Raw genomic sequence first — 115,343 nt, forward strand, 5'->3', positions numbered from 1 at the left:
AATGACATTGCCAATACCCAACGCATCAAGCAGCGGGCTTGCGACAAAAAGAGTTATGCCAAAACCAAAGAAAGCCGCTCCCAAGGCGCTACCAATGGCTTCGCCTGGGTTACTGAGCCCGGCATAGATATCGGCCTGAATGTCGCCAGCCAACCCTACTCTTAAGGAAAATAGGAGGGCAGCAGTAAACAGGGTCAAAACCCCGATCCAAAATAGTTTTTGGCGTGGATATTCGCTCGCCTGCATCAATTTTCTCCTGAACCCATGGGCATTATGCCCAGGGTTGTTGCAATCATCGCGGGGTCAATGTCCCCGCCGGCAAAATCGTCAAATGCGTATTCGGTTGGGCGGATGATATGATCCGCAATGAACGGCGCGCCTTCGGCGGCGCCTTGCTCGGGATGTTTATAGCAACACTCCCATTCCAGAACTGCCCAACCATCAAACCCGTAATGGGTCAGCTTGCTGAAGATCTGGCGGAAATCGACCTGCCCATCACCAAGCGAACGGAACCGGCCCGCGCGATCTTGCCAACCCTGATAGCCGCCATAGACGCCGGTGCGTCCATTTGGCTGGAACTCCGCATCCTTCACGTGGAAGGCTTTGATTCGGTCATGATAGCGGTCGATAAAGTCGAGATAGTCGAGCTGTTGCAGCACGAAATGACTCGGATCGAACAGGATGTTGGCGCGCGGATGATTGTCCACCGCCTCAAGGAACGCCTCAAAAGTTGCGCCATCGTGCAGATCTTCACCAGGGTGAATTTCAAATGCGACATCAACGCCATTGTCTTCGTAAACGTCCAGGATCGGCTGCCAGCGCTTGGCAAGCTCGGCAAAGCCAGCCTCAACCAATCCAGCCGGACGTTGGGGCCAAGGATAGACGAGGTGCCACATCAGCGCACCAGAGAAACTCGCACATGCCTTCAGGCCGAGCCTGCGCGAGGCAACGGCGCATTTCTTCATTTGGTCGACTGCCCATTCCTGACGCTCGGCTGGTTTGCCATGCAGCGCCTCGGGGGCGAAGGCATCGAACATTTCATCATAGGCCGGATGCACTGCCACCAATTGGCCTTGTAAGTGGGTCGACAGCTCCGTGATGGCGAGGCCATGCTCGGCGCAGCGACCGGCTAGCTCGTCGCAGTAATCCTGACTTTCTGCAGCAAGATCGAGATCCATGCAGCGCGGATCGTTAGAGGGAATTTGAACGCCCTTATAACCCAGGTCTGCAACCCATTTCGCGATTGTATCTAGCGAATTGAACGGCGCGGTGTCGCCCATAAACTGGGCGAGGAAAATGGCCGGTCCACGAAGTTCCTTCACGTGAGAAGACCTTTCAAATCGGAGCCCGCCGAGGGCGCTTTGATATCGTGCCAGGCGCCATTGGCGGCGTTGCTGGCCACTGCTGCCTCAAGGAAGGCCATGCCGCGCAAAGCCTCTGCAATGCCGGGCACTCCGAGCGATAAAGGCGCCACCTCTTCGCGCAATGCCTGCGCGAAATGGCGGTAAAGGTTAGCAAATGCCTCAAGATACCCCTCTGGATGACCAGAGGGCAGGCGGCACCGGCTAAGTGCCTCAGCGCACAGCGGTTTGTCGACACCGGCGCGGTGGATGACGCTCTGACCGCTGGCGAGCCGCTGTGTAAGTGTGTTTGGCTCCATTTGCCGCCATTCCAGGCTCGAATGTTCGCCATAAATACGAATCGTCAGATCATTCTCATCGCCCGCGCAAATCTGGCTAGAGATGAGTTGTCCGGTTGCGCCGTTTTCCAGCGAGAAACTGATCTCACCATCATCATCGAGTGGGCGGGTCGGATAATGACTGCGCAGCCGCGCGGACAGCCGAGCCATCCGTGAATTGGCGATAAATTCCGCCAGGCTATGGGCGTGGCTGCCAATATCGCCAAGCGCGCCAGCAGGGCCGGACCTCTCTGGATCGACCCGCCATTCCGCCTGCTTGCTGCCTGCGCTTTCCGTCTCGCTGGCAAGCCAGCCTTGGGTGTAATTCACCAGCACTTTGCGGATCGGGCCAAATTCCGGCTGGGTTGCCAAATGCCGTGCCTGCCACACCATTGGATAGCCAAGATAGGTATGCGTTAGGCCGTAATACGCGCCAGTGGCTTGCAGAGTTTCGGCCAAAGCCTCAATCTCAGCCAGGCTTATGCCCGCCGGCTTGTCCGACATAATGTGAAAGCCCGCCTCCGCGGCCGCTTTCGCCATCGGTGCATGGGTGTGATTGGGGGTGACAATCGACAGGAAGCCCATCGGATCGCGTTCGCCAGTGCTTCCGCCTGCAATCTGCGCTTCGCGGGCGAGCATGGTTGAGACATCTTGATAGCAGCGTTTTTCAGAGAGTCCCAATGCCTTGCCGGTCGCCAGGCTGTTGGTAAAGTCGCGGCTGAATGCACCGCAGACCAGATCAATCTGGCCATCAAGTGCTGCTGCCATACGGTGGACGCCACCAATAAAGGCGCCCTGGCCGCCGCCAGCCATTCCCATCCGCACACGTGCAGAACTCACAAAAACCTCTCCCCGAAGACCTCTATTGTCTTACGTTGTCAATTTGTATTACTGTTTTGACAGAGGCGTCAAGTGATTGTGCGTATTGGCGTCCTCAGCCGATCGGTATGAATGTTGCAATGCTTGCGATTGACAGCGAGCAGGCAAATGCGATCTTGGCGGTGGGATGGAGGAACGGCCTGTGGGCGCGAATGAGGGCAAGCGAGCGATAAACCGCGTGGTTGTGGTTGGCGGGGGAACCGCTGGCTGGATGACTGCGGCTGGTCTTGCCAGTATGCTTGGCCAGACAGGCCTGGAAATCACATTAATCGAATCAGAGGCGATTGGAGTTGTCGGCGTGGGTGAGGCCACACTGCCGCATATAAAAAATTTCAATGACACGATCGGTGTCAACGAAGCGGAGTTTATGGCCGCGACCTCGGCGACCTTTAAACTGGGCATTGAGTTTGTGAACTGGGGCCGCAAGGGCGATAGTTATATCCACCCTTTCGGTGAATTTGGCCTGCCAAATGCTGGTGTTGCCTTCCACCAGTATTGGCGCAAGTTTGCTGGCCAACCAGGAGTTGGCGCGCTCGATGAATATTCACTTCCTGTCATCGCCTCGCGCCTGGGCAAGTTTCAACCGCCTAGCGAAGATCCCCGTTCGGTCATGTCGACCTATCGTTACGCCTATCAATTCGACGCGCTGCAATATGCGCCGTTCATGCGCACCCACGCAGAGGCGCGCGGGGTCACACGGATGGAAGGCAAGGTGGTCGATGTCACGCTGGAGCCGGAAAGCGGGCGGGTGAGCGCGTTGACCATGGATGATGGGCGCGTGGTAGAGGGTGATTTGTTCGTCGATTGCACCGGCTTTTTCGGCCTGCTGATCGAGAAGACGCTGAACGCTGGTTATGACGATTGGAGCGAGTGGTTACCCGCCGACCGTGCGGTTGCTGTGCCATGCGAGAGCGACGGGCCGCTGCTGCCATACACTCGGGCCACGGCGCATGAGGTCGGGTGGAGCTGGCGCATTCCGCTGCAGCATCGCACCGGCAATGGCCATGTCTACTCAAGCCAATTCCTAAGCGATGATGCGGCGTGCGACACCTTGCTGGACGGGCTGGAGGGGGAGCGGATGGCCGACCCGCGCTTCCTGCGTTTCGTAACAGGCAAGAGGCGCAAATTGTGGAGCCGCAACGTCGTGGCGATTGGCCTGTCCGGTGGTTTCCTGGAGCCGCTGGAATCGACCAGCATTTATTTAATCCAAGAAGGCATCACCAAGTTACTGGAGCTGTTTCCGGCGAATCAGGACTGCGATGTGGAAGTGGCGGAATACAACCGCTGGATGGACCTGCAGTTTGAGCGGGTGCGTGATTTTCTGATCCTGCACTACCACGCGACAGAGCGCGACGATTCCGATTTCTGGAACCACATGCGCACGATGAATGTGCCCGACAGCCTGGCCGAACGGCTAGAGCTGTTCACTGCACATGGCCATGTCAGCGCCTATGATCACGGGCTGTTTCTGGTGCCAAGCTGGGTTGCGGTGCTGATCGGTCAGCGTGTGTTACCCAGCAGTTTTGATGTCCGTGTTTCTGGGCAGGCTGATGCGGAGGTTTTGCGTCATCTTGCGGGGCTAAAAGGCCATATGGAAGAGGCCGCCGGTTCGATGGAAGACCACGCGGCCTATCTCGCGCGTAACAATATGATGCGGGCAGCGGCATGAGCACCGAGCGCATCTTTGTTCGCGGCTCGCCGTTGCAGGCGGGAGTTGTTGGCGCCTATCTAGCCAGCCGTTGGCTAGGGCCAGGGCGCTCTTTGGAGTTGGCAGTCGGTACCGAGGATAAGGCTACCGGCTCCTTTGCGACCCGGCCCAGTGTTCACCGCTTCCACGCTGAGATGGGCCTGCCAATTGATCAGTTGTTTGCCCGTTGTGGAGGCTCTCCGATTTTAGCAGCTGAGACGCGGACGGCAGATGGCGCGGCAGTGCAGCTGCCGTTTTCCGCCTTTGGCGTGCCGCGCGGCGGGGTTGAGTTTCACCAATATTGGCTCCGCGCCAGCCGCCTGTCTCAGCAAGCTGATCTCACGGAATTTTCCCTGTCGCTGGCGCTGCAAAACGCCGCGCATAAACCGCCACTGGCACAATTGGAGCAGTTGCCAGTCGACTTTGGCATTGCATTTGACCGCAGCGCTTATGGCAATGCACTGTTGTCTTTCGCCAAGGCGGGCGGTGCGAGCGTGATCAAGGCGGGCAGTGAACAAGCGCGGAGCGCAAGTTTGGTGATCCAGTGTTCGTCAGATGCACAGGCGCCCAAGTGGCAAGGGCAGGAGCTTAATATTGCGCAGCAAAGCGGTATCTCCGGGCTTGAATGGCACGCGTTGAGCAGTGCGGCGCGGCGATTTGCCAACTTAGCAGCGCCCTTGTCTGATTGCGTGCCAGAGCAGGCCGAGTGGACCCGATTGGCCCTAGCGCAGCGAGAGCGGATGGCTGATATGCACGAACTGCTGAACATAGAGGATCCGTTGGCGAGCACACGCCCTGCATTGCAGCGTAAGGCAGAGGTTTTTGCAGCATGCGGGCGGATCCCAACCGAGGATTATGAAGTGTTCACGCCGCCAGAATGGCTTGCGGCGCTATGGGCGCGCGGTATTCGCCCGCGCCGGTCTGATCGGATGGCAGAGCGCCTCACAGATGCGCAGCTTTTGGATTGGCTGGATCAATTGCGCGGGCAGATCGCCAGTCTAACTCGGCAGGTGCAGGCGGCATGACAGAAAGATCGATTAAGCGCGTCGTAATCGCTGGCGGTGGCACCGCTGGTTGGATGACGGCAGCAGCTCTGGCAAAAATGGTGATGCCCGCTGGTGTCTCCGTAACTCTGGTCGAGTCTGAGGCAATCGGGACGGTCGGCGTTGGCGAGGCGACCATTCCGCCGATCACAAAGTTCAACACCCAGCTGGGAATTGATGAGCACACCTTTGTGCGCGAGACCCAGGCAACTTTTAAGCTAGGGATCGAATTTGCCGATTGGGGCGGTTTGGGAGAGCGTTATTTCCATCCCTTCGGCCGATATGGCTTTGACCTGGAGGGGGTTGAATTTCATCAATATTGGTCGCGGTTAAAAAGCCTGGGCGATGCGCATGGTCTGGCTGATTATTCGCTCAACACCTACGCGGCCTATGCGGGCAAATTCCTGCGGCCAGAACCTGATCACGGGGCAGTAATTGGCCAGCTAGGCTATGCCTATCATTTTGATGCCGGGCTTTACGCCGCATTCCTGCGCCGATTTGCCGAAGGGTTGGGCGTAACCCGGATCGAAGGACGGATTGAAGAGGTTGAGCAAGACAGTGATAGCGGCCTGATCACGGCGCTGTCGCTTGACCATGATCGCCAGATTGAGGGCGACTTGTTTATCGATTGCACCGGCTTTCGCGGACTGCTGATCGACGGAGCAATGGGCTCTGTCCATAAGGATTGGAGCCATTGGCTGCCCTGCAACCGCGCCGTAGCCGTGGCCTGCGAGAAGCAAGGCGATCCGGTACCTTACACTCGCTCAACCGCGCGCAAGGCTGGGTGGCAATGGCGCATCCCGCTGCAACATCGTACCGGCAATGGCTATGTCTATTGCGATGAGTATCTGAGCGCGGAAGAGGCCGAAAAAACCCTGCTGGCGAGCCTTGATGGCGCGCCGGTTTCCTTGCCCAATCATCTACGCTTCCGCACTGGCCACCGCGAAGAATTCTGGGCTGGAAATTGCGTGGCGATTGGGCTGTCTTCCGGCTTTCTGGAGCCGCTCGAATCGACCAGTATTCACCTCATCCATATGGGCATTGCGAAACTTGTGACGCTGTTCCCAAGCGGGGCCGATGCTCCAGTGGAGAGGGCAGAATACAACCGGTTGATGACTGATGATTTCACCCATGTGCGTGACTTTCTGATCCTGCATTACAAGGCGACCAAGCGCGATGACGCGCCGTTTTGGAATTATGTGCGGGAAATGAATATTCCAGGTAGCCTGGCGGGCAAGCTAGAGTTGCTCAAATCGCAGGGTCGCTTCTTCAAATATGATGCGGAATTGTTCGATGTGACCAGCTGGATTGCGGTTGCTGAGGGGCAGGGGTGGGGCCCGCAGGGCTTCAACGCAATAGCTAGCGGATTGTCAGAGGCGAACCTGAAGGGCAGTCTTACGAACATGCGCGCCAGCTATGCCAAGGCGGCCCAGGCCATGCCGACCCACCAAGCCTATATTGACCGCTTCTGTAAGGCGGCGCCCATTTCATTTGTGACGGAACCTGCATGAACCCTCATTTGCTCGACCGTGTTGTGATTGTTGGCGGCGGGACCGCTGGCTGGATGACGGCTGCCGCGCTCGGCCACCTGCTCGAAGGATCGCCAACCAAGGTGACGTTGATCGAATCCGAAGCAATCGGAACCGTGGGCGTAGGCGAGGCCACCATTCCGCCGATCATTGCGTTCAACACCATGCTGGGCATTGATGAGAACGAGTTCGTTCGTGAGACCAATGCCACCTTTAAACTTGGGATTGAGTTCGTTGATTGGTTCAAAAAGGGTGAGAGCTACATCCACCCTTTTGGCGATTTTGGTCGCGATTTCGATGCTATTCCGTTTTACCAATATTGGCTGCACCGCAACCTGGCCGGGTACAAAGACGATCTGTTTTCCTATTCGCTGATGGTGGAGGCATGCCGGCGCGAGAAGTTCATGCGGGCAACCCCTGAGCGTCCGCAATCGGCCTTTGCAGGGATTAATTACGCATTTCAGTTTGATGCCTCCCTTTATGCCGCGTTTCTGCGACGTTTTGCAGAGGGTAAGGGCGTTGAACGGATCGAGGGACGGATCAGCAATGTCGCGCAAGATAGCGAGAGCGGCCATGTGCGTTCGCTTGAATTGGAATCTGGCCAATCTATCAGCGGCGATTTCTTCGTCGATTGTTCCGGGTTTCGCGGGTTGTTGATCGAGCAAACGCTGGAAACCGGATATGAGGATTGGCGCAAATGGCTGCCGTGTGACCGGGCCGTGGCGATCCCCTGTACCCGTGATGCCTTCCCCATCCCCTACACTAGGGCTACGGCCCGTGAGGCCGGATGGCAATGGCGTATCCCGCTGCAACATCGCACCGGCAATGGCTATGTCTATTGTAGTGAATTTCTTGACGATGATGCCGCGGAGAAGACTCTGCTGAGCAATCTGGATGGCGAACCTTTGGCCGAGCCCAATCGGCTGCGTTTTGTCACAGGGCATCGCAAGCAATTCTGGAGCGGCAACGTGCTCGCGCTTGGGCTGGCGGCTGGGTTTATGGAGCCGCTCGAATCCACTAGCATTCACCTGGTTCAAACCAGTATCGCCCGATTGCTGACGCATTTCCCGGACAAGCGCTTTAGTCAGCCCGATATCGATGCGTTTAACGCGCGCACTCTCAAAGAGTACATCCGTGTGCGCGATTTTCTGGTTTTGCATTATACCGCGACGCAGCGCGACGACACGCCGTTTTGGCGGCATTGCCAAACGATTGAGCAGCCCGAGGAGCTGCGCCGACGGATCGCGCAATTCGAGCAGGGGGGCGGATTTTTGAAGAGCCGAACGATATTTTCGGCACTGCCAGCTGGCTCGCGGTGATGTATGGTCAAGGTGTCGAGCCGCAGGCCAGCAATCCGTTAATCGCAAAGCTGCCGATGGAGCGGATTGATTCGATCTTGCACAAGGTCCGAGCAACAATTGATAACGCGGCCAACGATATGCCGACGCACCGATCGTTTATCGAGGAAAATTGTTCTTCAAATACAATGACTTAAAATTTGGAGTGTCATGGAGGTCACGCCTTCCACAAGATTTGACAATCTCAGTTGACAAGGTTGTCAATTTGGGATTGAATTAAGGAATAGGTTAAGGTGACCTCCGTAAAGTGGAGGCTCTAAGGGGAGGAAATTTAGTGAAACAGATCCACACTCGTGCCGTAAGTGGTGCCGTGTCCAAAACGCTTTTGACGAGCGTCTCGTCCTTGGGGCTGCTGGCGGCTGCGCCGGCGATTGCTCAAGACGAGGCTCCGCAAGATGGTGTCGAGGCGACCGAACCCGCTGAAGATGATGGCAATGCCATTATCGTCACCGGTATCCGCGCTTCGCTTAATAGTGCTCAAAATGTTAAGCGTAATGCAGATACAGTCGTAGATGTTGTGACCGCATCAGATATCGGCGCACTACCAGATCGATCCGTTTCGGAGGTTCTTCAGCGTGTTCCAGGTGTGAGTGTTCTGCGTTTCGCCGGCCCTGATGATCCGGATCACTTTGCGGTTGAGGGCTCTGGGGTGAGCATTCGTGGCTTTCCCTTTGTGCGGTCGGAACTGAATGGCCGGGATGTATTTGGCGCTAATTCCGCTGGCGTTCTTGGCTTTGAAGATGTCTCGCCCGAGCTGCTCGGAAGTGTGGTTGTATTTAAGAACCAGACGGCTGATTTGGTCGAGGGCGGCCTGGCCGGAACGATTGATCTTCGGACCCGTGTTCCCTTTGATAGTAATGGCCAGGTTCTCTCGGGTTCGGTCGAGTTTAACTTCACAGATTTCGCAAAAGAACTCACGCCGACCATTTCCGGCCTCTATTCCAATAGCTGGGAAACTGACGCTGGCCGGTTCGGTTTTCTTGTAAATGGTGCTTATTCGCGTCTTAGGTCGCGGGCAGACGCGACGAGTGTTTCAAACTTTGTTGAAGCAGTATTTAACGATGGCGTCGACCCAGGCATTCAAGGCGCTACGGTGCTTGTGCCAACTGGTGGCGGCATTCGCAGTCAAGAGTTTGATCGCGAGCGCTTAACCTTGGCGGGTGCGTTGCAATATGAAAGTAATGATGGGCGTTGGCTGGCAACAGCACAATTCCTCCGTTCAGATTCCGACCTGGTGTGGGGTGAGAATGTTTCAGAAACAGCGGCTGATGGTTCCGGTCCGGCCAGTAGTTTTGATCCATCAGATTTCACATTCGATGATAACGGCGTTTTTCAAAGCGGCACTATTTCTGATAATAGCCAGTGGCGCGGACCTGCTGCGACGGCAGCTTTGGTGTCGCCAGTAGGTGGTGAGCAGCTCTTTTTGAATCGTCAGCGTTCCGAAAGAGACATTACGAGTGATTATGGCTTTAATCTAAAGTTTGCTGCAACTGACAACCTGCGCTTCAATTTTGATGCACAATATGTTGAGTCGACTGCGGAAGTGATCGATCTGACCGTGCATGGCGCGACCTTTGCCCCGATATTTATCGATTTGACGGGCGGTACTGCTGATGTCCGCCATGTGGTGCCAGACGGTGCTGATGCGAATTTTTACCAAGATTTGAGTAACTTCTTCCTGCGCTCGGCGATGGACCATCAGCAAGATAACGAGGCTGATTCGTTGGCGTTTCGTGGCGACGTCGAATATGACTTCTCTGGCGATGGCTGGCTGAGGTCTGTTCGTGCTGGCGGCCGCTACAACAGGCAGGAAAGCCTTCTGCGGCAGTCAGACTTCAATTGGGGTAACATTTCAGAAGTTTGGACCGGTCGGGATGTTCAGGGCAATTCCGGTGGCGACTTCAATGCGATTGAATCGCTCGTTCTACTGGGTGGAAACTCCAATCCGGCGGTTGAGCAAGCAGTCAATGGTCTGTTTGGTATTAACAGATTTCTGGATTTTGATCGTGGACCTGAATCGGACACGGGCCTAGCAGGCGGTGCTCCGTTCTATATCGGGCCGAGCGTAGAGAATTACGACGCTTGGGTCGCTGCTATCGAAGGCATCCGGGCAGCCTCAGGTGGGGCCACGGGTAACGGGCCGTTTGGTGGGCCTTATGCCACCTTGGGTAACCGTATCGGAGCAGATGAAAGCATAATTCCCGGTACTGTCTTTTTCCCCAGTGAAGTTGGCAATGTTGATAGGGAAACCTTCTCTGCATATGTCCGCTTCGATTATGGCATTGACGATATTTTTGGTGCTGGCACTGAGCTGACCGGCAACATCGGCTTGCGTTACGTGAACACAAGTCGCACCGTCGATACGGTTGAGCGCATTCCGTCATTCGATTCTTTGTTTAACCAGGTCAATCTTTGTGATCCGGCTGCACCAGAAAGAGCCGAACCTGATTTTGTCGAGCCTGGTTTCTGTGGCGAGGATTTGGATGCGCTTCGCGCGTTCTTTGGCGATGGTTCGTTGGAAGAGGTGGAGATTGAGACTGACTATGATTACCTCTTGCCGAGTTTCAACGCCCGCTTGGATCTGACGAACGGGCATATCGCTCGCTTCGCATTCTCCCGCACCTTATCGCGTCCAGGTAATGACGAGGTCTTTCAACGTGTTCGTGTAGGTCTGGCGCCTGAGGATACTATTTCCGATGGTGCAGGCGGGTTCATCAATGTCTTCAATGGCTTTCAGGCCGAGGGCATTGGTGGTTCCCCGACCGGCAGTGCAAATCTGCTTCCGCAATTGGCGTGGAATTTTGATCTGACCTACGAATGGTACTTTGATAATGCCGGCTCAATTACGCTGACAGGCTTCTATAAGCAGATCGACGATTTCATCAATTTCGAACCGACTATCTTGCCTGCTGGTGGACTTAATCTGCCGCGCAACACCCAAGTGAACGCGAATGAAAGTGCATCTCTTAAGGGCTTTGAGGTTTCATATCAGCAATTTTATGACTTCTTACCTGGTGTGCTTAGTGGCCTTGGTTTGCAGCTCAATTACACCTTTATCGACGCGGATGGTGTAGAACCGTCCATTGATAACAACATCCCGGCAGAAGATGACATTCCGGTGGCGCGTTTCGAAGTTGATAGAGGGGTCTTTCCCCGTGTTTCGAGGCATAACGTCAACGTCATCGGTCTATATGAGAAGGGCCCAGTTCAAGCACGGCTCGCTTATAACTGGCGCAGTTCTTTCCAATTGACTCCGCGCGACGTTATCTTCCCGTTTGCTTCAATTTATCAACCTGCGACGGGACAGCTCGACGCATCGATCTTTGTCGATGTCAACGACGTGTTGAAAGTAGGCATTCAAGGCGTAAACCTGCTCGATGATGTGACTGAGACAACACAGTCGATCAACGAGGCTGGTTTGCGGGCACCGCGCAATGCTTTCCGCAATGATCGTCGGTTCAGTTTTGTGCTTCGAGCTACAATCTGATTGGCGTAACGGTTTGAGGTCGATACAATATCGCCTCTTTCTCCCACCCGGGTGGCTTTCGGGCCACCCGGGTGCCTTGCTTCTGACTAGGATGAATAGTTAGGTGCGTCCGGTTAAGCCGAGCAGAGTGGGCAGGTTACGAAGCAGTCATAATATGTGTAACCCGACACGGATCAATAGGGAGAGAATTTTGTGACGCTTGAGACGATCGATGTGGTGATCATTGTTGGTTATGCAGTTGCGTTGCTTGGGATAGCCTTGGCGGTGAGCCGGGAGCCTAAGGGGCGGGATAAGAACACCGAGGATTACTTTTTGGCCGGGCGGGCTTTGCCGTGGTGGGCAATCGGTGCCTCGCTGATTGCATCGAACATCTCAGCTGAACAGATTATTGGCCAGTCGGGTCAGGGCTTTGCCGTGGGCATGGCGATTGCGGCCTATGAATGGCAGGCGGCGCTGGTCCTGATCATCGTTGCAAAATACTTCCTACCGATCTTTTTGAAGCGGCGCATTTATACGATGCCGCAATTCCTCGAGCAGCGCTATGGCGGCGGCGTGAAGACGCTGATGAGCGTGTTCTGGGTCGCGCTGTACACTGCGGTGAACCTTACAACGGTGCTGTGGTTGGGCGGCCTTGCGGTGGAAAGCCTGACGGGGTGGAGCGTGCTTGCCTCCATGGCGGCACTGGCGGCCTTTGCGGCGCTGTACTCGCTTTATGGCGGGCTTAAAGCCGTGGCGCTGACGGACATCATCCAGGTGGTCATCCTGATCCTGGGCGGCTTTGCGATCACATGGTTTGCATTGGACGCTCTGCCTGCGGATGGCGCGCTGGGCGGGCTGGGTTATCTGATGGGTGAGATGCCGGGCCACTTTGAGATGATCCTGGAGCCTGAGCATCCTGCCTATAGCAATCTGCCGGGTATCTGGACGCTGCTGGGCGGGCTGTGGGTGCTGCACTTCAGCTATTGGGGGTTCAACCAATACATCATCCAGCGCGCGCTTGGCGCAGAAAACCTGGGCGAGGCGCAAAAGGGTTTGGCCTTTGCTGCGTTCCTAAAACTGGTGGTGCCGTTTATCGTTGTGATCCCTGGGATTGCTGCGGTTATTCTGGCTCAGCAAGGCGCGCTTGATGGCACGGCTCTGGCAGAGCGTTCAGACCGCACCTATGGCGAGCTGATGGGCTTTGCCCCTGCTGGCCTGCGCGGTCTTGTGTTTGCGGCATTAATCGCGGCGGTGGTCAGCTCGCTGGCTTCGATGATGAACTCGATCTCAACGATCTTCACAATGGACCTCTATCGCAGCGTCAAACCGGAAGAGAGCGAGCGGCATTATGTGACTGTCGGCCGTGTGGCTGCCTTTACCGCTATGGCGCTGGCACTGGTTCTGGCTCAGCCGTTCCTGGGCGGGTTTGAAAGCGCGTTCCAAACGGTTCAGGAATACACTGGCTATATCGCGCCGGGCATTGTGATCGTGTTCCTGCTTGGCTTCTTTGACAAGCGTGCCAATGCAGCCGGCGCCTTTACCGCGCTGATCGGATCGGTTGCGCTCAACATTATCGTCAACGCGGCGCTGCCCGATCTGCCATTTGTGGTGCGGATCTGGATCGTGTTCCTGGTTGGCCTGGTTGCAGCAGCTGTCGTCTCACGCATGACGGCGGCGCCTGATGAAGAGCAGACTGTGAAGCTGGGCGACATCGCCTTCGCCACCAGCGCGCTGTTCAACACGCTGGCAACCATCACCATCGCTATCCTCATCGGTCTCTACGCATACCTCTGGTAAGCGTGGAGGTCAGATAGCTCGCATTCGAGATTGCGACGGCAGCCACTCACCATAGGGCAAAAATAAATCGCCCACTTGCCGCAACGTCACCCCTTTTCAGTCCTTCGCAGTGATGCCACTGTCACTTGCGTGGGACCGATCAGGAGTGAGAGAGCATGAATCTGGAGTTTAGCCCCGAAGAGCTGGCATTTCGCGACGAAGTGCGTGCCTTCATCGAAGAGAATTATCCCAAGCAGTTAGAAGGCCTGTCACAGCGAGACGATCTCGATCCAGAGGACATGGTCGCTTGGCACAAAATCCTCGGAGAAAAGGGCTGGTCCGTGCCGGCTTGGCCTACGGAATATGGCGGGACCGGATGGTCCCCGACGCAGCGCTATATCTGGTCGGAAGAAAACGCGCGGGTAAACGCGGTTATGCCTTTGCCGTTTGGCGTATCCATGGTTGGTCCCGTGATCTATTCCTTCGGCAATGAAGAGCAGAAGGCTCAGCATCTGCCCGGCATTCGCAGCGGCGATGTGTGGTGGTGCCAGGGCTACTCAGAGCCAGGTGCTGGTTCGGACCTCGCCTCGCTGAAGACCACCGCAGTGCGCGATGGCAATCACTATGTGATTAATGGGCAGAAAACCTGGACGACCCTGGCTCAACACGCCGATTGGGGATTCTTCCTGTGCCGCACCGATCCGGATGCGGCAAAGCCGCAGCAAGGCATCAGCTTCATTCTGGTTGATATGAAATCGCCGGGCATTGAAGTGCGTCCGATCAAGCTGATCGACGGCGGATATGAGGTCAATGAGACCTGGCTAACCGATGTTCGAGTGCCGGTCGAAAACCTCGTTGGGCAAGAAAACATGGGCTGGACCTATGCCAAATTCCTGCTCGCGCATGAGCGCAGCGGAATTGCTGGTGTTGCCCGCTCCAAACGCGGTATTGAGCAGCTGCGCGATATCGCCAAGTCAGAGCAGATGGACGGCGCGCCGCTGATGAGTGATTTTGATTTCGCGCGTAAAGTCAGCCAGCTTGAGATTGACCTTTCCGCACTGGAAATCACCGAGTTGCGCACGCTGGCCGGTGAACAGGCGGGCAAGGGCCCCGGTCCAGAAAGCTCGATCCTAAAGATCAAGGGTACGGAAATTCAGCAGCGCTTGACCGAACTCACTTTGGAGGCAGTCGGCCATTATGGCACCCCGTTCTATCCGAGCGTTTCCGATGCAGGATCGAACGAATATCCGGTGGGCCCGGCCTATGCGGAACATTCCGCTGCGAGCTATTTCAATATGCGCAAAACCTCGATCTACGGGGGATCGAACGAGATCCAGCGCAACATTATCACCAAGATGATCCTGGGCCTTTAAGGCCTCAGGACACGCGGGAGACATTACGTGGATTTCAACTTCACTGAAGAACAAGACATGGTGCGCGACAGCCTGACCCGGCTGGTGCGCGAGAATTACGATTGGGAAACGCGGCAGAAAGCGATCACCAGCGACAGCGGCTGGCAGCCAGAGATCTGGGCGCAGCTGGCTGAGCTGGGCTTGCTCGGAATGCCATTTGCTGAGGCTGATGGCGGCTTTGGCGGCGGTGCGGTTGATGCCATGATCGTGATGGAAGAATTCGGCAAAGGCCTGGTCGTGGAACCGTTTGTTCCAACCGTGGTTTGCGCTGGCGGATTCCTGAAGCAGGCTGGCACGGATGCGCAAAAGGAAGAGCACATTGGCGGGATCGTCGATGGCAGCCGCATCTTTGCCTTTGCATATGCAGAGCCGCGCGGGCGCTATGATTATGCGAACCTGGAGACGACGGCGAAGAAGGACGGCTCTGGTTATGTCCTTAACGGGCATAAGGCGGTCGTGATCGGCGCGCCTTGGGCGACGCATCTGGTTGTCACTGCGCGCACATCAGGCGAGCGGACCGACCGTGAGGGTGTCTCCGTATTTGTAATCGAGAAGAACGCCGATGGCGTGGTCACGCGCGATTATGCAACGGTTGATGGCCGCCGCGCATCAGAGGTGTTCTTTGAAAACGCCAGCATCCCGGTCGAGGCTTTAATCGGCGAAGAGGGAAATGGCCTGCCGCTGATCGAACTTGTCACCGACGAGGCGATCGCTGCGCAATGCGCTGAGGCTTGCGGCGCAATGAAAGTCGCGCATGCCATGACGGTGGAATATTCGCGTCAGCGTAAGCAGTTTGGCGTGCCAATCGGCTCGTTCCAAGTTCTGCAACACCGCATGGTCGATATGTTCACCGAATATGAACAGGCGGTTTCGATGACTTATCTGGCGACGCTGAAGCTTGATGCGGATGAGAGGGAGCGCAAGCTCGCCGTTTCAGCCGCCAAGGTGCGGATTGGCCAAGCGGCGCATCATATCGGCCAGGAAGCGATACAGATCCACGGCGGCAACGGCATGACCGACGAATATGCGATCGGGCACTATTTCAAACGCCTGACGATCTTCGACAATGAGTTTGGCAATGTCGATCATCACATGAAACGGCACGTTGCGCTCGCCAACGCTTAAACAAAGGGCAGATTGCCGAGAAAGAACGGGGGCTCTACGCAGCAGCGCAGAGCCCCTTTCTCGTTTGGTTTAGGCTTCTCTTAGGCCATAAAGCCAAGGTCGGACTGAGCAAACCGGCCAATGTTCGGCGCGATTGATGGCAGTTCTGAATTCTCCACGCCAAACCAGCGCGCCAGGGTTGAGGAATATTCGTCAACCGAGACAGTCGGCAACAGGCGGCCGCGGCCCACCTGGTCGTCGCTCTCGACGGACACCTGAGGTGCGGTGCCATAGAAGCGTCCGCCATTGACGCCGCCACCAACGATGAAGTGGTGGCTGCCCCAGCCATGGTCTGAACCGTCGCCATTGGAGGCGAGCGTCCGGCCAAAGTCGGATGCGGTGAACGTCGTCACCTGATCCTGGATGCCCAGATCGAGCGTTGCCTGATAAAACGCATCGAGCGCGAAATCGACCTGGCTGAGCAGACCTTCATGATTGCCGATCAGGCCATCATGATTGTCAAACCCGCCCATGCCGACCAAGAAAACCTGGCGCGTGACGCCCAATCGGTTCCGTGCAGCAATCAGCCGGGCCACGACCGACAATTGCGCAGCGAGCCGGTTGTTCTGGCCAAAATCGGTCGTGACTGTCGTGTTTTCCAACGCCTCAGCAATGAAACCGCCATATTCAATCGAGCGGGCATTCACCATTGAATAGTCCGCCTCAAGAACATTACCATTGCTGCTCTTAAGGATGCTGTCCAATGCCGCGGAGGCTGACTGCGAGCGATAAACCCGACCGCGTTCAAGCCCGCGGAACTGGGTCGCGCCATTGTTGGAAATCTTATACGGCACGGCATCTTCACCGGTCATAAAAACCGCGTTATCGGCTGCATTTATCAACGTGAACATGGAGTTGGTGTTGCTTGACTGGGCTAGGTCACCCATTCTACCGCCCCAGCCAGAGGTTGACCCCTCCGGCTGTGAACTTTGCCAGGTTGATTGCTGGTCATTGTGGGAAAAGAGCTTGGCCGGTCGTGGAAATTGCGAATTATTGTCGCTTTCGAATTGCGCTTTCGTCAAAGGAACGATCAGCGGGCCAACGTTAAGGAGTGGTGCCATCGCACCTTGATCAAAGCGCGCCTTCAAGCGCGGCATTGAGGGTGCGAGCGCATAACGAATGTCGTCTGTTAGCGTCTGATTGCCGGTGGGATTGAGCACGGTGGCCGACAGGTTTGAACGTGGCAGAGCGATCCCGCCGCCCGCATCGCCTTGACCGCCGCGAATGGCGGCATAGCGATTGTAGTTCGTCTGATCGAACGGGATCAGCGTGTTGCCATGGTCGTTGCCACCATAAAGGAACACGCACACAAGTGCTTTATACCCGCCGGCGGATGAAAACGCTGCGGCCTCACCAATCCCGGCAAGGCCCAGCGCATAAGATGATGCCACGCCTGCCCCTGCAAGCTGGCTAGAGCGGCGCATGAAGGCGCGGCGTGAAAGTTCATTTCCTTTGCCAATATACATGATGCTGCCCTTATTTCTGGATGAGGTAGTCGTTCGACGCCATGATCAGCAGGATCGCGAGATGGATCCGGCTGAGCTTGGTTTCGTCATCGCTGGTGGCGGTGACCGTGATTTCGTCGAGTACGGGAAGGATCAATGAGCGTGTGTTCTCGCTTAGCTGACCCGCTGTCAGCAGCAGGTCGAGCCGATCCAGCAGAGCTGTGCTGTCATCAGCAATCGCGAGCTCATCAGTGTATTGCGGTTGAATATCGCGTGACCAGAACACCGAGCCATCGATCACTCGCTCCATCTGATTGACGTAACCAGCGACTGAGGTCTCATTGACCAGTTGAAATTCTGGTGCGAGCAAATTTCGCTCGGCAGCCTGCGATCCTGCCGGAACATAGCCTGGGCGGAAGAAGTTAAAGACCGACGGCGATCTCAAAGGCGACTGGCCGATCCGATTGACTGTGTCGGACGTGTTGCTCACCTCGTAATTTCCTGAAACCGACTGCGCCCCAAAGGTGCGTGCCCACTGGGCATAGCGCAGCATAGGCTCGCGCAATTTGCCGAAGTTGGCATTGGTGATGTTGGTGTTGGAAAGCGCTTCATCGTCGAGCAAGATCGCTTTGAACACAGCGCGAAGATCACCGCGTGTGCCGTTGCCATTGTCATTGAAGACGGAGGCCACCCGATCGACATAGGCTGGCGAGGGATTGCTGGTCACCAAACGCTGAATCATTTGCTTGCCGAAAAATGGCCCGACATTGGGATGGTTGAACAGGGTGTCGAGCGCAATGCGCAGCGATTCCTCTGCCCCCGTATTGGGCGCGATCGTAATACCGAGGAAGGCTTTCTCAGCGTCGGAATGAAACGACTCGTTCCTTGGAAAGCGCCATTTTGATGGGTCGGCTGTCATTGGCTGACGGGTGTAGTCCGGATCGGGAATATCGAACCCGCCGCCCTGCGCATCAGGTGTAAGGCCAATTCCGGTGTAATCGTAGTCGTAGCCTGTAAAAACTTTCGAGATGCCGGTGACATCTTCGTTTGTGTACGTCTCAATCGGTTCGCCGCCGCTGGTGCGAACGGTGCCGTCATTATTGAGCTCAAACAGGCCAATCGTGAACAATTGCATGATTTCACGACCGAAGTTTTCATCCGGGACGCGGCCAGAATTGGGGTCAGCTTTGCGGTTGCCGAGCGTGTTGAGGAAAATTCCCATCGACGGGTTGAGCGTGACTTCTTCTAGCAGATTGCGAAAATTGCCAAACGCGTTGCGGTTGAGAATGTCCCAATATTCGCCGATTGCGAGCGCACGCCAAGTGTTGTTGATGCTGTTTAGAGAGACAACAAAAAACTCAGACATCGCTAAGGCTGCGCGTTTGCGAACGCTGCTGCCCCCTTGCAACAATTGGGCCCAGAGCATGTTATCGCCAATGGTTGAGTTGAAATAGTACCGCTCAGTGGTGACTTGATCATATCCGCGGTCGGCGAAAAACTGTCGGGCGGTTTGATCATTGCTACGGTTCATCTGGCTGTCCAGCCAAGGCTCAAAGCCATCGGAACGCAGCGCTGAAATCTCTGCAGTGGAGGCCGAGAGGGATGCTTGAAGCAGGAAGCGTGATGCCTCATCGTCTGTCTGCGGAGTGACAACAGCAACAGGCGGAGGGGTGCCGCCGCCCGTTGGGGGAGCGCCGCCAGCGGTTGAGCCGCCTCCACCGCTGCCACCGCCGCCGCCACACGCAGCCGTCGCAACAGCAAGTGCAGATACCGCCGTGCCTTTAGATATTGCGGGGATTAGGCTGGTTTCGCCTGCCTCAGGCATTGGCGGACTGGCTGTCTCCGCTTCTGGGCGCACTGGCGCCTCAAGCAGCTCATCACTCATACTGGAATTCCTCCCAAGGTACCGCCGAAATGGCGGGTAATGTTGCAACTGGACAGATCGCTATCACCAGCGATGAAACCAGTTCCTAATCATAAAGGCTAACGCGGTTTTCATGACTTCAGATGCGAAGCTTTACGCAAGATGTCCGAACAGGCCGTAACTTGTCACTAGGCCAAAGGTTCGCCTCATCGCGCTTGCTGCACCACACGGCTTATCAAGAGAGATGAGTGGTAAGCATCTGGCAAGAAATGAGTTTTTTGTCGGCGCGACACGTTTGTGAGGTGTTTTGACTAACCTGAGACTAACGCAATCTGGCGTGCGATGAGCCGAGTTTTGCTGCGGTCTGCTGGTTTTTTGCGCGAGTTATACGCTGGCGATCCTGCCCTGCGAACGGCCTGCATGGCTGACCGAAGTTTGAAAAACAAACAGAATGCATGGCTAACTATAAACTAACTACGTGTTTTGTACTTGCTCGCGTTAGGACTTTTGTAATCAGATTGGCCCGACTTAACGTAATTTTACAACTTCCCACCCCTGTTTGCTGGTGCCAAACCTGTTTCACTATGATACTGTTTTAGCTATAAAGTAATAATTGTTCTGCGATGTGTTGCTTCGATTTAGGGGCGAAATTGCGAATATGGGGTCAGGTCGCGCATGACAAAAAAACAGGCAACAAGTCGTCACATTCTGGCGCTTGAACCACGGATGATGTTCGATGGTGCGGGGGTGGTGACGGCTATCACTGCCGACATTGGTCCGATGGCTGTCGTGCCTGGCGGATATGCTTTTAACGAGGCGAGTGTTGCGCCGGTCAATCTCGACATACGCAGCGACATCTCCTCAAGGGCTGGCGATGTCTCTGGCTCAAACCTCACGGCTCAGCCATTAGGGTTCTTGTCCGGTGGTCGGTCCGAAATTGGGGCTGAGTTGCATCCGCAAATTGAAGTCGATGATGAGGCGCGCGAAGGCGGCACACAGCGCGCCCTTATTGATGCGATGCGCGATGACCAGGCGACTGCAATGTTTGGCATGGAGCGTGCGCTGGCAGATGGTTTTTTTGCAGAACCATTTGAAGAAGCGAATACGGACGCCGCTAGCGAAACTCCCAATGATTTCATTTTTATCAACACTGATGTCGAAAACTATGAGCAGCTAGCGGAGATCTGGGAGGGTCGCGGCACAATCGTGTTCATCGACAGTAACAGCGACGGTGTCGATCAGGTGCTCGCTGCGCTGGCTGGCGTAAGCGATATTGGCGCAATCCACATAGTCAGTCACGGCGAGGACGGTCTGTTCTGGTTGGGTGACACTCTGATTGATAATGAGTCGCTCAATGGCGAACTCGCCTCGGCCTTTGCATCGATTGGTTCGAAGCTGTCAGCCGATGGCGACATCCTTATTTATGGCTGTGACGTCGGTGACGATGCAGAAGGTCAGGCCCTGCTTAGTAGTCTCGCGGCGATCACAGGCGCGGATATTGCGGCGTCGATTGACGATACAGGCAGCATTTCTCGCGGCGGTGACTGGACACTCGAAAACCGCCTTGGTGTGGTTGAAACTGCGTCGCTTGTGGCCCGCGAATGGGGTGGTTTGCTGGCGCCGACCAATATTTCTGCTCCGGCAGATTCGCTTACGGTGCGCGACAACAACGGGAATATAATAGCGCAAGGGGCGACGGGTTTTGCTTTTGTCGGTCGGTTCTCGAATCCTGTCCCGGAAGGTGGAACAGCCACTTGGGCAAATGTGGGGACGCTAAACGGTCAGTCAATTAGCATCCGGGCTACAGTGGTCGACTTGGGTAATGGCGATGCGGTCAGGTTTGAGCGCCCTGGGGTGCTTAGCGATGACCCGACATTGTTGCTCGACGCAGGTGGTCCAACGACCGAAAATGCCACCGTGGTGATCCAATGGGATGTATTTTTTACGGCGACAGGTGCGCCAGCTGAGATCGATGTTTCATATACGGTTGCCGATATTGATGGGGTTGGTAACCAGCCGCGCAGCCGCGAATTTGTGACGGTTGATACAGATACCCTCTCCTCGTTCGAGGCAGCCAACGGATCGCGTGTTCTGTTTGATACAACGGTGCCGGGAGAGGTGACCGCCTCAGGTTCGAGGAATGAGGGTGGCGGGGTCCCATCGGCTGCGCGCTTCAACTGGTTGGATACCAGCAGCTTCACCATCACTTACAATCTTGTTCCAACCGCGGCAGGCCTTGCTGGCTTTAGCCACGATGGTGATCTTGATTTTGATCTTGGCACTGGCGGGACCACGGTTTCAATTCCGCGGCTTGATCTGGATGGCAATGATAGTGCGGCCAGCGGATCAGCTTACACAAACACTTACGTTGAAAATGGCGCCGGCGTGTCAATTGTCGACAATGATGTTGATGTGCAGAACCCGAATGGATCAGTGCGCGGCGCAACCGTCACTTTGACCAATGCGGAAGCTGGTGATGAGTTGCTCGTCAATGGTTCCAATGCGGCTTCTGGATCTTTGGGTGGCGGGCTCAGCTACACTCGCACTGCTACTGAGATCATCATTACCGGAAATGGCAGCGCTAACTCCTATGAAAACGCGCTGCAGGCGATAACATTCCTGACGGCGGGGGAGCGTCCGGTCGAGACGCCTCGCACAATTGATATCAGTTTCGAAAACGCTTCATTGGGCTCGAATGTGGCCACGGCAACGATCAATGTTGTAGAGGTCAATGATCCGCCGACTGCGGTCAATGACACGCAGATAACGACCGATGAGGATACCCCGGTCAACAATATCAACGTGCTGGGCAATGATAGCGATGGCGATGGCGATCCACTGACCGTGATCAGCGCCAATGCCAACAATGGCAGCGTGACGATTAACCCTGATGGTACGCTGAATTATACGCCAAATGCGGAGTTTAGCGGCACGGACACCATCACTTACACTATCAGTGATGGCCGCGGCGGAACATCCACCGCGACCGTTCCGATTGTGATCGATCCGGTTAATGACAATCCGACCACCAATGGCAATCTGCCGCCGCAAACCAACATTGATGCGCAGCAGGGCATCTTCGTCAATGCAGCCAGTGGTTTCAGTGATGTTGAGGACCCTAATGGCCTGACTTTCAGTGCAACCGGCCTACCGGCTGGGCTTTCGATTGATCCCAATACCGGATTTATCACGGGCAATATTGATAACTCTGCGAGCCAGGGCGGCTCTGGCGGGGTGTATAATGTCGCCGTGACTGCCACTGATTCCGGCGGTCTGACAGCGACTCAGAACTTCAGCTGGACCGTCACCAACCCAGCACCTCAGGCCAATAATGACGGTGGTTCCACCCTAGAAGATACGCCAGTTACCTTTGACGTATTGGCCAATGATCAAGACCCCGATGGCGACGATATCAGCGTCGCCTCGGCTAGCGCGCCGAACGGCAGCGTGGTCATCAATGCAGACGGTACGATCACATATACGCCGAATGCCAATTTCAGCGGCCCCGAGACGATCACCTATACCATCAGTGATGGAGAGGGTGGCACAAGCACGGCCACCGTCAGCGTCTTTGTGAATGCGCAGAATGATGATCCGGTCGCTGTTGGTTCGTTGCCGCCGCAAGTGAACGATGATGCTGATGCCGGCATTAGTGTGGATACTTCGGGCGGTTTTGATGACGTCGACAGCGCCAATCTGACCTATTCGGCAACTGGCCTTCCGCCGGGGCTTAGCATCAACGCCGCGACCGGTGAGATTACCGGCACGATTGACAACTCAGCGAGCCAAGGCGGCACGGCTGGCGTTTACAATGTTACCGTCTCCGCGACGGACAATATGGGCGGAACGCCAGCCACCCAAAGCTTCAGCTGGACGGTTAGCAATCCTGCGCCGATGGCAGCCAATGATACGGCCACCACCGACGAAGACACGCCGGTCGACATCCTGGTTCTGGCCAATGACAATGATCCCGATGGCGATGATCTTAGCGTTGTTTCGGGCAGCGCGCCGAATGGCACGGTTGTGGTCAACGCAGACGGCACGATCACTTACACGCCGAATGCGGATTTCAACGGCACGGACACCATCACCTATACGATTAGCGATGGCGAAGGCGGCACCTCGCAGGCGACCGTCACGGTCACCGTGGGTGCGGTCAACGATCCGCCTGTTCCCGTTGGAACATTGCCAGCGCAGACCAGTCTCGACGCGGATGGCGGGATCTCTGTGGCGACCGCTGGCGGCTTTGCTGACAGCGATGATGCCACCCTCGTCTACAGCGCGGCTGGCCTGCCGCCAGGTCTGTCGATTGATAGCGCCACGGGCGAGATCACCGGCACGATAGATAATTCTGCGAGCGTTGGCGGCACCGGCGGTGTTTACAATGTCACCGTTACCGCGACCGATCCATTGGGCGAAAGCGCGGATCAGGACTTCACGTGGACGGTCACCAACCCTGCGCCCGTTGCAGTGGATGATACCGCCAGCACCACTGAAGATACGCCAGTTCTGATCGATGTCTTGCCGAACGACAGCGATCCTGATGGTGATGTGCTCACTGTAATCTCAGCGTTTTCGTCTGTCGGGCAGGCCACGCTGGTCGGCAATCAGATCAACTTTGTTCCACCTGCCAATTTCAACGGTACGGCGACCATCACCTATACCATCAGCGATGGCGAAGGTGGCACGTCAGAGGCAACCGTTACGGTCACGGTTGATCCGGTCAATGACGATCCAGATCTCGATGCCGATCCCGCCAGTTGACGTTGTTGATGGTGAGGTGGTTTCTGTCCCTGTTGCGGGCGCATTCAGCGACGTTGACGGCGACACGTTGGCCTTTAGCGCGGCTGATCTGCCGCCGGGCCTGACGATTGACCCTGATACAGGTGTTATCTCTGGTACGATCACGCCGGATGCCAGCCAGACCAATGGCGGCGTTTACACCGCGACCATCACCGTTGATGACGGTATGGGCGGCACCACCACCGAGACGATCACGTTCAATGTAGCGAACCCTCCCCCAGAGGCGATGAACGACAACGCCACGACCGATGAGGATGTGCCGGTCACCATCGATGTGCTGGGCAATGATAATGATCCGGACGGCGATCCGTTAACGGTGACATCGGCTGATGCGCAAAACGGGACCACTGTGATCAACCCCGATGGCACGGTCACCTACACACCAAATCCGGGCTTCAATGGCACGGACACGATCACCTACGAGATTTCGGACGGCAATGGCGGCACGTCGATTGCGACCGTCACAATTGTGGTCAACGACATTAACGATACGCCAGTGGTTAGTGGCTCGATCGGTGATCAGACCAATCTTGATGCACAAGACATCAATCTGCCAGTCGCGGGCGCGTTCACTGATCCTGACGGCGATGCGCTGAGCTTTACGGCCACCGGCCTGCCTGCGGGTCTGACGATTGATCCCGATACGGGCGTGATTTCTGGCACGATTGATAACAGTGCGAGCCAGGTCAATGGCGGCAGCTACAGCGTCACGGTGACTGCCGATGATGGACGTGGTGGTACCATCTCACAGAGCTTCACCTGGGACGTTGCAAACCCTGCGCCGATAGCGGCGAATGATGCAGTAACGACCGACGAAGATACGCCGGTCAATGTCGATGTGCTTGCCAATGATGTTGATCCCGACGGTGATGATCTAACGGTGACAGAGGCCGAGGCGGGCAATGGCACGGTCACGATCAATCCCGATGGCACTTTGGTCTACACGCCCAACCCAGATTTCAATGGTACAGACACAATTGTCTACACCATTGACGATGGCGAAGGCGGCGTCTCAACGGCCAGCGTTGATGTAACCGTCACTCCTGTCAATGATGGGCCGACAACTGTCGGACTGCCCAATCAAAGCGGTGAAGACAGCCAGACTGTATCCATCCCAACGGCAAGCGCGTTTAACGACGTTGATGGCGATGTCCTGACATTTAGTGCGGATGGTTTGCCGCCGGCACTGTCGATCGATCCGGATACTGGCGTGATCTCTGGCACCTTGGCCTCGGACAGCTCGCAAAATGGCCCGTTCGTGGTGACTGTGACCGCGACCGATCCGTCGGGTGAAGAGGTCAGCACGACCTTCATCTACTCGATCCAAAACGTTCCACCTATCGCGCAAAATGACACTGCGACCACCCCGGAAGATACGCCGGTAACTGTGGCGGTTCTGGCCAATGACAGCGATCCGGATGGTGATGCGCTGACCATTACCAGCGCGAGCTCTGATAATGGCACGGTTGTCGTCAATCCTGACGGCACGGTTACATTCACGCCAGACCCCGATTTCAACGGTGAGGCGAATGTTACCTACACCGTCAGCGATGGCCAAGGCGGGGTTGCGACTGCAACACTGACCGTCACGGTTACGGCCGAGAACGACGCCCCTGTTGCAGTTGATATCCCTGACGTCACCAATGAAGACAATCAGTCGGTTTCCATTGCAACCGAGAGTTTCTTTAGCGACGTCGATGGCGATGATCTGACGATCACAGCCGCAGGCTTGCCTCCGGGCCTTTCGATCGATCCAGCGACTGGCATCATCTCCGGTACACTCGACATTGATGCGAGCCAGGGCAGCCCATACACAGTCACGCTGACCGCAGATGACGGCAATGGCGGCACAGTGTCGCAAGACTTCGTCTGGACGGTCACCAACCCGGCGCCAACTGCCGTCAATGACAATGCGAGCGTTGATGAAGACAGCAGCGTCAATGTCGATGTGCTCGGCAATGACAATGATCCCGATGGCGATCCACTAACCGTTACTGGCGCGACCGCGCCCAATGGCACAGTGGTGATCGAGGCCGATGGCACGCTGACTTACACGCCAAACCCTGATTTCAACGGCGAAGACACGATCACTTACACGATTGATGATGGCAATGGCGGCACCTCAACCGCCGCGGTTGTTGTCACCGTCAATCCGGTGAATGATGATCCGGTGGCCGTGGACGATGCGGTCACAACCGATGAAGACACGCCGGTCACCATCGGCGTGCTGGGCAATGATAGTGATGTTGATGGCGATGATCTGACCGTCACCAGTGCGACATCGCCCGATGGGACGGTTACGATCAATCCAGACGGAACGCTGGAATTCACCCCTGACCCGAATTTCAATGGCACGACCACAATTTCTTACGAGATTTCGGACGGCAATGGCGGCACGGCCACCGCGACTGTCACCGTTACTGTCAATCCGATCAACGATCCGCCGGTTGCCAATCCCGATGCGGCCACCACAGACGAGGACACTCCGGTCAATGTGCCGCTGATCGGCAATGACACCGATGCCGATGGTGACGCGCTGACTGTGACAGCTGCAACAGCGGCGAACGGTACGGTTGTGATCAACCCGGATGGCAGCGTCGACTACACGCCCAACCCCGATTTTAACGGCACTGATACAATCACTTACACGATCAGTGATGGCAATGGCGGGTTCTCAACCTCAACCGCCACGATAACGGTGAACCCGGTCAATGATGATCCAGTGGCGGCTCCTATCGCGCCACAAACCAATGATGACAGCACTCCTGTCATGCTCGATGTCAGCGGTAATTTCTCCGATGTTGATGGCGATGATCTAACGTTCAGCGCCACCGGTCTGCCGCCTGGCCTCAGCATTGATGCCGACGGCAATATCACTGGCACGCTTGATCCAGACGCCTCGCAAGGCGGCCCAGCAGGCGACGGTGTCTACGAAGTGACCGTGACGGCCGATGATGGCAATGGTGGTACGGTCGACACTACCTTCACCTGGACGGTAAACAACCCGCCGCCAGAGGCCGTGGATGACACCGCGACAACCGATGAAGACACGCCGGTCAACATCCCAATTCTCGCCAATGATAGCGATCCGGACGGCGATCCGCTGACGGTAACGGCGGCGGATGCTGCCAATGGCACGGTTGTGATCGAGGCTGATGGCACAGTTACTTACACGCCGAACCCCGATTTTAACGGCACCGATACAATCACCTACACAATCAGTGATGGTAATGGCGGAACCTCCACTGCGACCGTGACTGTCACGGTTGATCCAGTGAACGACGATCCGGTTGTTACGCCGATTGCGCCGCAAGACAACATTGACAGCGCGGATGTATCGCTGCCGACGGCGGGCAATTTCAGCGATGTCGATGGGGACACGCTCACCTTCAGCGCCAGCGGCCTGCCAGCGGGCCTCTCGATCGATCCCGATACGGGCGAGATCACCGGAACGATTGATGCGGATGCCAGCCAAGGCGGCCCGGCGGGTGACGGTATCTATTCCGTCACTGTGACGGCTGACGATGGCAATGGCGGCACGGTCGAGACGACCTTTGCCTGGACCGTCACCAACCCGCCACCAGAGGCGGTGGATGACGCGGCGACGACTGATGAAGACACTCCGGTCAACATTCCGGTGCTGGCGAATGACAATGACCCAGACGGTGATCCGCTGACGGTCACTTCGGCCACTGCGCCAAACGGTACGGTTGTGATCGAGGCTGATGGAACGGTCACTTATACGCCGAATGCGGACTTCAACGGCACCGATACGATCACCTACACCATCAGTGATGGTAATGGTGGCACTTCGACCGCGACGGTCACGGTAACAGTCGATCCGGTGAATGATGATCCGGTCGTTGACACGCCGCTCGCCAATCTCGCCAATATCGACAGCGCGACTGTGAATGTTCCGGTTGCGGGCAACTTCAGCGATGTCGATGGTGATATGCTGACCTTTACGGCGGCAGGCCTGCCTCCAGGTCTCAGCATTGATGCGGCCGGTAATATCACCGGCACGATTGATCCATCTGCGTCGCAAGGCGGGCCAGCGGGCGATGGCATTTACACCGTCACTGTTACGGCGGACGATGGCAATGGCGGCACTGTCACCAGCAGCTTTGCATGGACCGTAACCAATCCTCCGCCAGTGGCCGTGGATGACGCAGTAAACACGCCAGAGGACACGCCGGTCAATATCGACGTGCTCGCCAACGACAACGATCCCGATGGCGATGCGCTGACGGTGACATCGGCAATCGCGCCAAACGGTACGGTCGTGATCGAAGCCGATGGCACGGTCACTTACACCCCAAATGAGGACTTCAACGGCACCGATACGATCACCTACACCATCAGCGATGGGGAGGGCGGCACGACGACCGCAACAGTCACCGTCACGGTTGATCCAGTGAATGATGATCCGGTGGCTGATCCGCAGCTGACCAATCAGACTGATGATGATGCCGATGTCATCTCGCTCGATGTGTCTGGCAATTTCTCCGACGTTGATGGTGATACGCTCACGTTCACCGCCACCGGCCTGCCAGGCGGGTTATCGATTGACGCCAATGGTTTGATCACCGGTACGTTGGATGCGGACGCATCGCAGGGCGGACCGGCAAGTAATGGCCTCTACACCGTCACCGTCACCGCCGATGATGGCGCTGGCGGCACGACGACCTCGACCTTCGTGTGGACCGTTAACAATCCGCCGCCAGTCGCGGCGCCTGATACGGCAAGCACGACTGAGGATACCCCAGTCAATGTTGCGGTTCTGGCGAATGACAATGATCCGGACGGCGATACGCTGACCGTAACAGAGGCGAATGCCGCCAATGGCAGCGTTCTGATCAATGCCGATGGCACGATCACCTACACGCCGGATGCGAATTTCAATGGTACTGACACGGTGATCTACACGATCAGCGATGGCGAGGGTGGAACCTCAACCTCCACCGTGACGATCACGGTTGGCGCGGTGAATGACGACCCAGTAACTGTTGGCCTGCCAGACCTGACCGATGGCAATAACGAGGCGATCAACGTGCCTCTTGCCCCGGCGTTTAGCGATGCGGAAGGCGACACGCTCACCTTCTCGGCTATGGGCCTGCCAGATGGTCTGTCAATTGATCCGGCCACGGGTGCGGTCACTGGCACCACCACTGGCACAGCCTCGAGTGGCGGACCATTAGGTGATGGCGTCTACACAGTCACGATCACCGCCGATGATGGCAATGGTGGAAGCGTCAGCACGACCTTCACCTGGACGATCAACAATGAGCCACCAACGGCCGTCAACGACAGCTTCGTCGGTACGGAAGACACCCCGCAGGTGCTTGACGTGCTGGCCAATGACAATGATCCTGATGCCGATCCGATGACTCCGATCGTCGTGATCGATGCACAGGCGACCAATGGCACCGCTGTAGTCAATGCAGATGGAACGATCACCTTTACGCCGGACCCCGATTTCAACGGCACGGCGACCGTTACCTATACGATTGAAGATGCGAACGGCGATCCAGCGACCGCGATTGCGACCATCGTTATCGCACCAGAAAATGACGCACCTGCTGCGACACCGCTGCCCGATCGCGGCGATGAAGACGGCGATGCTGTTTCAATCGACGCAGGCGCCCTGTTCTCTGACATTGAAGGCGATACGCTGACATTCAGCGCCACCGATCTGCCAGCAGGCCTGACGATCGATTCTGCCACTGGCGTTATCAGCGGGACGATTGATCCCGATGCCAGCCAGGTGAACAATGGTATCTATCAGACGACCATTACCGCCGATGATGGTAATGGTGGCACGACCGATGTGACCTTTGTCTGGACCGTTACCAACCCGGGTCCGACAGCCGTGGATGATACTGCATCGACCATGGAAGACACACCGATCCCTGCGATTGACGTGCTCGGCAATGATAATGACCCGGATGGCGATACGCTGACCGTGGTTTCTGCCAGTGCGCCAAACGGCACGGTTGTGATCAACGCTGATGGTACCTTGGCCTATACGCCGGATCCCGACTTTAACGGCACCGATACGATCACCTATCAGATCACCGATGGTCAGGGCGGCACATCCACAGCCATCGTTACAGTGACGGTTGGCGCGGATAATGACGATCCAACCGCGCCGCCTCTGCCCGCGATCATCAATGATGACGCCGATGTCATTGCTTTGGATCTCTCGCCAGGTTTTGCAGATGTCGATGGTGATCCGCTGACCTTTACGGCGACTGGCCTGCCTCCAGGCCTCAGCATCGATGCAGCGGGCAATGTCACAGGCACCATTGATCCGGACGCTTCGCAAGGCGGGCCGAACGGCGATGGTATTTACGAAGTCACAGTGACCGCTGATGATGGCAATGGCGGCACCGTTGATGTCACCTTCACTTGGACCGTTGGCAACCCAGCGCCGCTCGCGGCGGATGACACGGCGACGACCGACGAGGACACGCCGGTTAACATTCCTGTTCTGGGCAATGACAATGATCCAGACGGCGATCCGCTGACCGTCACTTCGGCCAGCGCGCCGAATGGCACTGTTGTGATCGAGGCCGATGGCACGGTCACTTACACGCCGAATGAAGACTTCAACGGCACCGATACGATCACTTACGAGATTTCGGATGGCAATGGCGGCACATCGACCGCGATAGTCACCGTTACCGTTAATCCGATCAATGATGATCCGGATGTGACGCCGATTGCTCCGCGTGAGAATGTCGATAGCGCAGTTGTAAGCGTGCCGACCGCTGGCAATTTCAACGATGTCGATGGCGATACTCTGACATTTGCAGCGACGGGCCTGCCCACCGGGCTCACGATTGATCCGGCCACAGGCGTTATTTCTGGTACGATTGATCCATCTGCCTCGATTGGTGGGCCGAATGGTGATGGCGTCTACGAAGTCACGGTGACTGCCGATGATGGTAATGGCGGCACCACGCCCACCACCTTTAACTGGACGGTGACCAATCCAGTGCCAGTTGCGGTGAACGACACCGCGAGCACTACGGAAGATACGCCGACCAATATCGATGTGCTGGGCAATGACAGCGATCCTGATGGCGATCCACTGACTGTGGTTACTGCCTCTGCGGCGAATGGTACGGTCACGATCCTGCCTGACGGCACGATTGATTACACGCCGAACCCGGATTTCAACGGTACGGACACGATCTCTTACACGATCAGCGACGGCAATGGCGGCACGGCTTCGGCTCTCGTCACCGTAACGGTTGATCCAGAGAATGATCCGCCAGTGGCCGTTAATGACACCGCCACCACCGATGAAGACACGCCGGTCACAATCCCGTTGCTGGGCAATGACACCGACGTGGACGGCGATGATCTGACTGTGACAGATGCTACCGCGCCAAACGGCACGGTTACGATCAACCCAGATGGCACGGTGACTTACACGCCGGATCCCGATTTCAACGGGACCGACACGATCACTTACACCATTGATGATGGCAATGGCGGCACCGACACGGCAACAATCACGGTTGTTGTTGCGCCGGTCAATGACGCGCCGATCGCGGCGCCTGACACCGCGGATACGGATGAGGACACGCCTGTCACCATCCCGGTCCTCGCCAATGACAGTGATGTTGATGGCGATCCGCTGACGGTTACTGATGCGACCTCGCCCGATGGCACGGTCACTATCAATCCAGATGGTACCATCACCTTCGTGCCGAATCCTGACTTCAACGGGCCGGCCACCATCACCTATACCATTGATGATGGTATGGGCGGCACCGCAACCTCGACTGTCACGGTCAATGTGGCGCCGGTCAACGATCCGCCTGTTGCAGAGGATGACACAGCCACAACCGAGGAAGATACGCCGGTCACCGTGCCTGTGCTCACCAATGATAGTGACGCTGATGGCGATCCGCTGACCATTACGGAGGCAACCGCGCCAAACGGTACGGTTGTGATCAACCCGGATGGCACGGTCACCTACACGCCGAACCCGAACTTCAACGGTACCGATGTGATCACTTACACCGTGTCTGATGGCAACGGCGGCTTTGACACGGCGACGCTAACGGTCACGGTTGATCCGGTGAACGATGTGCCGGTGGCCGAAGATGACACGGCAAGCGGAACTGAGGACGAGCCGCTCACGATACCTGTACTCGCCAATGACAGCGATGCAGATGGCGATCCGCTGACGGTGATGGCGGCGACCTCACCAGATGGCACGGTCACGATCAATCCGGATGGCACCATCACCTTCGTGCCGAACCCTGACTTCAACGGGCCGACCACCATCACCTATACCATTGATGATGGCATGGGCGGCACGGCAACGGCGACGGTCACAGTTGATATTGTCGCAGTGAACGATCCACCTGTGGGTGAGCCGGATACGGCAGTCACGGACGAAGACACGCCTGTTACCATTCCAGTGCTAGCCAACGATAATGACCCGGATGGCGATCCGTTGACGGTGGTCTCGGCCAATGCGCCCAATGGCACGGTCACGATCAATCCAGATGGCACGGTTACTTACACGCCAAACCCGAACTTCAACGGGACCGATACGATCACCTATCAGGTGAGCGATGGCATGGGCGGGTTTGACACGGTGACGGCAACCGTCACGGTCAATCCAGTCAATGATCCGCCGGTTGCGGCCAATGACGTGACCAGCGTGGACGAGGACAGTGAAGTCACCATTCCAGTGTTGGTCAATGACACCGATGCTGATGGTGATCCGCTGACCGTAACGAGTGCAACCGCAACCAACGGTACGGTCACGATCAATCCGGACGGCACGATCACATATGTGCCGAACCCGGATTTCTTCGGCCAGGATACGATCACGTACACCATCACCGATGGCAATGGCGGCACATCTACGGCGACCGTCGCGGTTGAGGTGATAAACACCAACGAGCCGCCGGTTGATGAACCTGAGGACGTGACCGTGATCAGCGGCACCGACACGATTATCAACGTGCTAGATAATGCCACCGATCCAGAGGGCGATCCGCTGGAAGTGGTAATTGCACTCGTCGACGTTGGTGAGGTGGTGATCAACCCAGACGGCACGCTCACATATTCAGCGCCGCCTGATTTCTTTGGCGAAGTAACGATCCGTTACTTCATCTCTGACGGTCAGGGCGGCTTTGTAGAGAGCTTCGCAACGATCACTGTGGTTGAGGCTGCGGCTGATATCGGCTTCCTGATCGGCAATGAGCCTACACCAGGCATTCCTGATGCTTATCCGGTTGACCGTGTGCTGGATCAAAGTGACGCCTTTATCACGACACCGCTAATCATCCTCGATACGGTCAATGATTTCCGCTCGCTTGGCGGCATGGGCACGCTCAACGTCGATCAGCCATTGCTGAGCGCCGTGAACGGTCTGCGCTCCTTGAACGGCATTGGCGGATTTGATGCCAATGGCAGTCCGATTGACGATGTGGTTGGTTATATCGATCATATCCGCGATCTGCGCTTTGGTGTGGACCGTCTGTTTGATCCACGCTTTGGCGACTTCCTGCCAGAGACGCTGACCGGCTTCTCCGTGCGGCAGCTCGATACGGGCAGCGATCAAGTCATGATCGAGAGCATTTCGCGCGACCGTGTGGTCTATGTCGAAATGCGCGATATTGGCGCGGACGATGCCCCTCGGATCACCGAATATCAGCTGGTGACGCGCGATGGTGCGCCGTTGCCTGATTGGATCCGGATGGATGCTCGCGGTTTGGCGATCATTGAACGTCCGGTTGATGCAGAGACGATCAGGCTGATTGTTCGCGCAATCCGGGCGGATGGAGAAGTGATTGAGATCCCTGTTATTATTCAGGGTGCAACCGGTGAAATACAGCTGGATGAGACGATTGCAGAAGCGGTGGCCAAGGCTGAAACACTTGATACGATGATGGCACGCGCCAGTGGCGAAGCCGATGACGAAGCAAGCAAACTGCTTGCAGCTTTTAGTTGAAAATAGAACGGATGAAGGTGAGCCAATGAATAAGGGACTTGCACTGGTAAGCGCATCGACACTCTTCCTGGGTGCCTGCGCAACTGTACCCGAGCCGTTCACGGCGGCGGAGTTGAACGAGACAGCGGCCAGCAATTTTGAGCGGGTTGATGTGGATCAGGAGCCGGTAACGGCGCCGATTGATCTCTACGAAGCGATGGCTCGTTCGCTGAAGTACAATCTCGATTACAAGGTCGAGCTGATGGAGATCGCGCTGCGCGACCGCGAACTTGATCTTCAGCGTTACGATATGCTGCCGCAATTGGTTGCCAGCGCTGGCTATGCCGGACGCAACAACTTCTCTGGCGCTAGCTCGCTCTCGCTGATCACGCGGCGGCAATCGCTGGAGCCATCGACTTCGCAGGAACGCGATCTGTTTACCGCCGACCTCGCACTCAGTTGGGATGTGCTCGACTTTGGCCTGTCCTACGTCCGGGCAAAGCAAGGGGCAGATGAAGTCCTGATCGCGCAGGAGCGTCGCCGCAAGGTTGCCAACCGCGTGATCGAGGATGTGCGGTCTTCCTATTGGCGTGCGGTCAGCGCCGAGCGCCTGCTGACAAAGCTGCAAGAGCTGGAAGATTCGGTCACCACCACGCTGCAAAATTCAGAGCGTTTGGCTGAGCGGCGCCTGTCTGCCCCGCTAACCGCGCTGACCTATCAGCGCGAACTGCTGGAAATTCAGGCGCAAATCCGCAAGCTTCAGCGCGAGCTGGTCGTTGCAAAGGCGCAATTGGCAGCGCTCATGAACCTGCGTCCCGGCACAGAGTTCTCGCTCGCTCTGCCAGATCGCACGAACACTCTGCCTGCGGTCAAATACGCTGGCGAAGACATGATGATGACAGCACTGCTCAATCGTCCAGAGCTGCGCGAAGTTAGCTATCGCCAGCGGATCAATTCGCGCGAGCTGGACGCGGCATTGCTGTCGGCATTGCCGAGTTTCCGCGGCGTGTTGGGCGTGAATGTCGATTCAAACGACTTCCTGTTTAACAATGACTGGATCAATTACGGTGCCCGCGCCAGTTGGAACGTCCTGAACCTGTTCCGCCTGCCTGCGCATAAGAAGGCCGTGCGCGCTCAGGAAGACCTGCTGCAGCAGCGCGAATTGGCGCTGACCATGGCGGTGATGACGCAGGTTCACGTCTCGCGTGCGCGCTTCAGTCATTTGAGCGAAGAGCTCGACACGGCATCGCGCCAAATGGCAGTGCAGGACAAGATCCTGGATCAAATCCGTTCAGGTCATAGGGCCGGCGCGATGAGCCGTCAGACGCTGCTGCGTGAAGAGATGAACACGCTGGCCGCAGAGGTGAAATACGACATCGCCTATGCAGAGGCGCAAAACGCATATGCTGGCTTGTTTGCCTCCATGGGTATCGACGAATTCAGTCCAAACGTGACCGGACGTGAAGATGTCGCTACGTTGCGCGCATCACTGGAGCAAATGTGGCAGGACCGCGAAGCTGCGGTAAAGCTGTCTGGAAGTTAAAACATGAGTGACATTGAGCAGGTGGACGAGGGATCACCGCCCGCAGAAGATGGCAACCGCAAGCTGTGGATTAGCGGCGGCGTTCTCGCTGTGGCTGCGGCCATTGCCGGGGTCGTCTACGCGGGCAGCGGCGACACGCAGTGGTCGGACAATGCAGCTGTTGCCTCGGCAGAGCAGACGGAGCTGGCAGCGGGCGAGGGCGGAGATGCCGTCCCAGAGCCTGAGCCGGAACCGGTACTGGATGCACGCGGCGTGATCGCGGCAAAGAACGAGAGCACGGTGGCCTCGCGCATGACGGCGCGGATCACCTCCATGCCTTTTCGGGAAGGACGCAGTTTTGGCAAAGGCGCTTTGCTTGCCCGGTTTGACTGTTCAACCATTCAGGCGGAACTGAACGCGGCACGCGCTGCAACGGCGGCCTATCAAAAGACCTACGAGACCAATGTTGAGCTCGACAGCTATGAGGCTGTTGGCAAAAACGAAGTGGCGGTTTCCCGCGCCAATCTTGGCCGGGCGCAGGCAGAGGCCAATGCGGTCTCGGCTCAGCTGCGCGATTGCGCAGTCTATGCGCCATTCGCCGGCACGGTGGTGGAAGAAATCGCCAGCCGCGGCGAAGTGGCCGCTAGCGGTCAGCCGCTGCTGCGTATTCAAAGCGGCGGCGATCTGGAGGCCGATCTGATCGTTCCCAGCAATTGGCTGACCTGGCTGGAACCGGGTGCGAAGTTTGACTTCGTGATTGACGAGACAGGCGCGACCATCACGGGTGTCGTAACCCGGCTGGGCGCTTCGGTTGATCCGGTTAGCAAGACGATCCGCATCGGTGCCAATATTGATCGCGGTGATGCACTGGTCCTGCCCGGCATGAGCGGCACAGCAACCTTCGAACAGCCAAGCGACGAACCTGCCGCGACAGAGGAAGTGGGCGGGAGCGCTGCTGAGGGCACCGCTGAAGGCGAAGCGAGCGGAGCGGCCGCGGAAGGGGCTGAAGCCGATGGCAGCCAGCCAAGCTGATCCGATTGAGACCGCTGCGACCAAGGTTAGCGCTCTGACCCCCAAAGGCGCGCAGCCAGATGCGGCAAAGCTCGCCGCATTGCTGCAATTCGAGGCGGATATTCGCCGTCAAGAGACCGTCGAAGAGCTGCAATATCTTGTCGCCAATGAAGCGCGCCAGGTCTTGCCCTACGGCCAGATGTTTGTGCTGCGTCAGGCGCGGATTGGGCAAGGGTTCGAGGTGCAATGCGCTTCGTCTCTGGCGACCGTTGATCGCAATGCACCGCTGATTCATGCTCTGGAAAAGGCGATTGAGCGCCTGGCCTTGGATCACGGGCTGGAGCAGCCGAACGCTTTTGATGCGGCGAGCCTGCGCGCGGATGAGGCCTTTGACGAATATCCCTATTCCCAGGTCCATTGGCAGCCGCTGCTTGGCAAAGATGGTGAAGTGTTTGGCGGATTGCTGTTCGCTCGCGATGAGCCATTGCGTGAGGGCGAGAAATACCGTGCGGCGCGCATTGCGGAAACGGCGACGCATTCCTGGCTGGCGCTGAGCGGTGGTAAGCCTGTTCGCCGTCTGCCAGTGATCGACAGCAAGAAGAAGAAATGGATCGCGGCTGCAATCGCTGTTGTCCTGCTGTTCCCTGTGCGCCTTACGGCTCTGGCCCCGGCTGAGATCGTTGCCGAGCGGCCGTATATTGTCGCCGCGCCGTTTTCAGGTCGGATTGCCTCAATCGAGGTCACGCCCAACGCGCCGGTGAAAGCGGGCCAGGTGTTGCTGCGATTTGACGATGTGCGGCTGGATAATGAGTTGGAGCTGGCTGAGGAAAGGCTCGCTGTTGCCCGTTCGCGGCTCGAACGCTCTACCAGCTCCGCATTTAGCGATGAGGATGAGACCTCTGATATCGCGATCATGCGGGCCGAGGTTGAGGTCGCGCAGGCCGAATATGACTATGCCAAAGAGCTTGCTGGGCAATCAGCGATAACCGCTCAGCGTGACGGCATGGCCCTTTTCAGCGACCGCCGCGATTGGGAAGGGCGCGCGGTCAATGTCGGCGATCCGATCATGCAGGTCGTCAATCCAGACGAGGTGATGATCCGCATCGATCTGCCAGCGGCGGAGCAGATGTCGCTGGAAAAGGGCGCGAAGATCAAGATGTGGCTCGATTCCCAGCCATTGTGGGCAATTGACGGCCTGTTAGAAACGGCGAGCTATCAGGCCCGCCAGACGCCTGATGGAACGCTAGCCTTTGCACTGACCGCGCAGCTTGACGGCGATAACCCTCGGATTGGATCGCGCGGCACGGCTCAGGTCTATGGCCGCTGGGTGCCGTTTGTTTATTCGCTGCTGCGCAGGCCCATCGCGGCCCTACGCCAATTTGTCGGACTATGAATTCAGCGGCAATCCCGATTGATCTGCCAGAGGTGCCAAAGCCGCCTCCGCTGCCCGCTTTGCGGCAGGAACTGCGGATTGAGCCCGGCGCGCCGCTGGTGAATGGAGCGCCAAGCTGGAACCTGTTTGATCCGGTCCGCCATGCGTTCTTTCAATTGGGCCAGATCGAATTCGTGATCTTTTCGCATTGGGCGAGTGGCAATCTTGCCCGGATCGGCGATGATTTGCAGCAACGCGGCCTATCCAGCGATGAAGCCAATGATGCGTTCAATTCCGTTGTGGAATTTGCCGCAACCAATGGCCTGACCATTGGCCCGGTGGGACGCGACAGCGTCTCTGCCTATATGGAGCAGCGCGCCAGCAACAAGAAAGCGGCGTGGAAATGGCTGCTCGACAATTATCTGTTCATCCGCATTCCATTGGTGAAGCCTGCCCGTTTTCTGGAACGTACGATTGACCGTGTCCGGCCGCTGTGGTCGCTCTACAGCCTCGTGTTCTTTGGCGTGCTGGCTCTCACCAGCCTGTTTCTGGTTTCGCGCCAATGGGATGCCTTCATGGCGTCGTTTCTCTATTTCTTCAGTTGGCAGGGTCTGATCGCTTACGGCGCAGGATTGTTCTTTGTGAAGATCCTGCACGAGTTCGGCCATGCCTATACCGCCACCCGTTATGGCTGCCGGGTGCCGACCATGGGGGTTAGCTTTCTGGTGATGATGCCGGTGCTCTACACCGATACGACCGCAGCCTGGCGGTTGACCTCGCGCAAGAAACGCCTGGCGATTGATTGCGCAGGTGTGGCGGCAGAGTTGATGGTGGCTAGCATTGCCACGATGCTGTGGGTGATCCTGCCAGATGGCACCGCGCGCAGCGTGGCGTTTATCCTGGCGACAACCAGCTGGATCATGAGCCTCGCGATAAACCTCAATCCGTTCATGCGCTTCGATGGCTATTACGTGCTGTCAGACTTTCTCAACGTGCCTAATTTGCAGCCACGCGCCTTTGCCCTGGCAAAGTGGAAGATGCGCGAAATCCTGTTCGGGCTGGGCGCTGCTGCGCCAGAAGAGGTTCCAAGCAAGCTGCGGCGCGGGATGATCCTATATGCCTATGCGACATGGGTTTACCGCCTGTTCCTGTTCACCGGGATCGCGATCCTGGTTTACAATCTGTTTTTCCAGCCGCTGGGCCTGATCCTGGCGATTGTGGAGCTGGTGGTGTTTATCGGCCGGCCAGTGTTTGCTGAAATGCGCGAATGGGCTGGTCTTCGTAAATCGATCACCAGCACCCGCCGAGGCAAAGCGTGGTTATGGATTATTGGCGGCCTATTGCTCGCGGCCTTTCTGCCGCTGGACCGTCATGTGACCGGCTATGCTGTTCTGACGCCGGTTGGCGCTGCGCCGATTGTGTCGGGAGAGCCAGCGCGCGTGGTCAAAGTGATCGCGCAAAACGGTCAGTCGGTAACGACAGGGGATCCGATCATTGAGCTCGACGCGCCAGAACTTGCCGCCGATGCAGCGTCCACCAAAGTGCGGATCGCGCAGCTTGAGCTGCAAATGGGCCGTTCTATGGCTGACAGCCGGGATCGCTCCAATCGTGCTGTTCTGGAACGCGAGCTGGCGAGGGAGCGCGGCAAGCTGGCCGGGCTCGAGCGGCGAGCGGACAAACTGATCCTGCGTGCGCCGGGGCCGGGCGCTGTCTCTGGATTGATGCCCGATATGCATCCCGGACGCTGGATCGGCGGGGAAGAGGTGATCGCTCATGTGGTGACGCCGAGCGATTACGACGTTCAGGCCTATGTGCCCGAAGACGAGATTTGGCGCCTGGGTGAGGGCGCGCTGGGCACATTTGTGGCCTCGGATGCAGGCGGGCCGTCCCGCTCTGCCAAGCTGGTCGAAATGTCTTCCAGCGCGATCGTCCGGCTCGAACAGCCTATCCTCGCCTCGACCAATGGGGGCCCGATTGCGGTCGACAAAGATGGCGAGGAACTGGCCCCTCGCGAGGCGCTGTACCGTATTCGAATGATCGCGGAAAAGGGCGCGCTTAGCGGAGAGGACTATCAAATCCAGCTGGTCCCGGGATCGGTCCAGATCCGCACCGAAGGGCGATCTTTTGCGCAGTGGGCGGCGACTGAGCTGGCGCGCATGTTCCGCCGTATCTTCTAACGCTGCGCTATGCGGTGGGCTGATCTGCGTGTCCGCAGCTCCGCAAAAAACGGGTCAACCAATGACCTTACGAGACATATCAAATTAGGAACGGGTGCCAAAGAGCTTGCGAGCCGTCTGCCCGTATTTACCTCTATGCCAATAGCAATTCTACATTGAGCGAAACGGGATAATTCTCGTTTCAAGATGACAAAACACGTGATCCCCTCAGAGCTGCTCGGCAATATATCGGGTGAGCTTATTCAGTTGGCCGAGATTATTGAAGGCCTCGGCGAGGCGCTGTGCTGCGATGAGCAGGTGCTCTCGAATCATCTTGCGCAATTGCAATCGGTTGATCTGGTGTCGCAGTCGCTGCGCTGTCAGGCTGGATTGCTGGCGTCTGATAATGCCATTGCCGATATCGAAAAGGTCAACCTGCTGGACTTGCAGGAGCGCTTATCCAAGGGGCTTGATTGCCTGAGATAGCGCACATTCTTTGACATCGGCGAGCAGGCGCGCAAATGGGCAGGGATGACTGCCCGCGCGCCCTTTGAGATTCTGTTGATCGGCGGCGGGCATGCGCATCTCGCGGTGCTGGCGGACTGGATTCGCAATGGCTTGCCAGTGACACGTACGGCGGTGCTCACCCCCTCGCGGTTCTTGCGATATTCCGGCACGGTGCCTGGCTGGATCGCTGGCGAATATTCACCGGAGGATGGCCTGGTCGATGTGCAGGCTCTGGCGAAACGCGCGGGCGCTGAGTTCATCGCTGACCGCTGTATTGCAATCGATCCAGCAGTACGCTCTGTTATGACGCTGAGCAGCGGGCTGATCGCGTTCAAGACATGCTCGATCGACACCGGCGGGGTCGGCAGGGCCGAGCGCGTCCTCGGCGATGATCCGCGCATTGCCGATGTCCGCCCGATTGATGCTTTTGCGGAGCGAGTGCGCGAATGGAGCCACACCGCGCGGGTTCGGCGCGTTGCAGTGATTGGCGGCGGGGCTGGCGGGACGGAGCTTGCCTTTGGTCTGCGCAATATGCGCGCCGAAGGCCCCAAACCTGAGGTCACACTGATAACCGGAGCAGACGGACTGCTGCCGGGTTTTGGAGCAAGAGCGCGCAGCCTCGTTCAATCCGAACTGAGCGCACAAGGGATCGAAGTCACTGCCGAAAATGCCCGTATCGAAAACGCACAATTGTTCGCCGGGCCGCGAAAGCTAGAGCCAACCGATTTGATCGTCGCTGCCATAGGTAGCGGCGCACCGGATTGGCCCGCAGCTGGCGGTCTTGCCACTGATGCCCAAGGCTTCATCGCGGTCGATGCGCAGCAGCGCGTTCTATCCCACCCGTATATCTTTGCTGCCGGGGACGTCGCGAGCCGTCAGGACAGGCATGTTCCACGATCCGGCGTGCATGCGGTCCACACTGGTCCCGTGCTCGCCGCAAACATCCGCGCCGCCGCGTTAGGGCTAGAGCCAAGCCGTACGTATCACCCGCGCCCGGCCAGTCTTTACCTGATTTCCACCGGCAATGGCTTGGCCATCGCAGTCTATGGTTCATTGGCGGCTAAGGGCCGCTGGGCCGCAAAATTCAAACGCTGGATCGACAAACGCTGGCTCGCCTCCTACGCGCATCTGGCAGAAACAGAGTAACCGCATAGCCAAAGCGCGCGAATAGGGGGTCATAATGCACATAGGGCCACGACAAGGAAACCCATGAAAAAGATTGCCATCATAATCGCGCTGGCCGCTCTGATCGCCGCCTATTTCATTTTTGATCTGGGGCAGTATCTGACCTTTGAAGCGATCAAAGAGCAGGTGGCAGGCGCGCAGCAGACGTTCGCTGACAATCCGATCCAGGTGATCGCGGTGTTCTTTGCCATATATGTGATCGCAACAGCTGCGTCGTTTCCCGGTGCCGCTTTCCTGACTCTGGCCGCTGGCGCATTGTTTGGTTTTACCACGGGCCTTATTGTTGTTTCCTTTGCTTCGACCCTGGGTGCAACTTTTGCTTTCCTCGCTTCGCGGTTCGTCCTGCGAGACACGATTGAGGCCAAGTTCGGAGACAGGCTTAAAGGCATCAATGAGGGGCTGGAGCGTGATGGCGCGTTTTACCTCTTCACCTTGCGGATGGTCCCGGCTGTGCCGTTTTTCGTAATCAATCTTGTGATGGGTCTTACCCGCATCAAGACGCTGACCTATGCGCTCGTCAGTCAAGTGGGCATGCTGCTTGGTACAGCGGTTTATGTGAATGCTGGTACGCAATTGGCCACACTCGACAGCCCGAGCGGGATCTTTACCCCTGCCATTATCGGTTCCTTTGTCCTTCTTGGCATTGTGCCGTGGATCGCCAAGGGCATCATTGGTGCGATCAAGCGTCGCAAGGTCTACAAAGGCTTCACCAAACCGAAGAAATTTGATCGCAATATGGTAGTGATCGGCGCTGGCTCTGCTGGCCTCGTTTCCGCGCTCATCGCCTCCACGGTGAAGGCCAAGGTGACCTTGGTCGAAGCCAACAAAATGGGCGGCGATTGCCTCAATACCGGCTGTGTGCCGTCAAAGGCGTTGATCAAGAGCGGCAAGGTCGCCGCGATGATCCGCCATGCTGACAAATACGGCCTAGCTGCTCAGGAACCGGAGGTGCCGTTTAAACAGACCATCGCCCGCGTGATGGGTGCGGTGAAAGCGATTGAGCCGCATGACAGTGTGGAACGCTACACCGACCTCGGCGTCGATGTGATCGAAGGCTATGCGAAGGTTGTTGACCCATGGACGGTGGAGATCGCGCGCAATGATGGCGGTACAGACCGGCTGACCACGCAGAGCATCGTGATCGCAGCGGGCGCAGAACCGTTCATCCCGCCGCTCGAAGGGCTGGAAGAGAGCGGCTACCTCACCTCGGATACGATGTGGGATGCCTTTGCCGAAATGGACAAAGCGCCTGCGCGCGTCGCGGTGCTGGGTGGTGGACCGATTGGCTGTGAGATTTCGCAAGCCCTCGCGCGCCTCGGCTCTAACGTGACGCAGATTGAAATGGCGGACCGTGTGCTGGGCCGCGAAGATGAAGAAGTCTCGCAGCTTGCGCAGCAATCGCTGGAGGAAGCAGGGGTAACCGTGCTGACCGATCATAAGGCGGTGCGCACGGAAGGCGGTGCAATTGTTGTCGAGCACGCGGGCAGCGAACGCGCGGTTGCCTATGATGCGCTGATCATTGCGGTTGGGCGCAAGGCGCGCCTGACCGGATATGGCCTCGAAGACATTGGTGTCGATACCAGCCGCACGGTTGTGACTGACGAGTTTCTCGCCACGAAATTCCCCAATATCTACGCCGCAGGCGATGTCGCTGGCCCCTATCAATTTACCCACACAGCCAGCCATCAGGCCTGGTTCGCCAGCGTCAATGCGCTGTTCGGCCAATTCAAGCGGTTCAAGGCGGATTACCGCGTGATCCCGGCAGTGACCTTCCTCGACCCAGAGGTGGCCCGCGTTGGCCTCAACGAGGTTGAGGCGAAGGAGCAAGACATCGCTTACGAAGTCACACGCTACGATCTCGACGATCTCGACCGCGCAATCGCCGAAAGCGAGACCAAGGGCTTTGTCAAAGTTCTAACCCCGCCGGGCGGCAAGGACACAATCCTGGGCGCGACCATTGTCGGTGCGCATGCGGGCGAGTTACTGGCCGAGTATACCCTAGCCATGAAGCACAAGCTGGGTCTCAATAAGATCCTTGGTACAGTGCATCCCTATCCCACCATGGCCGAGGCAAACAAGTTTGCGGCGGGCAATTGGAAGAAGGCGAATAAGCCAGAAAAACTGCTCACATTCGTCGAGAAATATCACGATTGGCGGCGCGGATAAGCGTGCACTGGCGTTAGGCAAGGTTTTCAGCAACAAGGGCCAGCTAACGTACAAAGAAGGGCGCGCGCTTGGAAATTTTTGACCAGTTTCGGGGAATTCTCGGCCTTGCTCTACTGGTGCTGATTGCATGGGGTCTGTCTGAAAATCGCGGCGGTCGGCCCAGTTGGGCCTGGATCGCCGGGGCGCTGGCGATGCAGGGCGCGCTGGCGCTGATCATCGTCCGTGTGCCATTCGTCTGGTCCGTGATGGAATATGCCAATGCCGGTGTGGCTGCGATTGAACGGGCGACGCTTGATGGTTCGTCCTACATGTTCGGCTATCTCGGCGGGGCACCGCTCCCCTTTGAGCTGAAAGAGGGCGCGGATGCGCCGCTGATCGTGGCGTTTCAGATATTGCCGTTGGTGATTGTACTGTCGGCCATTGCGGCCCTGCTGTGGCATTGGGGCGTGCTGCGCTGGTTGGTCAACGGCCTGTCCTACATGCTGCGCCGCACGCTCAAGGTCAGCGGTGTCGTAGGGCTCGCGGGTGGCTCCAACATGTTTCTTGGGGTTGTGGAAAGCCCGCTGGTTATCCGGGCCTACTTTGCCAAAATGAGTCGGGCTGAGCTGTTTCAGGTGATGGTGCTAGCCATGTCGACGATCAGCGGCGCGGTGCTGGTGCTATACGCCTCTACCCTATCAGACACGGTGCCCAACGCGGTGGGCCACATGATTTCGGCCTCACTCGTTTCGCTGCCCGCTGCCTTGCTGATCGCGAAATTGATGGTCCCGGGCGACGTGGATGCGGACGGCGGCGAAGAGATCGCAACCGAGGTCGACCGCGAAGATCCGGGCCTCAAATACGAAGGCAGCATTGATGCCATCGTCAAAGGCACGATGGATGGGATGCAGCTGTTTCTGGCTGTGGTGGCGGTTATCATTGTGGTGTTTGCACTGGTCTCCCTGACCGATCAGGCGCTGGCGCTGCTGCCTTTCGTTGGCGGGGAAGTGCTGACATTGGGACGCATTTTCGGCTGGCTGTTCTCTCCGCTGATGTGGGTGATTGGTGTGCCGTGGGAGCAGGCGCAGGATGCGGGCGGATTGATGGGGACCAAGGCGATCCTCAACGAATATGTCGCCTTCTTGGAGCTTTCCAGCCTGCCAGAGGGTACATTTGATCCGCGCAGCCTGCTGATCGTGACCTATGCTCTGTGCGGCTTTGCGAACCTTGCGAGCATTGGCCTGCTGGTGTCGACCATTGGCACTTTGTGTCCAGAGCGCCGCGCAGAGACGGCGGGTCTGGGTATCAAGAGCTGGATCGCGGGCAATATCGCCACCGCTATGACGGGCGCTTGGATTGGCCTTGTGACGTTTTCATTGTGATGCAGACCTCCCGCCCCGCCTCCCCACCCGTCCACCAATGGTGCCATCACGATATGGTGGCCGGGTCGGTAAGCGGTGCTGGTAGAGGGGGCAGCGATGTTTGATTCGAAACTCCGCCCTCTCATTGATCCACCGCTTAATCGGATAGGCGCTGCGTTGGCTCGCCTCGGGCTGAGCGCGAATATGCTGACCTTTGGCGGATTGGCTTTGGGTTTGGCCGGAGCGGCGGCGATTGCCTTTGGCGAATTGTGGTTGGGCCTTGCCCTCATCATCGCCAACCGCTTGGCAGATGGATTGGATGGGGCGGTGGCGCGCGCGACGCAGTCGAGCGATCTCGGCGGTTATTTCGACATTGTGGCGGATTTTGCCTTTTACGTCTCAATCCCGCTTGGTTTCGGAGTGCTCAATCCGGCGAACACTTTGCCCGCCTTGGTCCTGGTTGCCGCATTCGTTTTAACCGGCACCAGTTTCCTTGCCTTTGCGGTGATCGCGGGTAAGCGCGGCGAACAGACAGACGCTCACGGGAAAAAGAGCTTCTTTTACTCCACTGGCCTCGCAGAAGGTACTGAGACCATTGCAGTTTTCATCACAATGTGCGTGTTTCCGGCATGGTTCGCATTCATCGCATACGCATATGCTAGTCTATGCGTCCTAACCGTTTTTCAGCGCAGCGCTCTGGCCGTTTTTCAGTTCAAGGATTGAGCCGCTTTTCGACATTGCCGCGCAGCTCTTCGATCCGCGCGGCATTGGCGCCCAGATCACTCACGCCGACCCGGCTGATAGAGCGAAAATCAATGTGATTTTCTGCGATGCGAGCGGTCACGTCATCCTTAAAACCAAACCAGAATGTCTCGGCCAGGCCGTCAACCCGGCCAGCTTCTGTATCGGCCACCACATTGTCAAAACCCATGTCTTCCATTGCCGCAGCAACTGCGGCCACAGCGTCAGCCTGGCTGGTGCTGCCCAGCGGCAAAGGCGCGAGGTCAGCGTAGGCCGATGTGATCAACTGAGCGTGGGATTTGCCGGCGATTTCAGGATCGCTTTCTTTCCACATATCGATTTCGCCCAGCGGGGTTTGATAGTCATTGATCGGGTTTGCACCGCTTTCATTACGTGCAGCAAGCGCCGTTGCAGAGAGGCCGGGAGGGTTCGCGGTGTCGGTCGCAATATCGTGGATCGGCGGGATCGCGCCCGCCTGAGCGCGGACCATTGCCAGCGCGCCAAATGCGGTCGCCGGGATTGCAATCGCGAGCAAAGCCAAGAGCCAGCCCTTGCGCGGTTTTCTAAACACGCAGACGACAAAGGAAACCAAGGCCGCCAGCGCCACACCGCCGAGAAGCAGCGGCCCGACCTTGGCGATCAAAGTGCCAAGACCGGTTTGCCAGCTCCACAATCCAAACTTGGTGCCAAGCGCTGAACCAGCGAAATAGACCGGCAAAAGCAAGGCGAGGAGAAATACGAAGCGGCTGTGCCAAGGTGTTGTTTGCATGCCCGCATCTCTAGCGAGGCAGCCCAAACCTGCAAAGCCCTCTCATTATGCCGGTGAATTCGGATGTTGATAGAATTCACTGCGCCCGCGATAGGGGCGCTCCAGACGCCGCATGGCGGCGCAGGCGGATAGGCATGCAGTTCTATGAAAGCGTTTCCATGAAAGCGGTTATCGTTGGCGGTGGAATTGGCGGCTTGTGCGCGGCATTGTGCCTCGACCACTTTGGTTGGCAGGTGGAGGTTTTGGAGCAAGCCGAAAATCTGAGCGAAGTGGGCGCCGGCATTCAGGTCAGCCCCAATGGCGTGAAGGTACTGCGCGCGCTTGGTGTGGAAACGTTGTTGAAACAACACGCCTTCGCTCCGAAAGAAGCGCAGTTTCGCATCGGGACCTCGGGCACGCTCATCGGCCGTACGCGCTGGGATACGGCTATGGAGTGGCGTCACGGCGCGCCTTATTGGCATGTGCACCGCGCGGATCTGATCGAAGTGCTTGCGGGCGCATTGGAAACGCGCAGTCCGGGCGCTTTACGCACTGGTGCCGCGGTCACCGGCTATGGCCAGGATGAAGGCTCTGCCTGGGCCATCCTTGCCGATGTATCGCGAGTGCAAGGCGATATCGTGATCGGCGCAGATGGCATCAAATCTGTCATTCGTCAGCAAATGCTTGGGCCATCCAATCCTCGCTTCACAGGCAATGTCGCATGGCGTGCAGTGGTACCTATGCATCGGTTGGGCGAGCACGTCCCGCCGCCTGCTGCCTGCATCTGGATGGGCGAGGGCAAACATGCCGTCACCTACCGTCTGAGCGGCGGAACGCTGGCCAATTTTGTGGGCGTAGTGGAACGCGATGATTGGCAGGTTGAAAGCTGGAGCGAGCGCGGCACCAAGGAGCAGACCCTCGCAGATTTCGCTGGGTGGCACCCGGTGATCACTCGCATGATCGAGCAAGCCGACGCACATTATCGCTGGGCCTTGTTTGACCGTGCGCCCATTGGCCAGTGGAGTGATGGGCGTGTCACCCTGCTCGGCGATGCCTGCCACCCAATGCTGCCATTTATGGCGCAAGGGGCAGTTATGGCGATTGAGGATGGCTGGGTGCTTGCGCGCACCTTGTCCGAAACCGCCCACGCGCCAGACGCCTTTGCCCGTTACGAGGCGCAGCGTCTGCCGCGCACCGCGCGGGTTCAGCGCCGCGCCAGCGCCAATATGGGCATATTCCACCGTCGCAGCGCCGCCGCGAAACTCGCGACATATGGGCCAATCTGGCTCGCAAGCCGTCTCATGCCCACAGCGCTGGATGCGCAATTCGACTGGATCTATGGCCATGATGTGACCGCACAAACTGGCTAAATCGGGATTTGGCGCGCATACGTTTGCTCCACCTCGGCCCGGCGTTTTCACTGGTGCATAGGGCGCAGTTGGCGTTACAGACGCCCCTCTTACGAAAGCGCCGGGCAAGCGGCGCATTGGGGCACGGAGGCATACCCATATGACCAGTGATCTTTCATCCCGGCTCAGTGCAGCGCCCGTAGTCCCACTGATCGGCGAAAATGACGCAGCGCTCGCGGTGAAGACCGCCAATGCCCTAAACGCTGGCGGTCTGTCGGTCATCGAGGTCGTGATGCGCAGCGATGCGGCTCAGGCTGGGATGGAGGCGATCATAGCCGAAACCGAGGGCCTGATCGTTGGTGCGGGCACCGTCCTGACCCTTGATCAAGCCAAATCTGTCCGCGCGAGCGGCGCGGAATTTATCGTTTCGCCCGGCCTGGTCGATGAGATAGCTGTCTATTGCCTCGATGAAGGCATTCCCTTCTTCCCCGGCACAATGACCGCTGGCGAGGTTCAGCGCGCCTATGCACTGGGTCTGCGCGATGTGAAGTTCTTTCCCGCCAGCCTCGCGGGCGGCGTGCCCATGCTCAAGGCATTGGGTTCGGTGTTTCGCGAGATGCGCTTTATGCCCACGGGCGGTGTTTCCGCCAGCAATTTGGCAGAGTTTCTGGCGCTCGATCACGTGCTGGCCTGCGGCGGTAGCTGGCTGACCCCGCGCGATGCGGTGGAAAGCGGTGACTTTGCGCGCGTCACTCAGCTGGCGAGCGAAGCTGTGGCGATTGCCAAGGGCTAGCTTGCCATAACTGCCCGGCTCGACCACAGCTTAGGTTGTGATGAGCTCTTTGGGTGCGTGTTGAGGCGAGATGGACGGGGACACCGGCTGGCAGTTTTGGATTGATCGCGGTGGCACCTTTACCGATATTGTCGCGCGCGATCCCGTTGGGGCGCTGACGACTCACAAATTTCTTTCAGAAAATCCTGAGCATTATGAGGATGCTGCGCTGCATGGCATTCGCCTAATTCTGGGCCTGGACGGTGGCGCTCCGATCCCGATGGATCAGGTTTCCGCTATCAAAATGGGCACGACGATCGCCACCAATGCTCTGTTGGAGCGGGAGGGCGAAGACACACTGTTCCTAACCACGCGGGGCCTCGGTGATGTGATCGAAATTGGCTATCAATCGCGGCCAGACACCTTTGCGCTCAATATTGAGAAAGCGCACTTGCTGTACCGCGAAGTGGCCGAAATTGATGAGCGTGTATTGGCAGATGGTACGGTCGAGCTGCCGCTTAATCGGGCGCAGGTGCGCGGCGTTCTGCAAGCGGCCTATGATACGGGTATTCGCTGCGTCGCGGCCGCATTGATGCACGCCTACAAATTTCCTGAGCACGAACGGCAAGTGGCGAAAATCGCACACGAGATTGGCTTTACGCAAATCTCCATCAGCCATGATGTCAGCCCGCTCAGCAAAATTGTGCCGCGCGGGGAGACGACGATTGTCGATGCCTATTTGACGCCTATTTTGCGCGGCTATGTTGACCGGGTGGCGAGCGCCTTTGGTAAGGTGCATGAACCGGGGCAGCTGCTGTTTATGCAAAGCTCTGGCGGACTGGTGGATGCTGCGCAGTTTCGAGGGCGTGATGCCATTCTCTCTGGTCCAGCAGGCGGGATTGTTGGTTGTGTCCACACCGCAAAACTGGCCGGGTTCGACCGCGTGATTGGCTTCGACATGGGCGGGACATCCACCGATGTATCGCATTATGCGGGCGAGTTTGAGAAGGTCTATGAGACCAAGGTCGCTGGCGTGCAGATGCGCGTGCCGATGCTCAACATTCACACTGTGGCCGCTGGCGGTGGATCGGTGCTGCGCTATGAGGATGGCCGGCTGCGGGTCGGCCCCGGCTCTGCGGGAGCGGACCCTGGCCCGGCGAGTTACCGGCGCAGCGGTCCGTTGACGGTTACGGATATCAATGTGGTGCTGGGTAAATTGCAGCCGGAGCATTTCCCGAAGATTTTCGGCGCTGATCAGAATGAGCCGCTGGGTGTGGAGGTGGCGCGCGCTGGCTTTGAAGCGGTTGCGGGCGAGATCTCCGATGGCCGCAGCGCAGAACAGGTGGCAGAGGGCTTCTTAGAAATCGCGGTCGAGCACATGGCCCAAGCGATCAAGAAAATCTCGATTGCGCGCGGTTATGATGTGCAGAAATATGCTCTCAATTGCTTTGGTGGCGCTGGGGGGCAGCATGCTTGCCTGGTCGCGGAACGGCTGGGTATCCGCTCAATCTTGCTGCATCCTTTTGCCGGTGTTCTCTCCGCCTATGGCATGGGATTGGCTGCGATAGCGACTGAGCGGCAGCGGGTCGTTGACGATGAACTGAGCGATCCGGTGCTGGCGCAGGTTGAGGCAATGATCGCCGAGCTTGAAGCGGAGAATGCCCGCGAGTTGGCGGAGCAAGGCGTAGGAGAAAAAGCGCTCGAACATCGCGCCTCTGCGCTGCTGCGTTATCGCGGGACGGACACGGTGATCCGCGTCGCCATTGGCAACGCAGCGGCAATGCGTGCGGCGTTCGAAGCGGATCATGCACGGCAATTCGGTTTCCTCGCGCCGGGTAAGGCCGTGTTGCTGGACACTTTGGTCGTCGAAACGCGCGCAGCGGGAGAGCGGCCAGATGAGGCGGTGGTGAAAGCGCATGGCGACGCCACGCCAGATCCAATTGATGAAGTGCGAATGTTCACCGGGGGCGCGCATCACAACGCGCCGGTCTATGATATTGCTTCGCTAGTGCCCGGAGCCACAATTCAAGGCCCCGCCATCATTACTGAGCCGACCGGTACGATCATTGTTGAACCGGGCTGGAGCGCTGACCTCAATGCCTATGGGCACCTTATCCTGACAGCGGGGGAGGTCGGAATTGCCTCCGCAGTGGACGCGCAAGTGGCCGAACAAAGCGATCCCGTCACGCTGGAAATATTCAACAATCTCTTCATGTCGATCGCGGAGCAAATGGGTATTGTCCTGCGCAACACGTCTCAATCGGTGAATGTGAAGGAGCGTCTCGACTTTTCCTGCGCCATTTTCGATGCGGATGGCAATCTGGTAGCCAATGCCCCGCATGTGCCCGTGCACCTTGGCTCGATGGATGCGAGCGTAAAGACGATCATTGAGAGTGGCCAGTCGATCCAGCCCGGCGATGCCTTCGTGCATAACAACCCGCATAGGGGCGGCTCACACCTCCCTGATATTACTGTGGTCACGCCGGTGTTTGACGAGACAGACGGATCGCTGATGTTCTTCACCGCGTCACGCGCGCATCACGAGGATATTGGCGGCATTGCGCCAGGGTCCATGTCGCCGCTGGGTCGCACAATCCACGAAGAAGGTGTGCTGCTGGACAACATCAAGCTGGTGGAGAACGGCGAATTTCAAACGGCGCGAATAGAAAATGCTCTCAGCAGCGGGCCTTACCCGGCGCGCAATCCGGCCCAGAATATCGCTGACCTGATGGCGCAGGTCGCCGCGAACAAAGCAGGCGCGAATGAGCTCGGTAAGCTGGTGCGCAGCTATGGGCTGGGCCAAGTGCGCGCCTATATGGGCTTCATCCAGGACAGCGCGAAGGCGGCGGTCAAACGTGCAATCCAGACACTCGAAGATGGCGAGTTCACGCTCGAACTGGACAGCGGAGCGGCGATTAGGGTTGCCATCCGCGCCGACAAGCAAGCGAGCCGTGCGACAGTCGATTTCAGCGGAACGTCCGCCCAGATGGACAATGCCTTCAACGCCCCGCGCGCGATCACGCATGCCGCGATCCTATATGTCTTCCGCTGTCTCGTCGGCGATGACATTCCGCTAAACGCAGGCTGCATGAAGCCGCTCGACGTGATTATCCCAGAAGGCTGTCTACTCAATCCCGCGTTCCCGGCGGCTGTGGTGGCGGGCAATGTCGAGACCAGCCAGGCTGTCACCGACGCTCTGTTCGCGGCTCTAGGGCGGCTCGGCACGGGGCAGGGGACCATGAACAACCTCACCTTTGGCAATGCCCGCGTCCAATATTACGAGACGATTTGCTCCGGCGCGCCCGCCGGTCCGGGCTTCGACGGGGCGTCCGGCGTCCACACCCATATGACCAACACTCGTATGACCGATCCCGAAGTGCTGGAGCAGCGTTATCCCGTGGTGCTCGACGAGTTTCGGATTGAGCGCGGATCGGGCGGCAAGGGAAAATGGAACGCAGGCGACGGGGTCCGCCGGGTGATCCGGTTTCGAGAGGAGATGGAATGCGCCATTCTGTCAGAGCGTCGACGCGTACCTGCACCGGGCATAATGGGCGGCGAGAATGGCCGGGTGGGTCGCAATCTGGCTCTGCGCTTGGATGGACACTGCGATAACCTTGGCGGATGCGCGCAAACCCATATGGCCGCGGGCGACCGGATTGTGATTGAAACACCCACCGGCGGCGGCTTTGGCCTGCTCGCTGAGCGAAGAATGGAAGAAGGCAAAGCATGATCAGCAAGGTACGCAATATCGGACCAGGAGCGCTGGTAACTGCCGCCTTTATTGGGCCGGGCACAGTAACGGCCTGTACAATCGCCGGGGCGAGCTTTGGCTATGCGTTGATTTGGGCGTTGGTGTTCGCCACCTTGGCCACCATCGTGTTGCAAGAAATGGCTGCTCGTCTTGGTGTGGTCACGCAAAAGGGTTTGGGCGAAACTCTGGCCGATCTGCTTGATAGCTCAATCTGGAAATGGCCTTTGATCGTTTTGGTTGGCCTTGCCCTCTATCTTGGTAACGCGGCGTATGAAGCGGGCAATCTGTCAGGAGCAGCCTTGGGGATCTCTGCGATTGCGGGCGAATCCGATGCAGTCTTCAAAGGTTCAGTACTGCTGATTGCGGTACTGGCCGCAGGACTATTGGTATCTGGCAGCTATAAGCATATTGAAAGGGTCTTGCTTGGGCTGGTTGCGATCATGGCAGCGTCGTTTGTCGCGGTGTTTCTGGTGGTTCGGCCGGACATGGGCGCTTTGCTGACTGGCGCGTTCGTACCGCAAATTCCATCAGGTGCATTGCTGACCGTTATTGCCCTGATCGGGACCACAATCGTGCCTTACAATCTGTTTCTCCACGCGTCCGCTGCCAAGGCAAAGTGGGCTGGCCCTGATGATCTGAAGATCGCGCGTGCCGACACCAGCATTGCCATTGGTATTGGCGGGATTATCGCGATCCTGATTGCATCGACCGCCGCGGCCAGCCTGTTTGCCGCGGGCATCTCTGTTGGCAGTGCAGCGGAGATGGCGGGGCAGTTCGAACCGTTGTTTGGTTCCAGCTCTAAATATCTGCTTGGCATAGGTTTGTTCGCAGCGGGCCTGACCAGTGCGATCACCGCGCCGCTCGCTACGGCCTTTGCCATGACCGAGATATTGCGTGTCAAAGGTGGACAAAAATCATTCAAGTTTCGAGCAATTGCATTCAGCGTTATTCTCATCGGAGCTGGTGTTGCACTCACTGGAATTCGCCCGATTGAGATCATCCTCACTGCGCAATTCGCCAATGGATTGCTGCTGCCCATTGTTGCGATCTTCCTGCTCTATGTGATGAATCAGAAAGCCGTACTTGGCCGCTTTACCAATGGTACACTTGCCAATGTGCTGGGCTTTGGCGTGGTGCTGATTGCGGCGGGGCTGGGCGTGCGTTTGATGCTGCTAACTGACCTGCTTTATGGTCCTATCAGCGTCATCCTAGCGTTTTTCTAGGCGTTCCAAATCGCTCGGATGATCAATATCAGCCAGGAATTCAGGCGCAACTTCAATAAGCTGTGCCTGGCGAATTAGATCGCGCGCACCTTGTTCTCCGTCACAAGAGATCAGTGCCGTGAAGTGTGAGAATCCGAACAATGCTGGCGGCATGCGTGGACTCGAACTTTTGACGGAGCTGCAGGAGGCATAAAGAGCATTGGGCGCTGAGCATGCCGCAAGGCGTTTCAAGTGAGTGAGCGGCACGAATGGCATGTCGGCAAGCGTAATAAGCAGCGCCTCGGCCTTCGCCTCAGCGGCTAGTCTTGCCGCAAGAGCAACCGACGTGCCCATGCCGAGATCGGCATCTGGATTGACCGCGATTTGAAAACCGTCTGTGTGCCAGCCATCGGCGCACGCGTGTTCATCGCTTGATGCAATGACTATGCGATGATCGGCGGGCAGGGAAGCGAGAGTATCGCTCGCATGCAGGCCCAGCATGGTGCCGTTCAATTCCGCGGACAGTTTGTCCGCCGTGCCAAAACGCTGAGATTGGCCCGCCGCGAGTAGCGCGATCATAAGCCCGCCGTGACTATGCATCATGGCCCGCAAAATCAGCTGATTGATAGGCTTGCACGATTTCGCTTAACGCAGATAGCGCCAATGTCTCTGGATCGCGCGAGGAATGAAACATGCCAAGCGGGGCATTGATCGAAGCGATCGCGTCGGCGCTCACACCGCTGGCGAGCAGCGCGTCGCTGCGCGCGCCGTGGGCATTGCGGCTGCCCATTGCTCCGCAATAGAAATGCGGCAGTTCCAGCGCGCGAGCGAGCAGTTTTACTTCCCAATCATGGTCGTGGAATAGGAAAACAAAGGCGGTCCAGGGATCGCTAGTGAGCAGATGGATGTCGCCGGTCTGGGTGAGCAATTGAGCCGGAGTGCCAAGGCTGGTGAGGCGCTCGCAGATCTCGGGATCGGGTGACAAAACGTCGCTGGCAATGTCCATCGCGCTTGCGAGCTTGACCAACGCCTCAACACTGACGCCATGCCCGATGACGCAAAGGCGTGGTCGAGGCCAATGGCCGAATATGCCTGTGGCGGATGCGACATCGGCTCGGACTGCTTGCCAGCCGTCAATGCAAGCGATCTCACCGATGCTGATTTCCACGGTGAAGGGCGCTCGCGCGGCGATTGCTGCGGTGCACCGCTCGGTGAATTCCCTGTCCGCCAATGGTTGGAAATGCACATCGATCCCGCCGCCGCAGGGAAGGGTGATATCGATGTAACGCGAGCCTGCGCCAAATCGGATAACGCGTGGTTTGCCCTGGCGCAGGGCCTCTAGCGCTTCAGCAACGACGGCGTTTTCTATGCACCCGCCAGAGAGCGATCCGGCAAATCGGCCGTCTTCGCAAACCGCCATATGTGTGCCGGGGTTACGGATGGAGGAACCCTCGACCGCCATCACTGTCACGAGCGCGCAGACGCGGCCTTCGCGCTGCCGATCGCTCAGAAAGGCAAAGACCCGGTCGCGGTCCATTAGGCGTTTCTATTCAGCAGGCTGTTCGGGTTCGGCGACTTGTTCTGGCCCGGTCTCGCTGCTGGCCGCTTTGCCCGGCTCGGCGACGACAATTTGCTCGACCGGTTCCTGAACCTCTGACCCGCCACATCCGGCGAGTGAGAGTGCACCAATAGCTGCAATTGCTGCGATGAATTTGCGCATGTCTTGCTTCCCTAACCGGCGCTTATACGAACTGCTTCGCGAACGGCATTTCGCGCAGACGTTTGCCGCTAGCAGCAAAGATCGCATTGGCTAGAGCAGGCGCTGCGGGCGATGTACTCGGCTCACCCGCGCCGCCAATCGGCACGGTGCCGCTGTTGATGATCGCAACTTCTATGGCTGGTGTCTCGTCCATACGCAGCATTTGATAATCGTGGAAATTGCTCTGCTTGACGGCTCCGTCTTCCAGCTCAATTTCACCGTACATAGCCGCGGTTAGGCCGAACACGATCCCGCCCTCGATCTGATTACGGAAACCATCGGGGTTCATGACATAGCCCGCATCCATTGCGGCCCAGACATTGAGCATTTTGGGGCGGCCTGAAGTCATGTCGACCTCGATTACCTCTGCGCCCACCGTACCGAAACTCTCGATGATGGCGACGCCCAGGCCAATGCCTTCACCGCGCGGAGTGCTCCAATTGCTTATCTCGGCGACCTTTTCCAGCACGCCTTTGTGCCGTGCGGTGTTCGCACCGAGCATGTTGAGGCGGTATTCCAGCGGATCCGCACCAGCGGCATTGGCGGCCTCGTCAATGAAGCTCTCAATGAAGAAACCCTGTTGTGAATGATCGACCGAGCGCCATGCGGAGAAGGGCAGGTGCAATGGCACCTCCGCGACACGCACCGAAGTGTTGGCAATGTCGTAAATGCCGGGAACGCTTGCCTCCGCCGGGTCATGCCGCTGAGTGAAGATGTTGTTGTAGGCGACCAACCTGCCGCCTGCGTCAAGACCGCCTTTAAAGCGGCTTACATCTGCCGGTCGGTACAGCGCCTTTTGCGTGTCTTCCTCACGCGACCAAATCATCTTGATTGGATAGCCAGTGGCCTTCGCCACTCGCACTGCCATCGTCACATAATCATTCTCTAGCCGCCGCCCGAATGCGCCGCCCAGAAACGGGTGATGCACGGTGACATCCTCGTCATCCATGCCGAGGGCTCCCGCGGCCGCGCTGCGCGCCCTTAGCGGCACCTGAGTGCTCGTCCAGATATCGCACTTCGTGCCATCATCGGTGTCACGCACCCATGCCGTGCAATTGACCGGTTCCATCGGAGCATGGGCAAGAAACGGAGCGGTGTATTCCGCCTCCAGCTTGGTTGTGGCATCGGCAAAAGCGCTTGCTGCATCGCCTTTGGACGCGGCTTGCTCCCCGCCGTCATCACCTGCTGCATCAATCGCATCTCTGAAGGCTGCGAATTGATCGGCGGTTGTCTTGATCGGACTTTCCGAGGCGCTGTATTCAGCCGTGATTGTATTCAGCGCTTGCTGAGCGTTCCAATAGCCATCGGCCACCACTGCGATGAAACTGCCCATGTTGAGGATCTGCTGCACGCCGGGCATGCCTTTGGCCGCCTCTGCGTCCATTCTCGTCACCTTAGTGCCGGGTACCGGAGCACGGCGCACCGCCGCATAGGAAAGATCAGACAATTCCACGCTGGGAATATTGGCGTCGATCCCGAAGTCGGCCTTGCCCATCACCTTCGCGGGAATGTCGGTCCGGCGCTTGCTCTTGCCCATCAGACGGTAATCTTTGGGGTCCTTCAGCCGTGGCGAGCTGTCCATTGGCTGATCAGCAGCAGCGGCTGCAAAATCAGAATAAGGCGCAGACTTGCCGCTGCCGCTATGGATCAGCGTACTGTCGCGCGTCGTAATTTCGCTGGCCGGTACGCCCCATTTGTTGGCCGCTGCCCCGATCAGCATCTTGCGCGCTGCCGCGCCTGCGATCCGCATTTGATATTGGCCGGTGGTGCGGATTGAGGAACTGCCTCCGGTGATCATAACGTCGGCCAATCGCCCGATCTGCGTGAACAGGCCGTCCCATGTCGGCTCAATCCAATCGGCCGCGTTCATGGTGAATGGGGCGACGAACATGCGCGCGGCGTCGCTGACGATATAGCTGCCATCGGCGGGGGCTTGCATCACTTCGACTTTTGACCAATCGGCATCCAGCTCATCGGCCAGCATTTGCGCGAGCACGGAATGCGCGCCCTGACCCATTTCGCAGTGCGGGATGATCGCCGTCACCACATTGTCCGCCCCGACTTTTACCCAGCTGTTGACCAGCTCTTCGCCAGCACCGCCTGCGACCTTGGCTTTCAACTTGCCGACCGGATTGCCTGGGCGCACTCCAACCCCGATCAGCAATGCGCCGCCAGCTAGCACGCCAGCACCAATGAAACCGCGACGGCTCCACTTGGCGGCTGCGCTGCGCTCAGTCTTTGCCGTAGGTTTCGCTGTTTCTTGCTCGCTCATGCTGCGCTCTCCTGCGCTTCGTCTTCGGATTGCGCGGTCTCCAGACCGGCGGCAACCTTAATGGCTTGGCGAATGCGTTTGTACGTTCCGCAGCGGCAGATGTTGCCGCTCATCGCAGCATCAATGTCTTCATCGCTCGGCGCAGGATTGTCACGCAGCAGAGCCGTCGCCGACATGATCTGGCCCGATTGGCAATATCCGCATTGCGGCACTTGCTCGCTGATCCAGGCTTGCTGAACCGCGCTAAGCTCGCCGTCTTTGCCTGCAACACCTTCAATCGTGGTGATCGCTCGGCCTTCAGCCGCGGAGAGCGGAGTGGAGCAGCTGCGCACAGGCTCTCCGTCGAGATGCACGGTGCAGGCCCCGCAAGCGGCGATCCCGCAGCCAAACTTGGTCCCGGTCATGCCCAGCTTCTCGCGCACGATCCACAGGATCGGCATATTGGGATCGGCATCCAGGCTGGTGGCTTGGCCGTTGATGGTGAACTCGATCATTCGTTTGGCTCCATTGGGGCGGGGGCTTGCTCGTGCCGCACAGTACGTTTCAAAACACTACCAAATCTTGAGCGTCAGCGAAAGCCGCTCAGCCTTGCTCCCCTTTGCGGAGCCGCAATCCGTTTCTTTCTGGCTAGCGAAAAGGAGATGGCTGTGAAAGCTAGGCATTGTAATGATTCTCGTCTAGGCGGCGATCATTGGGGGCGGCGCAATCTGGATTGTAGAGGATGTTCGAATATGAAGCGTAACGCATTGCTAGGCACTTTGGCCTTGGTGAGCCTTGTATCTGTTTCGGCTTGTGGTGGCGGCGCAGAAGAGGGCGGCTCAGCTCCTGCCGAGTCAGAAACAGGTGCGGTAGAGGCCGCCGTTGAAGCACCGGTAGAGCCAACCGAAGCTGTCGCAAGCGTAGCCTTTGCTGATCTAACCGGTGACGCAGCTGCTGGTGAAAAGGTCTATGGCCTTTGCCGTTCATGCCACGTGCTTGAAGAGGGTGTGAACCGTGTTGGCCCATCATTGCACAGCATTGTTGGTAGCGTGTCCGGCTCAGTTGAAGGGTTCAACTACAGTGAAGCAAACGCCAACAGCAACATCACATGGACCCCCGAAGAGCTCTTCACCTATCTGGAGAATCCACAGGGCGCTATGCCTGGCACACGTATGGCGTTCCCAGGGGTGAAAGATCCGCAAGATCGCGCTGACTTGATCGCTTATCTGCAAACCAACGGCGAGTAATCGCTAGCGCGGCGGGTCCGCTGAATTAGGATTTCGCCGCGCGGTTCAGCATTAGCACCGGGATCAAACCTGCGGCTAGGATCAAAAGGCTGGCGGTTGATGCCTCGGTCAACTTTTCATCGCTGGCAAGCCGGTAAACCCGCGTGGCCAGGGTCTCGAGATTGAAAGGCCGCAGGATCAAGGTCGCGGGCAGCTCTCGCAGGGTGTCGATGAACACCAAAGCGGCGGCGGCCGCGAGGCTGGGCGTCAGCAGTGGGATATGGATCCGCCGCATGACCTCTCCCGGTCCCGCGCCGAGCGAACGGGCGGCGGCATCCAGCGATGGCGGGACTTTTTCAAACCCTCCGCTGACCGAGTTGAAGGCGACGGTCAGAAACCGCACCGACAGAGCATAGATCAAAATCGCACTGGTGCCCGCGAGCAGCAGGCCGTGTGTAAAGCCAAAGGTGTCGCGCGAGAAGCGGGTGATGGCTTGATCGAACACGCCCAAGGGTGCGAGCAATCCCACCGCTAGCAGCGCGCCGGGCAGGGCATAGCCCAATGTTGCCACCCGGATGGCAAAGCGGGTGATGCGGCTGTTCGAACGGCGCTGAGCAAAGGCGAGGATAGCCGCCGCGGCGGTGCAAACCAGCGCTGCGCTTAGGCCGAGGGTAAGGCTGTCACGCGCGTAACTCCAAAGGGTCGCAGCGCTCATTTGATCGCCGGTATCGAGCGCCAAAACCACGAGATGCGCGGCCGGAATGCCGAAGCCCAGCAGCACGGGCAGGGCGCAGAAAATGAGCGCTAGCGCCTGTTGCCAGCTATTTAACTCAACTAAGGCTTCATCCGATCGGGCGGCATCGCGGCTGTCCGTGCGTCCTCGCCGACTGCTTGCCTCAAACACCACTAGCGCAATAACGAAGACCAGCATAAATGCCGCGAGTTTGAGGGCCAATTGCTTGTCACCCATGGCCAGCCAACTGCGGAAAATGCCGGTGCTGAAGGTCGGAATCGCGAAATACTCAGCAACACCGAAATCGGCCAAAGTCTCCATCAGGACAAGTGCGAGGCCGCCAGCGATGGCGGGCCGGGCGGCGGGCAAGGCGACGCGAGTGAAGGCACGCAGGGGAGCCGCGCCGAGGCTGCGAGCAGCGCGAAACTGCCCGAGACTTTGCGCGGAAAAGGCCGTGCGAGCGAGCAGATAGACGTAGGGGTAAAGCACAAGGCCCAGGATCAGCGCCGCGCCGGGCAGTGAGCGGATTTGAGGGAAACTGTAATCTCCTAAACTCCAGCCAGTTATTGTGCGCAGGCCGCTTTGTACCGGGCCTGTGAACGAGAGCAGGTCGGCATAGATATAGGCGGCAATATAGGCGGGCACGGCAAGCGGCAGCACCAAGGCCCAGGCCAATATTCGCCTGCCGGGAAAGCGGGTCGCACTGATTAGCCATGCGGTGCCGACCCCGATAACGCCCGCGACCAAAGCGGTTAGCAGCATCAGCGCGCTGGTATTGATCAGATAATCGGAGAGGATGGTGGAGGCGAGCTCAACCAGACTAGCGATCCCGCCACTTGGTGCAGAAACCACAATGGTGAGGATCGGAATCGCCGCCAGAGCTGCGATGATCCAGGCGCCCAACGACCAACGGTCTAGCACTTCAGGGCCCTTTGATGCGGCGGGCGAGAGTCCCGCGCCATCTTCCTTCGCGGTTGCGCGCGGCAAAGCATTGAGCCTAAGGCGGCTCAACGCAACTGGCCCGGAATGAAGATTTGAGCCTCGAATTTCGCCATATCGCCCATGCTTACGGTAACACGAGGGCGTTAAAAGACATCAGCTTCACAGCGCCCCAAGGAGAGATCACGTGTCTGCTTGGATCGTCGGGCTGTGGCAAGTCTACATTGCTAAATCTCACCGCCGGATTGCTGCCTGTGCAACAAGGCAGCGTGCATATTGGCGGCCAATTGCTTGTGGATGAGAGCCACTCTCCGCCTCCAGAAAAGCGCCCCGTTGGGCTGGTGTTTCAGGATGGTGCCCTGTTTCCGCATATGACGATCGCGCAAAATGTCGCCTTTGGCCTGCCGAAATCGCGCAGCGGCGGCGATGTGATCGAAGAATGGCTGGAGCTGGTCGGTCTGGCCGGGCTGGGCGAACGCTATCCGCATGAGCTTTCTGGCGGGCAGCAGCAGCGCGCAGCCTTGGCTCGGGCGATGGCGCCAGAGCCGCAGGTGCTGCTGATGGATGAGCCATTCGCCAGCGTCGATATTGTGTTGCGAAAAAGCCTGAGAAGGGAATGTCGCGCTTTGCTGCGCCAGCGCGGGGCGACGGTTATCATGGTAACGCATGATCCGGAAGAGGCATTGGATATTGGCGACCAAATCGTGGTCATGGACCGCGGGCGGATTGCACAATTTGGCACCCCGCAAGAGCTTTATGACACGCCGAGCAGCGCGCAAGTTGGCGCGATTTTTGGCGGTGCTCAGGTGATTTCGGGCGAGCGTGCGGAAGGCGGGATTGCGACCGCGTTCGGCACGTGGCCTCTCTCCGCTGTGATAGGGGATACGCCGGATGGCTTGAACCTTGAGCTGCTGCTCCGCGCGGATGGCTTCGAAGTGACAAGCGCGAATGAGGGGAGCGCATTGGTGGTTCGCGACATTCGGCGTATGGGTGCGCGCACGCAGATTGTGCTCGCCAATGATGGCGGGGAAGAAATGACCATCGAGCAAGCCGAAGGCGAAACGGCTACGATTGGCAAGCGGATCGCTGTACGACCGCGCGCGGCGAGCGTCCTGGCATTTGCGGCCGCGCCAACTGCGGATTGATCGCCGTCATGTCATCAAGGCTTGCGGAATTAAATTATAATGCTAATCAATCGCAATAAGGCATTCAAGGAAACATAATGGCTAAGCGATTTTGGGGCGGTGCGCTCACAGCAATTCTGGCGGGCGCGCTCGCGGCGTGCTCTGGGACGAGCGGTGATAGCGAAGCGTCCGACGGCGTCGAGATCACTGGTGAAGTGAATCTCTATTCCTCGCGTCACTACGACACTGATTTGGCCCTGTATGACGATTTCACCCGCGAAACCGGTATTCGCGTGAACCGGATTGAAGCAGGCGCAGATGCTCTGATCGAGCGGATTGTCAGCGAAGGCGAATTTTCCCCGGCGGACCTTTTGGTTACCGTCGATGCGGGCCGCCTATGGCGGGCCGAAGAAGCAGGCATATTGTCCGCTGTGCAATCCGATGTGCTGACCGAACGCCTGCCGGAATATTTGCGGCACCCGGACGGTCTTTGGTTCGGTCTTTCCACCCGTGCCCGCGTGATCATCTACAATAAGGCGGCTGGCGAACCGCAAGGGCTGGCGAACTATGAAGATCTGACCGACGCAGCCTATAAAGGCGCGATCTGTGTTCGCTCGTCCTCCAACATTTACAACATCTCGCTGCTGTCTAGCATGATCGCCAACAATGGCGCAGAGGCCGCAAAGGACTGGGCCAGCGGCGTGGTCGTCAACTTTGCTCGCCCGCCGCAAGGCAATGACAGCGCCAATATCGAAGCGGTCGCCTCGGGCGAATGCCGCATCTCGATCGTCAATTCCTACTATCTTGCGCGCTATGCGGCGGAGGACGCAGAAAACCCAGACGTGCTGGAAGCCATCGGAGTGATCTTCCCCAATCAGGAAACCACCGGCACGCATATCAACATTAGCGGCGCAGGCGTGCTCCAACACGCTCCCAACCGCGAGAATGCGATCCGCTTCCTCGAATATCTGACCGAGGAAAGCGCGCAGCAATATTTCGCCAACGGCAACAATGAATATCCGGCGGTCTTGAGTGTTGCTGCGTCATCTGCAGTGGAGGGCCTGGGCGAGTTTAAGCCAGACACGCTGAACGCGGCGGAGATCGGCAAAGGTCAAGCGCAAGCGGTGCGGATTTACGACCAAGCCGGTTGGAACTGATTTGCGGCGTGACAACGCGCCTCAGGTTTAGGGGTACCCCGCTAAGGCTGCGCCCACATCCTTAGCAGGTTGGCGATGCTCTTATCGAGCGTTAGTGCCAGGGCAGGATCGGTGCCGTCCGCTGCACGCAGGCTGGCGCGCAGATTATCGAGATCAAATAATAGCTCGCGCTGCGGACCGTCCGCGATCAGACTCTCGATCCAACCGACACAGACATGCCGAGTGCCCGAGGTGACCGGATGCACTTCATGAATGCTGGTCGACGGGTACAACACCAGCTGGCCCGCTTCGCCTGCAATCTCTTGCGTCGCGCCGGCATTGTGAATCGCCAGTTCGCCGCCTTCATATTGGTCGCGCGGGGTCAGAAACAGAGTGAAGGACAGGTCGCTGCGCATCCGGCCTTCGCCTTTCCCCATCAGTGCATTGTCGATATGCGCGCCATAATGGCCGCCGTTTTCCGTCTTGCTGACAATCAGATGCGAGAATCGTCGGGGCCGTGCGCCCGCTAGCAGGATGGGATTTTCGACGATATGCGGCAACAGCGTTTGGCGCAGTGCCTGGCCAGCCTCATTGCTCATCACCGCTTGTTGATTGACCTTGACCGCGCTGGCTCGCTTACCAGCCGTGCTGCGCCCATCTTGCCAGGTTAGCTCGCCCAGTTGCGTGGTGATGGTATCCAGAATTTGCTGGTCTGTAATCGCGGATATCGACAAGATCATTGAGAATTGGGCCCGATAGTGAGTTGCACAAGTGCGGCGCGCGGCTAGTGTCTCAAGCATAGAATTGCGCGAAAGGCGAGACAATGAATTCCAAGCTGAAATTGTGGACCGGGTTGGGCGTGGCAACCGCGCTGATGGGCAGCGGGCTGGCAGGATGCGCTGGGGAAGGCGGCGAGGGCGGTGAAGGCGATGAAGCAGCACAAACCGGAGAAGCTGGCACTGGCGGCGAGGCTGGTGAAGGCGGTGAAGCAGCTGGAGGCGAAGGTGAAGGCGGCGAAGCGGGAGCGGATGTTGGCGCGCTTGAACTGCCCAATCGCCTTGCTTTCATGTCCGGCCATGTCGCAGCGGGCCTCGCTCTATACCGGGCAGGCGATGCTGAGGCTGCGGCTCCGCATTTGCTCCACCCGGTTTCCGAAACTCATGCCTCTGAGCGCGCGGGCTTAGAGGAACTTGGGTTCGATCCGGCACCGTTTGAGGCGGTGTCAGCCGCGCTTGAAGAGGGCAGACCAGCGGCGGAAATTGAACCGCAATTGGCGGCGGCTGAGGCAAACCTTCGCGAAGTGCGCGGCAAGGCTGGCGGCGATGAGGTAGAGGTCATTCGCTTTCTGATGGATACAGCCGTGGCTGAATACAGCGTCGCGGTCTCTGATGGGAAAGTCACCGATCCAGCTGAATACCAGGACGCATGGGGTTTTACTCGTGTGGCCTGGCAAATGGCTGCAGATCTCGATACGCCGCGCGCCGAGGATGTGCGCACGCAGCTCACCGCTATGCTTGCGCTCTGGCCAGAGGAAGGGCCGATCCCGCCGGATGATCCTGCGCCCGCTGGGCAAGTCTCTGCGCTCGCATCAAAGGTTGCTTTAGCCCTACCGCAGCCTGCGTCCTGAGCTGTTTGGTTACACTGCCGTCCCAAGACTGACTTTCAGGAGTGAACGCTAAACTCACTTGAAGAGCGCCGATCAAACCGCCAAATGCGCCGCCAAGACATACCCGGCGTATCGTGCGCCAAGGCTGCGCCATACCTGGCGGCTGGCCATTCTACTTGATTTATCGAGGCCCTAATTGACCGAGCTCATTTTAGATCGCGATCAGTTCACCGAAAGCGGCGCGCTTTCCGTTGAGACCGTCACCTATGTCCATCACTGGACGGATAGCCTGTTCACATTGCGGATCACGCGGCCTGCGGCTTTCCGTTTTCGTTCGGGCGAATTCATCATGATTGGTCTGCCGGGCGACAATGGCAAGCCACTGCTGCGCGCCTATTCCATGGCCAGTCCGAGCTATGAGGAAGAGATCGAGTTTCTCTCAATCAAAGTGCAAGATGGCCCGCTCACCTCGCGGCTCCAGCATATCAAGGTTGGCGATCCGATTTATCTTGGCAAGAAGCCAACCGGCACGCTGGTGACGGATGCTCTGTTGCCGGGCAAGCGGCTGTTCATGCTCTCGACGGGCACAGGCCTTGCGCCGTTTATGAGCCTCGCCCGTGATCCAGAGATCTACAATCTGTATGACGAGATTTTCATCATTCACTCTGTGCGCCAGGTGAATGAGTTGGCTTATCGCGAGTTGCTGGAAAGCCAGCTTGAAGGCGATCCCCTGCTGGAAGACGAAGACCGCAAACGGTTCCATTACATCCCTACTGTCACGCGTGAGGATTTTCACACCACCGGGCGGATCGGGACGCTGATCGACAGCGGCAAACTGTTTGAAAAGAGCAACGGTCCCAAGCATTTTGTGCCTGAGGAAGACCGGGTGATGCTGTGCGGCAGCATGGCGATGATCAAGGATCACGCCGCTGATCTGGAAGAGCGCGGCTTTACCGAAGGCAGCAATTCTCAGCCAAACCAGTTTGTGATTGAGCGCGCGTTTGTCGGCTAACCGGTGGCTTCGCGCCGTTTAGGCACGTAGTCAGACGGGCCGATCAGTCGGTCTGCAAATTGCGATATTTACCCCCATAATACAGCAGCGGATCATGATCCGGGGTGAATCGCACTCGTGTGATTTCACCGATCAGGATCAGGTGATCGCCGCCATCATGGACGGCGTGCTTGCGGCATTCGAAGTTCGCCAGCGCATCGTGAATGATCGGCACCCCATGCTCGCAGGTGTCAAACGCGATCTCGGAAAAGCGGTCCGTCCCTTTGGTGGCAAACAGGGTGGATATGTGCTGTTGATCCGCGCGTAGGACATTGATCGCAAAGTGATCGCTCGCCTCCAACGCGCTGGTGGTCGAGGCGCTGCGCGCTGGGCACACCAGCAACAGAGGGGGATCAAGGCTGACCGAAGTGAAGCTGTTGGCGGTGAGGCCCACCGGCTCCCCATTGTCGCCCAGCGAAGTGACCACAGTGACGCCGGTTGCAAACGTGCCAAGCGCATCGCGCAGGATGCGCGGATCAGAGCCAGAGCGATATTCGGTGTGGGAAGGCGACTTCATGTGTCAGCGCATGTGCGTGCACCTCATTCATTTTGCAAGCGTGCACTGGCACTCATGCGAATTTCGCAAGGTAATTATGGCTTTGTGGTCTTTACAAAACCCGTGCGTACGGCATGAATTGCAATCAGCAACTTGAATGATAATCGGGAAGAGGAACACCAATGCTCAATGTCGCCCACCGCACCGCCTACAATGATGATCACGAGGCGTTTCGCGGCACTGTTCGCAAAGTCCTGAGCGAGCATATGGAGCCGTTCCTTGACCAGCATGAGGAAGAGGGCGTGGTCCCGCGCGAGGCGTGGAAGGCCTTGGGAGACGCGGGGATGCTGTGTCCTACGGTCTCAGAAGATAATGGCGGTTTGGGGCTCGATTTCGGCTTTAACTGCGTGATTGCAGAAGAGCTTGCCTATCTGGGAACATCCGCCGGTTTCACTTTGCAGAACGATATCACAGTCAATTATTTTGAACGACTGGGCAGCGATGAACAGCGCGCGAAATATATGCCTAGCATGATCTCTGGCGATATAATTACCGCGATTGCAATGACGGAGCCGGGCGCGGGCAGCGATCTGCAAGGCATCCGCACAACGGCGGTGGAAGACGGCAATCACCTCGTCATCAACGGCTCAAAAACCTATATTACCAACGGCCAGAACGCCGATGTTGTAATCGTTGTTGCTAAGACCAATCCGAGCATGGGCGCCAAGGGTACTTCGCTGATCTTGGTCGATGCGGACACGCCGGGGTTTGAGCGCGGGCGCAATCTCGACAAGATTGGCCAGCATTCTGCCGATACATCAGAGCTGTTCTTTACCGATGTACGCGTGCCCAAGACCAATATTCTGGGCGGTGAAGGGCGCGGCTTCATCCATCTGATGGAGGAGCTGCCACAGGAACGCCTCAGTATTGCGGTCTCGGCCATGGGCGGCGCGCAGCGCGCCTTTGATGAAGCGGTGACTTTCACAAAAGACCGCAAGGCCTTTGGCAAGACCGTGTTCGAGTTCCAGAACACTAAGTTCACGCTCGCGGACCTTCAGGCGAAGCTGCAGGTAGGCTGGGCACATTTGGACTGGGCGATTAAGCGTCATCTGGCCGGAGAACTGACCACGGACGAGGCCAGCGCGGCCAAACTCTGGCACACTGAAATGCAATGGGAATGCGTCGACACCGCGCTGCAATTGCACGGCGGGGCGGGTTATATGAATGAATATGCGATAGCGCGGCTGTGGCGCGATGCGCGTGTTCAGCGGATTTACGGCGGCACCAGCGAGATCATGAAAGAAGTGATCAGCCGCTCCATTTAAGGGACTAGGCCCGATGTCAGACCCACTCGATTTTACTGGCAAACTTGTTCTCGTGATCGGCGGATCAGGCGGGATCGGCAATGGCATTGCACAATCGTTTCGTAAGCGCGGGGCCGAAGTGCATGTTACCGGCACGCGGCCCGACGCGGGCGATTATCTGGAGGCGGAAGACAGTGAGTTCACTGAGCTTAGCTACCATCAGCTTGATGTGACGGACCGCGATGCAGTGAACGCTTTGCCAGATGAGGTTCTCGAACCCGACGTGCTGATCCAATGCCAAGGGCTTGTGCGATATGAGCGCCAGGAATTTGCCCAGAAAGGCTGGGACGAAGTGGTTGATGTGAACCTCAATTCGGTGATGGATGTTGCGCGCGTCTTCCATGCCGCTTTGGCTGATAAGGGCGGAACGATGATCGTTATCTCCTCTGTCGCTGCGTTCAATGCAGTGATCGGAAACCCGGCCTATGCGGCGTCTAAGGCCGGAGCTGCGAGCCTTGTGAAAACCTTGGGCGTGGCTTGGGCGCGAGACGGCATTCGCGTGAATGGGATCGCGCCGGGACTGGTCCCTACCAAGATGACTTCGGTGATGACCGACCATCCCGAGCGATTGGAAGCGATGGTGAGCGGCATTCCCATGCGGCGAACTGGCACACCAGAGGATATGGCCGGCGCCGCCCTGTTCCTTGCCTCGCCATTGTCGAGCTACATGACGGGCCAGACCTTAGTCGTAGATGGCGGGCTGACTTTGTCGTGAAACCTTGCAGATTTACGGGCCGAGATGCCCCCTAATTCTCCGAATATGACAAGATCGCTGTAGCGGTCAAAAACACGTCATGAATGCGTCACAAGTCGCCGCCATCCCATGCTTCAATGTGAAGCGGGGTGGTCGTGGACGTCATCAACATCTTTCTGACGAACGATCTGGCTGAAAACCAGGACGACTTTGTCCATGGCGACCGCCAATTCACCTTTGATCGGCTCTATGCCGATGGCCCGCGGCGCCTGGTCGAAGGGCCTATGTGGGCCTTTATCGATTGGGTGATGGACGATCTGGCGGGTCTGGAAATGTGCCGCCGATTGCGCGCCGATCCGCGCACGCGTGAGGCGCATGTGACTATGGTGCTCGAACAAGATGACCATGATGACCGCCGCCGCGCCTTAAAGGCCGGGGCGCATGATTACATGATCGGGCCGATTGACCGCACAAAGGTGCTCGACCGGGTGCTGGCGTTGCAATCGCGTCAGAACGATCGGCACGCGGCACGCTTGTTTGAAACTGGCGATTTGTCGATTGATATGGCGGCCTTGCAAGCGCGGTGGGATGGAGAGGTCATTTCCCTGCGCCCCAATGAATTTCGCCTGCTGCGCTTTCTCGCAGAGAACCCCAACCGCGTGCTTAGCCGAGATGACTTGATCAACGGGCTGGGCAAGCGCGAGCCGCCCATTGATGAGCGCACGGTCGATGTCTGGATTGGCCGGTTGCGACGTGCGATCAAGCAGGCGGGCGGGGGCAACCCGCTGCGCACGGTGCGCTCGCGCGGTTATGTTTTCGATCTGCCCTGATCAGCTAGCGCTACAAAAAGCCTACAAAAAGGGCCGCTCTGGCTTCCCAAAGCGGCCTCTCTAGTGACTAGCAATCCGGGGAGAGGTGGACCGCTCAGCGCGCTTAGAATTCGGTTTTGATCCCGATTGAGAACGAGGTACCGACATCATAGCTGTTGATGTCGATCCGGTTGTTCGAGTTTTCCTGAAACTCCAGATTATCGCGGCCAAAGATGTTGCGCACCTCCAGCTCCAGCTCGAACGGCTGGCCGAACATCCCAACCTCAGAGCGCGCGACTATATCGACGGTCAATCCGGGGTCCTCGACGATGTCAGGGCGCTGGAATCCGCGCGTGGTGACACGTTCGCTTGCGTAGTTGAACAGCACGGTGAACTGCTGGACCTTCTCCGTGTCCTCGATCCCGATAGAGAAGTTGGCGATGTGGTCGGATTGCCCGACCAGCGGGTCACCATCATCGAACAAGAGCGACGCGTTGGTCTCGCCGCCCGGTGGCACGAAGGTCACATCAGCCGGATCAACCGAGATTTGCGACTGGGTGTAGGTGTAGTTCGCAAGAAACAGCAATTGCTTGGTTTCAAAGAAGCTGCCGCCCCAATTGTAAAGGTCGATCCCGTAGACCAGATCGATCTCCGCACCGTAAAGCTCCGCCTTTGGCGCATTCGCAAAGCTGGTCACCAGGTCGCCAGCGGTTGAGAAAATGAAGGCCTCAATCGGGTTGTCGATTTCCTTGTAGAAGCCCGCGATGCTGATCCGGTCAGAGCCGCTGATGTAATATTCGGCGCGCGCCTCCAGATTGAACAGCTCGCTGTCGGTCAGGAAGGGGTTGCCGCGAAATTCGCGGTTCGATTCCGGATCGAAATAGGTCTGCTCCACCAGCTCGCGGAATTGCGGCCGGGCAATGGTTTTGGAGGCGGCAAGGCGCAGCTGCAAATCCTCGACCGGCTCCCACGTGATCGTGGTGCCCGGCAGGAAGTAATCTTCAGCCAGATTGGTTGGCGTTGCGCCGACGATAGGCGTGGTGAAGATGGTTTGATCGAGCGCAACCGTCTGCGTCGCATCCTCATAGCGGACGCCAAATTCCATCGTCAGCCTGTCAGTCGGCAGGAAGCGGATAATGCCGTATCCGGCCTGTGTTTCGAGCTCTGCGTCAAAGACGGGAAACGGGCTTGTCTCGTCCAGGCGAACGTTGAAGCCAGCCAATGTCGCTCCATTGATGAGGTCGCCCGGACGGCGCAGACCGAGGATTGGCACCAGGCTGTCGTCTAGCACATCGCCTTCGATCAGCGGGCTGAACTCTCGGCTGGAGGAACGGCGGTCAGTGTCGCTATAGGCGTATCCTGCGGTCAACTCGAGCGTGTCGGTGACTTCGTAAGAGACGTCGACACTACCGAACAGCAGCTCTTCCTGAAGATCATCGAAGGCGATGGTCGTTAGGCCCGTATCCGACAAGCGGTTAAGATAGGCCACGAAGAATTCACCGAGCGGATCCTCGGCAAAATTGGTCCGGGTGTAGCGAACATTGGCGTTGAACGGTGCCTCGCGATCAGTGCGAGCATAGCCAGCGCGCACATCAAAGTCGAAACGGTCAAAATCGAACTCGCCGACAAATTGTGTGTCGATCAGCTGCCGCTCAAACCAGGCCGTTTGCTGGTTGGCAAAATCAAATCCGGTCTCGCCGAAAAGGAAATTTGTGCCTTGCTCAAGCCGCGCGGTTTTCAGCGTGTCGCGGATGTACAGGTTCGTCCAGCGCAAGGTGTGGGGGCCGAGGTCGAGGCCAAAACTGAGCAGGCCGTTTACCAGAACATTGTTGTCGGTGATGAAGGTCGTGAAGTCTTCCGTGACCGTGGCCAGGTCAGGCGTGGCAAACTGGCTGCGCACGTTGCGGTTGCGCCAATTGTTCTTGATCGATGCGGTGGCGATTATGCCGAGGTAATTGTCGCCGCCCAGCTCAATCGAGGTGCCGCCCGTTATCGATGCGGAAAAGTTCGCTGGCAGCGTGTCGTTGCGCTGCAATGTGACGAGATTGGTCGGCAGGATCTGCCCCGCAACCCCTTCTTGAACCTCGATCGAGGTGTCTTCGATCCGGTCTCCGCTGGCAAAGAAAGCGGCCAGATTGGATGGTATATCGCGGTTGCCATTGTCGAAACCGAACGGGTCGAGATCAGAGCCAAAATAGGTGAGTCCATCTTGGAAGGTGGTCTCGGTGTCTCCGCCGGTGCTGAAGCTGAAGCTGAGGAAATCCTCTGCCGGCACGGCGCGCGTGGTCAGGTTGATCACACCGCCGCCAAACTCGCCAGGGAAGTTCGCAGAGTAGGTTTTCTGCACCAGAGAGGACGCAACCACGCTGGTCGGAAAAATATCAAGCGGGACAACACGGCTGAGCGGTTCCGGGCTCGGCAGGGGCAGGCCATTGAGCAGCGCGAGAGAATAGCGATCTCCCAGACCGCGCACGAATACGCGGCCATCACCGACCAAGGACAGGCCAGTTACCCGGCCCAGCGCGCCGGCAATATCGCTCTCACCGGTGCGCGCGATGTCTTCTTCGGACAGCACGCTTAGCACTTGGGTCGAGGCGCGCTGCGGGTCGCGGTTGCGGCGCCCGGTGACGATAATGCCGCCGCCCGGCACAGACACGTCCGGCTGCTGTTCTTGCGGCTCTTGTTCTTCTTCGCTCTCGACTGTCACGTCATCCGCTTCAGTTGCCGGAGACTGCTCAACCTCTTGCGCAGCGGCGAATGCTGGGAACGTCAGCGCGGTTGTGAAGAGCAGCGTGCCTACGAGGCGCTTGCCAATTGGCATGATATTAGACCCCCTCATGAAATCAGGTCTGAAACTGTGATGAGCCAGATGCATGGCTCGTAGATTGTGAGAAGGGAGGCGCCGGAGATCTTGACCAGATCACAGCACCTCCCTTTCGCATTTAAGGCGTCCGATCAGTAGACAGGCAGCGAGGTGCAAGCCCCGGTGGTGCTACCGAAATCAAGCGTGCCGGAATTGCAGGTCCAGTTGCCGAAGCGGGTATCCGCAGCATCTGGAACCGCGCCGACGAATGTTTCCGCTGTGAAGAAGCTGGAGAGGGCGGTTGGATCGAACGCGGCCACGCCGGTTTCATTGGTGCCGTTGACGATCCCTGTCAGTGAGATGGTGAAGGCGACGTTGTTGTTCGTGCCGCCATCGACCAATGCCTGAACCTCTGCATCGCTCACGCCAGAATCGCCGCGAACAGGCCGCGCCGCATCACAATCGCCGACTACCGAGTTGAAACTAGGCGGGACATCTCGAGTGAAGGTCTCGTCGATGCGCAAGCAAGTCTCGTCATTGGTGTCTATCACGCCATTGGCGAGATTGAGCGCTGCGCCGCCGCGTGCGCGGATCGCTTGCGAGTTTGAGCCGGAGCGTTCGAGGAAGGTGAAGTTTGCCACCTGAAGCACAGTGCGTGGGCGGGCGTTGACGGAGAAGTCTGCATCGGGCGAGTCGAGTTCAATCAGGCTGTCACCGCCGGAGGTGCGCTGAGCCACCACCACGAATTGTAGGTTGGCCTGAGCGCCTGTGTCGACGTCGATTGAGTCGTCATCTGCGCCGACGGCAACGACGTTGCTCATGTTCACTGCGCCGCCGAAGAACTCCATGCCATCGTCAGAGCTGTTGAACGACATGAAGTTTGCGAGCGTGGTTCCGCTGCCGATGCCGCCAGTGGTCAGCGATTGCAGTTCATCACCTGGCGCAAGGCTGAAGCCGGAGAAGCGGATTTGGTTGTAGTTCATCTCGCCAGAACTGTCCGCACTGTCGCCGCCGCCAAAATTGGTAGCAACCGTGGTACCCTCGAGCGATTGCTCGCAGGTCGGGTTGGCGTTCGGGTTGGCATCGGTGTTGAACACACCGGTTGCGCAGTCTGAGACTGGCGCACGGCCTAGTAGAACAATGCCGCCCCATTGGCCGGTAGAATTGTCATCGCTGAGGCCGAGGACATTGTCGCGGCTGGTCCAGACGATTGGACGCTCAGCCGTGCCGACGGAGTTCAACGCATTGCCGCGGTTGACGACCAGGAACGAACGGCCGGTCGAACCGAACACGATAACGCCGTCAGCAACCGTCAGCGTTACGTTCGTGCCGGTGCTAGCAAAGCCTTGGTCTGTGCCGACATCAACGCGGCCGGGCAGAGCGTAGAGCAGGCCGTCCACGAATGGCAGTGTGTCGTTGGCATCGATCAGCGCGGGTAGTTCGCATACGCGGTATTCGCCGGTCGGACCAGTGATCGTGCCAGCATCGGTAAGGCCGCCAGTTGAGTTGATCGTTGGGCAGCCAGCCGCCGGTGTGACGGTTCCGCCGCCTGTCGGCGGTGTGGTGGTGGGCGCTGGGGTTGGCGCGGGGTTATTGATGATGATGTCCCCAGAGGTGCCGGGTGAGACGATTTCATCGCCGCCGCAGGCAGCCAAAGCAGCGAGGCTGCAACCAAGAACGAGAGTACGAGACATATTTTTCACAGCGAGCGGTCCCCTTAAAAACCGAAGAATCGATTGAGCGCAGAGGTTGCGTTCGGGGACTCCGCTAGGCAGCGATCATGACGGAATTGCTTCGAATATGACGCTTCGGTTTCTTTGACCGAACTATGACAAAACAAAGATGTTTGTGTCCTTTTTGACAGATTTTACGTCACCTCAAGGCAATAAAAGCCGTAAAATTTATCGTTTCAAAACAGATGGAAAACGGATCGCGTTACAGAAAAATGACAATATGACATTTTTATTGCGATTTGGGGTGTGGCGGCGCATCTTCTCATCATTCGAGAAGGAGAGAGCCGTGTTCATCACTTCAGCATTGATTGCTGCGTCTTTGACAGCAAGTCCTGTCACATCTGAGGCCATTGCAAGGCAGGCAGAGCCTGATTTGCAAGCCGCACATTTGGTCGCTGGCCGTAATGCTGATGCTATTGCCGAACTGGAAGCGATCCGCTCTCATGATGCCGCACAACTGATCAATCTGGGCATCGCCTATGCCAGACAGGGTGATGAAGAGCGCGCGCGCTCTTTGTTTAGAGCTGCGGCCGCCAGCAATGATCGTATTGAGATCGATACGGCGAATGGCACGGCAACCGATTCGCGCCGACTCGCTCGCAAGGCACTGCGAATGCTCAAAAATGACGAATTTGCGCCAGCTTCGACTGAACGTTTCGCCAATCGCGTGACATTGAACGAGTGAACCGTTCGGTTGGCCTTGTCACCTAGCCAGTATTTCCAACACTTCATCGCACAAAACGACGCAATTGGGCGGGTTCGATAGGCCTCCCGATTGCTTTCGTGTTTGCAACCGGTCCAATCTATCGCTTAATCATAGGCGTTAACTTTAATTGCTACGCAATATTTTGCCTTGATAAGGGTATGGTCTGCGTAAATGTCACTTGCTTGTCATGTACTATGAGCAAGGGGGCGTGATTGGAGGGTTTTGGATGATTCTCGCTCGTTTGGGCATGGCCGGTGTCGCTGCTGCGCTTGCCCTAACAACTGCACCCGCGCAGGCGGACGTGCTGCAAATCGATGCTGACGGTGCCCGCTGGGTCACCGGCGCACGGGCGGTGGCGATCACCCAAAATCCTGAATTCTCTACCTCTGGCGAGGTTGCTGATCTCGACGCTATGATCGTACCGGACGGCATTATTGCCGATCCTTCGCGCCATGCCTTAGGCGTGCCAGCAATGTATGCCGACACCGTTCAAAGCCTGTCTGTGCGGTTCGATCTCAGCCCATCGCTGCTGGAGGCACTGGTTTGGCAAGAGAGTCGCTGGCGTCCCAATGCAGTGTCGCATGCGGGCGCGCGGGGCCTCGCGCAATTGATGCCGGGCACCGCTAGATATCTGGGCGTGGACCCGGATGATCCGTTTCAAAACCTTGAGGGCGGGGCGCGCTATCTGCGCGAGCAACTCGATCGTTTTGACGGAGATCTCGAAAAAGCATTGGCCGCATACAACGCTGGACCTGGACGGATAGAACGCGCTGGCGGCGTTCCAAACATTCGTGAGACGAAACTCTATGTCGCGGCCATCATGGGCCGATTGGCTTCGCACTCGCGCACCGATACGCAACCTTTTTAACCATGACGTCGTACACGCGGCACCTAAGGACAAAGCAGAACACGAATGAGAACATCAATGTCGTCACTTCTTCGCATGCCAGCCATGATGATGGCTCGGATTGCGACCTTTATCGCTCTGATGCTGGCACCCGTTGCTGCGCATGCTCAGCAGGTTGCTGACCCGCAAGGTTCCGGCCCGATTGTCGCGGCGCTGGGCTGGTTGCAAGGTACGCTGCTGGGCAATGTCGCGACCGCGATTGCAGTGATGGCTGTCGCAGCGGTTGGCTTTATGATGCTGACTGGCCGCATGAATTGGCGCTTTGGCGCGACCGTAATCATCGGCGTTTTCATTCTGTTCGGCGCATCGACCATCGTTGCTGGCATTCAAAGCGCGGCGGCCTGAGGCAGGTATATGACCAATCTCGTCCGCCATCCGGTTCACCGCGCTCTTACCCGTCCGCAAATGTTTGCTGGCGTCACGATGAACTTTTTCATCATCAATCTGATGGTGACGACGATTGCATTTTTGATCCTCAAAAACTGGTGGATCATGATCGTGCCGGTGGTCGTGCACGTGATCGGCTATTTTTCTTCGCTTCGCGAACCGCGCATTTTCGACCTTTGGATTACGAAGGTTTCCAAGTGTCCGCGGGTCAAGAATTACAAGCGGTGGGGCTGTAACAGCTACGCTGCGTAAGGCCTGACAAGGAGGGCCTACTATGGTGAAATGGATTGGACCGGCAAGCTGGAGCGCTAAAGAGGCGCTGGCTGGCGATCGTCTGCCATATGCGCGGCTGATCGATGAAAGCACGGTTTTGCTGCGCGATGGATCGGTGATGACCGCGATCCAGGTGCCCGGCTTGCTGTTTGAAACCGAGGATTCCGACGCGCTCAATGCCCATGCAGCGACGCGCGAGGTGATGCTGCGCTCGACCTTGGATGCGCGCTTTGCGCTCTACCACCATGTCATCCGCCGTCAGGTTGAGGTTGATCTGGAGGCACAATTTGCCGATCCGCTGTCGCGCCATATTGACCAGCGCTGGAAAGAGCGGCTGGCCGGCGGTTCGCTGTTCATCAATGACCAGTTTATCACGCTGATCCGCCGCCCCGCGCGCGGCAAGGCCGGCCTTGCAGAGCGTTTTTCACGGATGTGGAGCCGCACCGGGCAAAGCGAACTCGAAGCTGATATCAAGGACGTGCGCAGCCTGAAATCAGCCGCCACGGGCCTGGTCGCATCGCTTTCTGCCTACGGTGCGAGCGTGCTTGCCGATTACTCCGTGCCCGGCAGTGATGGCACCAATTCAGAAATGCTGGAGCTGCTCTCCGCGCTCTACAATGGCGAGATGCGTCCCGTGCGCCGCCCGGCTGAAGACACTGATATCGGCCATATGCTGCCCTATCGCCGCGCCAGCTTTGGCCTTGATGCTATGGAGCAACGTGGCTCTGGCCAACCGGATTTCTCCGCGATCTTGGGCCTTAAAGACTATCCCGAGGCGACCTCTCCCGGTCTGCTCGATGGCTTGCTGCGCCTGCCATATGAGATGATCGTGACCGAGAGTTATGCGCCCAACGAACGCACGACCGCGCGGGAGCGGATTGATCTGGCGCTGCGGCGCCTGCGTTCCGTCGATGAAGAAGCGGCGGCAGAGCGCAACGATATGCTGGCGGCGCGCGATGCGTTGGGCAATGGCGCAGTCGGATTTGGCGATCACCACCTTACCGTGCTGGTGCGAGAGCGCAGTCTTGACCGGCTGGACGATGCAACGGCGGCTTGCGCCGCAGCGCTGGCGGATACCGGTGCGATTGCGGTGCGCGAAGACACCAATCTGGAGCCTGCATTCTGGGCGCAATTCCCCGGTAATGAGGAATATATCGTGCGCCGCGCGCTCATTTCCTCGGCCAATATGGCGAGCTTTGGCAGCTTCCACGGCTTTGCCTTAGGCCAGTCTAGCGGCAATCATTGGGGCGATGCGGTCACTTTGCTGGAGACGACCAGTGCGACCCCGTTCTTCTTCAATTTCCACCACGGCGACCTTGGCAATTTCTCGGTCATCGGGCCATCTGGTTCGGGCAAGACGGTGGTGATGAACTTCCTGGCGGCACAAGCGCAAAAGTTTAGCCCCCGGACCATCCTGTTCGATAAGGATCGCGGCGCGGAACTGTTCGTGCGCGGTATTGGCGGGCGCTATGACCGCATCTGCGCCGGCGAGCCAACCGGGTTTAATCCGCTGTCTTTGCCGGACACGCCGACTAACAAGGCATTCTTGCGCGATTGGCTTGCGGTGCTGCTCGATGCAGACGGGCCAGAGGAATTCGCAACGATCAGTGCGGCTGTCGATGCGGCCTATGCCAATGATGCGGGCCTGCGCCGTTTGCGCCACTTTAAGGAGCTGCTGGCCGGGGCAAAACGCCCTGAGCCCGGTGATCTGGCCGACCGACTGTCGGCTTGGATTGGTTCGAACGACGCGTCAGAAGACGCAGAGGGTGGCGAGCACGCTTGGCTGTTCGACAATGAGCAGGATAGGCTCGATCTCGATCAGCGCGTGCTTGGTTTTGATATGACGGCGCTGCTCGAAAACCCGCGCCTACGCACGCCAACCATGATGTATTTGTTCCACCGCGTCGACGAACGGCTCGATGGGCAGCCAACCATGATCCTGATCGACGAGGGCTGGAAGGCGCTCGATGATGAAGTGTTCGCCGCGCGTATCCGCGATTGGCTCAAGACTTTGCGTAAGCGCAATGCTCTGGTCGGATTTGCCACACAATCCGCCGCCGACGCGCTGGAAAGCCGCATTTCGACCGCTTTGGTCGAGCAGACTGCGACCATGGTGTTTATGCCAAACAGCAGAGCGCGCGCTGAGGATTATTGCGAGGGCTTTGGCCTGACCGAGCATGAGTTGGCGTTGATCCGCACATTGCCAGCCCATTCGCGCTGTTTCCTCGTTCGCCAACCTGATGCGAGTGTGGTTGTCCGGCTCGATCTGTCCGGTGCGCCAGAGGTGCTGACCGTTCTTTCTGGCCGCGAGAGCTCCGTGCGCAGGCTCGATCTGCTGCGGGAGGCAGTCGGTGACAAGCCAGAGGATTGGTATCCGGCGCTGACCAATCATGCCTGGCCTGACGGACCGAGCTTCGATTCCGATGACGCACAAGCCGTGCGATTGGCGGCCGAATGACGGCCAATTGCGACACTGTTGCCGAGAATATGGGCACTGGCGTTGCCGCCGCTTTAACGGCGGTGGATTGCATCGCCAGTGAAGTGACGGGCGACGCCTTTGGGCGCTTGTTTGCCTCGGGCGGGTCGCTGGCGACGGTGCTGACAATCTTGCTGACGCTCTATGTTGCGTTCTTCGGGATCAGCCTGCTGATTGGGCGCTCTAACATTTCCGTGCGTGCGCTGTTGCCCAAGATGCTCACGATAGGACTGGTGTTGGCATTTTCGACCAGTTTTGCCGCCTATCAGGGCTTTGTCTGGAACATCTTTATTGGCGGACCGGACTGGCTGGCGGGTATTCTCACAGACAGCGATGGTTCCGCAACGCAGACCTTCGCGACCAAGCTCGATATCGTGTTCCTGGCCGTGCAAGACGCGAGCACGGGCGAAGTTGATATCAGCGCGTTCTCGCCGCCCGGCATGATGTGGCTTGGCGCTATGCTGCTGCTGCTGGGTACGGTCGGCTTGCTTGTGACGGCGCGGATTGGCCTCGCACTGCTCGTGGCACTCGGGCCGATCTTCGTAGTTATGGCGCTTTTCAATGGCACACGCGGCCTGTTTGTTGGCTGGCTCAAAGGCGTAGTGATGCTCGCGCTGACTCCGTTGTTCGCGGTGCTCGGCGGATCAATCATGCTGGAGCTTGCCGTGCCAATCCTCGCCGCTTTGGTGGCTGTACCGGGCGAGATTGATCAGCAGGCCGCCATGGCTTTCTTCCTAGTGGGCGCGGTCCATGTGGCGCTGATGATCATGACGATCAAAGTCACCTCCACCATGGTCGCCGGATGGCAGGTGTTCGGCTTTGCCCAGAATGTTGAGGTTGAGAAGGGCCGCGACATGACAAGCACGCCGCCTCAGCCGCAAGTGACGGTCGCCGACAATCGGAACGCGCAAACTGCGCCAGTTGGCGCGACTGGCCAACGCCGGATTGATATGCCGACGATCACAACTATCACCGCCGCCAATGACACGGGAACGGCCAGTGGTGCTACAGTGCGCGAGACCCGCGTGTTCGCGACCAGTTCAGGCGGAGGCGTGCAGAACGCTCCGCTCAATCCATCCACGTCACGCACCCACGGGATAGGCAATCGCTTCCGTCCCGCACATTCGCGTAAACCGGAGACGACAAAATGATCCGCGCGCCGAAATTCCGGCTTCCGCTTGCAGCCCTTGCATTGGGCCTGATGCCTATCGCCGCTGCGCCTGTCGCCGCGCAGGACTCGCGCCTTGTCACCATGGTCTATGATGAGACCCAGGTGGTGCGCATTTCTGGCAAGCCCAAAGTCCAAGCCACAATCAAGTTTCGCGATGACGAGACGATCGAGAACGTTGCGATTGGTGACAGCCAAGCCTGGCAGGTCACGCCCAATAAACGCGCGAGCCTGCTGTTCGTGAAGCCGCTTTCGGCCAATGCCAGCACCAATATGACTGTGGTGACGACCAAGCGTACATATCTGTTCGATTTGGTTGCAAGCCCGCGCAATAAACCGCTCTATGTCCTGCAGTTTAGCTATCCGGAGGCCGAGGCCGCTGAAGAAGCGGAACGGCTTGCACGGTTGGAGCGGGAAGAGCGCGAACGCGCCAGCGCAGCGGAACTAGCAGCGGCGAATGACCCCTTTGCGGTTAGCGATCCTTCACGCCTCAATTTTGAATGGGCCAGCGAAGGCGACAAGGAACTGGTCCCGACCCGCGCCTATGATGATGGCGACACCACGTTCCTGACCTGGCCTGATGGCACGACCATTCCGGCAATCCTCGTGACCAACCACAAAGGCGATGAAGGCCCGGTCAATTTTACCGTTCGCGGGGACACTGTGATCGTGGAAGGCGTGCCGACACAGATCATTTTGCGCTCTGGCGAAGACAGCGCAGTTTTGACTAACACCGGGCCGATCCGTTCGGTCGATCTTGGGGCGCTCAACGATAATGCTGCGCTTGCCCGACTTAGCACCAACACGGAGGTGAAGTGATGCGCCTTGCCATGCGAATGCCGCCTAAGAAGGGGCCAAACGGCGCGGATGCGAATTCTGACGCCAATGTTGATCCGCGCGATGGCGAGTCGGCAGAGATCATCGATCTTGCCAGCCGCAATGGCTTTCCCGCTGTCACAGAGCGCGCGTCCAAATCTGACGGATTGGGCCTCGCTTTGGGTGCGGTCATCGTCCTTGGCCTCGGCGCAGTTACGCTGTGGAGCATGGACGCAGCGCGCACCGGCACGGCGGAAACCGCTCCAGCGACCGTGGCTAGCGCGCCGCCGCCGACCAGAGCGCCGGGAGCTGCCGCTCCGGTGAACGTTGCGCAGGTTGCGCCGGCCAGAGCGCCGCGCAGCGACCCTGCGCCATCACCTGTATTCTCGAACAATCCCAACCGCGTGGCTGGCCCAGCGACCAATCCTTACGCGACGCCGACCATGGTATTTGATGCCAGCGCTGCGGCAGGCGCTGCGCGTCTTGGTGAAACCGTCGCACCGGCACCTATAGCGGCAACAGCTGGCGCTACCTCTGCACCGGGCGGCGCAGTAGGCTCTGCCAGCGAATTTGCCAGCCGTATCGGCGGCGTAGGCGGCGCTCCTGCTCAGGCGCAGCCGATGGCTAATCCAACCACCACGGTGACCCAAGGTACCTTGATCCCGGCGATCCTCGAGACCGCTATCGATACCGATGTGCCGGGCTTCGTTCGGGCCGTCGTCAGCCAGGATGTGCGCAGCTTTGACGGCACGAAAGTGCTGGTGCCGCGCAGCTCGCGCCTCGTCGGGCAATATCAGTCCGGCGTCCAGCAGGGGCAAAAGCGTGCTTACGTAATTTGGACCCGTTTGATCCGTCCCGATGGCGTCTCGGTTAACATCGCCTCTCCTGCGGTCGCCTTTGACGGCACCACCGGCCTGCAAGGCGATGTGAACAACCACTTCTTCCGCCGGTTCGGCTCTGCCATGTTGCTCTCTGTGGTTGGCGGTCTGTCAGCCATCGGCAGCGGCGGCGCATCGGTTGTGCTCGGCGGAGCAGGGCAGGGCGCGGCCAGCATTGCGGCTCAGCAAGACGGCGCGATCAGCCCGACAATCCGTGTGAAAATGGGTGAGCCGATCCGGGTCTTCACCGCGCGCGATCTCGATTTCAGCACGGTAAACTGAGCCGAGCGGGCCCGAATGAGCGCAGAGATCCATCCTTTGGCCAACGACACTGGGTCAACCGCAGCGGCGAGCGGCGAGCAGGCTATGCCTGCATCCAGCGCGGCCATTATTGGCGAGCGCAGTGTCTATCTCGACGCCTATCTTGCGCCATTTCGCCGCTGGCTGGATCGGGACACCGTGACTGAGATCATGGTCAATCAGCCCGGCGAAGTCTGGGTTGAAGACGCCTCTGACCCCGGTTTCAAGCGGATCGACGCGCCCGACATTGATGACCGCCTGGTTCAGCGCTTGGCCGAACAAGTGGCGCGCGTGAGCCACCAGGGGATCAACCGCGAGCATCCGCTGCTTGGGGCGACCTTGCCAGACGGCGCGCGGATTCAGTTCTGCGGTCCGCCTGCCTCGCGAAAGCATTGGGTGATGGCCATTCGTCGCCACCGCCGGCTCGACCTGCCGCTGGATGCCTATGACGCCGGGCCGCTCACGAGCGCACCGGAAACGCCAATGCCGGACGCTCAGAACGAGCCGATTGCCTACCTGCGCGAAGCGATCCGCAATCGCCGCACGATTTTGATTTCGGGCGGCACCAGCACGGGTAAAACCACTTTCCTAAACGCCATGCTCGGCGAGATCCCGCGCGCAGAGCGAGTGGTGATGGTGGAAGACACTCCTGAGCTTAAATTCCCCGGCGAAAACTCGGTTGGCCTGGTCGCGGTGAAGGGCGAGCTGGGCGAGGCCAAGGTCACGGCCAATGAGCTGTTGCAAGCGGCGCTGCGCCTGCGGCCAGACCGCATTGTGCTGGGCGAATTACGCGGCGCGGAAAGCGTCTCGTTCCTACGGGCGATCAACACGGGCCACCCGGGCAGTTTCTCGACGATTCACGCCAACAGTCTGACCGGCGCGCTTGAGCAATTGTCGCTGATGGTGATGCAGACCGGCATTGGCCTCTCACGTACGGACACAATCGCCTATGCGGCGAGCGTCATTGACGTGATCGTGCAGCTGGGCCGTGATGCCAATGGCAAGCGCGGGATCACGCAAATCGCGGATTGCCGATCGTTGGTATGACAAGTTTGTGCGCTTGATTTACATCGCGGATATGTCCGGTAAATCAGCAACATTCAAACTCTCAAGAATGGGGCGATGATGGGCAGCCAGCCAATCTCCAGCACTGACGACACGCCCGCCGATCTCGGCCCGGATGACGCGGTGTCGCCGCACTCTGGCGAGGCGTACTTCAACCGCGAGCTGTCCTGGCTGAGCTTCAACGAGCGTGTGCTGGCCGAGGCTGACAATGCGAAATATCCGCTGCTGGAGCGGCTGCGTTTTCTCTCGATCTCCGGTACCAATCTCGATGAGTTTATGATGATCCGCGTGGCGGGTCTGGTCGGTCAAGTGCAGCGCGGCATCGCCCGGCCAGCGATCGATGGCCGCACCCCGTCACAGCAGCTTTCCGCCATTCGCGAGCGATTGGAAGTGATCTCCGATAACCAACAAAGAAGCTGGCGAGAGCTGCATCATTTGCTGAGCGATGCGGGGATTTCGGTGGATGAGGATCAACGGCTAAGCGATGACGCAAAGGACTGGCTTCAGACCTATTTTCGCGATGAAATCCTGCCGGTGATCACACCGCAAGCGCTTGATCCGGCGCATCCCTTTCCCTTCATCGCCAATGAGGGAACCGGCGTGCTGTTCACACTGAACCGCGATGCTGATGCGGAGCAGATCATCGAGATGATCCTGATTCCAAGTGGTCTACCACGCTTTATCCGGGTGCCTGGGGAAGGGGCGATCTATGTCTCGATCTCCAACCTGATCCAGCGCTATGCCAGCATGCTATTCCCCGGCTTTACGATCAAAGGCGATGGCCAGTTTCGGGTCCTGCGCGACAGTGATATTGAAGTTGAGGAAGAAGCCGAAGACCTCGTGCGCTATTTCCGCAGCGCGATCCAGCGCCGCCGCCGTGGCCGCGTGATCCAGCTGGAAATTGAAGAAGACTTTGATCCGAGAGCTGAGCAAATATTGCTCGAGCAGCTTGGGATTCATGAAGCTGCAGTGATCAAGACCGATGGCATTATCGGCATTGATGGGCTGGCTGAAATTGTCGAGGAAGACCGGCCAGACCTCAAGTTCGACAGCTACAGCCCGCGCTATCCAGAGCGTATTCGCGAGCATGATGGCGATGCATTTTCGGCCATTCGCGAAAAAGACATCGTCATTCACCACCCTTACGAGAGCTTTGAAGTGGTGGTCGACTTTATCCGGCAGGCGGCGGCTGATCCCGATGTCGTGGCGATCAAGCAAACGCTCTACCGCGCAGGCTCGCAATCGGCCGTCATCAACGGTCTGATCGCGGCGGCGGAAGCTGGTAAATCGGTAACTGCAGTGGTTGAGCTGAAGGCGAGGTTTGACGAAGAGCAAAACCTGATGTGGGCGAGCAAGCTGGAGCGCGCCGGGGTTCAGGTGATCTACGGCTTTGTCGACTGGAAAACCCACGCGAAAGTGGCGATGGTCGTGCGCCGCGAGGAAGAGGGGCTGCGCACCTATTGCCACTTTGGCACGGGCAATTATCACCCGATCACCGCCAAGATTTACACCGACCTGTCGTTTTTCACCGCCGATCCTCAGCTGGTTCGTGATGCGACGAAGATGTTCAATTTCATCACTGGCTATGTAGAGCCGGACGAGCTGCAGGCGCTGAAGATCGCGCCGATCAACCTGCGCGATGAGATTGGCAGCCGCATCGACACTGAAATTGCCAATGCAAAGGCGGGCAGGCCCGCCGCAATCTGGATCAAGTGCAATCAGATCACCGATCAGGGGATCATTGACCGCCTGTATGAAGCGAGCGGAGCCGGAGTTATGGTCGAGCTGATCGTACGCGGTATCTGCTGCCTGAGGCCCGGCATCGCGGGGCTGAGCGAGAATATTCGCGTGAAATCGATCATCGGGCGCTTTCTGGAGCACAGCCGGATTTACGCCTTTGCCAATGGCGCGCCGATGCCCGGCGAAGAGGCAAGGGTCTACATTGCATCAGCGGATCTGATGGAGCGCAATCTCGATCGCCGGGTCGAAACGCTGATCCCAATCACCAATCGCACCGTGCATGATCAGGTGCTGCAACAGGTGCTGCTCGCCAATATGCTCGACACAGAGCAAAGCTGGTGGTTGCAATCCGATGGCTCCTATGAACGTGTCGCAACAGATGCTAAGCCTTTTAATTGTCACCGTTATTTTATGACGAACCCGTCGCTGTCCGGGCGTGGGGGCGCACTGGAGGCGGGCGCTGTGCCGAAATTGTCGCTGCGAAGGGGCGGAACTGGATGACATTGAGAGCCAAGCGAGCGGATCGCGAGGGGGCGTTCTCTGGGAACAAAGCCGAACGCGCGATCATCGATGTGGGTTCGAATACGGTTCGTTTGGTGGTCTATGGCGGGACAATGCGGGCGCCGACTGTCCTGTTCAATGAAAAGGTAACGGCGCGGCTGGGCCGCGAAATCTCCGAAACAGGCAGGCTGGCGGATGAAGCTGTGGAACTCGCCATGCGAGGCCTCAGGCGCTTTGTGCTGTTGCTCGATGGCTTGGGAATTGCGGATATCGAGACGGTTGCCACCGCCGCTGTGCGTGATGCCGAAAATGGCCCAGAGTTCGTGGCGGACGTCCGAGCGCTGGGGCTGGATTTGCAAGTTATCTCTGGCGAGGAAGAAGCGCGGCTCAGCGCGAACGGTGTAATTGGTGCGTTTCCTCGCGCCCGCGGGGTGGTTGCCGATCTTGGCGGCGGCAGCCTGGAGCTGGTGAGCATAGCAGGCGGTGAGACAGGAGAGGCGACCTCACTGCCGCTCGGCACCCTGAGGCTGCCCGAATATCACGCTGACAAGCAATCCGACATGCGCAAGGCGCTGCAAAAGAGACTCAAGAAAGCCGGGTGGGGCGAGGCGATTGAAGCGCCGCTCTATTTGGTGGGTGGCACCTGGCGGGCGATGGCCGTTTACGCGATGCAGGAGCGGGGCCATCCGCTGAGCGATCCTCACGCGTTTGAGCTCACAAAGAAAGAGGCGATTGAGCTGGCCAAAGGGCTTGCCGATCAGGCGCCCGAAACCCTCAAGTCGATTGACCGGATTTCCACCATGCGCTCGGAGAAACTGCCCGATGCGGCGGTTCTGCTGCAGGCGATGCTGGAGCAGTTGGAGCCGGAGCGGGTCGTCTTCTCGTCATGGGGCCTACGCGAAGGCTTACTGTTCGACGCCCTGCCGATGCATGGGAAAGAGCAAGATCCGCTGCTGGCCGGTGTTGCGGTGTTTGCGGCGCAGCGCGGCGCACCGCCAACCTTGGCAACGCAGATTGCGGGCTGGACGGCCGATGCCGCGCCGCTGGGCGAGCACGGGTCAGAGCGGCTGCGTCTGTCCGCGACGATGTTAGCGCTCGCGAGCATGCAGATTGAGCCGAACCTTCGCCATCCGCTGGCAGTCGATTGGGCGATGCACAAGCGCTGGCTGGCGATTGATGGGCAGGGGCGGGCGATGCTGGCCGCAGCGAGCATGGCCAATGGCAATCATTGCGATCTGCCAGATGAACTGCATGCGCTGGCTTCCAAAAACGCTCTAGAAGAGGCGGTATGCTGGGGCCTCGCCATTCGCCTAGCCCGGCGGATCGGCGGTCGCTCTCGGCGTTCGCTGCAGGTCAGCCGGTTGATGCTGGGCGAGAATGGCCTCGTCCTGCGGTTGGAGCACAGCCACCGCGACCTGTTTGGCATCCCGACGGAGAAGGATCTCAAACTGCTCTCTGACCGCCTCGGCGTCGATTTCACCGTCGAGATTGTCGAGGATGGCGCACTGCACCTACCCGTCGGAAATCAAGAATAGCTAAGGCTTAGGGGCCACTAGGCCTGCTGCTTCTCGCTCGCAAAGGGGGAGAAGTTGGTTTCCGTATCGAACAGATCGACGCCTTCCGCGCTTTTCAGCTTGCCAACCACCAAATAGGTCACCGGGGTCAGTAAAGCCTCCCACAGAACCTTCAGTAGCCAATTGGTGATCATCACGGTGATCACCGCTTCAGTGCTCCAAATGCCGTAAAAGGCGATGGGGTAGAAGATCAGGCTGTCGACCCCTTGACCAACAACAGTCGAGCCAATCGTGCGGGCCCACAGCGCCTTGCCCTTCGTCCACACCTTCATCTTGGCCATAACGTAGGAATTAACGAATTCACCGGCCCAGAATGCGATGATCGAGGCGATCACGATCCGCCACGTGCTGCCGAAGACGGACTCGTAGGTTTGCTGGCATATCTCGCCGGGGATTGAGTCGCTGTCGCCTGTAAATTGCAGCGAGGCGCTGGCCGCGCATTCCCATCCGGCAAAGGCGGGCAGGCCAACCACAACATAGCTCATAAAGGCGAGGAAGATCATCGCCGCAAAGCCGGTCCAGATCACCCGGCGCGCTTTTGCAAAGCCATATATCTCGGTCAGAATATCGCCGATCACATAGCCCAGCGGGAAGAACAGGATCCCGGCGCCGTAGATAAACATCCCATCGGGCGCGGGCCACATGCCATCGGGCCAGAATGGCACTTCGACGAAGGTCAGTTTTGCCGCGCCGATGATGTTGGAGAGCAGCAGGATCGCCACAAAGGCGGCCATCACCAGGTCGTAATAGCGGAAAGTTCGCGGTGCTGTGCTGGTCGCAATCGGCCCGCCGGCCGCATTGTTATCCGGGTTATTCATAGCCGAAGTGCCTAACGCGATTTTACACCGTCGCAAAGCGCGCTATTGGGCGAATGCGCTTTCGAATTGCGATTGCTAAAGTGTTTGCAAAGAGCGTGCGCGCCCGTAGCTCATCTGGATAGAGCGCGAGACTTCTAATCTTGAGGCAGCAGGTTCGAGTCCTGCCGGGCGCGCCATTTTACAGATCATGCCGTAGGCTACTACGCGAAAACCGCTACATATGGCGGTCATTGCAACTCGTCGCTCATACCGCACAGCTGATACGGCTCATCGCTCTCGCCGCCATGACAGCGCGCCTTTCGACACCTGCTGTTCATGTGCTGAGCGACAATTTGTGCGCATTGATCACTGATAGGAGACATCCGATGACCCGTATGATTCTTGCCTCAATTGCCCTTGCCGGGACTATGATCGCAGCTCCGGTCGCCGCTCACCAAAAGGGGATTGTGGTCGACGGCTACCGCGTGCCGCTCTCGCCCAACAATGACAGCAACAAATGGTGGCTCGATTATCGGACTGACATCAGTGAAGCCAAGCGCGAGTTGGCGAGTGACCTTCGCCGGGCGACCGACGAAGAGGATCGCCGCGATGCCTATGAGGAATATCGCCAGGAAATTCGCGACGCGCGCCATGATTACCGCAAGGAAATGACTGAGCGTGGATATCGCGTTGCCAATTTTAAGCAGAACAATCGTCAGCTTGCGCGTAGATAAGTGGAAGGTGCGGGCTGGCACTGGCCTGCCAACTAAATTTTTCTACCCGCGCTGAACGGTCTCCAGCAATTCCGCCGTGATCGGATAACCGGCGTCTTCCATGATCCGCAGCATTGGCTGATCATTGCTGTCGTCGACCATGGGAACGATGGTTTTGACTGGAATAGCCTCGGCCTGAGTGCGTGCTTCTTCATAGCTTGCGAACAGAGCCAGGCGCTCCAGATTCCGGCGGGTCGGGAAGATCAGCTTGATCTCGCCGCGTTCAGCCATGTCGAGCGCGCCCTGCGCACTGACCCAGAACAATCGCGTGTTTTCTGATTGATCTGCGGCGATCTCCACCTCGCCCGTGCCCAAATTGGCAAGGTAAAAGCGCGTGTCATAGACTCGGCTGATGTTCTCATTCTTGGGATACCAGCGAGCAAACGGCGTGATCTGATCAAGGTCGAGCGACCAGTCGAAGGCCTCAAGCACGGGTGCAAGCTCTCCCATCTCCAGCAGCATTGCCCGCGCATCGGCGGCCTTTGCCGCGTCAACATCGCCCGCAATTCCAAGCGCTAGGCCAGTTTCTTCGATGGTCTCGCGAACTGCCGCGATCTGATGTGCAAGCTCACTTACATCGAGTGGAGAGGTGAGCGTGCGGGCTAGTGCAAAGTCCGCATCATCGACGCGTCCGCCAGGGAACACCGCCATGCCGCCGGCAAACGCCATATTGCGTGATCGGACCGTCATCAGGATTTCAGGAGCGCCGCCATTGCTGCTCTTGCGAAAGATAACGATGGTCGCGGCGGGGATGCCTTCAGGTGACTGCTGTGTGTGATCTGCCATTGCCTGCAGTGATGCCGGGGGCGGGGCAACTTGCCAAGCGTATTTGCAGCTTTGCTTGTCGGTATCTTTTACATTTAACCTTATAGTTAATCCGTAGAAACCATTTAACTGGCTGAAAAGGCTACTCTTCGCGTTTTTGGCACGGTGGATGCATCGTATTGTGTGCCCCTAGTGGTCTTCGATAAAGAGGTGAGGTCTTTTTTGGTCTCTTGGTTTCACCTCCCCGAAATTAGAAAACCCGCCTCGTTTGGTTCACGAGGCGGGTTTTTCGTATCTGAGACGTTTATATTCTGGCTTTCGCGCATCGCAGATGCGAGTGCGCAAACTTAAGAGGCTTCGGCCTTCGCGACCGCTTTTTCTTCCATCAGCTGTTGCAGTTCGCCCGCTTCGAACATTTCCATCATAATGTCGCTGCCGCCCAGAAATTCGCCCTTCACATAAAGCTGAGGGATGGTCGGCCAATCGGAATAGGTCTTGATGCCTTGGCGCACTTCCATGTCTTGCAGCACGTCGACGCTTTCATAGGCGACGCCGCAATGATCAAGGATCGCGATGGCCCGGCTGGAAAATCCGCATTGCGGGAACAGCGGCGTGCCCTTCATGAACAAAACGACATCGTTTTCGCTAACGATATTGGCGATGCGGGCGTTTGTGTCAGACATAATGGCCTAAACCTTTGAAAAATGAACCATGGAAAATCGTATGGGGATTAGGTGGGAACCACGGTGGTGACTTGCAAGGCGTGCAGTTCGCCGCCCATGCGCTTACCCAGCGCCGCATAAACCATCTTGTGCTGCTGAACCCGGTTCTTGCCGGCAAATTGCGGCGCAGTGATAGTCGCAGCCCAGTGATCATTATCTCCGGCCAGATCGCGCATCTCCACCACAGCGCCGGGTAGCGCCGCAGTGATGAGCGCCTCGATGTCGGTCGCTGCCATAGGCATGCCGCTTAGCTCTCGCTCATCAATTGACGTTTTGCCTCGACGGCTTTTTCTTCCAGCTTTGTGCGAATGTCATCTTCGCTGACATTGCATTCCGCCGCGGTGAGATCACCCAGCAGCTTGCGGATCACATCTTCATCGCCGGCTTCTTCAAAGTCTGCCTGCACGACGGCTTTCTTATAGGCGTCGGTCTCTTCCTCGGTGAGGCTCATGAGGCCAGCGGCCCATTCACCCAGCAAGCGATTGCGACGCGCCGCCACTTTAAAGGCGGTTTCTTCGTCCATTGCGAACTTGGCTTCTTCGGCGCGTTCGCGATCTTTGAAATCAGTCATGTTAGTCCCCTTGGCCAGCGGCCCAAGAATTGAAGTGTACCCAGACAAAATAGGAGGCTGGGCGGCCTGCGGCAAGCGCGGATCGCGCGGCGTCTTCAATAAGCGTGCGCGAATTATGAATTTACGGCCTAGTCCATCGTCACCACGAGCTTGCCCACTGCCTCGCGGCTTTCCAGCTTGGCGATTGCCTCGCCTGCGCGCTCCAATGGGAAGGTTTCAGAGACCAGCGGATCAATCTTGCCCGCTTTCATCAACTCGAACAGCTCCTTGACCTGCTCGACGAATTTGGCCGGTTCGCGCGCTGTAAACGCGCCCCAGAACACACCGCAGATATCGCAGGATTTCAGCAGCGTCAGGTTCAATGGCATTTTCGCGATGCCCGCCGGGAAGCCGACCACTAGAAAGCGGCCCTCCCACGCGATTGAGCGCAGGGCTGGCTCGGAATATTGGCCGCCAACAATGTCATAGACGATGTTCGCACCTTCTGGGCCGCACGCGGCCTTGAATGCGCCAGCGAGTTCTTTGGAGGCGGCTTTGTCCATTTCCTCGCGCGGATAAATCACAACCTCGTCCGCTCCGGCCTGCTTGGCGACTTCGCCTTTGGCTTCGCTGGAGACCGCTGCGACGACTTTCGCGCCAAACGCTTTTGCAAGTTCAACCGCAGACAAGCCAACACCGCCCGCCGCGCCCAGGATCAGGACTGTGTCACCCGCCTTGATGTGGCCGCGATCCTTCAACCCGTGGATCGTGGTGCCATATGTCATGAGCAGCGATGCGGCCTTCTCATAGGGTACGCCGTCTGGGATGGGGAACATGCGAGCGGCAGGCACAATGACCTTCTCCGACAATCCGCCATTGCCAATTCCGGCCATCACTTTGTCGCCGATGCTGTAGCCTTCCACGCCTTCGCCAACGGCCTCAACCACGCCAGCAAGCTCGCCGCCGGGTGAATAGGGGCGCTGCGGCTTGAACTGATAGAGGTCGCGGATCATCAACGTATCGGGATAGTTGATCGCGCACGCCTTTACGCCGACCAGAACTTCGCCTTTGCCCGGCGCTGGCACCTCAATTTCATCGAGTTTTAGCGTTTCCGGTCCGCCAATCTCGTGTGTGCGTAGCGCTCTCATGCGTGTGTCTCCGTTCCTTGTGTCAACCAGCTTTGCGAGGATGCGCGCTGGTTCTCATATGATTGAATGGCGTCTTTGCGCTCTAGCGTTAGCGCGACCTCGTCCAGCCCGTTCAGCAGACAATGCTTACGGAACGGATCGATATCGAACGCGAAGCGATCTTGAAACGGCGTTGTGACGGATTGCGTTTCCAGATCGATGTCGATCGGTTCGCCCGCCCGTGCGACCTCCAGCAAACGGTCAATTGCCGCTTGAGGCAGGACGATCGGCAGAATGCCGTTTTTCACCGCGTTGCCAGAGAAGATGTCCGAATAGCTTGGGGCCAGAACCGCGCGGATGCCCAGATCCAGCAGTGCCCAGGCGGCATGTTCGCGGCTGGAGCCGCAGCCAAAATTATCGCCAGCGATCAGAATTTGCGATCCGGCATAGGCGGGATCGTCAAATACATTGCCCTCGATCTCGCGAACGGTTTCGAACGCCCCTTTGCCTAAACCCTCGCGAGTGATGGTTTTGAGCCATTTCGCCGGAATGATAATATCCGTGTCGATATTTTTCGCGCCATATGGGATCGCTTGCCCCGCGACATGCTGGATAGCATCCATTATTTTGCCGATCCTGGGAATGTTGGCAAGCGGCCGAGATGGCGAGGGTCATGCTGTATCAGTACGGTCGCATCGAGCGACTTTGCGATGGCATTGAAGCGTTCAAAAGAGGCCAGAGTGTCAGCACGGTTGGTGTTGAATGATGGCACCCCGCGGTTCTCGATCTGCTCTTCGAAATGATAAAGATCCCCGGTCAGCAGAAGATTGCCGGTTTCGGGCAAGCGCACCAACAGGCTGGTGTGGCCGGGGGTGTGGCCCGGCATCGCCTTCATGACGACTGACCCGTCGCCAAAAACGTCATGATCGCCAGGAAACGCAACGACCTCTGCGCCTTCTTCACCAAGCCAAGCGGCGAAGGGCCGTGGATCAACCAGCGGGTTGGGCTCTTTGGTTTCTTTCACCACGTCCCAATCGCCTGCACCGATAAGCAAGGTCGAACCGGAAAAATCGCTGAGCTGGCCTGTGTGGTCGAAATGAAAATGGCTAACCCCAGCATAGGTCACTTGTTCTGTTGTCACGCCAATATCACTGAGCTGATCGGCAATCGAGCGCTCTAGCGAAAGGGTGGTGCCGCCTTGCGAAAGGCCAGTACCAATAAGGCCGGACGGGAGGCCCGCGTCCCACAGCAAATATCGGGTGCCATTGCGCAGTAGATAGCAGCTTGCGACCAGCGTGCGCGCTTTCCCATCATACAGGTGGGCGTCGGAAAATGCGGCTGAATCGCTAAATGCAATCGTTCCGCAATCAAGCCGCCATATCTCCAGATCGGGCTCTTCCTGAGCCTGTAGCGGAGATGCCAGCACGAATGTGGCAAGCGCCGCTGCAAAGAGTTTCATAAGCCGTTTCCCCCTTGGCATAGCGGCGCTTAGTCTGTTTCCGGATTTTCGCCGGAGGGCACTTTGGGGGCCTCTGGCTTCTTGTCTTTGCTCTTGCGCTTGTTTGCATAGAGCAGCGCCGCTGCAACAGCGGCAGAGCCGATTGCACCGGCGGCGATGGCAGCTTTGCTTTTGGTGTTTTTCGTCATGATATCCTCATGGGAGCGGGAGGGCAGGCTTGCAAGGGATTGCGCGCAATATGTTCTCAGCTTCGGCTAGGTTGCAGGTGCTGGTTTGTCGACCTCAGTCTCGGCGGTGGTCCCGCAGGACATGCAAAAGCGGAAGAACGCCATTTTTCGGGTCTCGCAGCTGATGCAGCGATCGAACAAGGTCATGCCGCAATGGACGCAGAAATTGCTCTCGGTTCCCTCCATTTTTGCGATGGGCCGGTCACAGCCAGGGCACACGCTAGAAGACATTTTCTTAAACGCTTCATCGTGCGAGACGAGCTTGCGCCGCTCTTCCTCGGCCTTTTGCTCAACCTCTTGTCGCTGAGCGAGATATTGCCGCATATTCTTGATTAAGAAATGGCCTGCTGCAAATGTCAGGATGATGCCGACGCCGTAGCGAATATACCCGCCATAGCTCGGCAAATAAGGCACCAGTTCGACGAAGAAGACAAACACCGAGGCGAGCACAAACCCGCGTGAGATCGGCCAATATTCCCCCTTGCGGCGCTTCACGATCAACCAGGCGGCGATCCCCAGCATAGGCAGGGTGATGAGCAGTCTCAGCCCGAACACCTGCAGCTCTTGCCAGAAATACGCCTGCTCATAGGCAGGCACGCCTGCATCTTCGGCATCGTACAGCTGCTCTGAAATCGCGCTGCGACGCTGGCTCAGCTCAGCCGCCTCGGTGTCGAGCGCGTTGATCGAGCTGCTTATGGAGCGCTCGTTTTGCTGCAATTGCTCCAGCGCGCGGGTGCGCGCGATAACTTCGGGATCTTGCGTCGGATCGGTTGTCGCAGAGCGGGTCTTGATCCACGCCTCAAACGTCTCTGTCGCGGATTGCTTTTCTTCCGCAGCTTGACGCTGCTGAATGCCAAGCAGTTCGCGCCGATCATCCAAAGCGGAGCGTTCTTCATCAAGCGCATTTATCTGGCCGCGCAGCTGCTTTACCTCCGCGGTTTCAACATATTGATCGCGGTTCAGCTCAGCCTGGACCTGCGGCAGGTCGCCAATGATGAGATTGCCCAGGCCAACCAGAAAGGCGGCAAAGACAATCGAAACCAGCCACAGCACGCCCTTGTAGAACCGCTCTGGAACCCGAATTCCCTTCATCACATCCATCGCTTGCTAACCCTCTCAATGCGAAGCCAATGCCTCGCGAAAACAGATCAATCAATCGCTTTGACGATCAAAGAAAGACATCGCTGCCCACTTTGCCTGGCTCCCGCCGGTGAGCAGCGTCGGCTTTGCCAAACCAATTCCACCCATCGAGCGTGCGCGCCTCAATTCCCGTGATCTCGTCAGGTGCGAATAGCCGCATGTTCACGCCCACTCTGTCGCCTTCACAATGCTCTGTCAGCACCCAGTGGGTTGTAGTACCGCATTCGCCGCAGAATTGCATTTCAACCGCAGGTTCTTTGTAGTCCTTGCGGCGATAGGCGCAGGTTGAACCAGCAACTTTGATCTCGCTCTCGGAGAAATATCCCCAAGCTCCGCCAGACTTCAGGCACAGCGAGCAATCGCATAGGTTGATGTATTCAGGCTGCCTCGTGATGATCAGACTCACGTTCCCGCAATGGCAGCTGCCCTGCATCACTTTAATGTGCGCACATCGGTCAGTCGCCCGGTCACAGCCGCCGCTGCAGCCATTGCAGGTGATAGCAAATGCGTTCGCGCACCTGGCCCTGGCGGCCAACGAAATTGCGGTTGGAGGTTGAGGCGCAGCGCTCGCCCGCTGGAACCTTGTCAGGATTCATGCCCAGACAGGCGGAGCAGCCCGGCTCGCGCCACTCAAACCCGGCTTCCGTAAAGATGTGGTCTAGGCCCTCCTCTTCCGCTTGACGTTTCACTAGGCCGGATCCCGGCACCACGATTGCCCATTTCACATTGCCCGCCTTGCGCCGGCCATTCAGCACTTCGGCGGCGGCGCGCAGATCCTCGATCCGGCTGTTGGTACAGCTACCGATGAAGATGTTCTCAACGGGAATGTCGCTCATCGCGGTGCCCGGCGTCAGGCCCATATAGTCGAGGCTCTTTTGCGCTGCCTCTTGCTTGTCCTTATCGGCAAAGCTTTCGGGCGAGGGAACTGTCCCTCCGATGGCGATAACGTCTTCGGGGCTGGTGCCCCAGCTAACCGTGGGTTCAACATCGCTGGCATCGATCACCACGCTCTTGTCGAATTCGGCGCCGGGATCGCTAACGAGCGAGCGCCAATATTGCACCGCCTCGTCCCAGTCCGCTCCCTTGGGCGCCATTGGGCGTCCCTTGAGATAGTCGAACACCACATCATCCGCCGCGATCAGGCCAGCCCGCGCGCCCGCCTCTATGCTCATATTGCACACGGTCAGGCGCTGCTCGACACTCATTTGCTCGAACACTTGGCCGCGATATTCGATCACATAGCCAGACCCGCCCGCGGCGCCAATTTGCCCAATAATATGCAAAATCAGATCTTTGGCGGTGATACCTGCGGAAAGTTCTCCTTCAACGCGAAGCTCCATCGTCTTCGATTTCTGGAGCAGCAAGGTCTGCGTTGCCAGCACGTGCTCAACTTCGCTGGTGCCGATGCCGAATGCGAGCGCGCCCAATCCGCCATGAGAGGCGGTGTGCGAGATCCCCGCAAACGATCGTGGTGCCGGGTAGGGAGAAGCCTTGCTCTGGGCCAACGACATGGACGATGCCTTGTGCGTCATCCGCATCGCCAATGTAGCGAATGCCAAATTCCGGGGCGTTTTTTTCCAGCGCTTCCAACTGAGCGCGGCTTTGCGGATCGGCGATCGGGATTTTTGCGCCGCTCGCATCACGCCGCGCCGTGGTTGGCAGGTTGTGATCCGGCACGGCCAGGGTCAATTCAGGGCGTCGCACAGGGCGGCCTGCCAGCCGCAAAGCTTCAAACGCTTGCGGGCTTGTTACCTCGTGAACCAAATGCCGATCAATATAGATCAGCGACGTCCCATCCTCGCGCGTCTCAACAACATGCGCGTCCCAGATCTTCTCATACAATGTGCGTGGTTTGCTAGCCATACGGATCCGATTAGCGGCCTTGATGCAACACTTGCAAGCCGGACTGTGCCAGGCAGGCGGATAGTCATGGAAATAGTCATGGAAAAGACACCATTGTGTGTTTAACTTACAATCATGTCAGCAGTGCCCTTTGCCTTTCCGATTAAAGTCCTTCCCGAAGACATCGATTTCATGGGGCACGTGAACAACGCGCGCTATTTGAACTGGGTGCAGGATGCCGTTCTGGCGCATTGGAATAACCTTGCCCCGGCAGAGGAAATTGCTTCCAAAGCCTGGGTCGCTCTCAAGCATGAGATTACCTATCGCCGCCCAGCGTTCCTGGAAGATGATGTGATCGCGAACACGGTGCTGGAGCGCTATAATGGAGCGCGCGCATTCTACCGCACGGTTATTTCGCGGGGTGAGGAAGTGCTGGCCGAGGTGCAATCGAGCTGGTGCTGCATCGACTCGACCACCCTGCGCCCAGCGCGGATTGGCGAGCATATGCGCGAGTTCTTTTTCCCAGAGGGCGATTGAGCGGGGCGCTCGCCGCGAAGGCGAGTGATTAACCCCACTTCGCAGGGTCAAGTGCCAACAGTTCCGCCAGTTGCGCGTAAAGCGCTGGAATATCTCGCCGCAGCGCCTGCGGCTTTTCGAAGAAAGTGACGATCGCTTCGGCAAAGAACTCTTCGTGGTTGGTCGCGCCATATGGGTCGATCAAAGTTCGGTACCCGTTTTGAACCCGCTCCACGTGGTCGTTATATGCGTCCAGCATGGCCTTCTCCCAGCCTTCATATGCCTGCCCTTTGCGCAGGATGGGGATACCATTGGTGTGACCGGTTAAACTGTCCAATTGATGCGCGAATTCGTGGATCACGACATTGTGTCCGTCATGGGCATCAAGGCCGCCTTTGAGAGCATGATCCCATGACAGGACAACCGGTCCGCGGGTCCAGCTTTCGCCGAGCATGGCGAGGTCTCGCTCTTGGACGACGTAGCCGTCGTGCGTGTTGCGGCGGGTGCGGAAGGTCGAAGGGTAGATGAGCACGGTCCTGAGGGTGTCGTACCAGGCCGGGGTGTTAACGACGAGCAAGCAGGCCTGAGCGGCGATGGAAAGTTTCATCGCCTCATTCACTTCAAGGTCGTTCTGGCCATGAAATGTGATCTGATCGAGGAACAGATTGATCTTTCCCTCCAGCTTCAGTCGCAAGGGCTGGGGCAGTTGGCGTGTGATCGGGACAAGCTGCCTGACGATTTCGCGCTGTTCAGGGGTTAGCGGGGTCGCGAGAAGCCTTTTGCGCCGCTGCACCTTCGCAATGCGGCGATAGACTAGAAAGCCGGCAAATGGCGCAATGACGCCTAGAAGTAGATATAGCCCCATCTAAGCGAAATAGGGCGCGAGACACGCGTTTGTTAGATGTCATGCGCAGAGCGTTTGACCGGCCGCCAAATTTCAGCGACGTTGTAAAGGGTTAGATGGGGAAGGTCGGCCGTATGATTTCACGTATCGGTTTTGCGATTTTATGTTCGGCGATGTCACTGCCTGCAAACGCGAACTCTCAAAAGAGGACGCAGGCGAGGGCGCCCCAGTCCAGATAACCGATGAAGAAGCGACGGAATTGCAAGGCGCATTGGAGCGCGGTCAAAAGCTTTATGCCTATGATCAGGCTGCATGGCAGACTACCGATGCGATGTTTGAAGATATTGCAGACCCGGCTGGCGAAGGTATTCGCGGCTGGATCGTGAATGACATCGAAGCTGGGCTCGAAGTTGTCTTCATGAGGGGCACCGATGACGGCTTCGAAGCCGTTTGGTCGGCATTTTTCAGTGAACAGAAAGTCACCGACGCCAAGACTTACGAACCGGGCGAGAGGCCATTGTCCGAGTCTGAGGCCGCCCTCGCGAATGCGAGCAAAACTCCATTGAACGAAGAGATGCAGCGTTGTTCGCGCAAGCCTTTCAATACTGTTGTATTCCCGACTGGAAAGGCAGACGGTGGTTTGTATGTCTACTACCTCGTGCCGCAGGAAACGCTCGATGCGGTCCCGCTTGGCGGCCATTATCGATTTGAAGTACTGGACGGAAAGGTAGTGAATAGTCGTAAGTTCACCAACAGTTGCATATCGCTTGAGAATGGCGAAAACGAAGACGGCAACCGTCCAGAAGCGCTGATGATTTCTCATCTACTGGATGATGTTCCTACCGAAATCCATGTGTTTTCCATGTTTGCTGCCGGTTTACCCCTATATGTTTCGACCATTGAGAATAAACGTGTTTGGGCTGTCGAGGCATCGAGCGGACAGGCAAGGGCTCGTATAATCAGATAAGCGGTCTGTTGATTTCCGTTTCAGTCCGAATTGTTTATACGCAGCCGCAATGTCTCCAACTGCGTACCTAATAGCGTAATGGCTGCAAGATTTTCCCTGCCCGCCCGCTCGCATCAGGCGGCAATTGGCCTTGCCTTGGCGGCTGTGATCGCCGGTGGCTGGCTGGGGCTGCATGCTTACGGCATGTTCGTGTTTGAGCTGACGTGGTCGAACTGGCCGCTGGCGCTTGCATTGGCGGCGGTGCAATGTTGGCTATCAGTCGGTGTTTTCATCATCAGTCATGATGCGATGCACGGCACATTGGCGCCGGGGCATCAGCGGATAAATTCGGCTGTCGGGGCGGTGCTTCTGGCCCTCTATGCAGGCTTTGCGTGGCGGCGGATGCGTGATGCGCATTTTGAGCATCATAAACTGGCAGGCCGCGAAGGCGACCCGGATTTTGACGAGCATCATCCGACCAGTTTTCTGCGTTGGTATTGGACTTTTTTCACCCGTTATTTCAGCTGGCAATCTTTAGTGTTCGTGCACACTGTCGTCGCGACCTATCTGTTTATACTGGATATTCCGTTCATGCAGATATTCCTGCTCTATGGTCTGCCGGCGCTCGCGTCCTCGCTACAACTTTTCTATTTTGGGACGTATCGGCCGCATCGCCACGGGGTGGGCGCATTCCCCGATGACCACAATGCACGCAGCGATCATTTCGGCACGCTGGCGAGCCTCGCCAGCTGTTTTCATTTCGGCTATCATCTGGAGCATCACCGCCGCCCGGATGTGCCATGGTGGGCGCTGCCGATTGCGAAACGGGCAGGAATTGGAGCAGGAGCGACCATATGAGCTGGCTCGAAGTTTTCCTGGTTGTGATGGCCGCGCTGATCGGCATGGAAATCTTTGCCTGGTACGCGCACAAATACATCATGCATGGGTGGGGCTGGGCATGGCACCGCGACCATCATGAGCCGCATGATAATACCTTCGAAAAGAACGACCTGTTCGCGGCCGTGTTCGGTACGATCGTCTTTTTGATGTTCTGGATTGGATATTACGTCTCAGACGCTTTGTGGTGGGCCGCTTTTGGTATCACCCTGTACGGCGTGATCTACACACTGGTGCATGATGGCCTGGTCCACCAGCGCTATTTTAAATGGGTCCCGAAAAAAGGTTATGCCAAGCGGCTGGTACAGGCGCACAAGCTGCACCATGCGACAATCGGTAAAGAGGGCGGGGTCAGCTTTGGCTTTGTCTTCGCCCGCGATCCGGCGAAGTTGAAGGCGGAACTGAAAGAGCAAAAGGCCTCTGGGGTTGCAGTCGTAAGGGATAGCGCTGGGGCTTAGGCACCACCAATTTCATTCGTTGCGGGTGACGATCCAGCTCCCGCAGATCAGCAATACGGCGATCGATACCCAAACCCATGGCTCGCCAATTGTGAACCACGTCACCACTGCCCCCGTCGCCATCGCGCCAACAGCCAGCACTTTTGCTCGTCGTGAGATGGCACGCCGTTCTCTCCAATCGCGGATTTGTGGGCCCCAAGTGGGATGATCGAGGATCCGCTGTTCCCAAGCAGGATTGCTGCGGGCGAAGCAGAACACTGCAAGGAGCAGGAACGGGACGGTTGGAAAGATCGGTAGGAATGCTCCGATAGCTCCTAGCCCGACAAACAGCAGGCCTGCGGCAAGATAGAGCCGCCGCATTGCGCTACGCCGTCGCTAGCCTGGTTGCGTGTTCCTGAACCAGGGCGATCATATTGGGCACGCCCTGCGTCCGGTTGGATGAGAGCTGGCTCTTCAAATCAAACGGAGCAAGCGCCTTGGCGACATCCATGCTAGCCACTTCGCTTGCGGGCTTGTCTTGCACTGCGGCAATCACCAGAGCGACAATGCCTTTGGTAATCGCCGCGTTGCTATCGGCGAGGAAGCGCAGTGTATCTGTCTGTTCCGTTGGATAGACCCATACCGCCGCCGAACATCCGCGTACCAATGTCGCGTCCGTTTTCAGGGCGTCGGGCATCTCGTCTAGCTCACGGCCAAGCTCGATCAGCAGGCGGTAACGCTCGTCGCCTTCGAGGAATTCATATTCTTCGAGAATGTCAGAAAGAGTTCGCATGGGCGCTATGTAGGCCCGATTGCGCGCATGTCTATTCCGGTTTCTAGAGAAGACGATTTTCCGAAGTGAGCGAGCCTAGAGTTCCACTCCGTTGGCAATCGCCTCCAGCTTCTTGATGCGTTCTTTTAGATCAGCCATCTCAATTCGGGCGGCACCGATTGAGGCATTGCCTTCCACTTCGCGCGGACCTGTGCCCAACTGTTCAAGTTGATCCAGCTCAGTGCGTTTCAGCTCCAGCCAGCCCTGCCAGCCTTTCAGCAAGGCAAAGGCGACCACGCAAAGACCCACAAGGCAGGCTCCGGCAATGACGAGGTAGGGGTCGAAAACTGCATCGATCATTCGCTCATATCCTCCGTAGTCTTAGTGCGCGGCTTACTCTCGCTCAGGCGCAGGTTTTCAATTTCGTGTGCCAGCTGCTGGGTTTTCTTGGCATCTGGCGTGTTTTCATCGGTGACAATGCGTTCGAGCACTTGCACCCGCTCGCGCAGCTCGTCGCGCTCACGCTGAGCCTCCAGCAAGGCATCGCGGTCTTCGCTGTCGATTTCGACATGGCGGTTGTGCTGCTTGTTAAATTGCAACACGCCCCAAACCACGATTGCGACGATGGCGATCAAGACCCAGCCGCCCATTACGCATTCTCCTGCTTGCTTGGCGTGCTGCGCAGCTTTTCAATCTCAAGCTCTAGGTCCTTTGAGCGGTCGGTTGCGATCCGCTCCAGAACGCGGACGCGCTCTTCCAGATCGGCCTTAGAAGGCGAGGGCGCATCCGATCCGGAATTGGACTGACCAGGCTTCGCGCGCAGCTTCGTAAACAGGGCAAACCCGCCCGCACCCACTGCTAGAGCCAATGCTCCGATTTGGAGCGCGTCAAATACCAAAGCTGTGTCAGCGCCAAACATTACGCGGTCCCTTTGTCCGTGCGATCTTCAAGCGATCGTTCACGCAGTGCATCGATCTCGCTGCCCAGCGCGTATCCGCCATCTGTCACGATCCGTTCGACATTGCCGAGCCGATCCTTCATCGAACCCAACTCTGCGCGCAGCTCAGCGTTTTCCTGCGTCAGCAAGCGCACGCGTTCCGCTGTCTCTCCGCCATTGGCGGGCTTCAGGGATTGGCCCCACATTCCTTCGAGAGGATATCCGTGTTTGATTTTGAGCTTTGTGGTGTGAATCCAACCCCACGTACTCATAGCACCAATCCCAAGTGCCCCGGCAACAATCCAAGGAACATAGGGAATCAGGTAGGTGAGGTTCTCCATCATGCTTTCTCCTGGGATTTGATGTCGAGCGGCACGCCGCTGTCACTGGCAGTTTTGCTGGACGCATCGCGCAGCGCTTCGATCTCGTCAGACAGGGTGTAGCCTCGGTCAGTCACGATCTTTTCCAGCACGATCATGCGGTCCTGCATCATATCAAGCTTCTCATTGAGCTCGCTGTTTTCAGCGCGCAGGCGTTTGGTTTCGGCGCTATCTTTTGCCGGTGTTTTGCCGCCCCATTCGTCCTCCAATGGATAGCCATGCTTGGCACGGATCCAATTGTTGATGATCCAACCGACGGTTGAGATGGCGATAATTGCGATAATAAATCCAGGCCCACCCCAGCTCATCACACTTTCTCCTGCTTACTCACATTCAGCGGCACGCCGCTATCGGATTGTTCGACGTCACGCACATCGCGCAGCGCCTCGATTTGGGTTGCCACATCATATCCACGGTCGGTCACAATGCGCTCCAGCACTTGGACCCGGTCTTCCAGTTTTTGCACTTGGCTTGAATATTGCGCGGCCTTTTCTGCGGTCGCCGCAGCGGTCGTGTTGACCTGCATCGCTGCGACCTTTTCTTTATGCTTCGCCCAAATCGCGACCATCGGAATGGTGCAGCCGAATATGATGGCAATTATCGGTATCAGTTCACCGGGCAAATTATCCTCCCTTGTTGGCTGCGTCGCTTGCCTTTGGCTTAGCGCAGCCGTTCAATTTCTTCCGCAGTGCGGCGTGCTGGATCCGTCGCAATCCGTTCAAGAACAGCAATGCGATCCTGTAAGTGTGTGACAGTCTCGGTCAGCTCTGCTTTTTCGTTAGTCAGCAGAGCTTCTTTGTCACTCCGGCCATATTTGAGTTCTGCCATCTTGCGTCGATGTTTGAGCACGCTGTCGGTAATGCCCCAGATCGAAGAGCCACCGAAGATAAGAACGAATAGAGCGACGATCAAAAAAGTATCCATTATTCAGCCTCCCTCTGCTTCGCTGCGCTCAGCGTAGACGCTCGATTTCAGCCGTCAGGCTCTTGTTGCTGCTGACATAATGCGTTTCGACAGCCGCTAGCCTGCGATCAACATCGCGGAATTTGGCGCGGATTTCGCGAGCGGTTCGCTGCGGGCTTTGCCGCACACCCTGCCAATACTTCTGTTCTTCCTGATCGACATAGAGATGCGGTGGCTTCTTGTTCAGCAGCATTCCTGCAATGAAATACGCCGGGATCGTGATACCTGCCATGCCCGCAAAGGTCAGGATCATGAGGCCAAGCCGTACCCACAGCACGTCAGTGCCGGTGTAATCCGCAATTCCTGAGCAGACGCCCATCAGTTTCGCGTTGTGTTTATCGCGATAGAGTGTCGTGCGGGGGAGTTCATTGCGGATTTCCTTTCTTCTCAGCCATCATGCGATCGAGTTCGCGCAGCTGTTGATTGTCGACTTCCTGATCATGCATCAGGCGCCGGGTGCTTGGGGCAAAGGATGGGTCATCATTGGCAACCAGGCGCTCGACCGTGTCCATTCGCTCATCAAGGCGTTTGGCGAGCGAATAGAGTTCTTCGAGCAGCACCTCATCATCGGTGGTGATGGTTGCGGCGGTCTTCCACTTGGTTACGTGATGAAGGATCATCCACGGTAGGCCGATGAACAGCATGCCCACCACAATGACTGGTACGAGATCATCCATCGGTCTTAATTCCCTTTCTTGGCGCTATCTTTGCCAAGCGCTTTCTTCATTTGTTCAAGTTCATCATCGATCGCGTCGGCCCCTTCGAGAGCGGCGATCTCATCGGATAGTGATGGTGTGCCGTTCTGATCAGCAATGCTCAGCGCCTCTGCGCGGCCTTCAGCGTAATCAACCCGGCGTTCCATCTGATCGAATTTCGACAGCGCCTCGTCAGTGCGTTCGCTGCTCATCAGCGTGCGCAGTTTTACGCGGTTTTCCGCGCTTTCCAGGCGGGCGGCGATTTGCGTCTGGCGGCTGCGCGCCTCCCGCAGGCGATGTTGCAGCTTTTGAATGTCTTCTTCATAAGCGCGCAAGGCATCATCCAACACGCCAATCTCTGCGCGCAATTGACCGCCCATATCAGCTGCCTTTTTCTTCTCTACCAGAGCCGCGCGGGCCAAGTCTTCGCGATCTTTCGACAAAGCCAGTTGGGCCTTCTCGCTCCAATCCGCCTCAAGCCTCTCCAGCTTGACAACGTGACGGTTCATTTCCTTTTGATCCGCAATTGTGCGCGCTGCGCTTGCCCGCACTTCGACCAATGTCTCCTCCATTTCGAGGATGATCATGCGGATCATCTTTGACGGGTCATCCGCCTGATCCAGCATATCATTAAAATTGGCAGCGATAATATCGCGGGTGCGGCTGAAAATGCCCATAAAGGCTACTCCATCTAAAAACGAATTGTCGCGTTTGTTTGACGCGCTCGTATTGTTGTCTGTCCCGTATGTTTGCCCAGTCTCGGGCCCTGTGCGCAAGCGCTGAATTTCAGCATCAAGCCGTGATACCCGCTTGCCGGGCGGAATCTCGCCTATTTTTGGCGAAGCGGGGTGGGCCGGAGTGTCGCTCGCAGGTGCCAGGGCATCTGCCGGGGTATCCGCATTGGGGGGACTGCCAATGTCGGTTGAGCGCTCCGGCCCTAAAGAAGACTTGTTTGGGCGGTTCATGCGATTTCGATCAAATGCGTGCCGGCATATGGCGCAGCGGCCATCAAAGGATCAGCCTGCATCTGAGTGGACAGCGCGATCAGCGCGGTCATCGCGGCGATGCTTGCAAGCGCTGCTTGACCCAATTTGCTCTGGAAGAAGCTGCGGTTGTACATGGCGTGGTTTCCTTTGGTCTGTGTCGTTAGTGACTTTGTCACGGTGTTGTTCATGTAATAGCAAGCGATGTGCCAAAGTTCATAAGCAGCTGATATATATAGAAATAGACTGTACCTCAAAATTTGTTGATGGCGACTATTGCCAACCATTGGGAATTTTCACTATAGGTTGGTGTGTGGAACGGGAAAATCAGTTCATAGGGCAATCTGGGGCGTTTCTCGATGCGGTCGAGCGGGCTAGTCGTGCTGCCCCGATGAGCAGGCCTGTTTTGGTCATTGGTGAACGCGGAACCGGTAAAGAACTGATCGCGGAACGTCTGCACCGCTTGTCCTCTCGCTGGGGTGAGCCGCTGGTCACTATGAACTGCGCCGCTTTGCCCGAAACCCTGATCGAAGCAGAATTGTTCGGGCACGAGGCTGGCGCGTTCACAGGTGCTACCAAAGCGCGTGCAGGAAGGTTTGAAGAAGCCGACAAGGGCACGTTATTTCTCGACGAACTGGGCACCTTGTCGATGGGCGCACAAGAACGCCTGCTGCGCGCGGTCGAATATGGCGAGGTTACGCGCATTGGGGCCTCGCGCCCGGTGCGGGTTGATGTGCGCATTGTGGCGGCGACCAATGACGATTTGCCTCATTTGGCCAAGACTGGAGAGTTTCGCGCCGATTTGCTCGACCGCCTGAGCTTTGAAGTTATCACTTTACCACCCTTGCGCGTGCGCGATGGCGATATCGCCGTGCTGGCGGAATATTTCGGGCGGCGCATGGCGGCGGAGCTTGATTGGCATGGCTGGCCCGGTTTTTCTGAGCATGTCATGCGCGAGATGGAAAACTACGCCTGGCCGGGCAATGTGCGCGAATTGCGCAATGTGGTGGAGCGGGGTGTGTACCGCTGGGATGATGTTGAAACGCCGATCTCTCACGTGCAATTCGACCCATTCGACAGCCCGTGGAAACCCGCCGCGCCGCCGCATCGCCGCGATGAAGGTTTTGCGGGCGGAGCAGGGCGTAACGCGACGAATGTCGCTGGAGAGGCTACTCCATCAATGCCAAGTGAAATCGACAATATTGATGATTTGCGCCTCGCCGTGGATCAGCATGAACGCACGATTGTCGAGCATGCGCTGGGCAAGCATCGCTGGAACCAGCGGCAAACCGCCAAGGCGCTCGGCCTATCCTATGACCAATTGCGCCATTGCATCAAGAAACATAGCCTGATGGAAGAGCAAGCGGAGTAAATCTTTTTAGGTCCTTGGCTCTAAATGTATGTGTTAAGCTTTCTCTTGTTTAACTAATACCCCCTAGGTCTCGCTTTATCGCGCGGCGATCAATTCGCTTTATTTGCATGCTCATTGTGCGGCATGCGTTACCCAAATCAGGCTCAGCCTACCACTTCGATCCGTTTGTAAAAACAGGTCGGCGCGGGGCTGCGCGCTTGCGGTTGGCGATCCCCGTGCGGCTTGTTTCGCTCTATGCAACCCAGCGTTGTGTCCTGATTGATCTGTCCCGAACAGGGGCACAGATTGCCCTTAAGGCCCCTCTTGCCGTTGGTGATGGAGCATTGCTTCAAGTGCACACGCTGGATCATTTCGCCTCTGCTGTGCGATGCGATAACGGCTGCAATGGCTTGGAGTTTGAGGCTCCTTTGAGTGATGAACTGGTACTTGAGATGCGTCGGTACGGCGAACAGATTGAAGAGCTGGAAAAGCGTGAATTGCGTCAGGCCGTGCGGGCTTGGGTCTCCGGCGGTCATTAGCGGACTGCAGTATCATTCCCCAGCAGAGTAAATCTCCCGCCACAATGCACTTGCCAAGCGGATTGAACGGGCTTAGTTAGCCCTCATCACGACATCGTCGAGACAGTCTGAGTTTGGCGCCTCCGGGGGCCGGACACAAACGGGTTTGTCTTTTGTATGGTGTCTACACGGAGTTACGATGGCCGATCTGGCGCGCCTTTATGAAGTGATTGAACCTGAAGCCAAAGCGCTCGGGTTTGAGCTGGTGCGCGTAAAGATGATGCCGTCGGAGGCCGGTGATGGCGGCGAAGCGCTGCAAATCATGGCTGAAGATCCGGCGACCGGTCAGCTGATCATTGAGCAATGCGCCGAACTGAGCCGCCGGGTGTCCGACGCGATGGATGCGCGCGAAGAGGCGGGCGAATTGCTGATCGAAGGCGCCTACCACCTCGAAGTGTCATCGCCGGGCATTGACCGCCCGCTGACCCGGGCAAAGGATTTTGCCAATTGGGCCGGGCACGAGGCAAAGATTTCCATGGTCAAAGGGTTTGATGGGCAACGCACACTTCGCGGCTCGCTAAGCGGGATTGATGGTGATACAGTCATTATTGAAGACGCGAAGGCCGGGGAAAGCCGCGTTCCGCGCGACCAAATTCATTCGGCAAAACTCATCCTGACAGATGAATTGATTGCCGCTACACAGCCGCTCGATACGAGTGGCGCAGACGAAATTCTAGAACAAGAGAAGGCAGACGACTGATGGCCAGTGCCATTTCCGCCAACAAGGCTGAATTGCTCGCAATCGCAAACGCGGTCGCATCTGAAAAGATGATCGACAAAAGCATCGTCATTGAGGCGATGGAAGAGGCGATCCAGAAGAGCGCTCGCAACCGTTACGGTGCAGAAAACGACATTCGTGCAAAGCTGGATCCGCAAACCGGCGATCTGACGCTGTGGCGCGTGGTTGAAGTGGTTGAAGAGGTCGAGGACTACTTCAAGCAGGTCGATCTGGCCCAGGGCCAAAAGCTGCAAGAGGGCGCGAGCATTGGCGACTTTATCGTCGATCCGCTGCCTCCGGTTGATCTTGGCCGTATCGATGCGCAATCGGCCAAGCAGGTGATCTTTCAAAAGGTTCGCGATGCAGAGCGTGAGCGCCAGTTCGAAGAGTTCAAAGACCGCGCTGATGAGGTCATCACCGGCGTCATCAAATCGGTCGAATTTGGTCATGTGATTGTGAACCTCGGCCGCGCCGAGGGCGTGATCCGCCGAGATCAGCAAATCCCGCGTGAGGCCGCCCGTACCGGTGAGCGTGTGCGCGCGCTGATCACCAAGGTGGAGCGCAACAATCGCGGTCCGCAAATCTTCCTCAGCCGTAGCGCGCCTGATTTCATGCGCAAGCTGTTCGCCCAGGAAGTGCCAGAGATTTACGACGGCATCATTGAGATCAAAGCCGCTGCACGCGATCCGGGCAGTCGCGCGAAGATCGGTGTCATCAGCCATGATAGCTCGATCGATCCGGTCGGTGCTTGTGTTGGTATGAAGGGCAGCCGCGTCCAAGCCGTCGTGCAGGAATTGCAGGGCGAGAAAATCGATATCATCCCATGGAGCGATGACATTGCGACCTTCGTCGTGAACGCGCTTCAACCGGCTACCGTGGCCCGCGTTGTTCTCGACGAGGAAGAGGGCCGTATCGAAGTCGTTGTGCCTGATGATCAATTGAGCTTGGCAATCGGTCGCCGCGGCCAAAACGTGCGCCTCGCCAGCCAGCTGACCGGTCACCAGATCGACATCATGACTGAGGAAGAGGCAAGCGAGAAGCGTTCGAAAGAATTCGCTGAACGCTCCAAGATGTTCGAGGAAGAGCTCGACGTTGATGAGACCCTCTCCCAGTTGCTGGTTGCAGAAGGTTTTGCGGAGCTGGAAGAGGTCGCATACGTGCCGTTGGAAGAGCTGGCCGCGATCGAAGGTTTTGACGAAGAGCTCGGTGAAGAACTGCAAAACCGCGCGAAAGAAGCGCTGGAGCGTCAAGAAGAAGCACACCGTACGGTTCGCCGTGAACTGGGTGTTGAAGATGCACTGGCTGATATGCCGCACCTCTCCGAAGCGATGCTGGTCGTGCTGGGCAAAGGCGGCATCAAGACGCTTGATGATCTGGCCGACCTCGCAACCGACGAGCTTATCGCCAAGAAGCGCGAAGCGCCACGCCGCCGCAACAACGCCGATGGCCCGCCAACGCGGCGTCCGCCTCAGCGTCAGGAAGACAAAGGCGGCGTGCTGGGTGAGTTTGGCCTGAGCGAAGAGCAGGGCAACGAGATCATCATGGCTGCGCGTGCGCACTGGTTTGAAGACGAAGACGGGGCAGCAGACGCTGCAACCGAAGCGACAACACAGGAGGCCGCGAATGCGGACTCCGACAAATGAGCGCGTAGCGTCCGACATCGTTGAAGCTGGCGGGAAAGCCAGCGAGGGTCAGAACAATGCTTCTGGCTCCCAAGAGGGCTACGCCAATTCCGCGGCGAAGCCGGGTGCAAAATCCGGGCATCGGGGCGGAGGGTCTGGCAAGTCCAAGAACCGCCGTCGTAACTCGACTAAGGGCAAGGACGCGCCAGAGCGGCGCTGTATCCTGACCGGCGATCATGCTGGACAGGACGAGCTGCTGAGGCTGGCGATATCGCCCGACGGTGACGTCCTGCCCGATCCATCGGCCAAGGCTCCGGGGCGGGGGGCATGGATCAGCCTCGACAAGGCGGCACTTGAAGCTGCAATGGCCAATGGCCAGTTTAAAGGGGCGCTGGCGCGGGGATTTAAGGGCGCAAAACTTTCCTACAGCCAGGATTTGCCGCAGCAGATCAAATCTGCACTGCGTAAATCATTGATGGACCGATTGGGATTGGAGCTGCGCGCAGGGCAATTGGTGCTCGGCTCTGGACGGATTGAGGACCAAGCGCGCGCGGGCACGCTGCACATGTTGTTGCACGCCAGCGACAGCAGTGAAGACGGGCGTAAAAAATTGGATCAGGCCTGGCGCGTTGGGCGCGAGGCAGAGGGAACTGGAGAGCGCGGCGAGGTCTTGCCACTGGACCGCGCGGCTCTGTCTGTGGCATTGGGCCGCGAGAATGTCGTTCATCTTGCTCTTCGCGGAGCAAGCGGGGCGGATCGCATGCACCGGGCACTGTCCCGGCTCATGGCGTTTTCGGGGGCTGTCATGGCTGGCTGCGGCGGCAGCACAAAACGATCAACGGACGGGGCGGATCAGCCGCGCCCGAACGACATAGAAGAATACACGAAGGACTAACGAGCTAGCATGAGCGACGACGACAACAACAAACGGACCCGTAAACCACTTGGCCTCAAACGGCCGGCTGGTGACGGTGAGGTCAAGCAGACCTTCAGCCACGGCCGCACCAATAAGGTGGCGGTTGAGGTTAAGCGCCGCCGCAAGCTCTTAAAACCGGGCGAAACCCCGCCACCAGAGGCTGCGCCAGCGCCCGCTCCTGCGCCAGAACCGGTTGCGGAAGCGCCTGCGCCTGAGCCGAAGAAAGCGCCCGCCAAAAAGGCTGCGCCGTCAGAAACCCCGCAAGAGCGCGTAAAGCGGCTTGAGCGTGAGGCCGAAGAACAGCGCCTCCAGCTCGCCGAAGATGCGCGCAAGCGTGATGATCAAAAGGCGAAGAAGGCCGCCGAAGACGAGAAAAAGCGCGCAGAAGACAATCGCAAGGCTGATGAGGAAGCGGAAAAGCAAGCCGCCGCCGACGCGAAGGCCGCTGAGCAAGCAGCTGCCGCCGAAGTTGAGGCACCTGCTGCAGCCGCTGACGAAGCGCCAGCAGCCAAAAAGGAAGCTGCGCCTGCGCCAAGCGGTCGCAAGTTTACACCAATAGCGCGTCCAGAGCCGAAGCGTCCGGAAAAGAAAAAGGGCCGCGAGGATAAGCGTAGCTCACCTGCCGCCGACAAGCGTCGTTCCGGTAAGCTGACCGTCACCAAAGCTCTGAACGAGGACGAGGGCCGCCGCGCGCGTTCACTCGCCGCGCTGAAGCGTGCGCGTGAGAAAGAACGCCGCGCTCAAGGTGGCCCGTCCAAGCCGCGTGAGAAGCAAGTTCGCGACGTTATCGTGCCAGAGGCGATCACCGTTGGTGAACTCGCCAAACGGATGGGCGAGAAGGGCGCAGACCTGGTCAAAGAGCTGTTCAATCTCGACATGATGGTCACCGTCAATCAGACGATTGACCAGGACACTGCTGAGTTGTTGGTTGAGCAGTTTGGCCATAATATCGAGAAGGTTTCAGAAGCCGATATCGATATTGTCGCTGAGGAAGACAAAGATCCGGAAGAGACGCTGAAAGAGCGTCCTCCGGTCGTGACCATTATGGGCCACGTTGATCACGGTAAAACCTCACTGCTCGATGCTTTGCGCGGGACCGATGTGACCAAAGGCGAAGCTGGCGGGATTACCCAGCACATTGGCGCCTATCAGATCGAGACCAAGAACAACCAGAAGATCACCTTCCTCGATACGCCGGGCCACGCCGCATTCACTGAAATGCGTCAACGCGGCGCGAATGTGACCGATATTGTGGTTCTGGTGGTGGCTGCTGATGATGGCATCATGCCGCAAACCATTGAGGCGATTAAGCATACGAAGGCGGCCGGCGTGCCGATGATCGTGGCGATCAACAAGATCGATAAGCCAGAAGGCAATGCTGACAATGTCCGCACCCGTCTGCTGGAACACGAAGTGATCGTTGAGAAGATGTCGGGCGATGTGCAGGATGTGGAAGTTTCCGCGACCAAGGGCACCGGGCTTGATGATCTGATCGAGGCAATCACTCTGCAGGCGGAACTGCTGGAACTTAAAGCACGGCCAGATCGCCATGCCGATGCGACGGTGGTTGAGGCCAAGCTGGATAAGGGCCGCGGCCCTGTTGCCACGGTGCTGGTAACGCGCGGCACTCTGAAACGCGGCGACACCTTTGTGGTTGGCACGGAGAGCGGACGTGTCCGCGCGCTCGTCAATGACAAGGGCAAGCAGATCAAGGAAGCGGGACCAAGCTTCCCGATCGAAGTTCTGGGCCTGGGCGGAGTGCCATCCGCTGGTGATGTTCTGACCGTGGTTGAAAACGAGCAGCGCGCCCGTGAAGTGGCCGAATATCGGCGTGAGAAGAAGACGGAGCAGCGCACCGCGCTCGCCCCGACCAATTTCGACACGATGTTCAACAACCTTGCCTCTGACGTGGTCGAATTCCCCGTATTGGTGAAGGCTGATGTTCAGGGTTCGGTTGAGGCGATCAACACCGCGCTGCACAACCTCTCTAATGATCTCATCAAGGTCCGCGTGCTGCACGCTGGCGTTGGCGCGATCACGGAAAGCGATGTGACCTTGGCAGCGGCTTCGAAGGCCCCGATCCTCGGCTTTAACGTGCGCCCCAATGCGAAAGCGCGCGACCTGGTGAAGCGCGAAGGCGTGCGGATGATGTATTACGATGTGATCTATCATCTGACCGACGAGATCGCGAAGGAAATGGCCGGCGAGCTTGGTCCGGAAAAGATCGAGCACGTGGTTGGCCGCGCGGATGTTCAAGAAGTCTTCAAGTCCGGAAAGAAGGACAAGGCGGCGGGTCTGCTCGTCACCGAAGGCTCCATTCGCAAAGGTCTGCACGCGCGCCTTACCCGCGAAGATGTCATCGTTTCGGCGACCACCATCGCGTCGCTGCGCCGCTTCAAAGACGATGTCGATGAAGTGCGCTCTGGCCTCGAATGCGGTGTGGTTCTGGAAGACACGAACGACGTCCAGCCGGGCGACAGCCTCGAAGTCTTCGAGGTTGAGGAGCGTGAACGGACGCTGTGATCAGCGCCTGACGTGGACGAATGGGCAAGATTTACGAATCTAAACGTTCCCCATCGGCTGAGCTGATGGGGAGCGAGTTCGTCTCGTTCGATGCCGATAAAGGCGAGCTGACCACGCGCTTCACCCCGCCGCCAAGCTTCGCCTCGCCAAGAGGCGCGGTGCAGGGCGGCTTGATCGCGGGTTTCCTTGATGAGGTGATGGGCGGCGCTTTGCTGGCGGTCACTGACGGCAGCGAGCATGGCACAAAACTCCCGCTCAATCTCGATATGAACCTGACATTCGTGTCGATGGTTCCGCTCGCGCCAATCATCGCGAAGGGCCGCGTGGTCAAGCATGGCCGCCGGGTCGCTTTCCTTGAGGGTGAGCTATTCGATGAGGCAGGCAAACTGCTCGCGCGAGCCACCTCCACCGCATTACCGACCGATATTCCGGAAGGTTTCTGATGGCGCGTTTTCTGGCTCTGCTGGGCAGCATCAATATCGGCGGCAACCGGGTCAAAATGGTCGATTTGAAGGCTGCCTTCGCGAAGGAAGGCCTCAAAGACCTTGTCACCGTGGCGGCGAGCGGAAATTTGATCCTGTCCGATGATCGCAAACCGGCAGACATCGAAGTGCATCTTGAGCGCATTCTCGCCGATCAGTTCGGCTTCAAGAGCTGCGTTATGGTGCGTACCAAGGCGGAGGTGCAATCCGCCGTTGAGGACAATCCATTCCACGGTACCGGGCCAGAGCATGGCTCTGACAAGATGGTGCATTCGATATTCCTCAGTCAGCAGCCTGAGCAAGCGCGCTTCGCTGCGCTGAAAGACGAGCACAGTTCAAAGGGCAGTGAGCGGCTCGCGCTGGGGGACCGTGTGCTCTATCTCGACTATGTCCACGGGGTCGGCGTGTCCGACCTTTCCAGCAAATTTCTTGAGCGGCGGCTTGATTGTCGCGGCACAGCGCGCAACATGAACTCGCTCAAGAACATTCTTTCAAAGATGGATTAGGCCGATGGCTCGCCAACAATTCACCGCTGAACAGCAATCGGTCCGCGTCCTGAAAGTGGGCGAGCGGGTGCGCCATATCCTGTCAGAATTGCTGGCGCGCGGCGAAGTGCATGATGATGTGGTTAGCGCCTCTAACATCGCGGTGACAGAGGTTCGCATGACGCCGGATCTGCGCAATGCGACCGCCTATGTAAAGCCGCTGCTCGGCTCTGAAGAGGACGAGGTGGTGAAGGCGCTGCGTCAGAACACCGCCTTTCTTCAGCGCGAGGTTGCCAAAAGGCTGGGGCTGAAATTTGCGCCGAAGCTGAAGTTTCGGGCCGATGAGAGCTTTGATGAGGCAGACCGGATTGAGAGCCTGCTGCGCGATCCCAAGGTGGCGCGTGATCTGGCTGAAGATGACGAAGAAGCCGGTAGAAGCGAAGCTTCATGATCGCGTTTCTGGCGGCGGCCGCGCTGGCTGGCGGAGCGACTGACGCGCCTGCAGAAATTCAGCCTGCTCCCGAGCCGTCTACTCCCAGTTGGGAGAGCCTGACTTCTTATCGTGATATCGGCTTTGTCCCGCGCGGCTGGCGATTGTTCGACAAGGCCGAAGGTGATCTCGACGGCGATGGCCGCACGGACAGCGTACTGATTATCCAGGAAAATGACCCGACCAAAATGCGGAGCAATCCCGATCGCCTCGGCATGGATTATCACGATGCCAATCCGCGCATCGTGCTTGTCATTTTGCAAGATAACCCAGGGCAATACCGGCTGGTCGCCAAAGGCAATGCGGTTATCCCTGATCACGATCAGCCGACGATCAGCGATCCCTATGAAGACATGCGGATCGACAACGGTTCGCTGCATCTCCACATCGCGTTCTTTGCAAACGCTGGCAGCTGGAGCATGTCTAATCGCCGATTTCAGTTTAAATGGAATGGCGAGGCGATGGCGCTGATCGGGTTTGAGTATGCACACGTGCGGCGCAACACGGGCGAGATGCGCCAGACTAGCGTCAACTACCTCACCGGCAAGCGCAAGGATGCGAAAGGCAGCATCGAAGACGATGAGACCAATTGGATATGGAGCGAAGTGCCAAAGGGCACCCAGACGACGTTGAGCACCATCGGGAACGGCTTTGAATTTGAGGGTGAGCGCGCCGCCTCAGCCGGGCCTAGCGCGGGATCATCTTCGCCTTAAGGCTGATCGTCACGGTCTTGCCAACAATCAACCCAAACGATGTCATGCCATAATTGCGGCGATTGATTTTCATTGTACCGGTGAGGTTGATCGCCTTGCCGGCATTGCTGGCTGGTGGCTGATCAAAGGTCACGAACAAGGTTTCATCGCGAGTTACGCCGCGCGCCGTCAGTGTACCGGTGATTTTACCGGTGCGCCCGCTGGTCATGACCAGATTAGAACCGCGAAAGCGCGCGGTTGGATACTTATCGACCCAGAAGAATTTTTCGGAGCGCAGCCGTTTCAAGGTTACCGAATCCGGTGCTTTGATGTCCTGCGTGTTGATCGTCACATCGACCTTCGCATCGCGCGGGCTGTCAGGAACGAAAGTGACCGCGCCGCTGATCGTGTTGAAGGTCGCCGTGCGGCTGCCAATGCCCAGGAACGGCACCTTTGCAGCGATCGAGCTGGCCTTGGTGTCGAGCGTGTAGGTTTGCGACGCATTGCCCAATAGGAGCGCTGCGAGCATCGGGACGGCGACGATTTTGAACTTGCCTGTAAGGGACTGAGGTAGGCGGGGCATAAACTCTCCTATGGCAATATGTTCGCGCCAACCCCTCGAAAAGTTTCACTCAGGTACAAATCTATGGCCTCAAATCCTCGCTGGAAGAGAATACTCCACCGGAGCATCCGGCCCAAGTGGAATGCCAAGATAGAACCAGATCACGATCAAAACCGTTCCAGAAATCAACAGCCATATCGAATAGGGCATCATCATCGCAGTCAGACTGCCCAGCCCGAAATCCTTTTTCCAGCGCTGTGCGAAGACAAGGATCAGTGGGAAGTACACCATTAATGGGGTGATGATATTGGTTGCACTATCGCCCACGCGATAGGCGGCAGTTGCGCCTTCCGGACTGATGCCGAGCAGCATCAGCATTGGAACCAGGATCGGTGCGAGCAATGCCCATTTGGCGCTGGCGGAACCGACAAACAGGTTGAGCAGGGCTGCGAATATTACCATCAGGCCCAGCACCAATGGCAAAGGCAGGCCGGTCGATTGGATCGCATCCGCTCCGTGGACAGCAGAAATTAAGCCAAGGTTGGACCAACCGAACATCGCAACAAAGTGCGCAGCTGCGAAGGCGAGGACAAGATAGTACCCCATATCCTTCATCGATTCTGCCATCATGTTTACCAGATCGCGGTGGTTCTTAATCGCTCCGGTCGCGCGGCCATAAGCCCAGCCTGCGAGTAGGAAGAGAAGGAAGAATGCAGCAACCAGAGACTGATAAAGCGGCCTTAGCTCGCT

At 57.8% G+C, this 115,343-nt stretch carries 99 protein-coding genes, 1 tRNA gene and 2 pseudogenes (2 of these 102 running past the window's edge); 58 read left to right on the top strand and 44 right to left on the bottom strand.

The genetic code is table 11. From position 1 onward, the window contains the following. The 3 genes in view from AC0V6O_RS04155 to AC0V6O_RS04165 are tightly spaced (each overlapping or abutting the next) and all read right to left on the bottom strand, a layout consistent with a single transcriptional unit that may run on beyond the window. On the bottom strand, positions 1-246 hold the start of the coding sequence (locus tag AC0V6O_RS04155) for an MFS transporter (protein ID WP_486141789.1). It extends 1,092 nt beyond the left edge of the window; the window shows 246 of its 1,338 coding nt (coding positions 1-246); it begins with the start codon at positions 244-246; the stop codon falls past the left edge of the window. Continuing rightward, positions 246-1,322 (bottom strand): sugar phosphate isomerase/epimerase family protein, encoded by a 1,077-nt coding sequence (locus tag AC0V6O_RS04160; protein ID WP_486141791.1) that lies wholly within the window; start codon positions 1,320-1,322, stop codon positions 246-248. The genes AC0V6O_RS04155 and AC0V6O_RS04160 overlap by 1 nt, the downstream gene beginning before the upstream one ends. Beyond that, positions 1,319-2,518: a Gfo/Idh/MocA family protein gene (locus AC0V6O_RS04165; RefSeq protein ID WP_486141793.1), complete on the bottom strand. Its 1,200-nt coding sequence runs from the start codon at positions 2,516-2,518 to the stop codon at positions 1,319-1,321. Before AC0V6O_RS04165 ends, AC0V6O_RS04160 begins: the two co-directional genes overlap by 4 nt. 166 nt (positions 2,519-2,684) lie before the next feature. Here AC0V6O_RS04165 and AC0V6O_RS04170 point away from each other — a divergent pair, with 166 nt between their 5' ends. The 8 genes and pseudogenes from AC0V6O_RS04170 to AC0V6O_RS04205 all read left to right on the top strand — a co-directional run bounded on the left by AC0V6O_RS04170 (position 2,685) and on the right by AC0V6O_RS04205 (position 15,953). Then, positions 2,685-4,226, top strand: a complete 1,542-nt coding sequence (locus AC0V6O_RS04170) for a tryptophan halogenase family protein (protein ID WP_486141795.1) — start codon at positions 2,685-2,687, stop codon at positions 4,224-4,226. Continuing rightward, a complete protein-coding gene (locus AC0V6O_RS04175; protein WP_486141797.1) occupies positions 4,223-5,269 on the top strand; it encodes a tryptophan 7-halogenase in 1,047 nt (348 codons plus the stop codon). Before AC0V6O_RS04170 ends, AC0V6O_RS04175 begins: the two co-directional genes overlap by 4 nt. Beyond that, positions 5,266-6,798, top strand: coding sequence for a tryptophan halogenase family protein (locus AC0V6O_RS04180; RefSeq protein ID WP_486141799.1), 1,533 nt, complete (start codon positions 5,266-5,268; stop codon positions 6,796-6,798). The genes AC0V6O_RS04175 and AC0V6O_RS04180 overlap by 4 nt, the downstream gene beginning before the upstream one ends. A gap of 53 nt (positions 6,799-6,851) precedes the next feature. Beyond that, a pseudogene (locus AC0V6O_RS04185) lies at positions 6,852-8,311 on the top strand (tryptophan halogenase family protein). A 137-nt stretch (positions 8,312-8,448) separates the two neighbouring features. Then, entirely contained in the window at positions 8,449-11,661 is a 3,213-nt protein-coding gene (locus AC0V6O_RS04190) for a TonB-dependent receptor (protein ID WP_486141801.1), read from the top strand. A 192-nt stretch (positions 11,662-11,853) separates the two neighbouring features. Beyond that, positions 11,854-13,437, top strand: coding sequence for a sodium:solute symporter family transporter (locus tag AC0V6O_RS04195; protein ID WP_486141803.1), 1,584 nt, complete (start codon positions 11,854-11,856; stop codon positions 13,435-13,437). A gap of 155 nt (positions 13,438-13,592) precedes the next feature. Continuing rightward, complete coding sequence (locus AC0V6O_RS04200; protein ID WP_486141805.1) at positions 13,593-14,789, top strand: acyl-CoA dehydrogenase family protein; 1,197 nt, start codon at positions 13,593-13,595, stop codon at positions 14,787-14,789. 27 nt (positions 14,790-14,816) lie between these two features. Further along, on the top strand, positions 14,817-15,953 hold the full coding sequence (locus tag AC0V6O_RS04205) for an acyl-CoA dehydrogenase family protein (protein ID WP_486141807.1): 1,137 nt from the start codon (positions 14,817-14,819) through the stop codon (positions 15,951-15,953). Between the two features lie 80 nt (positions 15,954-16,033). Here AC0V6O_RS04205 and AC0V6O_RS04210 read toward each other — a convergent pair whose 3' ends face one another. Together AC0V6O_RS04210 and AC0V6O_RS04215 are read right to left on the bottom strand one after the other, a co-directional pair. Next, positions 16,034-17,458 (bottom strand): DUF1501 domain-containing protein, encoded by a 1,425-nt coding sequence (locus tag AC0V6O_RS04210; protein ID WP_486141809.1) that lies wholly within the window; start codon positions 17,456-17,458, stop codon positions 16,034-16,036. Between the two features lie 10 nt (positions 17,459-17,468). Beyond that, positions 17,469-19,322, bottom strand: a complete 1,854-nt coding sequence (locus tag AC0V6O_RS04215) for a DUF1800 domain-containing protein (RefSeq protein WP_486141811.1) — start codon at positions 19,320-19,322, stop codon at positions 17,469-17,471. 654 nt (positions 19,323-19,976) lie between these two features. On the opposite strand from AC0V6O_RS04215, the gene AC0V6O_RS04220 reads away from it, so the two are divergent. The 11 genes from AC0V6O_RS04220 to AC0V6O_RS04270 all read left to right on the top strand — a co-directional run bounded on the left by AC0V6O_RS04220 (position 19,977) and on the right by AC0V6O_RS04270 (position 46,047). Next, on the top strand, positions 19,977-24,065 hold the full coding sequence (locus AC0V6O_RS04220; protein WP_486141813.1) for an Ig-like domain-containing protein: 4,089 nt from the start codon (positions 19,977-19,979) through the stop codon (positions 24,063-24,065). Continuing rightward, entirely contained in the window at positions 24,028-34,086 is a 10,059-nt protein-coding gene (locus tag AC0V6O_RS04225; protein WP_486141815.1) for an Ig-like domain-containing protein, read from the top strand. The genes AC0V6O_RS04220 and AC0V6O_RS04225 overlap by 38 nt, the downstream gene beginning before the upstream one ends. A gap of 25 nt (positions 34,087-34,111) precedes the next feature. Further along, on the top strand, positions 34,112-35,608 hold the full coding sequence (locus tag AC0V6O_RS04230; RefSeq protein WP_486141817.1) for a TolC family protein: 1,497 nt from the start codon (positions 34,112-34,114) through the stop codon (positions 35,606-35,608). A 3-nt stretch (positions 35,609-35,611) separates the two neighbouring features. Continuing rightward, entirely contained in the window at positions 35,612-36,619 is a 1,008-nt protein-coding gene (locus AC0V6O_RS04235; RefSeq protein WP_486141819.1) for an efflux RND transporter periplasmic adaptor subunit, read from the top strand. After that, positions 36,600-37,991, top strand: a complete 1,392-nt coding sequence (locus AC0V6O_RS04240; RefSeq protein ID WP_486141821.1) for an efflux RND transporter periplasmic adaptor subunit — start codon at positions 36,600-36,602, stop codon at positions 37,989-37,991. The genes AC0V6O_RS04235 and AC0V6O_RS04240 overlap by 20 nt, the downstream gene beginning before the upstream one ends. Beyond that, positions 37,988-40,147 carry a hypothetical protein gene (locus AC0V6O_RS04245; RefSeq protein ID WP_486141823.1) on the top strand — a complete coding sequence of 720 codons (2,160 nt, stop codon included), beginning with the start codon at positions 37,988-37,990 and terminating at the stop codon, positions 40,145-40,147. The genes AC0V6O_RS04240 and AC0V6O_RS04245 overlap by 4 nt, the downstream gene beginning before the upstream one ends. 186 nt (positions 40,148-40,333) lie before the next feature. Further along, complete coding sequence (locus tag AC0V6O_RS04250) at positions 40,334-40,612, top strand: hypothetical protein (protein ID WP_486141825.1); 279 nt, start codon at positions 40,334-40,336, stop codon at positions 40,610-40,612. Positions 40,613-40,657: 45 nt separating this feature from the next. Further along, positions 40,658-41,779 carry an FAD-dependent oxidoreductase gene (locus tag AC0V6O_RS04255; RefSeq protein ID WP_486141827.1) on the top strand — a complete coding sequence of 374 codons (1,122 nt, stop codon included), beginning with the start codon at positions 40,658-40,660 and terminating at the stop codon, positions 41,777-41,779. Positions 41,780-41,842: 63 nt separating this feature from the next. Then, complete coding sequence (locus AC0V6O_RS04260; protein WP_486141829.1) at positions 41,843-43,984, top strand: FAD-dependent oxidoreductase; 2,142 nt, start codon at positions 41,843-41,845, stop codon at positions 43,982-43,984. Between the two features lie 68 nt (positions 43,985-44,052). Then, on the top strand, positions 44,053-45,345 hold the full coding sequence (locus AC0V6O_RS04265) for a NupC/NupG family nucleoside CNT transporter (RefSeq protein WP_486141831.1): 1,293 nt from the start codon (positions 44,053-44,055) through the stop codon (positions 45,343-45,345). A gap of 96 nt (positions 45,346-45,441) precedes the next feature. Further along, entirely contained in the window at positions 45,442-46,047 is a 606-nt protein-coding gene (locus tag AC0V6O_RS04270; protein ID WP_486141833.1) for a CDP-alcohol phosphatidyltransferase family protein, read from the top strand. Here the strand turns inward: AC0V6O_RS04270 and AC0V6O_RS04275 are convergent. After that, entirely contained in the window at positions 46,037-46,834 is a 798-nt protein-coding gene (locus tag AC0V6O_RS04275) for a DUF1499 domain-containing protein (RefSeq protein WP_486141835.1), read from the bottom strand. The genes AC0V6O_RS04270 and AC0V6O_RS04275 overlap by 11 nt on opposite strands. Positions 46,835-46,968: 134 nt before the next feature. On the opposite strand from AC0V6O_RS04275, the gene AC0V6O_RS04280 reads away from it, so the two are divergent. The 4 genes from AC0V6O_RS04280 to AC0V6O_RS04295 all read left to right on the top strand — a co-directional run bounded on the left by AC0V6O_RS04280 (position 46,969) and on the right by AC0V6O_RS04295 (position 53,908). Continuing rightward, complete coding sequence (locus tag AC0V6O_RS04280; RefSeq protein WP_486141837.1) at positions 46,969-48,183, top strand: FAD-dependent monooxygenase; 1,215 nt, start codon at positions 46,969-46,971, stop codon at positions 48,181-48,183. Positions 48,184-48,322: 139 nt separating this feature from the next. Beyond that, a complete protein-coding gene (gene eda / locus AC0V6O_RS04285) occupies positions 48,323-48,955 on the top strand; it encodes a bifunctional 4-hydroxy-2-oxoglutarate aldolase/2-dehydro-3-deoxy-phosphogluconate aldolase (RefSeq protein WP_486141839.1) in 633 nt (210 codons plus the stop codon). A gap of 70 nt (positions 48,956-49,025) precedes the next feature. Beyond that, on the top strand, positions 49,026-52,664 hold the full coding sequence (locus AC0V6O_RS04290; RefSeq protein WP_486141841.1) for a hydantoinase B/oxoprolinase family protein: 3,639 nt from the start codon (positions 49,026-49,028) through the stop codon (positions 52,662-52,664). Next, on the top strand, positions 52,661-53,908 hold the full coding sequence (locus AC0V6O_RS04295) for an Nramp family divalent metal transporter (protein WP_486141843.1): 1,248 nt from the start codon (positions 52,661-52,663) through the stop codon (positions 53,906-53,908). Before AC0V6O_RS04290 ends, AC0V6O_RS04295 begins: the two co-directional genes overlap by 4 nt. Here AC0V6O_RS04295 and AC0V6O_RS04300 read toward each other — a convergent pair. From AC0V6O_RS04300 to AC0V6O_RS04320, 5 genes are read right to left on the bottom strand one after another with little or no spacing between them, the layout of a single operon-like run. Beyond that, a complete protein-coding gene (locus AC0V6O_RS04300; RefSeq protein ID WP_486141845.1) occupies positions 53,894-54,466 on the bottom strand; it encodes a nucleotidyltransferase family protein in 573 nt (190 codons plus the stop codon). The two genes, AC0V6O_RS04295 and AC0V6O_RS04300, sit on opposite strands and share 15 nt — an antisense overlap. 13 nt (positions 54,467-54,479) lie before the next feature. Continuing rightward, positions 54,480-55,424 (bottom strand): XdhC family protein, encoded by a 945-nt coding sequence (locus AC0V6O_RS04305; RefSeq protein WP_486141847.1) that lies wholly within the window; start codon positions 55,422-55,424, stop codon positions 54,480-54,482. A 9-nt stretch (positions 55,425-55,433) separates the two neighbouring features. Continuing rightward, positions 55,434-55,607 (bottom strand): hypothetical protein, encoded by a 174-nt coding sequence (locus tag AC0V6O_RS04310; protein ID WP_486141849.1) that lies wholly within the window; start codon positions 55,605-55,607, stop codon positions 55,434-55,436. A 22-nt stretch (positions 55,608-55,629) separates the two neighbouring features. Then, positions 55,630-57,918 (bottom strand): xanthine dehydrogenase family protein molybdopterin-binding subunit, encoded by a 2,289-nt coding sequence (locus AC0V6O_RS04315; protein ID WP_486141851.1) that lies wholly within the window; start codon positions 57,916-57,918, stop codon positions 55,630-55,632. After that, complete coding sequence (locus AC0V6O_RS04320) at positions 57,915-58,412, bottom strand: (2Fe-2S)-binding protein (protein WP_486141853.1); 498 nt, start codon at positions 58,410-58,412, stop codon at positions 57,915-57,917. The genes AC0V6O_RS04315 and AC0V6O_RS04320 overlap by 4 nt, the downstream gene beginning before the upstream one ends. Positions 58,413-58,649: 237 nt before the next feature. Between AC0V6O_RS04320 and AC0V6O_RS04325 the strand changes: the two genes are divergently transcribed. Beyond that, entirely contained in the window at positions 58,650-59,144 is a 495-nt protein-coding gene (locus tag AC0V6O_RS04325) for a c-type cytochrome (RefSeq protein ID WP_486141855.1), read from the top strand. Positions 59,145-59,169: 25 nt separating this feature from the next. Here AC0V6O_RS04325 and AC0V6O_RS04330 read toward each other — a convergent pair whose 3' ends face one another. Further along, positions 59,170-60,843, bottom strand: a complete 1,674-nt coding sequence (locus AC0V6O_RS04330; protein ID WP_486141857.1) for an ABC transporter permease — start codon at positions 60,841-60,843, stop codon at positions 59,170-59,172. A gap of 47 nt (positions 60,844-60,890) precedes the next feature. On the opposite strand from AC0V6O_RS04330, the gene AC0V6O_RS04335 reads away from it, so the two are divergent. Continuing rightward, a complete protein-coding gene (locus tag AC0V6O_RS04335; protein ID WP_486141859.1) occupies positions 60,891-61,940 on the top strand; it encodes an ABC transporter ATP-binding protein in 1,050 nt (349 codons plus the stop codon). Positions 61,941-62,017: 77 nt separating this feature from the next. After that, complete coding sequence (locus AC0V6O_RS04340) at positions 62,018-63,076, top strand: Fe(3+) ABC transporter substrate-binding protein (protein ID WP_486141861.1); 1,059 nt, start codon at positions 62,018-62,020, stop codon at positions 63,074-63,076. A 41-nt stretch (positions 63,077-63,117) separates the two neighbouring features. On the opposite strand, the gene AC0V6O_RS04345 is transcribed toward AC0V6O_RS04340, so the two are convergent. Beyond that, a complete protein-coding gene (locus AC0V6O_RS04345) occupies positions 63,118-63,795 on the bottom strand; it encodes a Fe2+-dependent dioxygenase (RefSeq protein WP_486141863.1) in 678 nt (225 codons plus the stop codon). An 83-nt stretch (positions 63,796-63,878) separates the two neighbouring features. Here AC0V6O_RS04345 and AC0V6O_RS04350 point away from each other — a divergent pair, with 83 nt between their 5' ends. Beyond that, positions 63,879-64,682 carry a hypothetical protein gene (locus AC0V6O_RS04350; protein ID WP_486141865.1) on the top strand — a complete coding sequence of 268 codons (804 nt, stop codon included), beginning with the start codon at positions 63,879-63,881 and terminating at the stop codon, positions 64,680-64,682. A 175-nt stretch (positions 64,683-64,857) separates the two neighbouring features. Continuing rightward, positions 64,858-65,673: a ferredoxin--NADP reductase gene (locus AC0V6O_RS04355; RefSeq protein ID WP_472638126.1), complete on the top strand. Its 816-nt coding sequence runs from the start codon at positions 64,858-64,860 to the stop codon at positions 65,671-65,673. A 43-nt stretch (positions 65,674-65,716) separates the two neighbouring features. Here AC0V6O_RS04355 and AC0V6O_RS04360 read toward each other — a convergent pair whose 3' ends face one another. After that, a complete protein-coding gene (locus tag AC0V6O_RS04360; protein WP_486141868.1) occupies positions 65,717-66,229 on the bottom strand; it encodes a flavin reductase family protein in 513 nt (170 codons plus the stop codon). Positions 66,230-66,390: 161 nt separating this feature from the next. Between AC0V6O_RS04360 and AC0V6O_RS04365 the strand changes: the two genes are divergently transcribed. The 3 genes from AC0V6O_RS04365 to AC0V6O_RS04375 all read left to right on the top strand — a co-directional run bounded on the left by AC0V6O_RS04365 (position 66,391) and on the right by AC0V6O_RS04375 (position 69,096). After that, entirely contained in the window at positions 66,391-67,533 is a 1,143-nt protein-coding gene (locus AC0V6O_RS04365) for an acyl-CoA dehydrogenase family protein (protein WP_486141870.1), read from the top strand. Between the two features lie 13 nt (positions 67,534-67,546). Then, positions 67,547-68,287 carry an SDR family NAD(P)-dependent oxidoreductase gene (locus AC0V6O_RS04370; protein ID WP_486141872.1) on the top strand — a complete coding sequence of 247 codons (741 nt, stop codon included), beginning with the start codon at positions 67,547-67,549 and terminating at the stop codon, positions 68,285-68,287. Positions 68,288-68,421: 134 nt separating this feature from the next. After that, positions 68,422-69,096: a response regulator transcription factor gene (locus AC0V6O_RS04375; RefSeq protein ID WP_472638129.1), complete on the top strand. Its 675-nt coding sequence runs from the start codon at positions 68,422-68,424 to the stop codon at positions 69,094-69,096. A gap of 103 nt (positions 69,097-69,199) precedes the next feature. Here the strand turns inward: AC0V6O_RS04375 and AC0V6O_RS04380 are convergent, their stop codons facing one another. Together AC0V6O_RS04380 and AC0V6O_RS04385 are read right to left on the bottom strand one after the other, a co-directional pair. Next, the gene (locus tag AC0V6O_RS04380) at positions 69,200-71,896 is read right to left on the bottom strand and encodes a TonB-dependent receptor domain-containing protein (RefSeq protein ID WP_486141874.1); all 2,697 of its coding nucleotides are present in this window, start codon (positions 71,894-71,896) and stop codon (positions 69,200-69,202) included. Between the two features lie 134 nt (positions 71,897-72,030). After that, positions 72,031-73,572 carry a hypothetical protein gene (locus AC0V6O_RS04385; RefSeq protein ID WP_486141876.1) on the bottom strand — a complete coding sequence of 514 codons (1,542 nt, stop codon included), beginning with the start codon at positions 73,570-73,572 and terminating at the stop codon, positions 72,031-72,033. 148 nt (positions 73,573-73,720) lie between these two features. Between AC0V6O_RS04385 and AC0V6O_RS04390 the strand changes: the two genes are divergently transcribed. The 11 genes from AC0V6O_RS04390 (at position 73,721) to AC0V6O_RS04440 (ending at position 86,363) form a co-directional block, all read left to right on the top strand. After that, complete coding sequence (locus tag AC0V6O_RS04390; RefSeq protein ID WP_486141878.1) at positions 73,721-74,296, top strand: hypothetical protein; 576 nt, start codon at positions 73,721-73,723, stop codon at positions 74,294-74,296. A gap of 247 nt (positions 74,297-74,543) precedes the next feature. Beyond that, positions 74,544-75,185 carry a lytic transglycosylase domain-containing protein gene (locus AC0V6O_RS04395; RefSeq protein WP_486141880.1) on the top strand — a complete coding sequence of 214 codons (642 nt, stop codon included), beginning with the start codon at positions 74,544-74,546 and terminating at the stop codon, positions 75,183-75,185. 57 nt (positions 75,186-75,242) lie between these two features. Continuing rightward, complete coding sequence (locus AC0V6O_RS04400; RefSeq protein WP_486141882.1) at positions 75,243-75,569, top strand: TrbC/VirB2 family type IV secretion system protein; 327 nt, start codon at positions 75,243-75,245, stop codon at positions 75,567-75,569. Positions 75,570-75,578: 9 nt separating this feature from the next. Then, a complete protein-coding gene (locus AC0V6O_RS04405) occupies positions 75,579-75,863 on the top strand; it encodes a VirB3 family type IV secretion system protein (protein WP_472638133.1) in 285 nt (94 codons plus the stop codon). Positions 75,864-75,885: 22 nt separating this feature from the next. Continuing rightward, on the top strand, positions 75,886-78,342 hold the full coding sequence (locus AC0V6O_RS04410; RefSeq protein WP_486141884.1) for a VirB4 family type IV secretion/conjugal transfer ATPase: 2,457 nt from the start codon (positions 75,886-75,888) through the stop codon (positions 78,340-78,342). Further along, entirely contained in the window at positions 78,339-79,511 is a 1,173-nt protein-coding gene (locus AC0V6O_RS04415; protein ID WP_486141886.1) for a TrbL/VirB6 family protein, read from the top strand. Before AC0V6O_RS04410 ends, AC0V6O_RS04415 begins: the two co-directional genes overlap by 4 nt. Continuing rightward, the gene (locus AC0V6O_RS04420; RefSeq protein WP_486141888.1) at positions 79,508-80,347 is read left to right on the top strand and encodes a TrbG/VirB9 family P-type conjugative transfer protein; all 840 of its coding nucleotides are present in this window, start codon (positions 79,508-79,510) and stop codon (positions 80,345-80,347) included. The genes AC0V6O_RS04415 and AC0V6O_RS04420 overlap by 4 nt, the downstream gene beginning before the upstream one ends. Positions 80,348-80,358: 11 nt before the next feature. Then, positions 80,359-81,504, top strand: coding sequence for a TrbI/VirB10 family protein (locus AC0V6O_RS04425; protein ID WP_486141890.1), 1,146 nt, complete (start codon positions 80,359-80,361; stop codon positions 81,502-81,504). An 84-nt stretch (positions 81,505-81,588) separates the two neighbouring features. Next, positions 81,589-82,569, top strand: coding sequence for a P-type DNA transfer ATPase VirB11 (gene virB11, locus AC0V6O_RS04430; protein WP_486145495.1), 981 nt, complete (start codon positions 81,589-81,591; stop codon positions 82,567-82,569). Positions 82,570-82,647: 78 nt separating this feature from the next. Beyond that, complete coding sequence (locus AC0V6O_RS04435; RefSeq protein ID WP_486145497.1) at positions 82,648-84,828, top strand: RNA degradosome polyphosphate kinase; 2,181 nt, start codon at positions 82,648-82,650, stop codon at positions 84,826-84,828. Beyond that, positions 84,825-86,363 (top strand): Ppx/GppA phosphatase family protein, encoded by a 1,539-nt coding sequence (locus AC0V6O_RS04440; RefSeq protein ID WP_486141892.1) that lies wholly within the window; start codon positions 84,825-84,827, stop codon positions 86,361-86,363. Before AC0V6O_RS04435 ends, AC0V6O_RS04440 begins: the two co-directional genes overlap by 4 nt. Positions 86,364-86,380: 17 nt before the next feature. Here the strand turns inward: AC0V6O_RS04440 and AC0V6O_RS04445 are convergent, their stop codons facing one another. Further along, positions 86,381-87,220, bottom strand: coding sequence for a queuosine precursor transporter (locus tag AC0V6O_RS04445; protein ID WP_486141894.1), 840 nt, complete (start codon positions 87,218-87,220; stop codon positions 86,381-86,383). Positions 87,221-87,319: 99 nt separating this feature from the next. On the opposite strand from AC0V6O_RS04445, the gene AC0V6O_RS04450 reads away from it, so the two are divergent. Together AC0V6O_RS04450 and AC0V6O_RS04455 are read left to right on the top strand one after the other, a co-directional pair. After that, a tRNA-Arg gene (locus AC0V6O_RS04450) sits at positions 87,320-87,396 on the top strand. Positions 87,397-87,585: 189 nt separating this feature from the next. Continuing rightward, positions 87,586-87,933: a hypothetical protein gene (locus AC0V6O_RS04455; RefSeq protein ID WP_486141896.1), complete on the top strand. Its 348-nt coding sequence runs from the start codon at positions 87,586-87,588 to the stop codon at positions 87,931-87,933. A gap of 42 nt (positions 87,934-87,975) precedes the next feature. On the opposite strand, the gene AC0V6O_RS04460 is transcribed toward AC0V6O_RS04455, so the two are convergent. The 11 genes and pseudogenes from AC0V6O_RS04460 to leuC form a co-directional block, all read right to left on the bottom strand. Further along, positions 87,976-88,758 (bottom strand): NUDIX hydrolase, encoded by a 783-nt coding sequence (locus tag AC0V6O_RS04460; protein ID WP_486141898.1) that lies wholly within the window; start codon positions 88,756-88,758, stop codon positions 87,976-87,978. Between the two features lie 326 nt (positions 88,759-89,084). Continuing rightward, on the bottom strand, positions 89,085-89,420 hold the full coding sequence (gene grxD, locus AC0V6O_RS04465) for a Grx4 family monothiol glutaredoxin (protein WP_472638143.1): 336 nt from the start codon (positions 89,418-89,420) through the stop codon (positions 89,085-89,087). Between the two features lie 47 nt (positions 89,421-89,467). Beyond that, a complete protein-coding gene (locus AC0V6O_RS04470) occupies positions 89,468-89,701 on the bottom strand; it encodes a BolA/IbaG family iron-sulfur metabolism protein (protein WP_486141901.1) in 234 nt (77 codons plus the stop codon). Between the two features lie 5 nt (positions 89,702-89,706). After that, a complete protein-coding gene (locus AC0V6O_RS04475; RefSeq protein ID WP_472638145.1) occupies positions 89,707-90,030 on the bottom strand; it encodes a DUF1476 domain-containing protein in 324 nt (107 codons plus the stop codon). A 128-nt stretch (positions 90,031-90,158) separates the two neighbouring features. Continuing rightward, positions 90,159-91,157, bottom strand: a complete 999-nt coding sequence (locus tag AC0V6O_RS04480) for an NADPH:quinone oxidoreductase family protein (RefSeq protein ID WP_486141903.1) — start codon at positions 91,155-91,157, stop codon at positions 90,159-90,161. Then, positions 91,154-91,759 (bottom strand): 3-isopropylmalate dehydratase small subunit, encoded by a 606-nt coding sequence (gene leuD / locus AC0V6O_RS04485; protein ID WP_472638146.1) that lies wholly within the window; start codon positions 91,757-91,759, stop codon positions 91,154-91,156. The genes AC0V6O_RS04480 and leuD overlap by 4 nt, the downstream gene beginning before the upstream one ends. Beyond that, a complete protein-coding gene (locus tag AC0V6O_RS04490) occupies positions 91,759-92,595 on the bottom strand; it encodes an N-acyl homoserine lactonase family protein (protein WP_486141905.1) in 837 nt (278 codons plus the stop codon). The genes leuD and AC0V6O_RS04490 overlap by 1 nt, the downstream gene beginning before the upstream one ends. A gap of 29 nt (positions 92,596-92,624) precedes the next feature. Continuing rightward, entirely contained in the window at positions 92,625-92,783 is a 159-nt protein-coding gene (locus AC0V6O_RS04495; protein ID WP_472638148.1) for an isopropylmalate isomerase, read from the bottom strand. A 66-nt stretch (positions 92,784-92,849) separates the two neighbouring features. After that, on the bottom strand, positions 92,850-93,914 hold the full coding sequence (locus AC0V6O_RS04500; protein ID WP_486141907.1) for a zinc ribbon domain-containing protein: 1,065 nt from the start codon (positions 93,912-93,914) through the stop codon (positions 92,850-92,852). A gap of 76 nt (positions 93,915-93,990) precedes the next feature. Continuing rightward, the gene (locus AC0V6O_RS04505) at positions 93,991-94,395 is read right to left on the bottom strand and encodes a GFA family protein (RefSeq protein WP_486141909.1); all 405 of its coding nucleotides are present in this window, start codon (positions 94,393-94,395) and stop codon (positions 93,991-93,993) included. After that, positions 94,395-95,825: pseudogene (gene leuC, locus AC0V6O_RS04510) on the bottom strand (3-isopropylmalate dehydratase large subunit). Before leuC ends, AC0V6O_RS04505 begins: the two are co-directional and overlap by 1 nt. Positions 95,826-95,939: 114 nt before the next feature. Between leuC and AC0V6O_RS04515 the strand changes: the two are divergent. Beyond that, positions 95,940-96,341, top strand: a complete 402-nt coding sequence (locus tag AC0V6O_RS04515) for an acyl-CoA thioesterase (protein ID WP_472638150.1) — start codon at positions 95,940-95,942, stop codon at positions 96,339-96,341. Positions 96,342-96,369: 28 nt separating this feature from the next. Here AC0V6O_RS04515 and AC0V6O_RS04520 read toward each other — a convergent pair whose 3' ends face one another. Then, positions 96,370-97,185 (bottom strand): M90 family metallopeptidase, encoded by an 816-nt coding sequence (locus AC0V6O_RS04520; RefSeq protein ID WP_486141912.1) that lies wholly within the window; start codon positions 97,183-97,185, stop codon positions 96,370-96,372. Between the two features lie 142 nt (positions 97,186-97,327). Between AC0V6O_RS04520 and AC0V6O_RS04525 the strand changes: the two genes are divergently transcribed. The 3 genes from AC0V6O_RS04525 to AC0V6O_RS04535 all read left to right on the top strand — a co-directional run bounded on the left by AC0V6O_RS04525 (position 97,328) and on the right by AC0V6O_RS04535 (position 99,465). Next, a complete protein-coding gene (locus tag AC0V6O_RS04525; RefSeq protein ID WP_486141914.1) occupies positions 97,328-98,131 on the top strand; it encodes a hypothetical protein in 804 nt (267 codons plus the stop codon). A gap of 78 nt (positions 98,132-98,209) precedes the next feature. After that, the gene (locus AC0V6O_RS04530) at positions 98,210-98,968 is read left to right on the top strand and encodes a fatty acid desaturase (RefSeq protein ID WP_486141916.1); all 759 of its coding nucleotides are present in this window, start codon (positions 98,210-98,212) and stop codon (positions 98,966-98,968) included. After that, positions 98,965-99,465: a sterol desaturase family protein gene (locus tag AC0V6O_RS04535; protein WP_486141918.1), complete on the top strand. Its 501-nt coding sequence runs from the start codon at positions 98,965-98,967 to the stop codon at positions 99,463-99,465. Before AC0V6O_RS04530 ends, AC0V6O_RS04535 begins: the two co-directional genes overlap by 4 nt. A gap of 12 nt (positions 99,466-99,477) precedes the next feature. Here the strand turns inward: AC0V6O_RS04535 and AC0V6O_RS04540 are convergent, their stop codons facing one another. The 13 genes from AC0V6O_RS04540 to AC0V6O_RS04600 all read right to left on the bottom strand — a co-directional run bounded on the left by AC0V6O_RS04540 (position 99,478) and on the right by AC0V6O_RS04600 (position 104,365). Further along, a complete protein-coding gene (locus AC0V6O_RS04540; RefSeq protein ID WP_486141920.1) occupies positions 99,478-99,825 on the bottom strand; it encodes a YbaN family protein in 348 nt (115 codons plus the stop codon). A gap of 4 nt (positions 99,826-99,829) precedes the next feature. After that, on the bottom strand, positions 99,830-100,237 hold the full coding sequence (locus AC0V6O_RS04545; RefSeq protein WP_486141922.1) for a SufE family protein: 408 nt from the start codon (positions 100,235-100,237) through the stop codon (positions 99,830-99,832). A gap of 75 nt (positions 100,238-100,312) precedes the next feature. After that, the gene (locus AC0V6O_RS04550) at positions 100,313-100,576 is read right to left on the bottom strand and encodes a hypothetical protein (RefSeq protein WP_472638157.1); all 264 of its coding nucleotides are present in this window, start codon (positions 100,574-100,576) and stop codon (positions 100,313-100,315) included. Further along, positions 100,573-100,866, bottom strand: a complete 294-nt coding sequence (locus tag AC0V6O_RS04555; RefSeq protein WP_472638158.1) for a hypothetical protein — start codon at positions 100,864-100,866, stop codon at positions 100,573-100,575. Before AC0V6O_RS04555 ends, AC0V6O_RS04550 begins: the two co-directional genes overlap by 4 nt. Further along, positions 100,866-101,135: a hypothetical protein gene (locus AC0V6O_RS04560; protein WP_486141925.1), complete on the bottom strand. Its 270-nt coding sequence runs from the start codon at positions 101,133-101,135 to the stop codon at positions 100,866-100,868. The genes AC0V6O_RS04555 and AC0V6O_RS04560 overlap by 1 nt, the downstream gene beginning before the upstream one ends. Then, entirely contained in the window at positions 101,135-101,494 is a 360-nt protein-coding gene (locus AC0V6O_RS04565) for a hypothetical protein (protein WP_486145499.1), read from the bottom strand. Before AC0V6O_RS04565 ends, AC0V6O_RS04560 begins: the two co-directional genes overlap by 1 nt. Beyond that, the gene (locus AC0V6O_RS04570) at positions 101,494-101,841 is read right to left on the bottom strand and encodes a hypothetical protein (RefSeq protein WP_486141927.1); all 348 of its coding nucleotides are present in this window, start codon (positions 101,839-101,841) and stop codon (positions 101,494-101,496) included. The genes AC0V6O_RS04565 and AC0V6O_RS04570 overlap by 1 nt, the downstream gene beginning before the upstream one ends. Then, entirely contained in the window at positions 101,841-102,101 is a 261-nt protein-coding gene (locus tag AC0V6O_RS04575) for a hypothetical protein (protein ID WP_486145501.1), read from the bottom strand. The genes AC0V6O_RS04570 and AC0V6O_RS04575 overlap by 1 nt, the downstream gene beginning before the upstream one ends. Before the next feature lie 92 nt (positions 102,102-102,193). After that, positions 102,194-102,457: a hypothetical protein gene (locus tag AC0V6O_RS04580; RefSeq protein ID WP_486141929.1), complete on the bottom strand. Its 264-nt coding sequence runs from the start codon at positions 102,455-102,457 to the stop codon at positions 102,194-102,196. 28 nt (positions 102,458-102,485) lie between these two features. Further along, positions 102,486-102,872 (bottom strand): envelope stress response membrane protein PspC, encoded by a 387-nt coding sequence (pspC, locus tag AC0V6O_RS04585; protein ID WP_486145503.1) that lies wholly within the window; start codon positions 102,870-102,872, stop codon positions 102,486-102,488. Then, entirely contained in the window at positions 102,862-103,173 is a 312-nt protein-coding gene (gene pspB / locus AC0V6O_RS04590; RefSeq protein WP_486141931.1) for an envelope stress response membrane protein PspB, read from the bottom strand. Before pspB ends, pspC begins: the two co-directional genes overlap by 11 nt. A gap of 5 nt (positions 103,174-103,178) precedes the next feature. Beyond that, positions 103,179-104,156, bottom strand: a complete 978-nt coding sequence (gene pspA, locus AC0V6O_RS04595) for a phage shock protein PspA (RefSeq protein WP_486141933.1) — start codon at positions 104,154-104,156, stop codon at positions 103,179-103,181. After that, on the bottom strand, positions 104,153-104,365 hold the full coding sequence (locus AC0V6O_RS04600) for a hypothetical protein (protein WP_486141935.1): 213 nt from the start codon (positions 104,363-104,365) through the stop codon (positions 104,153-104,155). Before AC0V6O_RS04600 ends, pspA begins: the two co-directional genes overlap by 4 nt. A gap of 122 nt (positions 104,366-104,487) precedes the next feature. Between AC0V6O_RS04600 and pspF the strand changes: the two genes are divergently transcribed. The 10 genes from pspF to AC0V6O_RS04650 all read left to right on the top strand — a co-directional run bounded on the left by pspF (position 104,488) and on the right by AC0V6O_RS04650 (position 114,052). After that, positions 104,488-105,546, top strand: a complete 1,059-nt coding sequence (gene pspF, locus AC0V6O_RS04605) for a phage shock protein operon transcriptional activator (protein ID WP_486141937.1) — start codon at positions 104,488-104,490, stop codon at positions 105,544-105,546. A gap of 107 nt (positions 105,547-105,653) precedes the next feature. Then, positions 105,654-106,064, top strand: a complete 411-nt coding sequence (locus AC0V6O_RS04610; protein ID WP_486141939.1) for a PilZ domain-containing protein — start codon at positions 105,654-105,656, stop codon at positions 106,062-106,064. 178 nt (positions 106,065-106,242) lie between these two features. Further along, on the top strand, positions 106,243-106,803 hold the full coding sequence (gene rimP / locus AC0V6O_RS04615) for a ribosome maturation protein RimP (RefSeq protein ID WP_472638171.1): 561 nt from the start codon (positions 106,243-106,245) through the stop codon (positions 106,801-106,803). Beyond that, a complete protein-coding gene (gene nusA / locus AC0V6O_RS04620; RefSeq protein WP_486141941.1) occupies positions 106,803-108,464 on the top strand; it encodes a transcription termination factor NusA in 1,662 nt (553 codons plus the stop codon). The genes rimP and nusA overlap by 1 nt, the downstream gene beginning before the upstream one ends. After that, the gene (locus tag AC0V6O_RS04625) at positions 108,445-109,338 is read left to right on the top strand and encodes a DUF448 domain-containing protein (protein ID WP_486141943.1); all 894 of its coding nucleotides are present in this window, start codon (positions 108,445-108,447) and stop codon (positions 109,336-109,338) included. The genes nusA and AC0V6O_RS04625 overlap by 20 nt, the downstream gene beginning before the upstream one ends. 9 nt (positions 109,339-109,347) lie before the next feature. Then, a complete protein-coding gene (gene infB, locus AC0V6O_RS04630; RefSeq protein WP_486141945.1) occupies positions 109,348-111,882 on the top strand; it encodes a translation initiation factor IF-2 in 2,535 nt (844 codons plus the stop codon). Positions 111,883-111,902: 20 nt separating this feature from the next. Further along, positions 111,903-112,325 carry a PaaI family thioesterase gene (locus AC0V6O_RS04635; protein ID WP_486141947.1) on the top strand — a complete coding sequence of 141 codons (423 nt, stop codon included), beginning with the start codon at positions 111,903-111,905 and terminating at the stop codon, positions 112,323-112,325. Beyond that, positions 112,325-112,870, top strand: a complete 546-nt coding sequence (locus AC0V6O_RS04640; RefSeq protein ID WP_486141949.1) for a DUF1697 domain-containing protein — start codon at positions 112,325-112,327, stop codon at positions 112,868-112,870. Before AC0V6O_RS04635 ends, AC0V6O_RS04640 begins: the two co-directional genes overlap by 1 nt. Before the next feature lie 4 nt (positions 112,871-112,874). Further along, positions 112,875-113,300, top strand: a complete 426-nt coding sequence (rbfA, locus tag AC0V6O_RS04645; RefSeq protein WP_486141951.1) for a 30S ribosome-binding factor RbfA — start codon at positions 112,875-112,877, stop codon at positions 113,298-113,300. After that, positions 113,297-114,052, top strand: a complete 756-nt coding sequence (locus AC0V6O_RS04650) for a hypothetical protein (protein ID WP_486141953.1) — start codon at positions 113,297-113,299, stop codon at positions 114,050-114,052. Before rbfA ends, AC0V6O_RS04650 begins: the two co-directional genes overlap by 4 nt. On the opposite strand, the gene AC0V6O_RS04655 is transcribed toward AC0V6O_RS04650, so the two are convergent. Then, positions 114,027-114,614, bottom strand: coding sequence for a YceI family protein (locus AC0V6O_RS04655; protein ID WP_472638180.1), 588 nt, complete (start codon positions 114,612-114,614; stop codon positions 114,027-114,029). The genes AC0V6O_RS04650 and AC0V6O_RS04655 overlap by 26 nt on opposite strands. Positions 114,615-114,683: 69 nt before the next feature. Further along, positions 114,684-115,343, bottom strand: the end of a protein-coding gene (locus tag AC0V6O_RS04660; protein WP_486141955.1) for an AbgT family transporter. 981 nt of this gene lie beyond the right edge of the window; 660 of the gene's 1,641 nt are visible here — the last part of the coding sequence; its start codon lies off the right edge, out of view; the stop codon is at positions 114,684-114,686.

It is taken from the genome of Erythrobacter sp. JB2-19 (assembly GCF_057365005.1).

Excerpts from the sequence above, each read along its gene's own strand:
- AC0V6O_RS04175 (WP_486141797.1), top strand. The coding sequence starts at position 4,223 with ATGAGCACCGAGCGCATCTTTGTTCGCGGCTCGCCGTTGCAGGCGGGA.
- AC0V6O_RS04235 (WP_486141819.1), top strand. The coding sequence starts at position 35,612 with ATGAGTGACATTGAGCAGGTGGACGAGGGATCACCGCCCGCAGAAGAT.
- pspA (WP_486141933.1), bottom strand. The coding sequence starts at position 104,156 with ATGAACCGCCCAAACAAGTCTTCTTTAGGGCCGGAGCGCTCAACCGAC.
- AC0V6O_RS04360 (WP_486141868.1), bottom strand. The coding sequence starts at position 66,229 with ATGAAGTCGCCTTCCCACACCGAATATCGCTCTGGCTCTGATCCGCGC.
- AC0V6O_RS04520 (WP_486141912.1), bottom strand. The coding sequence starts at position 97,185 with ATGGGGCTATATCTACTTCTAGGCGTCATTGCGCCATTTGCCGGCTTT.
- AC0V6O_RS04215 (WP_486141811.1), bottom strand. The coding sequence starts at position 19,322 with ATGAGTGATGAGCTGCTTGAGGCGCCAGTGCGCCCAGAAGCGGAGACA.
- AC0V6O_RS04570 (WP_486141927.1), bottom strand. The coding sequence starts at position 101,841 with ATGAGCTGGGGTGGGCCTGGATTTATTATCGCAATTATCGCCATCTCA.
- AC0V6O_RS04390 (WP_486141878.1), top strand. The coding sequence starts at position 73,721 with ATGTTTGTGTCCTTTTTGACAGATTTTACGTCACCTCAAGGCAATAAA.
- AC0V6O_RS04395 (WP_486141880.1), top strand. The coding sequence starts at position 74,544 with ATGATTCTCGCTCGTTTGGGCATGGCCGGTGTCGCTGCTGCGCTTGCC.
- AC0V6O_RS04470 (WP_486141901.1), bottom strand. The coding sequence starts at position 89,701 with ATGCCTATGGCAGCGACCGACATCGAGGCGCTCATCACTGCGGCGCTA.
- AC0V6O_RS04420 (WP_486141888.1), top strand. The coding sequence starts at position 79,508 with ATGATCCGCGCGCCGAAATTCCGGCTTCCGCTTGCAGCCCTTGCATTG.
- rbfA (WP_486141951.1), top strand. The coding sequence starts at position 112,875 with ATGGCTCGCCAACAATTCACCGCTGAACAGCAATCGGTCCGCGTCCTG.
- AC0V6O_RS04225 (WP_486141815.1), top strand. The coding sequence starts at position 24,028 with ATGACGATCCAGATCTCGATGCCGATCCCGCCAGTTGACGTTGTTGAT.
- AC0V6O_RS04290 (WP_486141841.1), top strand. The coding sequence starts at position 49,026 with ATGGACGGGGACACCGGCTGGCAGTTTTGGATTGATCGCGGTGGCACC.
- AC0V6O_RS04350 (WP_486141865.1), top strand. The coding sequence starts at position 63,879 with ATGAATTCCAAGCTGAAATTGTGGACCGGGTTGGGCGTGGCAACCGCG.
- infB (WP_486141945.1), top strand. The coding sequence starts at position 109,348 with ATGAGCGACGACGACAACAACAAACGGACCCGTAAACCACTTGGCCTC.
- AC0V6O_RS04555 (WP_472638158.1), bottom strand. The coding sequence starts at position 100,866 with ATGGGCGGCTGGGTCTTGATCGCCATCGTCGCAATCGTGGTTTGGGGC.
- AC0V6O_RS04505 (WP_486141909.1), bottom strand. The coding sequence starts at position 94,395 with ATGCAGGGCAGCTGCCATTGCGGGAACGTGAGTCTGATCATCACGAGG.
- AC0V6O_RS04440 (WP_486141892.1), top strand. The coding sequence starts at position 84,825 with ATGACATTGAGAGCCAAGCGAGCGGATCGCGAGGGGGCGTTCTCTGGG.
- AC0V6O_RS04170 (WP_486141795.1), top strand. The coding sequence starts at position 2,685 with ATGGAGGAACGGCCTGTGGGCGCGAATGAGGGCAAGCGAGCGATAAAC.
- AC0V6O_RS04320 (WP_486141853.1), bottom strand. The coding sequence starts at position 58,412 with ATGATCGAGTTCACCATCAACGGCCAAGCCACCAGCCTGGATGCCGAT.
- AC0V6O_RS04345 (WP_486141863.1), bottom strand. The coding sequence starts at position 63,795 with ATGATCTTGTCGATATCCGCGATTACAGACCAGCAAATTCTGGATACC.
- AC0V6O_RS04535 (WP_486141918.1), top strand. The coding sequence starts at position 98,965 with ATGAGCTGGCTCGAAGTTTTCCTGGTTGTGATGGCCGCGCTGATCGGC.
- AC0V6O_RS04245 (WP_486141823.1), top strand. The coding sequence starts at position 37,988 with ATGAATTCAGCGGCAATCCCGATTGATCTGCCAGAGGTGCCAAAGCCG.
- AC0V6O_RS04255 (WP_486141827.1), top strand. The coding sequence starts at position 40,658 with ATGACTGCCCGCGCGCCCTTTGAGATTCTGTTGATCGGCGGCGGGCAT.
- AC0V6O_RS04410 (WP_486141884.1), top strand. The coding sequence starts at position 75,886 with ATGGTGAAATGGATTGGACCGGCAAGCTGGAGCGCTAAAGAGGCGCTG.
- AC0V6O_RS04500 (WP_486141907.1), bottom strand. The coding sequence starts at position 93,914 with ATGAAGGGAATTCGGGTTCCAGAGCGGTTCTACAAGGGCGTGCTGTGG.
- AC0V6O_RS04405 (WP_472638133.1), top strand. The coding sequence starts at position 75,579 with ATGACCAATCTCGTCCGCCATCCGGTTCACCGCGCTCTTACCCGTCCG.
- AC0V6O_RS04445 (WP_486141894.1), bottom strand. The coding sequence starts at position 87,220 with ATGAATAACCCGGATAACAATGCGGCCGGCGGGCCGATTGCGACCAGC.
- AC0V6O_RS04260 (WP_486141829.1), top strand. The coding sequence starts at position 41,843 with ATGAAAAAGATTGCCATCATAATCGCGCTGGCCGCTCTGATCGCCGCC.
- AC0V6O_RS04575 (WP_486145501.1), bottom strand. The coding sequence starts at position 102,101 with ATGGTCGCGATTTGGGCGAAGCATAAAGAAAAGGTCGCAGCGATGCAG.
- AC0V6O_RS04200 (WP_486141805.1), top strand. The coding sequence starts at position 13,593 with ATGAATCTGGAGTTTAGCCCCGAAGAGCTGGCATTTCGCGACGAAGTG.
- AC0V6O_RS04240 (WP_486141821.1), top strand. The coding sequence starts at position 36,600 with ATGGCAGCCAGCCAAGCTGATCCGATTGAGACCGCTGCGACCAAGGTT.
- grxD (WP_472638143.1), bottom strand. The coding sequence starts at position 89,420 with ATGTCTGACACAAACGCCCGCATCGCCAATATCGTTAGCGAAAACGAT.
- AC0V6O_RS04385 (WP_486141876.1), bottom strand. The coding sequence starts at position 73,572 with ATGTCTCGTACTCTCGTTCTTGGTTGCAGCCTCGCTGCTTTGGCTGCC.
- AC0V6O_RS04435 (WP_486145497.1), top strand. The coding sequence starts at position 82,648 with ATGGGCAGCCAGCCAATCTCCAGCACTGACGACACGCCCGCCGATCTC.
- AC0V6O_RS04275 (WP_486141835.1), bottom strand. The coding sequence starts at position 46,834 with ATGCAAACAACACCTTGGCACAGCCGCTTCGTATTTCTCCTCGCCTTG.
- AC0V6O_RS04610 (WP_486141939.1), top strand. The coding sequence starts at position 105,654 with ATGCTCATTGTGCGGCATGCGTTACCCAAATCAGGCTCAGCCTACCAC.
- AC0V6O_RS04655 (WP_472638180.1), bottom strand. The coding sequence starts at position 114,614 with ATGCCCCGCCTACCTCAGTCCCTTACAGGCAAGTTCAAAATCGTCGCC.
- AC0V6O_RS04305 (WP_486141847.1), bottom strand. The coding sequence starts at position 55,424 with ATGGACCGCGACCGGGTCTTTGCCTTTCTGAGCGATCGGCAGCGCGAA.
- virB11 (WP_486145495.1), top strand. The coding sequence starts at position 81,589 with ATGCCTGCATCCAGCGCGGCCATTATTGGCGAGCGCAGTGTCTATCTC.
- AC0V6O_RS04460 (WP_486141898.1), bottom strand. The coding sequence starts at position 88,758 with ATGGCAGATCACACACAGCAGTCACCTGAAGGCATCCCCGCCGCGACC.
- AC0V6O_RS04295 (WP_486141843.1), top strand. The coding sequence starts at position 52,661 with ATGATCAGCAAGGTACGCAATATCGGACCAGGAGCGCTGGTAACTGCC.
- pspB (WP_486141931.1), bottom strand. The coding sequence starts at position 103,173 with ATGGATGATCTCGTACCAGTCATTGTGGTGGGCATGCTGTTCATCGGC.
- AC0V6O_RS04490 (WP_486141905.1), bottom strand. The coding sequence starts at position 92,595 with ATGAAACTCTTTGCAGCGGCGCTTGCCACATTCGTGCTGGCATCTCCG.
- AC0V6O_RS04650 (WP_486141953.1), top strand. The coding sequence starts at position 113,297 with ATGATCGCGTTTCTGGCGGCGGCCGCGCTGGCTGGCGGAGCGACTGAC.
- AC0V6O_RS04365 (WP_486141870.1), top strand. The coding sequence starts at position 66,391 with ATGCTCAATGTCGCCCACCGCACCGCCTACAATGATGATCACGAGGCG.
- AC0V6O_RS04370 (WP_486141872.1), top strand. The coding sequence starts at position 67,547 with ATGTCAGACCCACTCGATTTTACTGGCAAACTTGTTCTCGTGATCGGC.
- nusA (WP_486141941.1), top strand. The coding sequence starts at position 106,803 with ATGGCCAGTGCCATTTCCGCCAACAAGGCTGAATTGCTCGCAATCGCA.
- rimP (WP_472638171.1), top strand. The coding sequence starts at position 106,243 with ATGGCCGATCTGGCGCGCCTTTATGAAGTGATTGAACCTGAAGCCAAA.
- AC0V6O_RS04325 (WP_486141855.1), top strand. The coding sequence starts at position 58,650 with ATGAAGCGTAACGCATTGCTAGGCACTTTGGCCTTGGTGAGCCTTGTA.
- AC0V6O_RS04635 (WP_486141947.1), top strand. The coding sequence starts at position 111,903 with ATGGGCAAGATTTACGAATCTAAACGTTCCCCATCGGCTGAGCTGATG.
- AC0V6O_RS04340 (WP_486141861.1), top strand. The coding sequence starts at position 62,018 with ATGGCTAAGCGATTTTGGGGCGGTGCGCTCACAGCAATTCTGGCGGGC.
- AC0V6O_RS04250 (WP_486141825.1), top strand. The coding sequence starts at position 40,334 with ATGACAAAACACGTGATCCCCTCAGAGCTGCTCGGCAATATATCGGGT.
- AC0V6O_RS04310 (WP_486141849.1), bottom strand. The coding sequence starts at position 55,607 with ATGCGCAAATTCATCGCAGCAATTGCAGCTATTGGTGCACTCTCACTC.
- AC0V6O_RS04550 (WP_472638157.1), bottom strand. The coding sequence starts at position 100,576 with ATGATCGATGCAGTTTTCGACCCCTACCTCGTCATTGCCGGAGCCTGC.
- AC0V6O_RS04230 (WP_486141817.1), top strand. The coding sequence starts at position 34,112 with ATGAATAAGGGACTTGCACTGGTAAGCGCATCGACACTCTTCCTGGGT.
- AC0V6O_RS04425 (WP_486141890.1), top strand. The coding sequence starts at position 80,359 with ATGCGAATGCCGCCTAAGAAGGGGCCAAACGGCGCGGATGCGAATTCT.
- AC0V6O_RS04530 (WP_486141916.1), top strand. The coding sequence starts at position 98,210 with ATGGCTGCAAGATTTTCCCTGCCCGCCCGCTCGCATCAGGCGGCAATT.
- AC0V6O_RS04515 (WP_472638150.1), top strand. The coding sequence starts at position 95,940 with ATGTCAGCAGTGCCCTTTGCCTTTCCGATTAAAGTCCTTCCCGAAGAC.
- AC0V6O_RS04495 (WP_472638148.1), bottom strand. The coding sequence starts at position 92,783 with ATGACGAAAAACACCAAAAGCAAAGCTGCCATCGCCGCCGGTGCAATC.
- AC0V6O_RS04280 (WP_486141837.1), top strand. The coding sequence starts at position 46,969 with ATGCAGTTCTATGAAAGCGTTTCCATGAAAGCGGTTATCGTTGGCGGT.
- AC0V6O_RS04625 (WP_486141943.1), top strand. The coding sequence starts at position 108,445 with ATGCGGACTCCGACAAATGAGCGCGTAGCGTCCGACATCGTTGAAGCT.
- AC0V6O_RS04565 (WP_486145499.1), bottom strand. The coding sequence starts at position 101,494 with ATGGAGAACCTCACCTACCTGATTCCCTATGTTCCTTGGATTGTTGCC.
- AC0V6O_RS04540 (WP_486141920.1), bottom strand. The coding sequence starts at position 99,825 with ATGCGGCGGCTCTATCTTGCCGCAGGCCTGCTGTTTGTCGGGCTAGGA.
- AC0V6O_RS04580 (WP_486141929.1), bottom strand. The coding sequence starts at position 102,457 with ATGGATACTTTTTTGATCGTCGCTCTATTCGTTCTTATCTTCGGTGGC.
- AC0V6O_RS04455 (WP_486141896.1), top strand. The coding sequence starts at position 87,586 with ATGACCCGTATGATTCTTGCCTCAATTGCCCTTGCCGGGACTATGATC.
- AC0V6O_RS04560 (WP_486141925.1), bottom strand. The coding sequence starts at position 101,135 with ATGTTTGGCGCTGACACAGCTTTGGTATTTGACGCGCTCCAAATCGGA.
- AC0V6O_RS04640 (WP_486141949.1), top strand. The coding sequence starts at position 112,325 with ATGGCGCGTTTTCTGGCTCTGCTGGGCAGCATCAATATCGGCGGCAAC.
- AC0V6O_RS04380 (WP_486141874.1), bottom strand. The coding sequence starts at position 71,896 with ATGCCAATTGGCAAGCGCCTCGTAGGCACGCTGCTCTTCACAACCGCG.
- AC0V6O_RS04415 (WP_486141886.1), top strand. The coding sequence starts at position 78,339 with ATGACGGCCAATTGCGACACTGTTGCCGAGAATATGGGCACTGGCGTT.
- AC0V6O_RS04270 (WP_486141833.1), top strand. The coding sequence starts at position 45,442 with ATGTTTGATTCGAAACTCCGCCCTCTCATTGATCCACCGCTTAATCGG.
- AC0V6O_RS04545 (WP_486141922.1), bottom strand. The coding sequence starts at position 100,237 with ATGCGAACTCTTTCTGACATTCTCGAAGAATATGAATTCCTCGAAGGC.
- AC0V6O_RS04525 (WP_486141914.1), top strand. The coding sequence starts at position 97,328 with ATGTTCGGCGATGTCACTGCCTGCAAACGCGAACTCTCAAAAGAGGAC.
- AC0V6O_RS04180 (WP_486141799.1), top strand. The coding sequence starts at position 5,266 with ATGACAGAAAGATCGATTAAGCGCGTCGTAATCGCTGGCGGTGGCACC.
- AC0V6O_RS04220 (WP_486141813.1), top strand. The coding sequence starts at position 19,977 with ATGACAAAAAAACAGGCAACAAGTCGTCACATTCTGGCGCTTGAACCA.
- AC0V6O_RS04600 (WP_486141935.1), bottom strand. The coding sequence starts at position 104,365 with ATGAACAACACCGTGACAAAGTCACTAACGACACAGACCAAAGGAAAC.
- AC0V6O_RS04300 (WP_486141845.1), bottom strand. The coding sequence starts at position 54,466 with ATGATCGCGCTACTCGCGGCGGGCCAATCTCAGCGTTTTGGCACGGCG.
- AC0V6O_RS04480 (WP_486141903.1), bottom strand. The coding sequence starts at position 91,157 with ATGAGAGCGCTACGCACACACGAGATTGGCGGACCGGAAACGCTAAAA.
- AC0V6O_RS04210 (WP_486141809.1), bottom strand. The coding sequence starts at position 17,458 with ATGTATATTGGCAAAGGAAATGAACTTTCACGCCGCGCCTTCATGCGC.
- eda (WP_486141839.1), top strand. The coding sequence starts at position 48,323 with ATGACCAGTGATCTTTCATCCCGGCTCAGTGCAGCGCCCGTAGTCCCA.
- leuD (WP_472638146.1), bottom strand. The coding sequence starts at position 91,759 with ATGGATGCTATCCAGCATGTCGCGGGGCAAGCGATCCCATATGGCGCG.
- AC0V6O_RS04475 (WP_472638145.1), bottom strand. The coding sequence starts at position 90,030 with ATGACTGATTTCAAAGATCGCGAACGCGCCGAAGAAGCCAAGTTCGCA.
- AC0V6O_RS04400 (WP_486141882.1), top strand. The coding sequence starts at position 75,243 with ATGTCGTCACTTCTTCGCATGCCAGCCATGATGATGGCTCGGATTGCG.
- AC0V6O_RS04315 (WP_486141851.1), bottom strand. The coding sequence starts at position 57,918 with ATGAGCGAGCAAGAAACAGCGAAACCTACGGCAAAGACTGAGCGCAGC.